We start from the raw sequence: 115,343 nt of genomic DNA, 5'->3' as shown, positions 1-115,343 counted from the left end.
CGCTGCGACATTGCGCGTCCAACGGGACTGTTCCGCAGGATCTCATCTCCGTGGTCGCGGCAGATCTGCCGGACACGGCGGTTCGCGACCATCTGCTTGACATCGCCGACTTTCGAGGCTCACCGAGCGAAGCCGCTGTCCGGTTCGGGTGCTCCGGCCATGTGGTCGAGGCCGTACCGATGGCCCTGTTCATCGCAGCGGCGACCACGGACGAGCCCATCGGGGCGGTCATCGCGACCGCGGTCTCGCTGGGCGGCGACACCGATACCATCGCGGCCATCGGGGCCCAGATCGCCGCCGTCGGGGGACGGTCGCTCCCGGATGATCTCGTCGCCAGGCTCCCCGAGCTTCCGCAGATCAGTCCGATACTCGACCGGTTCGTGTCCCTGCTGAAATGACGACCGGGGCCAGGCTTGAAGTCAGAGCTCAGACCGGTTCTGAACCCGTAGGCAGCCGCCCTCGCGTCCCGCCGCCGAACAGAGCGTTGCACCCGACGGCGCGCGTCGGTTACATTGTATCCACAGGCTGGCGGCGCACGCGCGCCGCGGCTGAACCTGGCATTAGCTATCATCAGGTGCATTCGTGTCGAAGGTCGATCTCAAGAGGGAGCTCAAACATCTCTACCAGGCATCCGCGAAGGAGGTGGTTCAGGTCGAAGTGCCAACATTCCAGTTCCTCATGATCGACGGCGAGGGCGACCCCAACACATCACAGCAGTATGCCGAGGCAGTGGAGGCGCTGTTCTCCGTTGCCTACACGGCGAAGTTCATGGTGAAGAAGGGGGCGCAAGGGATCGACTATGCGGTCATGCCTCTCGAAGGCCTCTGGTGGTCGGATGACATGTCCGTCTTCACCTCCAACGACAGGTCGATGTGGAAGTGGACGATGATGATCATGCAGCCTCATTTCGTGCAGGAGGCGCTGATTCAGGCGGCCATGGTGGAAGTGAGGCGAAAGAAGGCGCTCCCCGCGTTGGACGCGCTCAGGCTGGAGAGCTTCACCGAAGGATCATGTGCTCAGATACTCCACGTCGGCCCCTTTGCTGAAGAAGGACCGACCATCCAGCGAGTCCATGACTTTATCGGTGCGCGCTCGGCGCTTGCAGGAAAGCACCACGAGGTGTATCTGAGCGACGTGCGTCGCGCCGACCCAGCGAAGTGGAAAACCATCATCCGTCAACCTATGGAGAGATAGCTGGCGGATCGTTCGAGCCGACGCCCCTTCGCGGCACGGCTCGCCTCAGGCGTCAGACCGCAGAAGCACACGTTCTCTCACCATCACCCGTCCTCGGAGGTTCTATGAAGCGAGTCACTGGCATCGGCGGCATCTTCTTCAAGGCCAAAGACGCTCCGGCACTACAGGCCTGGTACAAGCGGCACCTCGGGATCGACGTCCAGGAATGGGGTGGCACGGCTTTTACCTGGACCGACGGTGAAGGTAAGCCGGTCGCCGGAACGACCGTCTGGTCCATTGCTTCGGCGCAAGGTGACCAATTTGCGCCCAGCACTGCAACTTTCATGGTCAATTACCGGGTCGAGGATCTCCACGCGCTCGTCAAAGTCTTGCGCGAAGAAGGCTGCAACGTCCTCGAGAAGATCGACGATTCCGACTACGGGAAGTTCGCCTGGGTCATCGATCCAGAAGGAAACAAGGTAGAGCTCTGGCAGCCGCCTGCCGGCCAGTGACCAGGGCAATCGGCCTCAGCACGAAGCTGCGGCCTGACCCGTCGTTGGGCAGAGAGCCTGGTCGGCCAGGTTCGATGGAGGATCCGCGCCGCCGCCTGACAGGTCATCGAAGCCGAGACGCGCATGACCGACCTCGGCTCGACGCCGGCTGCCTGGCTGGCGCGAGCACGGTCGGTCCGGTCAGGGTTGGGCTCGCTTCGGCGCCTGGAAGCACACCACCTCGTCGGTCGCCACGCCGTCGCCGCTCGACGGGTGGCCGCAGGCGACGAGCTCGTCGTGCTCGCACCCGCGCACCTGGAACACGTCGAGATCGTCGAGCGTCTTCCTCGTCTCCGCGTCCTGCTCGGCGCGGTCTGCGTTCCACTTGGCGAGCCGTCCCGGATCGCTCTGCACCTCGGCCGGCGGGGCCTCCCGCTGCCTGCCGCCGAGCACGACCGTGCTCCACTTGACGTCGTCACGCTCGCGCACCTCGACCCTGTCCTCCGGGCAACTATACCTCTCCGCGAAGTCTTCGCGGGCGCCTGTCTTGAGGCGCTTGCAGCCGGCGCTGGAGAGCATGACGGAGATCATCAAGAGGCAGACCGAGAGCACCGCTCGCATCGTCACAGACTACACGCGCCAGTCTGCTGGCGGCAACTCGATCCACCAGCATGTCGAGCGCATCCTGCGAGAGTTCCGCATCGCGTAAGTCCGAGCCCTGGCCTCGGGCGAGAGGCAGTGCGCGTTCGGGTCGCGGAGCGCCGGGCGAACCGCGCCGAAGGTCGTTGCCCTCGCAATGCGCGGGCGGATAGCCTGAGATCCATGTGGACCGCTGGCGCCGACGCCGAGCCGAGCGCGCGACGCCAGGACCCAACGACGGGATCGAGCGATGGCAGACAAAAAGATCTCCAGGACCGAACCCGAGTGGCTCTTGCTGCTCGGGCCGCACCGCTACCGGATGCTCCGCTACGGCAACACCGAACGTCCGTACACGGGGGAGTACTGGAACCACCACGACACGGGCATCTATCGATGTGCCGGCTGCGGTACCCAACTCTTTTCGTCGCGGACGAAGTTCGACTCCGGGACCGGCTGGCCCAGCTTCAGCGCAGTCCTCGACGAGAAGCGGATCGAGCGCCGGGCCGACCGGAAGCACGGTCTTGATCGGGTGGAGGTCGTATGCGCCCGCTGTGATGGACATCTGGGGCACGTCTTCGACGACGGGCCAGGGCCGACGGGCGTGCGCTTCTGCATCAATTCCGCCTGCCTCGATTTCGAGCGCGAATGACTCGCGAGGCGTAGAATGTCACGTCGACTCATGCCGGCAGATCTAGACGTTCAGTACCTGGAGGGATTTGTCGCTGATCCAACGACCATGTTCGACATGGCGGAGCGGAGTCTCTCGTGGGACGACCGGATGCATTCACGTCGAACCGCCTCGTGCGGGGTGGCGTACAACTACTCAGGCATCTCTTACCCGGACTGCGAGATGCCGCCCTTCGTGCAGGAGCTCGCGGACCGGCTCGCCGGCGTGGTGGGGCACCGGATCAACAACTGCCTCGCCAACCTCTATGCCGATGGGACGGCGAAGATGGGCTTTCACGCCGATTCCAGCGCCGGCGTCGTCGATGGATCGACGACCTCGATCCTGTCGCTGGGCGCGCCTCGCGTCCTTACCTTCCGCCGGCGCTTGCACCGGAACGACAGGCACGACATCGCCCTGGCGCCCGGCTCGCTCCTGATCATGGGCGCCGGCGTTCAGGAGGGGTGGCAGCATGCGGTCCTTGCCATCGAAGCCGCGGGCCCGCGGATCAGCCTCACATTCCGGTTCCTATCTCGCTGAACGTGCGGTTTGGCGCCGCCGACGACGTCTGGAGCGGGGCGAGCCGACCCCCTCACCGGCCCCGCGTCTTCTCGGCCTTCTGCCGCCGCACCATCTCCGCGATCCAGACCGGCGCGAACGGCGGCGTGCAGCCCGGCGATGCCGGGTAGTCCTTGAGCACCTCGAGCCGCTCGCCGATGGCCGTCGCGCGGGCGCGCAACCCCGGGTTGTGGATGCCGATCTCGGCGAGGCAGTGGTTCATCGACCACTGCTTCGGGCCCGGCGCCGTCTTCATCTCCGCCTCGATCTGGTCGAGCAACGCGGGGAGATCGAGGCCGGCAGGGCTCTTCACGACGCGGTCCGTCGTCAGGCTCCAGCCAGCGCGCCCGACCAGCTCGCTCGCGGAGTCCTTCCAGCGGACACGCAGCGCCTCGACGTGGGGCGACGCCTTCACCACGTTGACGATGAACCAGTCGAGCAGCTTGGGATAGCCGATCTCCCGGACCATCGCGTCCAGCTCGTCCGCCGAGAAGGCCTTCGGCTTGAACACGAGCGTCGCCAGGAGGCGGGCGTCGGGGTCCCCGGTGCGCCACAGCTCGCCGGCCAGGGCGTGGTCAGCCTTCAGCTTCTTCGCGAGCGCGCGGAGCTGGGTGAGGTTCACGCCGTGGGCGTCTCCGGAGCGGGCGTTGACCTCGCGCATCTTCTCGTTGCCCATCGCGGCGAGCGCGCGCATGACGTCGGTGAGGTTCATGCGCTGGAGCTATCCGCATCCGCGGGCGTCGTCCAGCGGCGCGGCAGATCTGCGCCGACCACGAGGAGCGTCGGCGTGCCGGGCCATTCGAGGCCATCGAGCGGACAGCAGAGGCCTTCTTCGGGGAGGATGATGAAGCGTGGAAGGGGCGCGCCCTCTGCACGGCGCGGACGTCGCCTCCTTCAAGGCCGCATGTGGAGCACGCGACCGGCGCCCAGCGCGATCAGGATCATCGACATGCCGCCGGTCACGAGGCTGATCCCGACCAGCAAGCCGAGCACCTTCGCGGCGGCGGTGACGCCGCCCGTGACGATCAGAATCCCGAGCGCCAGCGTCAGGATGCCGTCGATCACGAGCCATCCCGAGCCCGGCAGCCCGCGGTGCTGAGAGGCGCGGACGAGCTTGAGCGCGCCCTCGGCGGCGAAGTACGCCGAGGCCATCACCATCAGCGCGAGCTTGCCGGTCGTCGGGAAGACCACAAGGAGAAGCCCGAACGCCACCTGCACCAGGGCGCTCACGAGCTCCCAGCCGGCACCGGCCCAGCCGCGGCTCTGGATGGCGTGCCACCCCTCGGCCACGCCGGCGAGCACGATCAACCAGCCGAGGACGATGGCGGTGACCCGGGAGGCGGCGAAGGGCAGGACGATCGCGAGCACCCCGAGCACCATCGAGGCCACGCCGATCGCGAGGAACCGACCGCGCTTGTCCCGCACGGTGTCGATGTCGACCGGCGTGAAGCGCAGAGGCTTCGGGGACTCTTCGAGCGGATCGACCATGGGCACCCCTCCGGTTCGTGGAGCACGCGTGTCCCGCCGGTCACCCGCCGCGCGCGGTCGACGTGGCCGGGACCACGTCCGCGTTCAGGCATCGTCCGTACCAGCGCGCCGGCGGGAACATCGTGCCTGGCGCTCGTGGGAAGCGTCACGGCCGAGGGCGGCCAGCAGCGCACCCCCTGATCAGCGGGCGGTCGCCTTCGCGGCCCTGGTGCTCGGAGCGGTCGCCTGCCGGACCTCGCGTCGTCGGAGCTTCGAGTCCTGCTTCGCGCGATTGGCGCTCTTGCGCGTCGACTTGCGCGACGGGCGGTCCCGCGCCGAGTCCTCCAGCGTCGCCGTGGCCTTCCGTGTCCTCCGCATCGTGTTACGCCGCGCCGTCGAGCCGCCGCCCGCCTTCCGGTCGGTCGCGCTCCGCCCCGGAGCCGCCGTGTCGACAGGAAAGTCACGCCGCGACTTCTCGGGCCGCTCCAGCGCGCGCTCGAGGTTCTCCTTGCTGCGCCCCACGCGCCGCCCGATGAGGCTGCCCTCGGGCGACGGATGCTCGAGCCGCGCCGGAGCCGCCGCGTCGCGCTTCACCGCTCGCGCCGTGCGCTTCGGGGCGCGCGCCGGCGCGCGAGGTGCGCCGCGAGGTGCGGCGCGCGGCGCGCGCGCGAGGGCGCTCTGCACCGCCCGTACGATCCCCGGGACGGCTCTGTCGATCGTCTCGCGCGGCTCTCGACCTCGCATCTGGTAGACGACGCTGGGGCGCCCGCTCAGGACGACCTTCACGTCGCACGCGACGTCGACGCCGCCGCGTGGCCCGTTCACGTCCGTGAAGCGCACCGTGAGCCGCTCGATGCGGGGCGCGAACCGCCCGAGCTTCGCCGCGAGGGTCTGGCGCACGTGCGCCCTCGTCGCCTCGTCGACCCCGACGCCGAAGGTCCGCACCGCCAGCGGAGTCCGCTCCGTCGGTGTGCGCCCGGCGCGCGCCCGGACCGGTCGTGGCACGGTGGAAGGGAACTGCGGACGTCGCCCGGTGGATGGTCGCCCCATGGGCGCTACATCGAGACCGGCCCCCCATCGTCAAGCGTCGCGGCCCCCGGCCAGGTCGCGCCCCTGTACCCCGCCGAGGCCCTCGGCGCGGCCACCGACCGGCCGCGGCATCGAGGTGGGCGGGCACCGCACGGCGCGTGAGGTCGGCCTCGGCCGTGTATCATCGTCCAACGGACGACGCGCCGGCGAGAGCGGGCAGCCCAGCTTCATGGATCCACGAAGAGACAGGAGATTGCTCATGCCTCACGAGAGCAGCCGGTCGTTGTGTCATCTCCGGTCACGCCTCCTTCACGGCGGCGGCGTTTGCTGCCTTTCCGTGGCGCTCGTGGCGGCGTGCGGCGCCGAGGGCAGCGACGACAGCCCGGGCGACTCGCTCGCGTCCAGCGGCGGCGGCGGCAGCGGCGGCGACAGCAACGGTGGCGGCAACAGCAGCAGCGGCGGCACCGGTGGCGATGGCAGCGGCAGCAGCACGGGCCTCCCGCCCGGCAGCTGCGGATGGAGCGGGGCCACGGTGGAGCGCTCGTACGCGCCCAGGCTGTTCGCCGCGGGCGACGATCCCTCGGGCGATGTCGAGTGCCGGGGCGTGCTCAACCCCGAGCGCGGCGTCTTTCGCTTCACGGATCTTCGGAGCCTCGACCCGGTCTCCGATCTCCGGGACGAGGGCTACACGCTGATCTACGGCAAGGTGCTCATCGACGACTACCGCGCGCAGGACATCGATCAGCGCCTCATCGACCAGCTCGACGAGAGCTTCTCCGCCGCGCGCTCGGCCGGGCTGAAGGTGCTCCCCCGGATCTACTACGCGACGGACATCGGCGAGCCGGACGCGCCGCTCAGCCGCGTGCTGGCCCACATCGAGCAGCTCAGGCCCGTGCTCGAGGACAACGCCGATGTCATCGCCGTGCTGAACCCCGGCTTCGTCGGCGCCTGGGGAGAATGGCACTCCTCGACGAACGATCTCACCGAGCCGAGCAACCGCGAGCAGATCCTGGACGCGCTGCTCGAGGCGCTGCCGAGCAGCCGGATGACCCTCGTGCGCCGCCCCTCCCACAAGCAGGAGGCGTACGGCGGCCCGCTCACCGAGGAGACGGCGTTCTCCGGGGCGCCGCTGTCGCGCGTCGGCCACCAGAACGACTGCTTCCTCGCGAGCGACGACGACGCCGGCACCTACCTGCTGCCCGGCGAGAGGGAGTACGCCGTCGAGGACTCCGCGTTCGTGCCCGTCGGGGGCGAGACGTGCGCTGTCAACCCGCCACGCAGCCAGTGCGCCTCGGCGCTCGCCGAGCTCTCCCTGCATCACTGGAGCTTCCTCCACACCGACTATCACCCCGACGTGATCGCGGAGTGGAAGGCCGAGGGCTGCTTCGAGACCGTCGCCTGCCGCCTCGGCTACCGCTTCGTCGTGATGGGTCACGAGTCCCCCGAGCAGGTGGCCCGCGGGCAGTCGCTGCCCCTCCGGCTGCGTGTGTTCAACGACGGGTATGCCCGGGCCTACAATCCTCGCCCGGTCCACCTCGTGCTCCAGCAGGGCGCCACGCGGCGCGTCCTTGATGTCGACGCCGATCCGCGCCGCTGGGCGCCGGGCGCCGAGAGCGATCTCTGCCTGCAAGCGCAGATCCCGGCCGATCTCCCCCCGGGCGACTATCAGCTCGGCCTGTGGCTCCCGGACGGGGAAGAGCGCTTGCGCGACGACCCACGCTACGCGATCCGGCTCTCGAGCGGCGCGACGTGGGACAGCGCGAGCGGCGTCAACCTGCTCGACGCCACGGTCCGGGTGATCGAGTGACCCCTCTGCCCGCGAGGCTCGAGCTCACTTCGGGCTCGCCCGCCCGATCGCGATGACGTTCTGCTGCGCCGCCGGCTTGCCGCCCTCGTGCGGGGTCACGCCGACGCGCGGGTGCGCCTTGAGGAGCGTCACCGTGAGCGTGATCCCCCAGCCGTCGTTCGTCTTGAGCTCCGCGTGGCCGTGGCTGTCCTCCACGGCCAGGATCAGCCGGCCGAGCGGCTCGAGCCCGGCCGGGGCCGCGCCGGGCGCGGTCAGCACGCGCTGGAGCGCCGACTCCGGCAGCCCGAGCCCGAAGCCGACGTCCAGGATCGAGAGCTGCACGCCGTGCGTCGCCTCGCGCACCGAGACCACCGGGCCGTGGCCGGGCAGCCCGCGGCCCGCGACGTCGGTCAGGAACGCCTCGAGCACCTGCGCGAGCTCGCCGCGGTGCCCGAGGGCGTGCGTCGCGCCGCGGATCGGCTCGAGCCGCACCGCGCGGCCCGTCGCGCGCGCGGCGCTCGCGACGGCGTCGGCCACGACGTCGCCGAGCTGGAAGGCGCAGAGCGGATCGGTCGCGTCCCGCGCGGCGAGCGGCCGCACGTTGCCGGACACGGGGGCCGGCTGCTTCACCGGGATGAGCGCGGCGACGTAGCCCGCGATCCACGACGAGCCGTCGGACTCGCGGCGCAGCGGGCGCACCGAGAGCACCGCGGGCTCGGGCGCGCTGACGCTGAGCTCGATGCCGTCGTCGCTCGCCATCACGCTGGAGAGCGACACCGCGGCGCTGCCCGCCGACGTGGCGCCGAGCACGTCGCCGAGGGTGAGCGAGCCGGGCGGGAGCGCCGAGCTCGCGCTCTCCGCCGGGACCGTGACGTCGCGCGCGCGCAGCCACCGCGCGAACTCCGGCGCGACGAAGCGGACGTCGCCGAACGCGTCCGCATAGAGGAGGCCGACCGGCGCGTTGCGCAGCATCGACCCGAAGAGCTGGAGGTCGTCGAGCGCGACGCGCGCGCCCTCGACCAGATCGTCCGTCGGCGCGTGCCCGGCGCGCGACTCGCCGCCGGTCGCCTCCGCGGTGCGCGCGAGGCGCTTCCGGCGCAGGAGCAGCGCGAGCTCGCGGCCGACGTGCTCGGCCCGCTCCGGCTCGCGCGAGTACGTCGCCTCCGCGACCGGGCCGCAGAAGAACACGTAGCCCTCGATCTCGCCGAACGCGATGAGCGGGACGACGACCGCCGGCATGTCCTGCTTCGTGAGGAAGCGGCGCGCCAGGCGGATCGCCGGCACGCCCTGCTCGCTGCTGTACGGCGGGCGGCGGACGTCGTGGCGCCGCTCGGCGACGAGGCTCTCGCCGCCGCGGTGATCGTTCCAGAACCTGAGGTGCCAGCTCCCCGCGGGCAGCTCCGCGACGAGCACGAGATCGGCCGGGTGCGCCTGCTCCGCGAGGCGCGCCACGCGCGGCCAGAACTCCTCGTCCGGCAGCGTGTGCACCCCCTGCATGCGGAACAGCGCGGCGCGCTGGATGAGCTCCGCGGCGCGATCCACGGCGCGCTGGACGCCGATGCCGCGGAGGATCATGACCCCCGCGAACGCGACGGCGAGGCCGAACAGGGTGCTCGGCAGCGGCAGGAGGCTCGCCTCCGCGCGCGCGGCGAGCGCGCTCTGGCCCGCGGCGAGCGCGAACGTGGCGAGGAAGAGCGCGGCGGTGGCGACAAGGCTGCCGTGACGGCGGCGCGCGGCCCACACGAACCCGCCCGCGAGCAGGACGAACAGCGCCGGCACCCAGGCCGGGGCCGAGGCGCGCCGCCCGCCGTCGAGCAGCCCGCCGAGCACCGCGGCGACGCCCTTCGCCGGCGGCAGCGCCGACGTCGCGACGGCCTGCGGCGGGACGCCGCCCGAGCCCACCCCGACGACCGCGACGCGGCCCGCGAGCGCGCTCGCGGGGACCTCTCCCTCGGCGAGGGCGCTCAGGCTGACCGCGGGCACGCTCTGCGGCGCCTTCTTGATGACCCACGGCGCCGCCGAGACGCCGAGCGCGGCGAGCTCCGCCGCGCGCTCCTCGCCGGCCAGCGGCGAGAAGCCGACGACCTCGCCCGCGCTCATGCGCAGCAGCTCGGGCGGCATGCGGACGAGGGGCGCGGCGCGGTCACCGTCGAGCGCGCGGTCACCGTCGAGCGCGCCATCGACCGCGGGGCCGGCGCAGAACGCGTCCGCGGGCGGGATCAGCAGCGCGCCGCGCGCGCGGCCGCGCTCGAGCAGGCCGGGGAGCGCGCGCGCGCAGAGCCCGTCGCGCAGCGCCTCGGGCGAGGCGGTGACGAGCAGCACCTGCGCGGAGGGCGCGGCGTCGGCGAGCGACGACGCGGTGAGGCCGCGCGCGACGTAGTCGAACCGCTCGAGCGGCGCGACGGCGGCGAGCAGCGCGCCCGCGGCGATCGCGAGCGCGTCGGGCCTGAGCCACCCGAAGCGCGCCGCCTCGCCGGGCGAGGTCATCGGTCGCGGGATGCGAAAGGGCTTGGGGATCCGCGGACGGTAAGTCTTCGCCATAATCGCTGAAGAACGCAGCGCACCAGGGGTCGCGAAACGCCCAGGGAGACCGAGCGTCGCATCGAGGTCGCTCCAATACAATTGTCTACCGGGGCGCGCCGCGCCAAAAACATGTGTCTTCGAAGAAGAAGGACGCGCCCTACAGCCGCTCGCTCAGCGCTGCCGCCCGCGCTCATCTCGTCCCGCGCGGAGCTGCCGGCGCGAGGCGAGCGGCTCCGCCGCGGCGCAGCCGCGGATTCTGTTCGAGACGAGGTGCGACGTGGTGCTCCGCACGCCCCGCGGAGGCACGTTGTGTTGCGGGCGGCGTGCGTGTCATGCGACGTCGGCGGGCGGTGACGATTGGGCTGGATCGGCCTGTCGGAAGGGGTTTGAATCGCTCTTGCGTATGCGTCGTACTTCATCGGTTCTCCGGGTCGCTCCTGTCCTCGGGTTGTTCGTTCTGGCGAACAGCGTCGCCTTCTCCGCCTCGAGCTGTGGCTGCGAGTCGGATGTGCAGCTCGCAAATCCGACCGGCAGCGGCGGCGCGGGCGGCGCCGGCGGCGCGGGCGGCGCCACCGCGAGCGGCGGCGCCGGCGGCGTGGCGGAGGGCGGCGGCGGCGCCGGGGGCGCGGCGGAGGGCGGCGGCGGCGCCGGCGGGGCGGAGCCGCCGGTGGCGCTGCCGGACGAGCTGCCCGACTTCACCGAGGAGGAGCTCGAGCCCACCGAGGCGACCGACGGCATCCCGAGCCCGCTGCCGGGCGTGTACACCGACAAGGGCACCGCGGAGGACGACGCGGTGGTCCGCGCGCTGATGGGCTTCCCCATCCGCAACTCGGGGCGCCTCGCGCCGCTCATCGAGGAGATGTACGACCCGGCGAGCCCGCGGTTCCGCCAGTACCTCACCGCGGAGCAGTGGATCGCGCAGTTCGCGCCGCGGGAGCTCGACGTGCACCTCGTGAAGCTCTGGCTCGAGGAGCAGGGGTTCCAGGTGAACTTCACGGCCACGAACCGGCTGCTCGTCCAGTTCACCGGCACGGTCGCGCAGTTCAACGCGGCCTTCCAGACGGAGCTCAGGGTCTTCGAGCGGGAGAACCCGCAGGCGGGGAACCCGCCGTTCGACGTCTTCGGCTCGCTCGAGCAGCTCACCGTGCCGACGTGGGTGGACGATCGGACGACGGGCATCATCACCGCGGATCTCGCGGCGAGCACCAAGCCGCTGCCCGCCGAGGGCGGGGCGATCGACGAGGAGGGGCCGACCCGCGTCAGCGACGGGATCACCCTCGCGCAGATCGCGGGCGCGTACGATCTCGACGAGCTCTACGCGCTCGGGTTCACGGGCCAGGGCGTGAAGCTCGGCGTCACGGTCGGCGCGGCCTTCAAGGTCAAGGACCTCCAGTCGTTCTGGCGGTCGCTCGGCGTGCAGCGGTCGAACCCGCGGGTCATCCAGACCATGGAGCCGCCCGCGACGCGCTACGTGGAGTCGACGCTCGACGTCCAGTGGTCCGGGGGCCTCGCGCCGGGCGCGGAGCTCGTCGTGTACCAGGGGCCCGACGCGCGGAACACCTCGATGGTCTACACCTTCAACGAGGCGATCGGCCTCGGCGAGGTGTCGATCATCACGGACTCGTTCGCGCACCGCGAGGACTCCGAGCCGACGGCCGTGCGGCTCCAGTACCATTACGCGGCGCAGATGGCCGCGGCGCTCGGGATCACGGTGGTCGCGGCGACCGGCGACTCCGCGCAGACCGACACGCCCTCGGCGAGCCCGTACGTCACCGGGGTCGGCGGCACGTCGCTCTGGGTCACCGAGGACGGCGAGGTCGAGAGCGAGACCGCCTGGTCGCGCTCCGGCTCCGGCCCGACGCTCTCGTTCGACATCCCCTCGTGGCAGGTCGGGATCGTGGAGGGATCGGGCGGCAAGCGCGCGGTCGCGGACGTCGCGATGCACGCCTCGACCTCGCCGGTCCCGTACTGGGTCTACTACCTCGGCGAGTGGCAGCGCTACGGCGGGACGTCGTTCTCCGCGCCCGCGTTCGCGGGGATCGTCGCCGCGGTCAACAGCTACCGCGCCGCGCAGGGGCTGCCGCGCGTCGGGTTCCTCAACTCGATCCTCTACACGACCCCGGCCGTGCAGGCGACGTTCCGCGACGTCGTGAGCGGCTCGACGGAGTTCTTTGCCGCCGGGCCGGGCTGGGACTACCCGACGGGCTGGGGCGCGCCGAGCGCGATCGGCCTGGCCACCACGCTGCCGTAGCGGCGCGGCTCGCCGGGCCGGGCGTCGGCGCGCGCCGACCCGATCCGGCGGACCCGCGCCGTCCCCCGCCGCCCCGCCGCACCGTCGCATGCTCGAGAACCTGCCTCTCTTCCCACCGAACGGGCTGGATCGCAGCCTCCACACCGCGGTCCTGATCGGGCTCGTCTTCGGGACGCTGTTCACGGAGACGCTCGGCTGGACGTACGCGGGGCTCGTCGTGCCGGGCTACCTCGCGACGGTGTTCTTCGCGGCCCCGGTCACCGCGGTGTTCATCATCGCGGAGTCGGTGGTGACGTACCTGTTCGTCGCGCTGATCGGCCGCTGGATCACCCGGACGGGCGCGTGGTCGACGGCGTTCGGGCGCGAGCGGTTCTACCTGTTCATCGTCGGCGCGGTGATCGTGCGGCTGTTCGTCGAGGGCTTCGTCGTCCCCGAGGTCTCGGCGCGCTACGAGTTCGTGCACTCGCGGGAGCTCTACAGCATCGGGCTCGTGCTCGTCCCGCTCATCGCCAACGCGTTCTGGAACAGCGGCCTCCTGCGGGCGGCGCCGCGGCTCGCGGTCGTCACGGCGCTGACGGCGCTCGTGCTCGGCGTGCTGCTCCGCACGACGAACCTCTCGGTCTCGCGCTTCCAGGTCCTCAACGAGAGCCTGTCGCTCGAGTTCCTCGAGCTGCCGAAGGCCCACATCATCCTCGTCATCGGCGCGCTGCTCGGCGCCCGCAACAACGTCCGTTACGGGTGGGACTACAACGGCATCCTCGTGCCCGGCCTGCTCGCGGTGGCCTGGTACGAGCCGACGAAGCTGCTCACGACAACGATCGAGGCGCTGGTCGTCTTCTACCTGTCGCGCTGGATCACCTCGGTCCGCCCGTTCTCGCGGATGCTGCTCGTCGGGCCGCGGCGCATGATCTTCGTGTACGTGCTCGGCTTCGTCGTGAAGATGGCGATCGGCTTCGCCATGGTGCGGTTCGCGCCGGGGCTGCAGATGATCGACTACTTCGGCTTCGGGTACCTCCTGCCGAGCCTCCTCGCCGTGAAGATGTGGAACAAGGAGCACGTCGGCATCGTGATCATGCCGACGCTCCAGGTGTCGCTCACGGCGTTCCTCGCGGGCAACGCGGTCGGCTACGCGCTCGTCGCGCTCGGCTGGGGGAGCGCGCCGCCGACGCCGGCGGCCGAGGCGAGGCCGCCGCCGCGGGTCGAGAGCGCGGCGCTGTCGCTCGTGCTCGCGGACACGGTGCCGCGGCCGGGCCCGCGCCCGAGGGCGGCCGCGATCGCCGCCGACATCGAGGCGCGGCGCGTCGCCTACCGGCTCGCGCGGAGCGTGCTGCGCGACGGCCGGCCGGCGGGCGAGCTGCTCGGCGTGGCGGAGCGCGCGCGGCTGTCGGTAGTACAGGAGGGCGTGCAGGAGGGCGACGGGGACCGGCCGTGGTACGTGATGACCGCGCGGTTCGAGGACCCGGAGGACGCGCCGAGCGCGCCGCGGGCGGCGTTCCGCAAGCGCCTGGGCCGGAGCCCGACGTCCGCGCCCGAGTGGCTGGTGCTGGCGGCGCCCGCGCAGATCGGCTCGGCGCTGCCCGCGGTGGCGCTCCGGGCGGCGGAGATCCTCGACGCGGCGGGGGTCGTGCTGCTGTCGCGCCACGGCGCGATCCGGCGCCACGACGAGGCGTTCGCGGCCGCGATGATCGAGGCGATGGAGGACCCGCACGTGCTGATCGTCGAGCCGGGCGGCGGCGACGGGCCGGAGCTCAGCGTGGTGGGCTCGCCGGCGGGGCTGCCGGTCGTGTCGATCGGCCAGGGGCTCGGCGCCGAGGCGACGATGACGTTCCGCCCGGCGGCCGAGCCGTCGACGCTCCTCGGCGACGCGCCGCGCCTCCGGGTGCCGCTCCACGTCGCGGAGGCGGTGGGCGCGCGCATGCTCGGGGTGCCCGGGATCGTGCGCTGGAGCGGGACGCTGGAGGAGGAGCTCTCGAAGCGGATGGTGACGCTGACCGAGGTCCAGCCGGGCCGGTTCCGGCCGCCGTCGATCGAGGAGCTGCGGCTGTTCGACAGCGTCGTGGCGCCGCGGCTGATCGCGGCGGCGACGCGGCCCGGCGGCGCGGCCGGCGCGCCGCCGCCGACCGCGTGGGAGCGGGCGATCCTCGGGAGGCTCGGCTTCCGCGAGGTGCGCATCGGCGGCACCGACGCGGCGCCGGCGGCCTGGGGCATCGCGGAGCCGGGGCCGTCCGAGGGCGGCCCGGAGCGCCGCGGGAACCCGGCGTGGCTCGTGCTGTCGCACCCGCCCGCGCCGCCGCCCGCGCCGGCGCAGCGCCGCGCGGGGCCCGCGGCGTCCATCACCGGGATCTTGCCGTCGCCGTCGCCCGAGCCGATGCGGTCGGCGCTCACGGGCGCGATGCTCGTCGAGGTGCCGGCGCCGCGGTGGCAGATCGGGGTGTTCGGCGCGGGGCTCGCGCTCGCCGACGCGCTCACGGCGCAGTCGCTGCTGCTCGCGGGGGCGGTGCCCACGGCGGAGCCGAGCGGCGCGGCCGACGTGCGGCGCGCCGAGGGGCTGCGCAGCTTCTTCCAGCGGGCGCACGAGGTCTGGGTCGGCGACGGCGGGAGCGCGCTGTCGGTCCAGGCGATCGAGGCGGAGCGGAGCCACGAGCGGGACGCGGTGATCTCGTTCGGCTACGAGGTCGTGCGGCCGGAGCACGTGCCCACCTTCGCGGGGCCGCTGCTGGAGACGCTGCGCGATCTCGAGCTGCGCGTCGGGATCTTCGACGGCACGCGGGAGCAGGTGTCGTTCAGCGGGGCGACGGACATGGCCATGGCCTACGCGAAGCGGTTCGCCGAGGGGCGGTTCGCGATCGTCTACCTGGGCAGCGCGATCCGGCGCTTCTTCGAGCTGCGGCGCTTCGCGGCGCCGGGGCAGGGGGAGACGCGCCTGGAGGCGCGGCTCACGCGGCTCGGCGTGGCGCCCGAGCCGATCGACGTGGCCGAGCGCGCGCGGGCGCTCGCGTCGTGCGCGACGGCGGGCGCGGGCGCGAGCGGGGACGTGGCGTGCCCGACCCGGGGCGTGCCGGCGGAGTGCGACCTCGCCGCGGCGATGGAGGTGTTCCGGCGCTACACGACGGAGCGGAACCCGTACTACCTGAAGGCGCATTTCTCGGCGCAGGCGGCGGCGGCGGGGGGCGCGCAGGCGGCGGCGGGCGCGCAGGCGGCGGCGGCGGGCGCGAAGGCGGCAGCAGGCGGCGTCCAGGCGGCAGGGGGAGCGCAGGCGGGCGCGCCGCGCGCCGGGGCCGCGGCGGCGCCGCGGGCCGAGGCGCGGTGCCACGTGGAGCTCGGGCGCGACGTGATCACGGGGCGCCCGTGGGTCATCGCGGCCCGGCCGGGCGAGGCGCAGATCCTGCCGATCGACGGCGCGCTCGTCGCGATCCCGGGCGCGGCCGTGCCCGGCGAGCTGCGGCTGCGGCGCGCGGTCACCGTCGGCACCAGCGCGCTCAGGTTCCAGGCGGCCGGCGCGGGCGCGCCGGGGCCGACGTCGCCCGGCGCGGCGCCTGCGCCCGGTTCCGCGTGGCCCGGCGCGGCGCCTGCGCCCGGGTCCGCGTCGCCCGGCGCGGCCCCGCAGGAGGCGGCCCCGTGAGCGCCCCGGCGAAGCGCCGCGAGCCGTCGATCCACGAGGCGCCCGCGCCGCCGCGCCCCGCGCGGCCGCGCCAGTCGACGCGGGCGCGCCAGGCGACGGGGGGCTTCGTCGCGCGGCCGAGCGCGCCGCGCAAGGGGCTGAACCCGCGCTGGCTGATCGCGATGTCGCTGCTCGGGCTGACGGCGTTCGCGCTGTCGCTCCTGCCGAGCGCGCCGCCGCTCGGCAGCTCGCTGCCCGCCGAGGACGAGATCCTCGCCTACCACATCGAGCCGCAGCGGGACCTCGTGATCAAGATCCCGGCCGAGATCGACGCCGTGGAGGTGACGACCTGGGGCGGCGTGAAGGCCGAGATCTGCGACTCGGCGCGGCGCTATCCGTACGGGTTCGTCGCGGCGTTCGTGAACGAGCGGGGCGCGGAGGTCGCGCGGCACGTCTACGACCTGGAGAGCCGCGTGAGCTGCGATCCGGATCGCCCGCTCGGCGAGGGCGAGTACGCGGCGCGGCTCGCCGGCGGCGGGGGCGCGGTGACGGATCCGCGCTCGACGCTGCTCATCACGCACGACGTGCTCCCGCAGGGCGGGCAGGTGCGGCTCCGCGCGAAGCCCGCGGTGGGGACCGACGGCGTCCCGATCGACCTGACGATCCTGTCGCGGCTCGAGGGCCGCTACGAGCGCAGCGAGACGTCGCGCGCGCTGTTCGAGCAGAGCCTCGACGCGGAGGAGCGGCGGCAGATGGGGCGCCGGGTGTCGGCGCTCGGGTTCGCCGACCTGCCGGAGCCGGCGCGGAAGGAGCTCCTCCAGGGCTGGGCGCGGCGGCTGGAGGCCGGGGGTCGCCAGGGGCTCGACTACGAGATGTCGCGGCTCTTGCTGCGCCGGTTCCGGATGCCGTACCCGCGCGCCGAGGGCCGCGGCGCGTCCGAGTTCGTCGTCGGCGAGCGCCACGCGGCCGCGCTGAACTTCCGCGGCCCGCTGTCGCTCGACATCGAGGGCCCGCCGGGCCGCACGGTGCGGGTCGCGGACGGCGCGGGCGCGGCCGCGGGCGTGGAGCTCGGCCCGCTCGGGCGGGCGACGGTGCGGCTGTCGCGCGAGGACATCCGGACGGTGGTGATCGACGGCGTCGGCCCGGATTTCGGCGTGCGTTTCGGCGCGCCGGAGGCGCAGGCGATGCAGCAGGTCGGCGAGATCGTCCACCCGGCGATGCCGCCGCCCGCGGCCGCGGGCGATCCCGGCGCGGGGCCAGCGGCGCCGGCCGCCGACGCCCCCGGCGCCGCCGCGGCGCCGGCCGCGCCGGTGCGGCTCCAGACGCCGCCGGACGTGCGCATCGTGCGCTACCTCGCGCTGGATCCGGGCGACCCGGTGATCGCGCGGATGGCGCCCGGGCAGGAGCTCCTCGGGCTGCTGATCCGCGCCGAGATCGAGGCGACCGGCGGCGCGAACCAGGGCGACGCGACGGTGGTGGCGCGGTGGGGCCCGGGGCCGTCGGACCGGGCGGAGCTCAAGGTGACGCTCCCGCGATCGCGCTTCGAGTGGTGGAACGACGGGTTCGACGCGTCCGAGCCGCGGCTCGCGATCCTCCGGCCGCCGCCGGGGGTGGAGCGGATCGAGATCACGGGCGACGCGAGGACGCGCGTGCGGCTGCGCACGATCGAGCCGGGCGTGAACGAGACGCTGTACCGGCTGCCGTACCGGGTCGAGCTGGCCGAGGACGAGACGTGGCGCTACGCGCCGTTCGACGTGAGCACGTGGACCGACGTGCGCCCGGTCAACCTCGACGATCTCGAGCGGAAGGAGCGCTTCTCGGACCTGCGCGAGCAGGTGCGGATCGAGCGCTCGGGCGAGGGCGCGAGGTCGGACGCGGATCGGCCGGAGCGCATCCTCGTCCCCGAGCACGCCCCGGTGCGCCGGCGGCTCTTGATGCCGGCGTGGCAGTCGGCGGGGGAGCCGTCGCCGGGCGACGCGTGGACGCCGCTGCTCGTGGCGAAGGACGTGCGCGTGGACGCCGAGGGGGCCGGCGCGGGCCGGCTGTCGGTCGTCTACCGGGCCGCGCGCGCGTCGCTCGGCAAGGAGGTCGCGGTGCGCGTGGACGGCGAGGTGGCGCTGCGCGAGCCGATCGTGGCGCTGTCGGGCGCGCTGCGCGTGGCGGCGCCGCCGGGCGTGCGTCGCGTCGAGGTCGAGGGGCTCGGCGAGGCGGGGGTCGCGTACACGGAGGCGCCCCCGGCGAACGGCGGGGCGATCGTGCGCCGTCGCGACGTGTTCGAGCTGACGCGCGGCCGGCCGATGACGTACCGGTTCCGGCAGGAGCCGGGCGAGACGCTGCACCTCGTGCTGTTCGTGGTGACGCCCGGGGAGAACGCGGACTACCGCGTCCGTTACCGCGTCGAGGGGGCGAAGCCCGCGTCGCGCGAGGCGGCGTTCTTCCGGCGGGTGACGATCCCGGACGGCGTGCTGGCGGGCCGGGGCGGCGATCTCACGCGCGCGACGCTGTGGGAGGCGGCGACCGACAGGCGCGGCGCGGACGGGGTGGGGCGCTCGGTGATCCGGCTGGGCGACGATCTCGCGCCGGGGGAGCGCGTGGTGCGGCTGTCGCTGCTCGGGCCGCAGGCGGGCGACGCGGGGGAGACGGCGAAGGAGGTCTGGGTGGGCGCGGTGCTGGTCGGGCAGAAGGCGCCGGGGCGGGACAACGGGCCGAGGCTGTGGGTGGAGGACGATCCGTGAGGGGGGCCGAGCGCATCGAGGCTCGGAATCCCGGCCCCCGCGTCACGGCGCCAGCTCGCTCGTGCGGCTCCTGGTCTCCGCTCCCCTGGTCGGCTCGACCGCCGGTCCCGCGATCGGGATCTCCAGCGTGGCCGTCGCTCCCTTGCCGGGTCCCTCGCTCTTCAGCGTGAGCGAGCCCCCGAGGACCCTGGCGGCCAGCGCGCTCGAGTGCAGGCCGAAGCCGTTTCCGCCCTTGCGCGTGGTGTAGCCGTGCGAGAAGAGCCGGGGCAGCACCTCCTGCGCGATCCCCACGCCGCTGTCGACCACCTGGATGCGCGCCGCCTGCCCCTCGCGCCGGAGCCGCACGACGAGGCGCCGATCGCCCTCGGGCATCCCGGCCACGGCCTCTGCCGCGTTCGCCAGCAGGTTCACCAGGATCTGCAGCACCTTGTGCCTGTCCACCGGCAGCGCCGGCAGCGCGTCGAGCTCACGCGTCACGGTGACGCCGTGGCGGCGGAGCGCGGTCTCCTGGATGCGCAGCGCGTTCTCGACCACCTCGCCGAGGGAGCACTCCTCCACGAAGAGCGCGCTCTTCGCGTAGCGCTGCTGCACCTGGATGATCGTGCGGATGTGCTCGATGTGCTGCTGCATGTAGCTCAGGCTGCCGAGCAGCGCCTCCTGCTGCCCGGCGAGCTCGCCCGCGATGGCGTGCAGGTACTCGGCCAGCCGGCTCCCCCGCGGGTCGCTGGTGAGGAAGCTGGCGAGATCCCCGCGGTGTTCCTGGAGCATCGCCGCGATCTGCTTCAGCCGGCCGACGCGCGAGCCGGCCAGCGACTCCTGCATCATCTGCGCGTCCGCGGTGATGCTCGTCAGGACGTTGCCCACGTTGTGCAGCACGTTCGCCGCGACCTCGGCCATGCCCGCCGCGCGCGCCGACTCCGCGATCTGGGACTGCGCCTGCTTGAGCTCCCGCGTCCGCTCCTCCACGCGCTTCTCGAGCTCGTCGTTGGCGTGGCGCAAGGCGACCTCGGCCCGCTGGACCTCCGCGTAGAGCCGCGCGTTCTCGATCGAGATGGCCGCCTGAGAGGCGATGTGCTCGAGCAGCGCGATGCGGTCCGGCGTGAACGCCTGGGAGGCGAGCCCGTTCTCCAGGTACAGCACCCCGTGGAACTCCCCCTTGCGGAGGAGCGGCAAACACAGCACCGATCTCGCCCGGCCGCTCGCGAGGTAGGCGTCCGACGAGAACGGGTGGGGCTCGAGCGCATCGCCGATGAGCACGTGCTCGTGCGTGCGCCTGACATAAGCGACGATGCTCCACGGCAGCTCCTGGCCGGCGTCGCCCGAGGCGACGACAACGTCCCCTCGCCCTCGGTGGGCGTCGGCCACCGCCTCGACGACGAGCTTGTCACCCTTCGGGAGCAGCAGGGCGCCGCGCTGCGCCCCCGCGTTCTCGATGGCGACCTTCATCAGCGTGCTCACCAGCCGCTCGATCACGATCTCACCGGAGACGGCCTGCTGCGCCTTCACCACGGCGAGCGCGTCGATGTGCGTCACGCTCGTGTCGCAGGTGGCGTCCGCGGCCAGGGGGACCGCGGGTGAGGCGAGCTGAGGCCACTGGGCCGCGAGGTGCCTCACCTTGCCGTCGGCCCCCCACTGCCGGTACGCGTCCTGCGCCTCGCGCGCATACGCGGCGGAGATGAACGGGAGCTTCCGCTCGCGCCAGAAGCGCGCCGCGAGCTCGTTCGCCAGGCCGACGTACTGGATGAAGCCGTCCTCGCGGGCCGCCTGGATCGCCTCGTCGTACAGGTGCATCGCCTCGTCCGGCCTGCCGCTGACGCGCGCGATCTCCGCGCCCACCATCCGCGCGGCCGCGCGGAAGTTCTCCGGACAGTGGCTCGCCCACTCCTCGAGCTGCCGCTGGCTCTGCCGCATCGCCTCGAGGTGCTCCCGCTGCTCCTCGGGCGCCCTGTCGTGGAAGCACGCCGCGAGGGTCAGGGGACGATAGAGGTGGTAATCCAGGAGCTGGATGTGGCTGAGAGAAGCCCAGATCAGCTCCGTCGCCCTCGCCTCCGCGCGCAGCGCCTCCTCGTGAGCGCCGGCCATGTACCTCGATTGCATCTTGAGGATCCAGTACCAGCACCGCATGGTGCTCATCCGGTCCGGCGTCAGCGCGGCCTCGAACTCCGCCTCATCGAAGCCGTCGCCGTCCAGCGTGTCGCCGTCCAGCGTGTCGCCGTCCAGCGTGTCAAACGCCCGCGTGAGCCCGCGCATCTGCTGCACGAACCGCTGCGCCGGGAGCGTGATGTCCTGCACGTCCCGGAACCCGGCCTTGCGCTGGAAATCGAGGCGCGCCACCGACTCGCGGTACACGTCGGCCAGGTCGTGCCCGAGGCTGATGCGGTCCGTGACGATGTGATTGCAGCAGTAACAGGCGACCTGGAAATCGCCGGACAGGACCGCGTGGTGGAAGGCGCTCCGGGCCAGATCGAGCGAGATGGAGATGGGCCGAGTCCAGTAATTGATGATCTCCATGCTGTAGAGGACCTTGCCCCGGCAGGCGGAGAAGTTGTATCGCTCGACGAGATCGCAGGCGAGCTTGCCGAAGACATAGCCCTGCTGGTAGTTCCGGAAGACGGCGCCGGCCATGACGCCGTACCAGACGTATCCCTGCGCGGCTGCGTCGGTGTTCCCGTGGCGGAGGGCGAGAGAGACCATCCGGCAGAGGTGGAGCACGAGCAGGTTGCCGTCCGTGAAGAACGCCGGCGCGAAGAGCGCCGCGAGGAGGTCCATCGCCGCCTTCTCGTCGGTGTCGGCCATGAGCGGCAGATCGACGAGGCTCTCGACGGGGCGGTCGCCGAGGAGCGCCATCACCTCCTCGTTCGCCGCCGCGACGTCGTCCCACGAGGGGTGGGGCGGCATGTGCATGCCAAACAGGCCGAGGCCTGCCAGGATGCTCGCGACGGCCGCCTCGTTCTCGCTGGAGGCCACGTGGATGTCGCTCTTGAGGCGGTACACCGCGGCCTTGTCCACGCGCGTGCGCGCCCGCTCGAGGAGCTCGTCGGCGAGCCGGCGCGCCTCGGCGGCGCGGCCGAGCATGAACTCGCTGCTCGCGCGATCGAGGCGCAGCTTGAAGGCGAGCGCGTGGTCGGTCTCCCAGGGGTCGCCGCTGATGAGCGAGAAGGCCGCGGTGAGGTAGGAGATGGCCGAGCGGTGCGCCGCCGACGCCTTGGCCTTCCAGCCCGCCTCGGCGTTCAGGCGCGCCGCGCGGCGGCGCTCGGCGCCGTCGTCCATCAGCTCGGCCGCCGCGTTGAGCTGATTCACCACGTCGAACAGCCGCTCCCGGACCTCCTCCGGCGTCAGGCTCTCGAGCAGCAGGCGGCCGATGCGCAGGTGCGCGGCCTTGCGCTCGTCCTCCGGGGTGAGGACGTAAGCCGCCTGGTGGATGCGGTCGTGGAGGAACCGGTACTGGTCCGCCGCGCTGCGCACGAGCATCCCTTCCTGGAGCGCGGGATCGAGGTGCCGCTCCACCTCGCCCACGTCCTGACCAGAGATGATGGCCAGCGTCTGCAGCGAGAACGTGTTGGCCACGCACGCCGCGAGCCGCAGGAGGTGCAGCGTCTCGACCGGCAGCAGGCGCAACCTCCCCGCCATGAAGTCGACGACGTTGTCGGAGTAGTCCTTTGCCTTCACCCCCTCTGCGTCCCATCGCCAACCCCCGTCGGGCGCGCGGCGGAGGAGCCCATCCCGGTGGAGCGTGGGCAGCATCTGGACGAGGAAGAACGGGTTACCGCCGGTCTTCTCGTGCACGAGCGCCGAGAGCGGGTTGACAACGGCCGGGCCCGCGCCCGGGAGCGCGTCGGCGACGAGCTCCCGGGTCTGCGCGGGGCTCAGCGGGCCGAGCTGCACCTCGCTCACCCGCGCGCCCGCCTTGCGTATCTCGTCGAGCGCCAGCATGAGCGGGTGTGACGGCCCGACCTCGTTGTCGCGGTAGGCGCCGATCAGCAGCACCGGCGGGATGTCCGGGTGGGTGGTGAGGTGCTGGACGAGCTTGAGGGTGGCCAGGTCGCTCCACTGGAGGTCGTCGAGGAAGATGACGAGCGGATGCTCGGTGGTGGCGAAGACGCCGAGGAACCGCTGGAACACCAGGTTGAAGCGGTTCTGGGCCTCGGCGGCCGGCAGCTCCTGGACCTTCGGCTGCTCGCCCACGATGAGCGCGAGCTGCGGCACCAGGTCCACCATGACCTGCCCGTTGTCTCCCCACGCCTCGCGCAGGCGCTGGCGAAAGCGGCCGAGCTTCTCGTCGGTCTCCGCCAGGAGGTGCTGCACGAGCTCGCGGATGGCCTGCGCCATCGTGGCGTAGGGGACATCTCGCTGGAACTGGTCGAACTTGCCGCTCAGGAAGAACCCGCGCCGCTCGAGGACCGGCCGGTGCAGCTCGTGGACGACCGAGGACTTCCCGATGCCCGAATAGCCGCTGACCAGGAGGAGCTCCGGCCGCCCGCCGCGCGCCGTGCGGCCCCACGCCTCCAGCAGGGCGGCGACCGTGGACTCGCGCCCGTAGAGCCGCTGCGGCATCTGCAGGCAGGTGGAGACGTCGCGCGCGCCGGGCTGAAAATCCTCGATGGCCCCGCGGCGCAGGCCTTCCCGGCACCGCTCCAGGTCCGCCTTCAGGCCCTCGGCGCTCTGGTAGCGCTCGTCGGCGGTCTTGGAGAGGAGCTTCATCACGATGGCGGAGAGCGCGGGCGCGAGGCCGGGCACGAGCTCGTGCGGGAGCCTCGGGACCTGCGCCATGTGGGCGTGGAACCACTCCAGGGCGTCGCGCCCCTGGTAGGGCAAGGTGCCAGTCAGGAGCTCATAGAGGGTGACGCCCAGCGAGTAGAGGTCCGTGCGGTAGTCGATGACGCGGTTCATGCGCCCGGTCTGCTCGGGGGACATGTAGGCCGGCGTGCCCTCGATGACGTGGGTCGGCATCGCGTCCACGTGCTCCACCTTCTGGGCGGCAGCGATGCGGAAGTCGATGAGCCAGGGCTCGCCCGACGGTGAGACAACGATGTTGCCCGGCTTGATGTCCTTGTGGATCACGCCGCGGCAATGGATCTCCGCCACGGTCGCGGTCAGAGAGATGGCCAGATCGAGGAACCGACCGACGTCGAGGGGCGCGCCCGCGCGCTCTTGCAGGGGCCGCCCCTCGACGCGCTCCAGGACGAGCGCCGGGCGCTCCTGCGCGAGCTCGCACGCGAGCACGCCGATCACCCCGCGCGCGCCGCGGAGCCGCTGCAACGTGCTGTGCTCCCGGCGATAGCGCTCGCGCTCGCGCGGCCCGGGGTGCAGCGCCGCCGGCGTCTTGACGAGGACGGGCAGCCCATCCGCGCGGCGCACTGCCTTGTACACCACGTCGGCGTCGGTCGCCTTGATGGCATCGAGAAGCGTGTATCCATGAATCTCGAGCATGGCGCTTGTCTCGTTCTCTGTTGGCTGGAACACGTGTTGTGGATCGGCGCGTCGCCGCCGCATCGGGCGGCCGCGTCAGGGCGAGCGGACGACGCGCGCACCGGCCGGCTCGGCGCTTCGCGACGGCGTGCCGCATCGAGCTCATTGGAGCCAGTTCGTGGGTGCCTTGCAACAGCAAACCGAGTTGTCATGGTGCGAGCACGGCGGACCGGAGGCGCCGCGTCGCTCGGTCACCGTCGCCTATCCGCGCGGCGCGCGGACCCATCGAGGAGGCGGGGGCGCCGGTCGCTCACGCGCAGTTTCCCCGCTGCGCGCGCGGCATGTTGTAGGGTAGGCTCCCTCGGAGCTGGCGAGCGTGCGGGCGCCGGCCCGACATGGGGTTTCAGGTGCTCTCAGGGGCGCGTCGGTGGGAGCCTGCCACGGTGGAAGAACATTGAGCACAGAGGTCGATGATGTGTGGTCGCTCGCAGGAGGCGCTGAGCCGATGAACGGCGCCAGCGCGAAGAACAGGAGAGTCCTCGTCGTCGACGACACCGAGAGCATCCACAGGACCTTTCGAGACGTCCTGGCCCCCGCCGGGAGCTCCGCCGGGCTCGACGCGCTGGACGCGCTGCTCTTCGGCGGCCAGGGCGGAGCGCCTCGGGGGCCGAGCTTCGAGCTGACGTCTGCCTACCAGGGCGAGGCGGCGCTGGAGGCGGTGCGCAGGTCCGTGCAGGTCGGCGCCCCGTTCGCGGTGGCGTTCGTGGACGTCCGCATGCCGCCGGGGTGGGACGGCGTGGAGACGCTCTCTCGGCTGTGGGAGGAAGATCCTCTCCTTCAGGGCGTGATCTGCACCGCCTACTCGGATTGCTGCTGGGAAGACGTGATGGCGCGGTTCGGCCAGACCGATCGCCTGCTCATCCTCAAGAAGCCGTTCGATGTCGTCGAGGTCCGGCAGATCGCCTGTGCGCTCACGGAGAAGTGGAACCGGGAGCGCGAGCTCGAGGAGGCGGTCGCCCGGAGCTCGGCTCAGGACGAGAAGCACCGCCGGCTGATTCAGTCGCTGCCGGACATGGTGCTCCGCGTGGACAGGGACGGCAGGTGCCTGGAGGTCAAGCCGCCGCGCGGGCTCGCGGTGGCCCTCCAGCCCGGGTTCTCGCGGGACATGCCTGTCGGCGACGCCTTGCCGGACGACGTCGCGCGGCGCCTCCTGGACGACCTCCGCCGGGTCCTCGCCGACGACACGACGCAGGTCCTCGAGTACGAGCAGCCGGTGGGTGGGGAGCTTCGCCACCACGAGGCCCGGATCGTCGGGCTCGACGCGGCCGAGGCGCTGGTGTTGATCCGCGATATCACCGAGCGCCGGCGGGCCGAGGCGGCGGCCGCCGAGCAGCGGGCACAGCAGGAGATCATCCGGGAGCAGGCACGGGCGCTCGAAGCGCTCTCCATGCCGCTCATCCCGATCACCGACGACATCACCGTGATGCCGCTCATCGGGCACATGGATCGGTATCGGATGCAGCAGGTACAGGCCACCCTGACCGCGGGTATCTCTGCCCGGAAGACCCGTGTCGCGATCGTCGACCTCACGGGCGTTCCGAGCCTGGGTCCGGACGCCGCCGACGAGATCGTCAAGCTGGCGCAGGCCGCGCGGCTGCTCGGTACGGAGGTCGTCCTGACCGGGATCGGTCCCCGCATCGCGCAGGAGCTCACGCGCGTTGGACGCGACCTCGGCGGCGTGACGACGCGCCTGACGCTGCAGAGCGGTGTCGCCTTCGCGATGATGAAGCGATGAGCGCCGGGCGGCGCCCGTTCCTGCGCTCAGCACGTCAGACAGGGGAGGGGGCTCTCGCGGTCGAGCGCGGCTCGCGCGATCGTCGACAGGCTGGTCGTCCGGACGTTTTTGTGTAGAGTTCCCCCGCGCGCCCCTCGGGCTCGCCGCAGCGGAACGAGCACCCATGGTGGAATCGACAACGAGCCCGCTCGGGAGACAGCCCCCTCGCGCGGCGCCGCGCATTCACCTCGCCGGCGCCCGCTGCGGCGCTGCTCCCATGCCGGGCATGCGCGCCGCCCTCGCGCTCGCGGCGGGGGCGGCGATCGCGCTCGGCGGCGCGACGGCGCGCGCGCAGCAGCCCGCGCGCGACCCGGTGGCCGCAGAGGCGCTCTTCAAGGCCGCGCGCGCGCTCGTCGACAAGGGCGACTACGCCGCGGGGTGCCCGAAGTTCGAGGCCAGCCTCGAGCTGAACCCCTCCGCGAGCACCATGATCAACATCGCGCGGTGCCACGAGCACGAGGGCAAGCTCGCGACCGCCTGGCACGATTACCATCGGGCCCTCGTCCTGAACCGCGAGACGGCGGGGGAGCAGCGGCGGCGGGGCCTCGAGGAGCTCGCGCAGAAGGGGCTCGCGGCGCTCGAGCCGCGCGTGCCGAAGCTCCGCGTCGTGGTCGAGGGCGCGCCCCCCCGCGTGGAGGTGCAGCGCGACGGCACGCCGCTCCCGGCGGCGGCGCTGGGCGACGCGCTGCCGATCGATCCGGGCCCGCACGAGATCCGCGCGAGCGCCCCCGGGCACCAGGCGGAGACCCGCTCGGTGACGCTCAAGGAGGGCGAGACGGTGACGGTCGAGCTCACGTTGCGACCGGCGGCCGCGGCGCCTTCCGCGAGCGCGCCCGTGACGGCGGCGGACACGAACGAAGCGTCGGGCGGGCGCGTCCCGACCTGGGCGTGGATCTCGGGGGCCGCCGGGATCGCCCTCGTCGGCGCGTCGGTCGGGTTCCTGATCGACGACCTGTCCGCGATCGACGCCTTGAGAGAGAATTGCCGCGAGGCCCCGGGCGGGACGTACTGCAACCCCGGATACGACGTCGCGGCCGACAACGCGCGCAAGAACCGCGATCTGCCGCTCTTCATCGGCCTCGGCGGCGCAGGGCTCGTCGCGCTCGGGGTGGCGACCTTCGGGATCGTCCGAGCGGGCAGCGAGGATCGGGCTGCGCCGGCGCAGGCGGCCGTCGTGACGCCCTGGATCGCGCCTTCCCTCGCCGGCGCCAGCATCTCCGGGAGCTTCTGATGCGCACAGGTGATCGCGTGTCCCTGCATTCCCTCGGAGCGCTCGCCGCGCTCGCGCTCTTGCCGGCGTTCGGGAGCGCGTGCATCCCCGACGTCGAGCCGGACGTCTTCTCGCTGCCGCGCTGCGATCAGGTGGCGCCGACCTGCGGCCCGGCGTCCAATGAGAGCTGCTGCGCGGCGGAAGAGGTGGTGGGCGGCACGTTCAATCGCCTCAACAACGCGGCGTATCCGGCGACGGTCGCCGATTTCCACCTCGATCGCTTCGAGGTCACGGTGGGTCGGTTCCGGCAGTTCGTCGCGAGCTATCCGGCGATCAAGCCGGCGGCGGGCGCGGGCGCGCACCCGCTCATCGACGGCAGCGGCTGGGACGCGGCCTGGGATCCGGAGCTGCCCGCGAGCCGGGACGAGCTGGTGGATGAGCTGCAGTGCGACGCGAACTTCAGGACGTGGACCGATGAGCCGTCCGGCAATGAAACGGCGCCCATCAACTGCGTGAGCTGGTATGTCGCGTTCGCCTTCTGCGCCTGGGACGGGGGCCGGCTGCCTACGGACGCCGAGTGGAACTACGCGGCTGCCGGCGGGAACGAGCACCGCGCGTACCCGTGGGGAGCAGAGGCCCCGAGCGACGAGCTGGCCGTGTTCGGCTGCGAGACCACGACCACGGTGTGCCCGGTCCCGAGCGTGGGATCGCGATCCCCGGCCGGCGACGGCAAGTGGAAGCAGGCCGATCTGGCCGGCAGCCTGTATGAGTGGGTCTTCGATTATCACAACGAGCCCGTCCCGCCCTGCGACAACTGCGCGTCCCTGATCGAGGGGGAGTTCGGCAGGGCGGCTCATGGCGGAGCGTTCTCCCACGGTGAAGAGACGCTGAGCACGACCGAGCGCATCGGCGAGCAGCCCGAGCTGCGCTATTCGTTCTTCGGGTTTCGCTGCGCGCGCGACGAGTAGAGGGCGCGGGCCGAGACGGCTGCCGGGCCGGGGCGTCGCGCCGCACCGTCGGCGGTTGTCCCCGGTGATCCGCCTCGCCGGTGGACCGAGCACGTTGCCTCCACTATGCTCTCCCCGTGCTCGAGATCGCGCCAGGCATCACCATTGCAGGCCGTTACCGCGTCGAGCGCGAGCTGGCGCGGGGCGCCATGGGCAGCGTGTGGGTGGGCCGGCACCTGCAGCTCGGCGTGGAACTCGCGATCAAGTTCATGGCGCCGCAATTCGCCAACTCCGCCGAGCTGCGGGCGCGCTTCGAGCGCGAGGCGAGGGCCGCGGCCGTGCTCAAGAGCGCGCACGCCGTGCAGATCTACGATTACGGCATCGAGGACGAGACGCCCTACATCGTGATGGAGCTGCTCGAGGGCGAGGACCTCGCGGCGCGCCTCGGGCGCGAGCGGCGCCTCGGGCTCCCGGTCACGCTGGCCATTCTCGATCATGTCGGCAGGGCCCTGCGCCGGGCGCACGAGCTCGGCCTGGTCCACCGCGATCTCAAGCCCAGCAACATCTTCCTCTCCCTCCAGGACGGCGAGCTGGTCGCCAAGGTCGTCGACTTCGGCGTCGCGAAGGTGACCTTCGTCGAGAGCGCCGGGGCGACGCGCACGGGATCGCTGCTCGGCTCGCCGAGCTACATGAGCCCCGAGCAGGTGCGGAGCAGCAGCAAGGTCGATCACCGCTCCGACCTCTGGTCTCTCGGGGTGATCGCGTTCCAGTGCGTCACCGGCCAGCTCCCCTTTCCGGGGCAGGAGCTCGGCGATGTGCTCGTCGAGATCTGCACGGCGCCCATCCCGCTCCCCTCGGAGGTGGCGCCCGGGCTCGGCGCGGAGGTGGACGCCTTCTTCCACCGGGCGCTCGAGCGCGATCCGGCGCGGCGGTTCCAGAGCGCGACCGAGCTCGTCGAGGCCTTCGCGGCGCTGCCCGGGGCGCGCGATCCCGGGGCGGGCGCGCCGTGGGGCGCTGTGCAGGCAGCCGCGGCGCAGCCGGCAGCCGCGGGGGAGACCGCGAGGATCTCCGCGGCGGAGGCGGCGAGGATCGCCGTTGGGGAGGCGGCGGCGATGTCGTCGACGGAGCCGGTGCCGGCGCGGATCTCCGCAACGGTGCCGGCGAGGATCTCGGCGACGGAGCCGGCGCGGGTCTCAGCGACGGAGCCGGCAATCCCCCCCGCGGGTCTGCTCCAGCCGACAGCCACGTTCTCCCCCTCGTCGCAGACCCAGGCCGATGTGACGCTGCCACAGAAGCGAGGGCGCACAGGGGTCGTGATCGGGGCGGCGGTGGGGCTCGCGGTGGTGGTCGGCGGGGTTTTGCTCGTGCGCTCCGTGATCTCCGGCCCCGCGGAAGTGGCCGAAGCGGTGGCACCGGCGACGAGCGTCGGTGGAGCGGCGCCGACGGCGAGCGTCGGCGGAGCAGGACTGGTGGCGTCGTCGGCCGGAGCGGTTCCTGCTGAATCAGCACCGGAGCGCGCCGCGGCGCCATTGCCCGATGCGGGGGCGTCCGCGGATGTGTCGCAGAGCGACGCGGCTCCTCCCACGGCGCCTTCGAGAACACGCGCTCCGGGGAAGTCCGGCGGCAGAGCACCATCGAATAAGGGTGATGATCTCCTGAACGAGATGTGACTCCACCGCGGATACTGGCGTTGCGCCGGGAGTGCGCGTCCCGTGGGCATGGCGTGCGCGGCGACAGGCCGAGCTCGGCTGCATGGGCGCAGCAGCCAGCGCGTGGTCCGGGGGGCCGGGTCGCCCCGATGGCGGAGTTACAGGTGAAGCCTTTCGAGAACTACGCTGAACATGAGTGAGAAGGGGAAATCAGGAGCGCGGAAGCTCCGCAGCAGTGCCTTCTCCTTCTCGTTCATGTGCTTCCGGCCTTCGGCGATCATGGCGTCCTTGATCTGGCCGAGCGCTTTGTTGAAGAGCTGAAGCTGCTTCAGGCGCTTGTGGTCCAGATCCGGTCGGCTGAGCCTGTACTTCTTGATGGTTGCGAGCCCTTGCGCAGAGCCTTCGCGAGCTCGAATGAGCTCGTCGTCGAATACCAGGTGCGCGCAGGGCTGAGCGTTCGGCGCGCAAGGATCCAGGCAGTCGGTGGTCGGGATGGCCCTGTGGGGCTGCTTCTGATGATTGCACTCCCAGCAAGACAGGTAGAGGTTCGTCCACGTGAACGCTCGCGCCGGGTCCTCGGCAACATCGATGTAGTGGTCGACCTCGCGTCGTGTCTGCTTCGTGCTCTGCTCGCAGTAGAAGCACTTGTGGTGACTCATCGTTTCCAGGGCGGAGACGATATCCGGGTGCGCGTACTGCCTGGAGCTCGGCCGCTTCTGTGGGTCGTTTGCGCGCTGCTCGAGGAATGCGGTGCGCCAGCGCTCTTCATTCCGTACAAGGACGTCAGGCGGTGGCAGTCGCTTGATCGGGATCATGCCCCCTCGCCGCGCAGCGCCTGCAGCCGTTCTTCCACGTCGATGTACGAGAAGTACTCGGGATTTTTGTCCTTGAGCTGCCTCTCGATTTCCCGACGCCGAAGGTTGTCCCCTGCCTCGAACGCGGCTTTTCGTTCCTCGAGCAGCCGGGAGATCTCCTCGCCGAACGGCTGTGTGCCGTCGAACGCGGGGGAGAGCAAGATCTCCTCCACCGGCTTGTTCGCGTAGAGATCAGTGGCGTCGTCGACCACGCAGGTCCTCCGCTCCCGATCGTAACGGCAGACGAATACCCTCGCGCCCGGGACCGAGCCGACGAGGAAGGGCGAGTGCGTCGTGGCGATGATCTGAAGGTTCGGGAAGAGGCTGAGCACGTCGCGCAAGAAGCGCTTCTGCCAGCGAGGATGCAGGTGGTTCTCGGCCTCGTCGATGAGGAGCAACCCTGGCGTCTTGCAGAGCTCAGAGGCGTCTGTCTCGCGTAGCACGTGCACGGCGTACATCTTGCCGAGCAAGCCGATCATGTGCTGGATGAGGTATGCGTTGCCGCTGCTCAGGTTGGACAGCGGAACGAGCTGACCGCTCTGTCGCACCATGGGCATGAAAGCGCGCCGGTCAACATGGCTCAGCTCCCCGTCGAGCACGCTGAGCTCGACGATGCGGCGTATGGCTTCGTAGAGGACCTCACCGTCGCGGCGATCGCGGGGATCCTCGCTGCCGCGGAGGTAATCGAAGGTGCAGATGAGCTCGGTCACCGCGGCGTTGCGCTGGATGCCTCTCAGAGCATCTCGCAGGAAGAGCTTTGGCTCCTGCCGTGTGAGTTGATTGATTGTGTATGTGTCCGCAGGTAGCGCAGAGCGCCAGAAATCTACTACCCAGTTCGGGCATTGCTGTCCCTGCTCGACTTTCGATGGAAGAGTAGAAATGTCTTTGCGGATATCTCCGAAGTTGAACGTCCCGGGCTGTATCTCCGTCGCCTTGAGCACCTTCTGGCGTCCCTCGACGACCAGGGTGGCCGTCATCAGAAACGGCGTTCCGTTCCGCCAGATGGCGCGCTCGGGCTCCCCGTAGAGATGCCCGAACAGCCCCCGGATCGCATCGAGCAGGATAGTCTTCCCGGTCCCGTTCTCCCCAGTGATGATCGCTACGGGGACCGGAGCGTCGGGCGCTTGGAGGAACTCCAGACGCGCTTCATTGAACGGGCCGATGTTTTCGATGTGTAGATCGAGCAGCCGCATGGGAGACCCGTGTGCACCTTAGCACTCCGACCGGCACATCGGACAGCTCCAGCGGTCCGCCTCGCCAGCCTACGACGCAGAGCTGACTCCATCGAGCCTCTCGCCAGCCCTGCCGGGCAGGCGCACCGATCGGCGAGTGGAGCCGGGGGGCGGAGCAGGTCCGCTGAGCAGCCTTGAGCTTCTGCATGATCATCACCCGGCGAGGCTTCGGGCCGCCCTTCTGACAGCTTCCGATGCGCAGAGGGCGGTCGAACCGGTCCCTCGGCACCGTTTCCGATGCGCGGAGGGCGGTCGAACCGGTCCCTCGGCACCGTTTCCGATGCGCGGAGGGCGGTCGAACCGGTCCCTCGGCGCCGTTTCCGATGCGCGGAGGGCGGTCGAACCGGTCGCTCGGCACCGTTTCCGATGCGCAGAGGGCGGTCGAACCGGTCCCCCGGCATCGTTTCCGATGCGCAGAGGGCGGTCGAACCGGTCCCGAGAGGGCCGAGCCGCGACGGGTGAAATCCAGCGGCGGCCGCCAGCGCGCCGCCGATCCCACCGGTTGGCGAATCCGTGACCAGGCCGCCTGCGCGCCCGGAATCCACTGCATGCGACCCAGATACCCCGTGCAATCCCCAGAGCTCCTCGTCTCGCCGGCCGGCCCCTCCCCGAGCCCGACCCCCGCGCCGGACCAGCCCGATCCCGCCCCCGCGCCGGCCACATCGCCTCCGCCTCCCCCGGCCGCCACGTCGCCCGGCATCCCGGCCAGCCACCACGACCCCGACCAGCGCGGGCCCTTCCGCGCCGATCAGGTCCGGCCAGGCGACCCGTACGAGCTGTCCCACGGGCACCCGATCGTCTGCCTGCCCCTCGGTGGGCGCGCCTCGGCCGCCCTCCTCGTCGGCGGCGCCGTCGTCGCGTGGGATCCCGCCGTCTCCGAGGCCGGCGTCGGCACGGGCTACACCCCCGCGCCGGGGCTGCTGCGCGCCCCGCACGTGGCCGTGGGCAACGCGCCCGACTCGCAGGGCTGGGTGCCGGGCGCGCCGGCGCTGGCCATCGAGTACGCCGACGTCGGCGAGGACGAGGCGCGCCTGGCCCGGAAGATCGGCGATCTGCTCGGCGCAGGGACGCGCTGGGTCTGGGTCGTGCGCCTCGCAGCGCCGCGTCACGTCGAGGTGCACGCGCCCGGCGTGCCGCGACGGCGCGCGCTCCCGGGAGAGCTGCTGCACGCGCCCGGCGTGCTGCAGAACCCGGTGCAGGTCGAGGCGCTCTACGATCGCGCCGCCGCGCAGCGGGCCGTCCTCACCAGCCTGCTCCAGCGCGAAGGGCACTCGAGCCTCGAGTCCCTCCGCGACAGAGGGCTCCGCGAGGGACGCAACGAGGGCCTCCAGCAGGCCGTGCGGGACGTGTGCGACGTGCTCGATCTCGCGCTGTCGCCCGAGGACGATGCGTCGCTCGTCGAGATGGACGGAACGGCGCTCGCCGCGCTGCTCGAGCGGCTGAAGCGCGAGCGGCGCTGGCCGCTCCCGTAAGCGCTGGCGATCCGCCCCTACAGCGGCTGCGGCGCGCCCCGTCCCCGCGCGGGACGCGGCGCGCCATCGCCGATCGCGCGCTTGCGCTCGCTACCGGAAATCGGATAGCCCGATAGCTCACGGCGCACGGGGCGCAGGATGGCCATGGGAGAAGGGTAATCGCCGTGGATGTCGACGCCTTCGCCGCGTCCGCTGCCCGCCGCGCGCTGCTCGGCGCGGCGCTCGCGCTCGCCCTCGGCGTGACCCCGGGCCTGCCGGGCGCGCGCGAGGCCAGCGCCGCCGAGCCGCTCGCCTGGGTGGCCCCCGACCGCGCGCGGGTGATCGCGTGGAGCCACGGCGCGCAGCGGGGCGCGCCTGCGCCGGGCGGGACGCCGAGCGCGAGCGCCGCGCCCATCGCAGCCGACCCGACCCGGCCCGTCGCGCTCACCGCGGAGCAGCTCCTCCTCGTGCCGGTGGAGCCCGGCGATCGGCTGGAGGTGCGCGGCGAGGTCGCGGGCATCGGCCTCGGCTCCGGCGTCGGCGACGCGCCCGACGTGATCACCTGGATGCCGCTGCCGCCGCTCGAGGGGGGCGCGCGCGACGTCGCGGTGCCGGCCTGGTCCAGCGCGCGCTTCATCGCCGTGCGCGCGGCCGTCCCGCGCGGCGCCGAGAGCTCGCCGGTCGCGGTGCGGGTCGCCGCGCGGGAGAGCGCGCCGCTCGCCTGGCACCGCCTCGACGAGGACGTCGCCGCGTGGCTCGGCGGCCGCGCGCCCGCGCCGGCGACCGCGCCGGCCGAGGCGGGCGCGCTGCTCCGGTGGGTCGACGCCGCGCGCGGCGCGCTGTCTGCGCAGGGCGCCGCCGGCGCTCCTCCCGCGCCGCCCGCCGCGCGCCTCGATCCCGCCGCGGCCGCATGGCTCACCGCGCGCTACCTCGAGGAGTCGCTGCTCCTCCGGCCGCTCGTCGAGCCGTATTTCACCCCGCGCGCGGTCGAGGTGCGCGGCGGCCGCGAGGGCCCCGACCTCCCGGCCGTCGAGCGCGCCACGCCCTGGCGATCGCTCGGGGCCGGGGCGCGGCTCGGCCTCCGCGCGCCCGGCGCCGACGTGCTGCGCATCGCCCTCCGGCCGCGCGCCTACGGGGCCACGCGCGTCGTGGTCCGCGCCGGCGGCGCCGTCGTCCGGGAGATCGCCTGGCGCACCGGGCCGCGGCTCGCGGACGCCGCGCGCTGGCGCGAGGCGCGCTGGATCCGGGTGCCGCTGCCCGTCGACTCGCGCGAGGCGACCGTCGACGTCGTCGAGGGAGAGATCGCCGTCGCTGCCAGCGGCCACCGGCAGCGCGCCGGCGTCGCCGAGCTCGTCGCGCCGCAGCGCGACCGCGCCGCGCTGCTCGACCGCGCGGCGCAGCGCGAGCCCGCTGGCGACAGCGCGCACGGCGCGCACGCCCACGCCGAGGCGCCGCGGCTCCTCGCCGCCGCGGACCGCGCCGCCGCCCCCGCGGCCGCGAAGGCCGCGCTCGACCTCGCCGCGCGGCCGGCCGTGCCGCCGCCGCTCCGGGCGCTCGTCCTCGCCGAGTCGGTGCGCTGGGCGCCGTCCCCCGGCGTCGCGTTCGCGCGCGCGGCGCAGGCCTACGCGGCGGCGCAGGGCGGGGCGGCCGCGATCGCCGCGCCCCTCCAGCGCGCCGCCCTCACGCGGCTCGCCGCCGCGCACGAAGGCCCCGGTGCCGCGGCCGCGCCCTGGTCCGCGCCCGCGGCGGCGCCGCCGCGCGATCCCGCCGCGCCGCCGCGCGGGCCCGCCGCGCCGCCGCGCGGGCCCGCCGGCGGCCGCGCGCACCCGGACGACCTCGCCGCGGTGTCCGCGCTCGGCGCGGCCCTGTCCCCGCCCGTCGACGGCCGCCGGCCGGTCGGGGCGCCCCTTGCCGAGCGGTACGCGCTCGCCCACGGCGATGTAGAGAGCGCGGCGCCCCTCGCGCGGATCGCCTGGGCGCGCGAGGCCCCCTGGGACGCGCTCGACATCCCCGACGGCGTCACCACGTGGAGCTCGGTCTCGCCGCCGCGCGATGAGCCGCCGGCCCCTTCCGGCAGCGCAGCCCAGCGCGGCGCCACGGGCGCGCTGTGCGACGTGAACGCGGAGTCCGGGCTCCGCTGGACGCTCCTCGACGCCCCGCGCGCGGAGCTCACCGTCGAGGCGCCGGCGGGCGCCCACGCGCGGGTGCTCCTCCGGAGCGCCTCGAGCGAGGTGGTCCCCGAGTCGTCGGTGCTCATCGACGGCGCGCCGGCCGCGGTGCACGGCGGCGCCGGGCTCACGTCGGTCGTCGCCGTGGCGCCCGGCCCGCGCACCTTCGCGCGCGCGGCGGGCGCCCCGCCGGTGCTGGCGCGCGTCCCGCGCAGCGGGCGCGCGCCGTGCGCGTCGCTGCGCGAGATCATGCAGTGGGCCTGGGTCGACGGCGCCGTGACCTTCGCGCTCCCCGACCCCGAGCGCGCCACGGTGGCGCGCGTCGTCCTCGCGCCGCCCGCGGTGCTGGGCGAGGCGGCGCGCGAGCCGGAGGCCCCCGGCGGCGCGGCGAGCGCTCCTCGGCCCTCGGGCGCGCCGCCCGCCGCGCGCGTGCTCCGCGTGCGCGCCGGCGCCGCCGTCCACGAGGCCTGGGTGACCGCGGGCGCCACGGGGTCGATCGAGATCCCGGTCCCCGCCGGCGCAGGCGAGCTGCGCGTCGAGACCTCCGCGCCGACGCTGCTCCGCGCCGCCGTGCGGCTCCACCCCGCCGCGCCCGCCGCGCCGCGCTTCGTCACGCCGGCGCGCCCGCCGTCCGGCGCGCCCGTCGACGGCACGCTCGAGCAGATCCGGGGCGCCACGCGCGCCCTCCGCGCCGCGCCCGCACCCGACCGCGCGGCGCTCCGCGCGCAGCGGGCCGCCGCGCTCGAGGGCCTCGGCTTCCCGGCGCTCGCCTCGCTCGACCGCGCCGCCGCCGACGACGACGTTGAAGCCGGGCAGCTCCCCGGCGCGTCGGGCGCGGGCGCGCCGCCGTCGACGGTCTTCTCCCTGCCGCCGGGCAGCCCGCCGGCGGTCCCGCTCGGCCTGCCCGCGCGCGTGCCGCCGCTGCCGTTGCCCGGGGACCGCGCGCCCCTCGCCAACGCGCGCGCGGCCCGCGTCGCCGGCGACCCGCGCCGCGGCGTCGCGCTGCTCGCCGGCCCGGCGGCCGACAGCGCGGGCGCGGACGCGCTCCTGCTCGGCCTCCTCGCCGAGCGCGCCGGCGACGCGCGGATCGCCGCCGACGCCTTCACCCGGATCGGGCTCGCCCACCGCTCCGCCGCGGCGCTCGCCCGCGCCGCGAACCTCGCCACCGACGTCGCTGCCGGCGCCCCGACGCCCGACCGGCTGCTCACGCTGCGCGCCCTCGCGCTCGCCGAGCTCGCCGTGCAGACGGCCGACCGGGAGGCTGCCGGCGGCGGCCAGGGTGCCGCGCCGGCGTCTCCCTCGGCCGGCGCGCCGGCGTCTCCCTCGGCCGGCGCGCCGGCGTCTCCCTCGGCCGGCGCGCCGGCGTCTCCCTCGGCCGGCGCGCCGGCGTCTCCCTCGGCCGGCGCGCCGGCGTCTCCCTCGGCCAGCGCGCCGGCGTCTCCCTCGGCCGGCACGCCGGCCGGAGCTGCGTCGCCGGTCCAGCTCCCGCCGGCCGCCCTCGCGCGGCTCGCGCCGGTGACCGGCTGGGCCGTGCCGCCGCGCGCCGACGCCACGGCCGGATCGGCGACGCTCGAGATCCGGGCCAGGGCCGACCGCGACCTGCCGCTCCGGGTGCGCGTGCGCCGCGCGCTCGTCGACGCGCCGGAGCCGGCGCTGCTCATCACCGACGGCGCGCGCGCCGAGTTCCGGCTCGACCGCGCCGCGCCGGGCGCCGTCGTGCTCGACGGCGTCTGCCGGGCGCTCGATCGCGACGAGACCCCCTGCGCGTTCTCCGTCGCGCTCGACGGCGCCCCGGTCGCGTGCTCCGCCGCGGCCGCGCCCATGGTTGACCGCTGCGTCGTGCAGGTGCCGCGGGGCAGCCACCGCGTCGAGGTGCGGCCTCCGGCGGACCAGAGCGTCCTCGGCTGGATCCGCGCGACCGCCGCCGGCTCGGCGCAGCCGTTCTCGGGCCGCGTCCTCTCGACCTGGCACGACATCGATCCCGCCCGCCCCCTGGAGCTCGCGTTCGTCGGTCCGACCGTGGTGCGCATCCGCGCCCGCGCCGCCTACGAGTGCGCCGCGTCGCCCCGCGGCCGCGCCGCGCCCGCGAACGGCGACGACCCCGCCTGCCGCCCCGAGATCACCGCCGCCACGCCGGCCGGCCTGCTGCGCTACGCGGTGTCCCCGCTCGACGGCGCGCCCGCCGCGCCCGCCGCAGGCGCTCCCGGCGCGCCCGCCGCAGGCGCTCCCGGCCCCGGTACGCCCGCCCCGGTCGACGAGGGCACCATCGCGCTCGACACCGCCGAGGACGCCGCCGCGCGCCGCCTCGGCGTCACGCGCGAGCCGTTCTTCTGGCTCGGCGGCGAGGTCGAGACCCGCGTGGCCGTCCTCCCGGAGGGCCCTCATGTGCTGCGCGTCGCCTCGCCCGCCGGCAGGTCGCTGCTCCGCGTCGAGCTCGCCGTCGCCACGGGCGCGCCCCGCCCGCGCGTGCCGCCGCCCGTGCCGCCGCCGCCCGCGCCCCTCGCGCCGGCGGACGAGCCGCTCCGGCCCGCGCCCCCGGTGGGCGAGGACCCGGACGCGGGGCCGCTCTCGGTCGGCGCGTACGCGCGCGCCGTCGACAGCGAGCTCACCGAGGAGGACCTCCGCCTGCCGCTCCGCTTCCTCGAGCTCGGCGTCGACGTCCACCGCGAGCTCGTCGAGCGGCGCGCCTGGATCGCCGCCGCCGCGTTCGGGCGGCTCCGCGACGGGCCGGAGAGCTTCGGCGCCGAGGCGCGCTTCGACCTGAGCTCGCGCGGCTGGGTCCCCGGCGCGGCGCTGAGCGGCCGCGTCGTGTTCCAGCCGGGCGCCAGCGACGCCGTGGGCGGCAGGGCGAGCGCGAGCGCGTTCTGGTCGATCCCGATCGGCGAGCTCACGCTCTCGCCGTGGGCGGGCTTCACGTACCTCGCCGTCGACGACTCGCTGCGCGGCGTCCCCGGCGCCGACAAGGACATCTTCACGCCGTACGCCGACGAGCACCGCACCCAGGCCTCCCTCGGCGCGCGCCTGCGGCACCGGCCGTTCGTCGACGCCCTCGTCACGGCGGGCACGTCGCTGCGGCTCAGCCCGGTGCCGTCGACGCTCGACCGCGTCGACGCGACGCTCGACCTCGACCTGCTCCCGGGCCGCGGGCTGTGGCCGTGGGTCCAGCTCGGCTGGCTCGCGAGCTACCGGCCCGAGAACGAGACGCGCGACGAGGCCTTCCTGCGCAACGCGTTCACCGCCGGGCTCACGTTCTGGAGCTGGCTCTCGCGCGGACACCGCGTCTCGCTCGGCGCGGAAGGGACGTTCCTGTTCGACATCCCGAGCCCGTCCCAGACCTCGCCGCGCCTCTCGGCGCTGCTCTTCGTGCGCTACGACTTCACCGCCGGCCGCGGCCTCCGCGACTTCCCGCCGCAGGCGACGCCGTTCCGCGACCGGCAGGAGGAGGGGAGCGGCGTGATCGAGCGGGAGCGGCCCGCGGTCGAGCCCTCGTGGGAAGACCCGTAAGGCACGGCTGCCGGGCCGGCGCCGGCGTCCTCCGGACCCCGGGATCCACCTCCCTGCTCAGGCGCCGTACACCGCGCGCGTCACGTCCCTCGTGATCGCCCCCGCCATGCCCTCGAAAGCCGTGTTCGTCAGCAGCACGGCGGAGATCCGCGCGACCGGATCGATCCACCAGAAGTGACCGTAGGCCCCGCCCCAGCGCACGCTGCCGGGGTTCATCGGCGAGCCCGCGGCGCGCGGATCCCGGAGCACGGCCGCGCCGAAGCCGTAGCCCCACCCGTCGCCGAGGATCGGCGACTCGATGGGCGCGATCTGATCGCGGAGCATCTCGTCGATCCAGCGCCTCGGGGCGAACGCGGCGCGCGTGCGCAGCGCCTCGAGGAAGCGGTGGAAATCCTCGGCGTTGCCGACCATCCCCGCGCCGCCGGACGGGTAGGATCGGGGATCGAGCGCCCGCGACGGCGCGAAGACGGCGCCGGCCCCGGCGAAGGGGACGTAGATCCCGTCCACCATGCGGACCGGCTCCGGCTCGCCGTCCGCGTACGCCGCGGCGAGCGCCGAGGGATCGCGCGGGGTGAAGGACGCGCTCGCCATCTCCAGCGGGCCCGTCACCGCCCGCGCCACCGCCTCGGGCAGCGGCTCGCCGGTGACGCGCGCGACGAACGCGCCGAGCACGTCGTGCGACAGCGAGTAGAGGAACCGCGTCCCCGGCGCGAAGGCGAGCGGCAGGCCCGCGAGGCGGCGCAGGTTCTCCTCGATCGAGAGCCCGGGCTGATCGAGCCCGTCGGAGACGCCTGCCGCGTGGTACGGCCCGTCGCGCGGCTCGAGGAACGCGTACGCGAGGCCGCTCGTGTGCGTGAGGAGCTGGCGCACCGTGATGGGCACGGCCCGCCCCGCGAAGCGCGGCGCGAACTCGGGGAGCCAGCGCGTGACCGGATCCTCCAGCGAGAGGAGGCCGCGATCGACGAGCCCGAGCACCGCGACGCTCACGATCGGCTTGGTCAGCGACGCGTAGCGGAACGGCGTGTCCTCCCGCATCGGGACGCCGGCTTCCCGATCCGCGAGCCCCACCGCGCGGCGCGCCACGATCGCGCCGTCGCGCGCGACGCGGAGGACGGCGCCGACGATCCGGCGATCCGCGAGCGCGGCGCGGAGCGCCTCGTCGACCCGCGCAGTGAGCTCTTCATCCTGACGTTCAATCCAGCCCATGTTGACCTCCGCGCCTGAATCTAGGCGCCCCCCGCGCGAGGACCAAGGCGCCGGCGCGCACGGCTCTGTTGCTGCTTCGTCAACAATCGGCGAGCCTGACCCGCGTGGATGCGTTCAGCGAGATCGGCGTCTTCGTGCGGGTCGTCGACGCGCGCAGCTTCACCCGCGCCGGCAGGATGGTCGGGCTCACCGCCTCGGGCGTGAGCCGCGTCGTCACGCGCCTCGAGTCGCGCCTCGGCGTCCGCCTGCTCGAGCGGACCACCCGCAGCGTGGGCCTCACCGCCGAAGGCGCCGCTTACTACGAGCGCTGCGCCCGGATCCTCCGCGATCTCGAGGACGCCGACGGCGCGCTCGCCCGCGGGCGCGGCGCCCCGCGGGGCCGGCTCCGGGTCGACGCGCCGACGGTGCTCGGCCGGTTCGTCCTCGGGCCTTCCATCCCCCGCTTCCTCGACGCCTGCCCGGAGGTCTCGCTCGAGCTGAGCCTCCGCGATCACGTCATCGATCCGATCGCGGAGGGCGTCGACGTCGTCCTCCGGATGGCGCACCTCCGCGAGAGCGAGCTCGTCCACAAGAAGCTCGGGACGGCGCGCTTCCTCGTCGTCGCCTCGCCCGCGTACCTCGCGCGCCGCGGCCGGCCGAGCGCGCCCGCCGATCTCCGGCGGCACGACACCCTCGGCTTCCTCGCGGGCGCCGCGCCGCTTCCCTGGCGCTTCCGCAGCCACGGCCACGACATCGTTTTCTCGCCGAGCGGCCGCCTCCACACGAACAGCGTCGACGCCATCCGCCACGCCGCGGTCGCCGGTCACGGGCTGGCGCAGCTCCTCGAGCTGCACGTGCGCGAGGAGCTCGACGGCGGGGCGCTCGAGGTCGTCCTCAGCGCCCACGAGCACCGGGAGGTGCCCATCCACGCCCTCTACACGCGCGACAAGGCCTCTCTCCCCAAGGTGCGCGCCTTCCTCGACTTCATCGCCGAGTGCCTGAGCGCGACGCCGGGCGGCGCGAAGGCGGCCCCCTCGAGCGCGAAGGCCGTCGCGTCCGGAGCGAGGTCGCTGCCGGCGGCGGCCAGGACGGCCCGCCGGCGGGGCGAGCCGACGCCGCGGACGGCGCGGTGAGGCGAGAGAGGCGCCTCGACTTCAGGGGCCCGTCGGCATCTCACGAAGCGGACCGCGGCGGTGCTAGGGTGCCCGCGTGCCGACGATCTTCACCAAGGGCGATCTCCTCAACACCCCGGATCTCCACGCGTACGCGCACGGCGTGAGCTGCGTGGGCAACATGGACACGGGGATCTCCGTGGCGTTCAAGAAGCGCTGGCCGGGCCTGCTCCCGGCGTTCGAGCAGCGGAGCGCCGAGCGGAAGTTCCAGCTCGGGGAGGCCTTCATCTGGAGCGAGGGCGGCGACACGGTGTACAGCCTCGCGATCCAGGAGAACGCGACGAAGAGGCCCTCGCTCGCCGCGCTCGAGCGCTCGCTCGCCGCGATGGTGACGCACGCGGTCGGGGCGGGGATCGCGCGGATCGGCGTGCCGCGCGTGGGCGCCGGCAAGACCGGCCTCGAATGGCTGCGCGTCAAGAGTATCCTCGTGAAGGTCGCCAACGACAAGCCGGTCACGCTCGTGGTCTACGAGCAGTTCGTGCGCGCCCCGGGCGCCTGACCTGTCCTCACGAAATCGATGAAGGCGCGCAGCGGCGCGGGGACGAGCCGGCGTCCCGGATAATAGAGGAACGGCCCCGAGAAGCTCTGCCACCAGGGCTCGAGCACCGGCTCCAGCGCGCCCAAGGAGACCATGATATGTCCAAGCTCAACGCCGCCGGGACCCTGAAGCTCGGCCACCGCCACGTGAAGCGCCTCGGTTACGGGGCGATGCAGCTCGCCGGGCCCCCCGGCACCTCGTCGGTGGCTCACCTGCGCGAGAACCTCGCCGCCGCCGCGCTGGAGCTGCCGGACGAGGTGATGGCGGCCCTGGACGGCGTGGGAGCGAGCGCGGACGGGGCCTGAAGCCCGCCGCCGGGCTCAGGCCCGCAGCAGCTCGACGCCCTGTCCAGGGTCACGCGGTCTCCGAGGAGCGCCGACGCTCACCACCAGCCGATGTCCTGGATGACGGTGCCGATGTCGCCGTGGCGCACGAACGCCCGGTTCTGCCGGATCTCGTACGATTTCGGCGAGCCGTCGACGATGCCCTGATCGAAATGGTGGCACTCGAGCTTGTGGACGCCCTCGCCGTGCATCAAGGCGCCCTTCAGCTTGATGTAGGTGGCGTTGTGGCGCATCTGGAGCACGCGGATCGCCTCGTTGCTCGCGTCGATGAGCAGCTCGAGGTGGACCGATTTCACCTCCTTCGGGTGGGAGGCGTCGAACGCGAGACTCACGGCGATGCCGGCGTCGAGCAACGCCTCGATGTCCGATGTTGAGAACGTCTCGTACACGGTGATCTTCGCCATCGCGCGCTCCTTTCGAGGGGTGTGCTCGGGGCCGTGCCACGCACGGAGCGACGAGCAGGGGATCCCCGGCGCAGCGTGGCCGGAGACCCGGTCTGGAGGTATCGACGGCATACCCCCCATGAAGCCTCGCTACTGCAAGGCTCCTCGGGATGCAAGCGACCGGCACGTGTCGTTCGCGCGCGTGTCGTTCGCGCGCGTCCGTGTGTCCGGTTACAGGACGTCACGCCATCAGGCCATCAGGCCATCACGTCATCAGGCCATCAGGCGATCTGGCCATCAGGCCATGGATCCATGAGGCCATCGGTTCGCCGGTTCATCGGTTCGTCGGTTGACCGCCGGTACCGTCAACGGAGGCGCTCGAGCTCGCCCTTCACGGCCGCGAGGCGCGCCTCGCGCTGCGCTTCGAGCTGCTCGACGCGGCGGCGGGCGCCGGACAGCTCGTCCTCGAGCGCCAGGATGCGGACGACCAGCGGGTTCGCGCCGGCAGGCGATCCGCTCTTGTCGCCGAGCGCCTCGAGGTGCTCGCGCAGCCGCGCGAGGTCCTTCTCGATGCGGTCGACGCTCGAGCTCTCGGCCGCCTTCTCCCGGTCGGTCTTCTCCACCTCCTCGAACAGCCGCGCCGCGGCGCCCAGCGCGGCGCGGTCCGCGGCGGACAGCGCGGCGACGTCGGTCGCCGACCGCAGCGCGCGTGACGAGAGCGAGCGCACGTCGTGGGAGCGCTGGAGCGCCTCGTCGATCGTCACCTCGCGCTCCAGCTTGCTCCGCGGCCCGATCCGCAGGACGCCCAGCGGCCTCCCGCTCGCCTCGTCGAAGTCCACCGCGTCGAAGCCCCGGGCGCTGGCGTTCTTCACGATGTCGAGCGCCACGTGGACGCGCCGCCCCTCACCGCCGCGGTTCTCGACCGCGTAGGTGCGCCGGTGCTTGCGGACGAAGTGCTCCGTGAGGCGCCCGCCCTCGAAGACGAGCCGCTGCGTCGCGTCCTCCGGGCGCCGCGCGGTGGTCCGCAGCGCGACGTCGAGATCGACGCCGAACAGGAGGAACGCGCGCTCGCCCGGCTTGAGGCGCGGCAGCCCCGTCTCGCCCGCGAAGCCGCTCGCCTCGTAGACGGCGACGGGCCCCGCGGGCAGCGTCTGCGCGGTGGTGTTCGCGAGGCGCGCGCCGCTGCGGCCCCGCTCCTGCTCGCCCTCGAACCACGTGAGCCGCTGCGCCTCGACGTCCTGCTGCGTGAAGGGGACGAGCGCCGAGCCGTGGGCGCGCAGGCGGAGCCCCCCGGGCAGCCGGTACGTGAACAGCGCGCCGTTCTCGACGCCCACCGCCTGCGCGACCTCGGCGAGGTTGCCGATGCTGAGCGCCTCGCTCTCCTCGGTGCGCCCGTCGGGCAGGGTCATCCCGCGGCCCGTCCCCGAGAGTCCCATGCCGTGGCTGCCTCCCAGCCGGCCTTCGCCGCTGCCGAAGCCCATCGAGGTGATCGACCCGTCGGCGTTGTCGCCCCAGATCTGGTCGGGGGTCTTGTCGGCGAGCTGCGGGATGGTCGAGAGGCTCTCGTCCGGATGGGCGAGCTCCCTGCGCGCGTAGCGCGGGGCGCTCAGCGGGAACAGGAACGAGTCCGGCCGGCCGTTGACGAGCTCCACGCTGACGCCCGCCCAGGGCTCGTCGGTGTCGTTGTGGACGAGCGCCCAGCCCTGCAGCCGCGCGTGCCCGCCCCCGAGGAGCAGCCGGTACGTGGAGCGCCACACCGGCGTCTCGGCGATGTAGCCGAGGCGCACCGGCGCAGCGCTCTCCGCGAGGACGCGCAGGCTGCGGCGGATCTGCGCCGCGCGCCCCGACAGCGCGCCCACGGCGGCGCCGAGCCGGCCCGCGACGATGGGGTCGACGGGGCGCACCTGCTCGACGCGCGAGGCGCGCAGGCGCCGGATCGCGCCGCCATGCTGGATCAGGGTGAGGTACAGGTCCTCCTGGGTGTCCGGCGCGGCGGCGGCGCGCTCCTCCGGCCCGGCCTTGGCCGGAGAGGCCTTCCCGCCGGCCCCCGCGGCGGCGGCGGCCGAGGCGGCCGGCGGCGAGAGCGGTATCGGCGGGGCGTCCGTCACCTCGGCGAGCTGGCCGATCCACGTCTCCGCGCCGGCCGTGATCTCGACCTCGATGCCGCGCAGGCTCTCCAGCACCTCGCGGTACGTCACCGGCGCGTCCGACTCGAGCGGCAGCGCGGCGAGCGAGCGGCTCAGCCCGCCGCTCAGCACGCTGTCGAACTCGATGCCTGTCACGCGCGCTTCTCCGCTGGAGAGCACGATCAACGTCTTGAGCGCGTCATCGACGTGCGAGGCCGGCACGGGCAATGAATCGCTGCTCGGCGAGATGGTTCCGCTGCGCTCGAAGTATCCGACGCCGGTCTCGTACAGCCGCAGCTTCTTCAGGGGAAGCGCCGACGCGACGGCCGGCGAGGCCGCGGGGGGCGCGTGGCACCCGGCGATCAGGACGAGCGTGCTCAGCGCGACGGCTCGACGGCAGACGAGCGCCAGGGGGGCAAGCATGGGTGTCACGACACCGGGGCTCCCGCGAGGTTCCCGGGCGCCGCGCCGGAGCGTCTCTCCGCCGTCCGTGCTAGGGTCCGCCGGCGTGCCAGCGACCGAGATCGCGCGGATCCGTCGGGCCGCCTGGTCCTGACCTGATGACGTTCATCCCGCTGCAACCGCCCGATCTGCCCCCCATCCGCGCGCGGGGGACGCCGCGGTGCCGCGGCTGTGGCCTGCCGCGGGCGATGTGCCTCTGCGGCGCGCTGCCCCGGCTCCCGGTGCGCACGCGCGTCGTGCTGCTCACGCACCGGATCGAGCGCACCCGGAGCACCAACACGGGTCGGCTCGTCGCGCGCCTGCTCGAGGGCGCGGAGGTGCGGGTGCGGGGCGAGATCGAGCCGCGGCCGCGCCCGCCGTTGCCGGAGGGGCGCCGGCTCATGCTCTTTCCGTCGCCGGGCGCGCGCGCCCTCTCGCCCGACGACGGGCGCGGCGAGCCGGTGGTGCTGCTCGTCCCCGACGGCAACTGGAACCAGGCGCGCCGGGCCTTCCACCGCGATCCCGACGCGCGCGGCGCCGAGCCGGTCACCCTGCCGGAGGGCGCGCCGAGCCGCTATGGCCTGCGGCGCGCGCCGCACGAGGGCGCCCTGTCGACGCTGGAGGCCGTGGCGCGCGCGCTCGGGCTGCTGGAGGGCGCGGCGGTCGAGCGACGGATGATGGAGGCGTTCGACGTGTGGGTGCACCGCGCGACGTGCGTGCGGCTCACCGGAAAGCTCGAGGAGGGGGAGGCGGGTTGCGGCGACGAGGACGGCGAGGAGGCCGTCCCGGGCCGGGATCTTCACGGACCCGGGGGCCCGTGAACGTCGGACGCGCCTGTCACCGGAAGTTCTGCACCGCCCAGACGCTGCCGTCCGGGAAGGTGTGGAACCCGCAAGCCACCTCGGTGAACTCGGGGTTGCTCATGTTGATGTAATGGCCGTGCTTCTCGAAGTCCTCGCCGGGCCCCTCGTCCCACATGAGCTGCAGGCACGAGGCGATCATGGATTCGGGGGGACCAGGCCACCCGGGGCATTCGTTCTGCGCCCTCTCCTTGCAAGCGCCGAACGCGCCGTGCGCCGTGCCGGTGTTCCCGTCGGACTCGCACTCTTCATCGGAGCACGACTCGGCCTCGGTCCAGCGCCCGAGGGGCGGCAAGCCGAGGGTGGCGCGGTGCTGGTTGATCGTATCGACGCAGAGCTGCGCCGCGCTCGTCGCGCCGTCGCTGCCGCCGGTTCCGGCGGCGCCGCCGGTCGGGGCGCCGCCGGAGCCGTCGCTGCCGCCGGCGCCGCCGGCCGGTGAGCCGCCGCTGCCGCCGGAGCCGCCGGCAGGTGAGCCGCCGCTGCCGCCGGCCGGTGAGCCGGAGCCGTCGCTGCCGCCGGCGCCGCCGGCCGGTGAGCCGGAGCCGTCGCTGCCGCCGGTGCTCCCGGAGCTCACGGTGGTCGAGCCGTCGCTGCCCCCGGTGGTCACCCCGGTGGCCGGGCCGCCCGAGCCGTCGCTGCCCCCGCTGGCCGCGGTGGTCGTCGCGCCGGCGCCGCCGGTGCTCGCCCCGCTGCCAGGCGCGCCGCTGGAGCTGCCGTCGCCGGCGCCGCTCGACGGCCCGCTGTCCTCGCTCTCGCTCGACGCGCCACCCAGCTCGCCAACGCAGCCCGACAGCACGGAAGCAATGAACGTCGCGGTGAGCACAATGGCTCGTGCGTGAATCCAAGAGTGAAGCATGGGTCGAGTCTATGGCACTTCCGACTCCTGCTCAAATTTGACCGATCTCGCTGGAACTTTGCATGATTGATCGGTTCGCGCGCAATCTGTGGGCTTGCGATGTCTCCTGTGTGAAGGGGCGCGCGTATGTCGTACAGGACGTGGTTCTGTCGGTTCTTGTTTCAGTTGGGCGAGACAAATATTGAAATAGGCAAGCCGCCAGGAGGAGGGAGATCTGTTGTTTGCCTCTCTCGGGACGCTCCTCTCATCTTTGGTGCATCTATCCAGCTGACGCCGGAACGCTGACGCTGGTTGCCTGCGCCGCCAGCCCTGAACCCCGAGAAAACGAACCACAGAGGCACAGAGGGCACAGAGGGCACAGAGTTTTTGTTTTTTTTTGTGGCTGTTCCTCTGTGCCCTCTGTGCCTCTGTGGTTCAAATCTCTTCATTTCTGGGTGTTTCAAGCTGATCGGCGCTCTATCGGCACGATCGAGGAGGGGAACGCGTACGCGCACGCGCACTCCAGACGAGCACGATAGGCGTGAGACGGCAGACGGGGACGGGGGCGCGAGGCGGAGACGATAGACGACGCGCCTCTCCGCACCGGCGCTCACAGCGCCTCGCGAGGACCGCTACGACGTCGGAACCGGCGACTTGCGCAGCCTTCCCCCGCGCCGGGCACCGCTGCGCGACCGGATCGACGACGCGAGGATCCTCACCCCGCGCGCTCGACCTGCCGCGGCGCCCCCGTGGACCGCGGCCCCGCGGGCCTTGAAGGCGCGCCGCGGCCTCGCCCCATCCCCCTCCGCCTGCTGCGCGCCGCGCCTCCGCTGGACATAGACGATCACCGCGCCGGCGACCGCGTTCGCCACCATGAGGAGGTTCGTCGCCACGAAGACCCAGTTGTCGACCAGCCAGCTATAGACGACGAACCCGGCCGAGGCAGCGAGCTGGCCCAGGAACAGCCACTTCGAGACTCCCTCGCTCGTCTTGCTCTTCCACTGCTTGTAGACCTGCTTGCCGACCGTCAGGACGAGGATGATGGAGCTGATCCAGCCGATTGCTTCTGCCATGGTCGACCGCCGAACCGCCGCGCGCGTGCTCCAGGCTGGCGCGCTCCCGGCGGCGCGTCGCGCGCCATCACGAACAGAAAATGAAAATACGGAGGCGGCGAGGGCACCGAGCGTCCGCTGTCGCCGTGCCCTCGTCGCCTCCGTGGCTCAACCACCGCGATCGTGCTGCTGCGGCGCGCTCCGCCGAGCCCTCGTCAGGCCAGGTTGGCCCCGTTCGCGTGCTTCGCGTGGCTCGCCTTGTCGGCGGACGTCTTCTTGTAGCCCGCCGGCAGGAGCGCCTCGTAGCCCTCGGCCAGCCGCTGCTCGAACTCCGCCTTCAGCTCCTTGCCGAGCTCGGAGAGGCGCTTCTCGTCGATGGCCTCCTCGACCTTGGGGAAGAGCTCCTCTTCCTCCTCCTCGACGTGGTGCTGGATCAGCTCCTTCAGCGTCGTCACCCGCGCCTTGAACGAGATGTCCTCCGGGTCGGTCGCGAGCAGCCGCTTCAGCGCCAGCTCGGCGATCGCGTGCTCCTCGTAGCTCTCGAGGATCAGGTCCTCCTTGATCTGCCGCACGGCGGGATAGAAGCTCTCCTGCTCGATCGCCATGTGCGCGACGAGCTCGTTCGCGAGCTCCGCGAGCAGCGGCGCCGGCTCCGACTTGCCGCTCTCTAGCTGCTTGAAGAGGGACTCTACCTTGCGGTGCTGCTTCTCGAGCAATGACGTCGCTTTCATCGTTCTGCCTCCAACGTGCGAGCCGCGCCTCGGCACGGCCGGGGTCCTTCGTGTGTCATCGCCGACCGCGGAGCACCTCGCGTGCAGACCCTCCGGCCAGCTCTCCAGGCGCGCCGAGCCCGGGGACGAGCGTCCGGGCTCGGCCCCAGGCTCGGGCAGCCTGAGCGATTCAGATCGTCGCGCCGCGCTGCGGGCGCGCCGGCGCCAGGGGCCGGCGCGCGCTCGGCGCTAGTCCGTCTTGTCCTCGACCTTGTCCCCCACGTCCTCGGCTGCGTCGCCCGTCGACTCGGCCGCGTCCTTCGCCTCGTCCTTGACGTCGCGCGCAGCGTCGTCCACGGCCTCGCCCGCGTTCTCGGCCGGACCCTCCGGCTGAGGCTTGCTGCCGCCGCAACCGATGACCATGCCGCCCACGAGCAGCGACAGATACAATGTTCTCACGGTACCCTTCCTCCCATGCGCCCGGCGGGGTCTGACCCCGGGCCGCGTTCAACGTCACTCGACGACTCTTCGCTTCAGCCCCCCACGTCCAGCAACGCCCGGGCCAAGCGACGCGATGAGCCCGCGCGTCTTCCTCTCCGTCGCTCCTCCGCTCCCGGGTCGCGCGCTCCTGAGACATATCGCCTCGACCGTGGCGTCCTGCGACGCGCAACGTCCGGCTGTCCGCGTCGCGCCGCGCGCGTGCCCGCTGCGTGGACAATCCGCCGGGCGGCGCCGCAATGCCGTCGCATTCGCTTGGCCCCGGTGCTGATCGGCGCAAGAATCCGCCCGGGAACCGCGACATGATTCACGACATTGCCCGGGCGCTCGGCGCCATCTTCACTGGCGAGCGGGCCTGCCTGCTGCACGCCGTCGTCCCGGCGCATGTCCATGGCCACACGCTCGCGCTGCTGCGGGCCCTGGGCGAGGCGGGCCCCTCGCCCCGCCCGGTGTGGGTCCTCGCCGACCCTGTCTACGGGCCCAGCCGGGGCTGGGCGGCCCGCGAGCGCTCGCTGGCGCGTGAGCTCGGCCCCCTGCCGGCGCCTTCACCGGGGACGCTCGAGCCCGGCCCCACGGTCGAGCCGCTGAGCGCGTTCGCGCGCGCCCTCGCGGCGCACCTCGCCGCCCGCGCGCCGGGCGGCCCCGTCGTGGTGCTCGCGCCGCAGCACGTCGACGACCCCCCGGCGTACGCGCGGGACCTCCTCTGGCTCACGCAGCGCGGCGAGCTCGCGCCCGCGCGCTGGGTCCTGGTGGACGCGGTCCACTCGAGCGTGGGCGACCTCCTGGCGCGCGTCGGCGAGGGCGCGTCGCGCGTCCTGTGGCCCGAGGCGGACAGCGCGGCGGTCGTCGAGCTCGAGCGCCTGCTCACCGATCTCTCGGCCCGCGGGCAGCGCCTCCCGGCCGACCTGGAGATGCGCATCGGGCCTGGCTCGCCGCTCCGCACGCCCGAGCTCCTCCCGCTGCGGCGCCTTCTTCATGAGGCGGACCGGTGCTTCCACGCGGGACGGCACGCGGAGGCGGCGCAGCTCCAGAAGCAGGCCGAGGAGATGCTGGCGGGCCGCGGGCTGGGTGAGGAGGCCGTTCACGTGGGCATGCAGCGCGCGCGCTCGCTGATCGCGGCGGGGGTGGTGGACGAGGGGCATCGGGTGTTCGTCGCGGCGCTGAAGGAGGCCGAGCGGCGCGGCCTGCTGGGCATCGTCCCCGAGGCCTATGCCTCGCTCGGCAGCCTCCACAGCAAGCAGCGCCGCTTCCTGGACGCGTCGGAGGCCTACGCCCGCGCCGGAGAGCTCGCCGACCGCCGTGGCAGCCACGAGTTCGCGGCGGACATGCACCGCTGCGCCGGGCACGCGGCGCTCAACGCCGACATGCCGGACGCCGCCGCGAGGGCGTGGCGGCGGGCCTTCGAGCTGCTCGGCTCGGCGGCCCCGACGGTCGGCGCGCTCGAGAAGCCGCAGCAGATCGTCATCCTCGGGCTCGCCCTCGCCGACGTCTTCGAGACGCACGGCAACCTCCCCGCCGCCCGTGGCCTGAGGGGGCACGCGGAGGCGATCGAGACGCGCAATCCGCGGCGCGCGGAGACGTGGAGTTGAGACGCCCGGCTCGATGACGGGGAAGAAGAGGAACCACGGAGCACACAGAGGGATGCAGAGGCACAGAATTTTATCTCTCTCACTCTCTCTCCTCTGTGCCCTCTGTGCCTCTGTGGTTCGTTCTCTCCGGCATGACACCAGGGCCGAGCCCATGCGCGACGCCGTCCCCGCCATGGCGGCGCCACCCGCACGGCGCACGTCGCACGCCCGAAATCGCTTGATTCAAGCCTCGTAGCCGCCTGGTACGCGATCTGCCGTGGGCGCCGCCCATGGGAGACGCCGACATCACCTTGCGCCACCTCGCCCGGAGACGCCCCGACGACCTGGCGCGCGCCTTTGTCTCCGAGGGCCGCCCCGTCGAGGTCCTCGGCTGGATCGACAGTCAGGTCACGAACATCGAGCGCCGCCTCGACAAGGCCCTGCGCCTGCGGGTCGACGGCGAGCCGCGGGTGCTGCACGTCGAGTTCTGCTTCGCGCTCCGCGACGACGTTCCGGATCGCGTCTTCGAGTACCTCGGCTTCCTGTTCGCCGCGTTGCGCATCGAGGCCCCCGGCGAGCCGGTGCCGCCGATCGAGAGCGTCGCCGTGGTCCTCTCGGGCCGCAGACGGCGCTTGCCGGCGACGGGCCAGCGCCGCACCGCCTGGCCGGGGCGGCCGTTCAGCGGCACGCACTTCCGCGTCGACGCCGTCTACCAGCGCACGGTCGGCGAGCTGCGGGCGCGCGGCAGCGTGCTCTGGCTGGTATTCGCCCCGCTTGCACGTAATGCGACCGCGGACGCGCTGCGGGAGGTCGTCGCGGAGATCCACGCGGGGGCGGCGAGCGCCGAGGAGCGGGCCGAGCTGTACGCGGCGCTCCTGGTGATGGCGACCGTCGATCCCTGGGGCCATAATCTACGGAAGGAGCTCGTCATGATGGTGGAGGACAAGGAAGAGGGGCTGCTCCGGCGCACGCCGATCATCGGGGAGCTGATCATCGAGGCGGAGCGACGAGGAGAGGAGCGGGGGGAGCTGCGGGGAGAGCAGCGGGGGGAGCAACGGGGAGAGCGGCGCGGGGAGGAGAAGGCGATCGCGGAGCTGCTCGGCCGCCTCTTCGCGCGCCGGATCGGGCGACGTCCGACGGCCGAAGAAGAGCGCTCGATCGTCGAGCGCGCCCGCGCGATCGGTCCGGGCGAGGTCGAGGACGCGTTGCTCGACCTCGAAGGCGATGCGCTGATCCGGTGGCTCGCGGAGCCGACGCGCCGATCCTGAATCCGCCAGCCGGATGAAGCGCCGGGCCCGCGGTCACCGCTGCGCGGGCGCGGGTCGCGCCACCCGGATCGGACGCTCTCCCGCCACGCCGCCCGCGCGAGGCGCCCACGCGCGGCGCGCGCTCAGCCGGGGCTCGACGGATCCGCCGGATCCGTGCCGGCGTCGCGCTCATCGCCGTCGCGGAGTCCATCGCTGTCGCGATCGACGCCGCCCCGCACGCCCGAGCCAGGCGGCATGCAGGTGTACGTCACCGGGCGCCCGGTGAGCAGGGAGAGCCAGCGCAGCCCGAGATCGCCGACCGGCGGGGCCGCGCTCCGATCCGTGGTGAACTGACCACCTCCCGCATAGAGGAGACCGACCTCCTCCAGGAAGAGCGGGAGCTTCGCCACGAGATCGCACTCCCCGGCCTCCGCGCGCGCGACGAGCAGATCGATCCGCGGCCAGGCCGCCCCCGCGTTGTGCGCGCCGAGCGTGACCTGCTGTCCGACGATCGGCGCCAGGTTCGTGTCGAAGGCGAGCATGAACTCCACGGCCTGCTCGCGCAGGATCACCCCGGAGGCGTCGAGCGGGAAGCCGTTCGGCGTGAAGACGCCCTCCTCGAACCCGATCGCCTGGTGAAAGCGGAAGAGCGTGTCCATGACGCCGTCATGCATGAACCCGAAGCCGCGGATCTGGTCGCCCATGAAATCGTTGTCTCCCGGGTGGAAGAGGCTCGGGACAGGGGCCATGCCGAACATGCCAATCTTCTGGTACAGGTTGCGCAGGTGAGGGTTCTTGAAGCTCTGGCCGTTCTCCTGCCCGACGCTCGCGCCGTCCGTCCCGAAGAAGCCGGGGAAAGGCTCGCTCGTGCCGGCGTTCCCGTCCGGGTCCAGGCTGTGGCACGACGCGCAGGAGAAGGTCCCGTCGACGCCCTCGCGGACGAAGTGATCGCGCCCGGCCTGCTGATCGGGCGTGAGGGAGTTGTCGAGGCTCCGGATCGGATTGGGCGGATACGTCACCTGGAGGGTGAAGTCGGTGAACGCCTCCATGTCGTCGTCGGGAATGGGCGCGTGCCGGCCGAGCAGGTTCGTGAAGCCGGCCTGGAACCGCCGGAACGCCGCGCGCTCGTCGAACGCCCCGCTGTCCGGCTGCGCGCTGGGCTCGTCGAGGCCGCCCGTGCGGTCGCCGCGCCAGTGCATCGGCCCGTGGTTGGCGAGCCCGCGCAGGCTCTGGGTCGTCATCGGCCCCTTCATCGGCTTCAGCGTGGTGTCGGCGGGGAAGGGCGGGTTGATGCTCGTGAACGGCCCAGGGTTCACCTGGGTGACCTCGTCCGGGTTGCCGAGATCCCACGCCAGGCTGTCGAGATCGCCGAAGACATGGCAGCTCGCGCACGACGAGTCTCCGTGGCTCGACGTGAAGCTCGCGTCATACAGGAACGCCCGCCCGCGGACCACGCTGGGCGGCTCGGGGTTGTGGAGCGGGACGTGCGCGATCTCGACGCCGCCGGCGGTGTCGATGATCGAGATGGAGTTGTCGAAGCGCGTGAGCACGTACAGCCGGCCGCGCGGCTGATCGAGCGCGAGCCCGCTCGGCCCGCCCCCGCTCACCGGGATCTGGCGCGCGAGGCTCGGCACGAAGGTGTCGCCCTCCAGCTCGGCCGTCATGAAGACCCCGACCTTGCTCGAGCTGAACGCGGCGACGTAGAGCTTCGCGCCGTCATCGGTCACCGCCATGTCGAGCGGCGTGGCCAGGCTCTTCGCGTTCTCCGGGTTGGGCACGGGAGCGCAGCACGTCGAATAATCGATGTGCTTGTTGAGGTGCCGCGGCGCGGCCGAGCCGCCGCCGAGCACGGTGATCCGGCTCTCGTGCAGGTGTCCCCGGACGCTCGATCCGGCGAAGGTGCCCGGGCCCTCGAAGCGCTCGAGGTTGAACGCCTCGGTGTTGGAGACATAGACCTTTCCGTTCACCGGATTGACGGCCATGTTGTAGAGGACGGTCCCCACGCCGGTGAAGAAGCCGGCGCTGCCGGGGCGCTGCTGCGGCGGGTTGGCCGTCGCGTCGATGACGAAGACGTCCTTGTCGGGCAGCGAGAACCGGACCTCGTCGTCCCAGGTGCGCCCCGCGACGTCGACCCAGCTCTGGCCGTCGTGGCGGACGATGAGCGATGTCTGCGGCTGCGGCTCGCCGAGGAAGTTCGTGTGCGGCGGCGGCAGCCCGCCGCCCTCCTCCACGAGCACGCGGTGCACGGCCGTCGTGCGGTTGCCGGTGTGGAAGCCGGCGGCGTACACCGAGGCCCCGTCCGGGCTGACCGCGAGCGCCCTCGGGGTGTCGGTGAACAGGGTGAGGATCGTGAGGGGCACACCGCCGAGCGACGGGTCGGCGGCGACGGCGCTCGCGTCGAACACCCAGACGTCCGCGCGGCCGACCCCGGGCGTCGTGAGCTGCGGATCGAACGGCGCGTTCTGGCCCCGGTGGGCGGCCGTGATGAACGCGCGCGAGCGCCCGGGGCCCCCGAAGACGATGTCGCGCGGCTCGTCCCCGACGAGGAGCGTGCGCACGACCCGCGGGCGCGAGGGGGACGAGACGTCGACGACGCTGACGCTGTCGGAGAGGTGATTGACGACCCAGACCTCGCCGCCATTGCGCGCGGCGACGGCGACGGGCTCCAGGCCCACGCTCACGGAGGAGAGGTGCGCGAGGCCGCCCGGCGTGACGCGGAAGATCTCGAGACGATTGTCGGGTGTATTGGCCGCGAAGAGCAGCGCGCGGCTCGGCGAGAGCGCGATCGGCCGGACCTGGCCGCTCTCGAAGAGGGTATACGAAGGCGCCGCCCTCGCCCGGCGCGCTGCCATTAGCAGGCACACGAGGACGGCGGCGGCGACGAACAGCGAATCGAGGGCGCGTGAATGACGGCGCGCGAGCATCCAGATCTCCTTGCAAGCGGGTAAAATGAAGTATCCCCTCAGCGTAGGACCGCACGGCGGCGCCCTGGAATCAAGTGAATCGTGTATTCGTCGCGGCGCGTATGCGGCGCGCGTATGCGGCGCCTGAGGCGCGCGCCGCCCGGCCAGCCCTGGTGCCGCCCGGCCGCCTCGCCGCGAGCAACGCGGCCACGAACGCGCGCGAGCGCGAGCGGAGAGCGCGCCGGAACGCGAAGTGAGCCGCCGCGCGAGAGTCCCGCTAGGCTCCGCCGCCCCATGACCTCGGAGGCCCTCCTCGCGTTCGCCATCCTCGGGCTCACGATCGTCCTCTTCGTGAGCGATCGCCTGCGGCTCGACGTGGTGGCGATGATGTCGTTGCTCGCCCTGACGATCTCCGGTGTGACCACGGTCCCGGACGCGCTCGCCGGGTTCTCGAACCCGGCAGTGCTCATGATCGCCGGCCTGTTCGTCGTCGGCGCCGCGCTGACCGACACGGGGGTCGCCGACTGGCTGGGCCAGCGCCTCGAGCGCTTCGCCGGCGGCGGGGAGGCCAAGGTGATCGCGGTGGTGATGGGGGCGACCGCGCTCGTGTCCGCCTTCATGAGCTCCACGGGCACCGTGGCGATCCTCCTGCCGGTGGTCGGGACGCTCGCGCTCCGCCGCGGGATCGCGCCGGCGCGGCTCTTCATGCCCGTCGCGTTCGCGGCCCACCTCGGGAGCAACCTCACGCTCATCAGCACCCCACCCAACCTGCTCGTGAGCGAGGCGCTCCGCGCGGCCGGCCGCGAGCCGTTCCGCTTCTTCAGCTTCACCATCCCCGGCGTCGTCGTGCTCGCGGTCGGCGTGGCGTACATGATCTCGCTCGGCCGCAGCGCGCTGCCCAGCAAGGAAGACGGGGCGGACGCGGGCGCGCCGCGGTCGCTCTCGCTCGACGACCTCTCGATGGAGTACGGGCTCGGCAGCGCCCTGCGCGCCGTGCGCGTCCCGCCCGGCGCGCGGCTCGCCGGCCTCACGCTCGGCCAGGCGAACGTGCGCGCCGACTTCGGCGTGACCGTGGTCGGCATCGCGCGCCCCGGGCCCCGCGGCCTCGAGGCGCAGCGCGTGGTGCCGCAGGCGGTGTTCGCCCCCGGCGACGAGCTGCGGTTGCTCGGGAGCGACGAGAAGATCGCGGCGCTCACCGAGCGCTTCGGGCTCGAGGCGCTCCAGGCGCGCCCCATCTTCTCGCTGCCCCCCGAGGAGTCCCTCGCCGAGGTGGTGCTGCCGCGGCGCTCCAGCCTGGCCGGGCAGACCCTGAGGGACGCCAGGTTCCGCGACCGCTACCGCGCGAGCGTGCTCTCGATCCGGCGCGGCGAGGGCTGGCTCCCGGTGTTCCACGCCACGCCCGAGCTGCGCGATCTCAAGCTCCGCGCCGGCGACACGCTGCTCGTGAAGGGGCGGCTCAAGCACCTCCGGAACCTGCGGGACGAGCGGCGGGACCTCGTGCTGGTCGCCGAGCCCGACGCGCAGGGCGACGTCTTCGTCGATCGCGAGCGCGCCACCGTCGCCGTGTGCATCACCCTGGGCATGCTCGTCTGCATGGCGCTCGGGTGGCTGCCCAACGTCGTCGCCGTGCTGCTCGCCGCGGTCCTCCTCGTGCTCGCGCGGTGCGTGCGCCCGGCGGACGTCTACCGCGCCGTCAACTGGGAGAGCGTCGTGCTCATCGCCGGCATGGTCCCCCTCGCCACCGCGCTCGAGCGCACCGGCGCGATGGGCGCCGCCGTCTCCGCCGTCGAGGGGCTCCTCGCGGGGGCGCGCCCCGCGGTGGTCCTCGGCCTGCTCGTCCTCGCCACGTCGGCCATCGGCATGGTCCTCTCGAACACCGCGACGGCCGTGCTCATGGCCCCCCTCGCGGTCCGCCTGGCCGGCGCGCTGGGCCTCGCGCCGGAGCCGCTGCTCCTCGGGGTCGCTTTCGCGTCCTCGGCGGCGTTCGCCACGCCGATCGCCTCTCCGGTGAACATCCTCGTCATGGGGCCCGGCGGCTATCATTTCAAAGACTTCACCCGCGTCGGGCTGCCCCTGCAGCTCCTCGTGCTGGCGACCGCGGTGATCGTCATCCCGCTCGTCTGGCCCTTCTGAGCGCGCGCAAACGCGCCTCCGCTCCATGTCGGCTATCGCCCGATGTGGAGCACAGGAGAGCGCCGCCGATGTCGTGTCATGTCATCTCGGACGTCGGCTCGCTCGCCGGGACAGGCGTGCTCCCGTCTGGCCGGCTCCGGCGCGGGCGTACCGGAGGCGCCCCGGAACCACGTCTTGCGGATCCCGGAGCGATCCTGTAGCGGAGGATCTACGGTGATCGCCCTCGTGGACCTCACGCAACCCGCGACGCGCCCGACGCGCGCGCCGACCGCCAGCGTGCCTGTCTCGCCACCTCCGCCGCGGGGCGACGCATGAGGGAGCGGCTCGAGAGCCTGCTCCTCGTCCTCGCCGTCGGCTCCGTCGTCGCGATCGGCGCCAAGCGCGTCGGGGTCCCTTACAACGCCGCGCTCGTCCTCATCGGGCTCCTCCTCGTCGTCCTCGACGTGCTGCCGAACGCGCCGATGGACCCGGACCTCATCCTCATCGCGTTCCTCCCGGTGCTCGTCTTCGAGGGCGCCCTGGCCGCCGACGCGGACAGCCTGCGCGCCGCGAGCCGGCCCATCCTCGCGCTCGCCGTGCCGGGGGTGCTCATCTCGCTGCTCGGCACCGCCGCGGTGGCGACGCTGGTGCTCGACCTCCCGTTCTCGGCGGCGCTCCTCCTCGGCGCGCTGCTCGCCATCACCGACACCGTGAGCGTGCTGCTCGCCTTCCGGAGCGTCCGCGTCCCGCACCGGCTGGCCGCGATCATGGAGGGAGAGAGCCTCTTCAACGACGGAACGGCGCTCGTGCTCGTGATGCTCGCCTCGCGCGTCCTCGCGAGCGGCACGTTCGACGCCGTCGAGACCTTCCGCGCCCTCTCGATGGCGATGCTCGGCGGCGCCGTCCTCGGCGGCGCGTTCGGCTCCCTCGGCGCGGTCCTGCTGCGCCGCACGCCCGATCACCTGACCGCGATCCTCGCCTCGCTGGTGCTCGTGTTCGCCACGGCCCTGCTCACCGAGCGGCTCCACGCCTCGCCGGTCATCGCCGTCGTGGTCGCCGGCGTCGTCGTCGGCAAGGCCGCGCGCCGCCACCTCGAGCCCTCGCGCGTGCTCGCGCTCGAGGGGTTCTGGGAGACGACGGGCTTCTTCCTCAACGTGCTGCTCTTCCTGCTCGTCGGCATGCAGATCCAGGCGGAGATGCTCGTGCGCGAGGCGGCCTCCATCGGCCTCGCGCTCATCGCCCTGCACGCGGGCCGGGCGGTGGCCGTCTACGGCTGCTTCGGCGCGCTCCGGGCCATGACGCGGGAGGTCGTGCCGTTCCGCTGGCAGCACGTGATGCTGGTCGGCAACATCAAGGGCGCGCTCTCGATGGCGGCCGTCCTCAGCCTCCCGAAGGACATGCCGTTCCGCGAGCGGCTGATCACGATCGTCTTCGGCGTGACCTTCGTGACCCTCGTCGCGCAGGCGCTGCCGTTCGCGCGGCTGCTCAAGTTCCTCAATGTCGCGGCCCCGAGCACCGACGCCGCGCTCGACGCCGCCAAGGCGACGCTCATCGCCGCGCGGCGCGGCCACGCCGAGCTCGACGACCTGCTCGCCGCGGGGCTCGTGTCCCGCAAGGAGCACGCGGAGCGCCGGGCCGCGTTCCAGCGCCAGGTGATCGCGGCGGAGGTCGCGCTCCAGTCGCCGCAGGGCGAGGCGGTGCGCGATCACCTCACGGACCTCGCGCTGCTCACGGCGCAGAAGGCGGCGGTGCTCGACGCGGCGAGGCGCGGGCTCATCGCCGACGAGACGGCGAACGCCCACGTGAGCGAGATCGATCGAGAGATGATGAAGCTCCACGAGCATGAAGGAGGCGGCTGAGATGCGCGTGCTCATCGTGGGCGCCGGGCGCGCAGGGCTGAGCGTGGCGGTCCACCTCGCGCAGACGGGCCACGAGGTGACCATCGTCGACCGCGACGACGCGATCGCCACGAGCGCCTTCGAGCGCCACGGCCTCGTCTCGCTCGTGGGGGACGCGACCGACGCCGGGCTCCTCAAGGAGGCCGAGGTGGGGCGCGCCGACGTGGTCGTGGCCATGCTCCGCCGCGACGCCGACAACCTCGCCGTCGCGCTGCTCGCCCAGGCCGCGGGCGCCAAGCGCGTGATGGTGCGCATGCGGGACCCCGACTACCGCAGCGTGTACGTGCGCGCGGGCGTGCACCGGATCCTGTCCGAGATCGACGTCTTCATCGGCGCGATGGCCACCGCGATCGAGCACCCGGGCGTCCGCCACGCGATGGTGCTCGGCACCGGCGAGTCCGTGGCGTTCGAGCTCGACGTCCCCGTCGACTCGATGGTCGCCGGCCGCACCGTGAGCGTCATCGCGGGCAGCGCCGACTTCCCGGCGTCGTGCGTCTTCGCCGGCGTCTACCGCCCGGATGGCCGCGTCGAGGCGCCGCGCGGCTCGTCCATCGTCGCGGGGGGCGCCACGGTGCTCCTCGTGGCCGCGCGCGACGAGCTCGCGACCGTCATCGCGTTCTTCCTCCGGCGCGATCCGGCGGCCGGGGGACACCATGATCGTCGCTGAGCGCGGCTGAGCGTCATCGAACGTCGCCGGGCGTCGCCGCGCGTCGCCCGGCGGCGCTGAAACAAGGCAGGTGTTTCCATGTCGAGGTGCGCGGGGTTCCCGGGATCACGGGCGTGGATGGGCGTCGCGCTGGCCGTCGCCACGGCGGCTTGCGGCGGCGACGACGAGGCCGGGGGCGCGGCGGGCGGCGGGGTCCAGGCCGCAGCGTCGTATTACCGGGACGTGAAGCCGATCTTCGACGCGCGGTGCGCGGGGTGCCACAGCGGCAGCGGCATCGCGCCGTTCTCGCTCGAGAGCCACGAGGTGGCGGCGGCGTGGGCCCCGCACATCAAGCGGGCCGTCGTCGAACGCACGATGCCCCCCTGGCCGGCGGACAGCGGCTGCGCCGACTACGTGGGCGACCGCTCCCTGTCCGAGCCGCAGATCCAGACGATCGCCGCCTGGGTCGACGGCGGCGCGGCCGCGGGCGACCCGGCCGAGGAGGGCCCGCCGCTCGATCCGCCGGAGACCAGCGAGCTCGCGCGGGTGGACCTGACCGTCGAGATGCCGGTCGAGTACACCCCGCAGGCGGCGCCCGACGATTACCGCTGCTTCGTGATCGACTGGCCGGAGGAGAGCACGCGCTACGTCACCGGCTTCCAGGTCAGGCCCGGCGAGGAGCGCGTCGTCCACCACGTGATCGCCTTCATGGCCGGGCCGGAGCAGGTCGAGGAGGTCGAGGCGCTCGACGCGGCCGACCCCGGCCCCGGCTATCCCTGCTTCGGAGGCCCGGGGATCAGGCCGCGCTGGCTCGGGGCCTGGGTCCCCGGCGCCGGCAGCGTGAACTTCCCGGCGGGGACGGGGACCCGGATCGAGCCCGGCTCCAGGCTGATCGTGCAGGTGCACTACAACACGCTCTCGGCGGGCAAGCTGCCGGATCGCTCCGCGATCGACATGACGCTCGAGAGCTCCGTGGAGCGGGAGGGCTCCACCCAGCCGTGGACCAACCCGGCCTGGCTCAACGGCGACGCCATGCTGATCCCCGCCTTCGAGGCCGACGTCGCCCACCGCTGGGGGATCGATCCCACCCGGCCGCTCTCGGACGGCGCGCCGATCGAGCTCCACATCGCGGGCCTCCACATGCACACGCTCGGCCGCCGCGCGCGCCTCGAGATCGAGCGCGCCGACGGAAGCTCGGAGTGCGTGCTCGATATCCCACGCTGGGATTTCCACTGGCAAGGTAGTTATACGCTCGCCGCGCCCAAGGTGCTCAATCCAGGCGATAAGCTGTCGATCGAGTGTCACTGGGACAACACGCCGGAGAACCAGCCGTTCATCGACGGACAGCCGCGGGTACCGACGGATGTGGTGTGGGGAGAAGGCACGAACGACGAGATGTGCCTCGCCGCCTTTTACATGACCGGGCGCTGATCCCCGCCGCGCCGCGTCGCGCCTGGAATCCAGCCCACGCGCGCGAATCGACGCCTCGCCACGGCGGCGACACCCCACATCTCAGGACATATGGACATGCGCCGCGCGCCGCGCGTTTCATGCGTCCCCGTCGATTTCGACGCGGAACGTCTCCCCGCGAGGCGGGTATAGTCGTCCGCCATTAACGGGCGCGCCACGTCACCGTGAAACACAGCTCAGCCCCCACCCTCACGCAGGCCGCCCTCCGGCCCGGCGGCGCCGATACGCGGCCGCGGGCGGCGGACGCGTCGCCGCCGCCCAGCCTGGGCCCGGCGAGCGTGAGCCCGCCGAGCTTCGTCCCGCCGGCACGCGTCGAGGAGTACCGGCTCGTCCAGAAGCTCGGCAGCGGCGGCATGGGGGACGTCTACCTCGCCCACGACACGCTGCTCGACCGGATGGTCGCGGTGAAGTTCATCCGCGCGGCGACGGCGGACGCCGGGGTGCGCGCGCGGCTGCTCGCCGAGGCGCGCGCGGCCGCCCGCATCCAGCACCCGAACGTCGTCGCCGTCTACCGCGTCGGCGAGCTCCGCGGCCAGATGTTCATCGTCTCGGAGTTCGTCCGCGGCCAGAGCCTCGATTGCGTCGACATCCCGATGCCCTGGCACCGCGTGCTCGAGCTCGCCGCGGGGCTCGCGCGCGGCCTCGCCGCCGCCCACCGCCGCGGGGTGCTGCACCTCGACATCAAGCCGGGCAACGCGGTGCTCACCGAGGAAGGCGAGGCGAAGCTCCTCGACTTCGGCCTCGCGAAGCTCCTCGACCCGGTCGCGCGGCCGGAGCCCGCCGAGCCGCTCGACGGCGAGATCGTCCGGGAGGCCGAGATGGCGGCGCGGCTGCTCGACGGGACGAAGCACGTCAGCGGCGGCACGCCCCATTACCTGCCGCCCGAGCTGTGGCGCGGCGACCTGCCGACGCGCCGCTCGGACGTGTACTCGCTCGGCGCGCTGCTCTTCGAGCTCTGCGCCGGCTCGCCGCCGCACGGCGACGTGGCGCCGCAGGATCTCCCGCGCGTCGCCGTGAGCTTCAGGCCGATGCCCCTCGCCGCGCTCGCGCCCGGCGTCGAGGCGCGGCTCGCGGCCGTCATCGAGCGGTGCCTCGAGATCGACCCCGCCGCCCGCTTCGCCTCCGGCGACGAGCTGCGCGACGCGCTGGAGGAGCTGCTCGCGCGGAGCCGGCACGCCTCGATCGCCCCGGAGGGCAACCCCTACCGCGGGCTGCTCGTCTTCGACCTCGAGCACCGCGCGATGTTCTACGGGCGCAGCTCCGAGACCGGGACGATCCTCGACAGGCTGCGCTCCGAGCCCATGATCGTCGTCGCGGGCGACTCGGGCTCGGGCAAGTCGTCGCTCTGCCGCGCCGGCGTGCTCTCGCGCGTGCTCGAGGGCGCCCTCGGCGGCGGGCGCGACTTCCAGGCGGCCATGATGGTCCCCGGCCGTCACCCGCTCGCCGCCCTGGCCGCCGCGCTGGAGCCCGTGCTCGGCGTCCCCGCCGAGCGCATCGCCGACGGGGTGCGCGCGGCCCCGGGATCGCTGGTCCGCGACCTCCGCGCGCGCCTCGGCGAGCGCGGCGGGCTCGCGCTGTTCGTCGACCAGATGGAGGAGCTCGCGACGCTGAGCAACCCGGGCGAGGCCGCGCTCGTCGGCGAGGTCCTGAGCGCGTTCGCGGCGCGCTCGCCCTCGCTGCGCCTGCTCGCCACGGTGCGCGGCGACTTCCTCGCGCGCGTCGCCGGCATCTCGGGCCTCGGCGACGAGATCGAGCGCGCGCTCTACCTGCTCCGCCCGATGTCGGCGGACAAGCTCCGCGAGGCCATCACCGGGCCGGCGCGGGCCAAGGGCGTCGCGTTCGAGTCGGACGCGGTCATCGACGCGCTCGTCGAGTCGACCGCGCGCGCCGAGGGCGGGCTGCCGCTGCTCCAGTTCGCGCTCGCCGAGCTGTGGGACGCCCGCGCCGCGCCCGACGCGCCGCTCAGCAGCGCCGATCTCGCGCAGATCGGCGGCGTCGAGGGCGCGCTCGCCCGCCACGCCGATCGCGTCCTCGGTCGCATGGCGCCGGCGGTGCACGCGGCCGCGCGGCGGCTGCTCGGCGCGCTCATCACCCCGCAGGGCACGCGGGCGCGGCGCGTCGAGGGCGAGCTCGCGCAGCCGGGCGGCGACGAGGCGGCGCGCGCGGCGCTCGACGCGCTCGTGCAGGGGCGCCTCGTGTTCGCCCGCGAGGGCGAGCAGGGGACGGTCTACGAGATCGCCCACGAGGCGCTGATCCACGGCTGGGGGACGCTGCGCCACTGGCTGGACGAGCAGCGCGAGCAGCGCGCGACGCGCCAGCGCCTCGAGGCGTCCGCCGCCGAGTGGGAGCGGCTCGGCCGGCGCCGCGACGCGCTCTTCAGCGCGCGCCAGCTCAAGGAGGCGAAGGGCCTCGATCCGGGCGATCTGCCGCCGCGCGAGGCGGCGTTCCTGAGGGCGTCGCGGCGCGCCGTCCTGACGCAGCGGGCGATCCGGTGGGCGCTCGTCGTGGGCGTGCCGCTCGTCGCCGCGCTGCTCTACGGCGCGCTGGAGCTCAGGGCGGCGCGCCAGCTCGCCGCGCGCGCGGACCGGAAGATCCAGGAGGCGTCGGTCACCACGGCCGCCGCGGCGCGCGAGAGCGCCGCGGCCGAGGCGCTCGCCGCGGAGGCGCTCGCGGCGTTCGACGACCGGCGCCGCGAGGAGGGCGAGGCGCTCTGGGACCGCGCGCGCCGGCGCGCCGCCGAGGCCGAGGGGCTCTACCTGCAGGCGAGCCAGAAGCTGGAGGCGGCGCTCACGCTCGACGGCGCGCGCCGCGACGCCCGCGACCGGCTCGGCGACATCCTCTACGAGCGCGCGCTCGCCGCGGACCGGCGGGGCCACACCTCGCTGCGCGACGAGCTGCTCCAGCGCATGAGCACCTACGATCCCGACGGCGCGCGCCAGCAGCGGTGGAACGCGCCCGCCGAGGTCGCCATCGAGACCGATCCTCCCGGCGCGGAGATCACGATCGAGCGGTACGAGGGCGACGCGGACGGGCGCCGGCTGCTGGCCGACCGGCGGCTGCTGGGCGCGACGCCCCTGTCGCGCATCGCGCTCGCGCAGGGCTCTTACCTGCTCACCTGCGAGGCGCGCAACCGCACCATCGTCCGCTATCCGTTCCTGGTCCACCGCGGGGAGTCGCTGCGGCTCTCGTTCCCGCTGCCGCCCGCCGGCGACGTCCCCCCCGGGTTCATCTACGTCCCGCCGGGCCGGTTCCTGTTCGGCGCCTCGCTGGACGACATGTACCGGTGGGCGTTCCTCTCCACCGTTCCGCTCCACGAGATCAGCACGGGCGCTTACCTCATCGCACGTCACGAGACGACGTTTCAGGAGTGGCTCGACTACATCGAGGCGCTCCCGAGAGAGCCCCGCGGGCGCCCCTCGATCCAGGCGGGCAACGGCGCCATGACGGGCGCCCTCGGGCTGCGCCAGCTCCCCAGCGGGGTCTGGCAGCTGACGATCCAGCCCACGGTGCAATCCTACACGGCGCGCGCCGGGGAGCCGCTCGTCTATGCCTCCCGGGAGGCGCGGGCGCAGCAGGACTGGCTCCGTTTTCCGGTCACGGGCATCTCCTTCGCTCAGGCCACCGAGTACGCCGCGTGGCTCCACCGGACAGGCCGCGTCCGCGGGGCGCGCCTCTGCACCGACCACGAGTGGGAGCGCGCGGCGCGCGGCGCCGACAGCCGCATCTTCCCGCACGGGGACAGCCTCTCTCCCGGCGACGCCAACTTCGATGAGACCTACGGCAAGGAGAGCTCCACGATGGGCCCAGATGAGGTGGGCTCGCACCCTGCCTCACGTAGTCCCTTCGGGGTCGACGACATGGCGGGGAACGTCCTCGAGTGGGCGATTTCGTCGATCGAGGTTGATAAAGTACTTTTACGAGGCGGCGCTTACCTCTACGATCAAACATCGGTCCGGAGTGACAATCGGACCGTCGTTGACGGTACCTTCCTCGATCCGGTGATCGGTCTCCGCATCTGCGCCTCGTTCCCTCCGCCGCCGTGAGGGGCGAGGAGGCTTCGCGGCGCCAGGCGCCGCCGCAGGCCTCGTTCCTCACGCGGCCGGGGCCCGACCGCCGGAGGGGAGATCGTCAACGCAGCGACGTCACCGTTTCAGCGCTGGCTTCGGAGGCGATCATGGTGCAGCGAGGGTTCCTGGCAGTGGCGATGGTCGGGCTCGTGTCCCTGGGCGTCGGGTGCGCCGCGGAGAGCGGCGAGGGCGAGGGCGAGGAGGAGCCGGCGGAGAGCGCGCTCGCGCTGAGCGCGCTCAACAACCTCACCCTCAACGGCACGCACCTGAACGGCACCCAGCTCAACGGGGTCCGCTTCAATGGGGTCCGCTTCAACGGAGTCCGCTTCAACGGGGTCTCGCTGAGCGCGACGACGCTGGTCGGGACGCGCGCGACCGACGGCCGGCGCTTCCAGGGGGCCGATTTCATCGGGGTGGACATCGAGGCGGTCCTGGACGACCTGTCGACCCTGACGGTCCGCATCACGGACATCGTCCAGCGCGGCGGGCTCTCTTATTACACGGTGAAGTACGACGTCGGCGGCGGCCTCTGGGCGAATATCTGCGGTGAGGGCCTCGAGGCGATCCCGGTGCGGGGGAGGTGGGACGCGGCGACCGGCGACTACTCGGACGACGGGAGCAGCTTCACCTTCGGCTGCCAGGGCGCGGCGATCGGGAAATGCGCCGAGTGGGGTTACAATGGGTGGGCGCCCCGGGCGGAGTGCAACGGGACCGTCTGCGCGAGCCGGGACCTCTCGTATCTTCATCAGGCGTGCGTCCGCCTCGTGCGCGCAGATTACTGCGGTGACGGCGTGCCGCACACGAGGACCGGGACGGCGATCGACGTCTGGGACGCGCTCGGCATCCAGACGGAGACGGCAGGCTCCGGCATGGGCCTCGAGGCGGAGTGGACCGTGGACGGCGCCGCGTGCGTCCGGCACACGCGGTGGAAGGGTGTCGGGAGCAGCAACCCGGACCGCGACTACATCATGACGCATTGCCCGGAGCGGTGGGCCGGGAACGACACGATCTGCGGCGGGGGCTCATCGACGTTCCACAAGGCGAACGGGTTCGCGACGCCGCTCGACCAGCGGCGCCTCCTGCGGAACGCGTCGTTCACGACCAACGTGAGCTTGCTGTAGGCCGCGCCGCGCCGCTGGGCGCGATGACGCCCGCGCCCGGGCGGGAGTGCCGGAGTGTGTCAGCGCCGCGCGCGAGGGACGATGGGAGTGCGCCGCCCGTCGCGCAGAACCGGTCGGCCTCGACGTGCTGGAGCCCCGGTCTGCGTGGCACATGGCTTGCGATGGGATCTGGCACAAGCCGCCATGTCGCGAGCTCCTCGCTGTGCTCACGAGGCAGCGGGCATGGGGCTGGAGGTGCACGCCATGCTGCTCGACCGATCCTTTCGACGAACGCTCATCGCCCGTCTCTTGCTGAGCGCCGGCCCCTCCACGGCGGCCGCGCTGCTGGTCGGGGCCCCGGGGTGCGGGGGGGAGCCCGAGGCCGCCGCCGACGTCCGCTGCATCGAGTGGCCCGAGGAGCTCGGGGCGTGCCTGGACCGCAGGCAGGCGGTCGAGGAGCTCAGGACCATCTACCCGAAATGCGATGACTACATCGAGTCGGTGGAGAGCGACGCGACCCAGCGAGACGGCACGTGCTGTTACGAGGTGACCTCAAGGGACAACTCCACGTATTGCGGCGTGCCGGGCCGGCCGTTCACGCTGGAGGGGCACCGGCGCACGGCGGTCCCGCGGGCGGCGGACTCAGGGTGGCTGGCGCGCGGGAAAGAGACCCGAGCGGGCGGGGTGACGCCGTCGCTGGCGGAGCTCACGGACGAGGAGCGGGAGACGCTCGCGGAGAGCTGGCTCCGGAGCGCGCTGGAGGAGCACGCGTCGGTGGCCTCATTTGCGCGCTTCGCGCTGGATCTCATGGCGCTCGGGGCGCCGTCGTCGCTCGTGGAGGCGGCGCACATCGCGGCGCTCGACGAGGTCGGTCACGCCCGGCTCGGCTTCTCGCTCGCGTCCGCGTACCGGGGCGAGCCCGTCGGCCCCGCCGCGCTGCCGATGCCGGGCGGGGTGCCGGTCGCCGCGGACCTCGTGTCGCTGGCGCGCGCCGCCGCGGAGGAGGGCTGCGTGGGCGAGACGGTGGCGGCGCTGGTGGCGGCGGAGCAGCGCGCCCGCGCCGGGGACCCCGCGGTGCGCGCGGCGCTCGAGGCCATCGCGGACGACGAGGCGCGGCACGCGGAGCTCGCGTGGCTGACGGTGGCGTGGGCGATCGGGGCCGGGGGCGAGCCGGTCCGCCGCGCCGTGGCGGAGGTGTTCGAGGCCGCGGCGGTGTCGCTCGGGCGGCCGCCTCCGGCCGCGGCCGAGCCGCCGCGGGGCCGCGCGGCGGCGCTGGCGGCGCACGGCCACCTCGGCGGGGCCGAGCTGCGCGAGCTGCCCCGCGCGGCGCTGGCCCAGGTGGTGCTGCCGTGCGCGCGCGCGCTCGGGCTCTGGAGGCCCGCGGCCGACGGAGGGGCGGTGGCGCCGACGGCGAGCGCCTAAGGCCGACTCGCCTCGATCTGCGCCGTGGCCTCGCGAAGCGGGGCGCAGGAATTCAGGTCGTCGCCGGTTTGTGGGTGGCGAAGAAGAGGCCCGGTAATACCAGCGCCGCGCCGAGCCAATGGTAGAGGGCGAACGCCTCGCCGAGGAGCAGCCAGGCCATCACGGCGGTATAGACAGGCGACAGGTAGAGCAGCAGGCCGGTGCGGCCGGGGCCGAGATGCTGGGTGATATAGCCGTAGGTCGCGTAGGCGCCGACGCCCGGCACCAGGACCAGCGTCAGCACGGCGGCGATGGTGCGCAGATCGAAATCCGGCGGACCGCGGCTGGCCAGCTCCCAGCCGAGCGCCGGCAGCAGCAGGATCACCCCGGCGAGCGCGATCGCGGTGAGCCGCGCCGTCACCCCCAGCGGATCGGGCCAGCGCTTCAGCAGCACGGTGTACAGCGCCCAGGAGATCGCGGCGGCGAGGATGATCAGGTCTCCGGCGCTGAAGTCGAGCGCCAGCAGCGCCGCCGGGTCGCCGCGCAGCACGATGATCAGCACGCCGGTCAGCGCCAGCGCGGCGCCCAGGCCCTGGCGCCCGCTGAGCCGGTCGCCGAACATGGCACGTGACAGCAGGATGATGATCACCGGCGAGACGGCGTAAATCAGGCCGATGTTGGTGGCCGTGGTGCTGGCGGCGCCCAGATAGACGCCGGCGCCGCAGATGCCCATGCCGAGCAGCCCGAGCAGGGCATATCGGGTCCAGTCGCGGCGCAGCGCGGCGCGGCCGCGCCACAGCTCGCGACCGCAGAAGGGCAGCAGCACCAGCACGACGCCCAGCCAGCGGAGCACCGCCAGCGCCACCGGCGGGATGAAATCGGCCGTGGCGCGCGCCAGCACCATGTTGGCTGTGAACAGCGCCGGGGTGACGAACAGCAGGACGTGGGCGATGCGCTGGTCGCCGGGCTCGGCGGAGCGGAGAGGGGAAGAAGCCACTGGCCGCGGAGACTAGGCAAGAACCGCCGCCATGGCCAGCGCTCGATCGCGACGCTACCGGGCCGTGAGCGCATACCGTGCGCCGCTTCCACGAGGTCAAAGCACGTATCCGGATGTGGCCGAACCAACGGACACGTACCTTGACCCCCACCGGTATCCGATCTATGCGGAAGGACCATGTCCAAGCGAAAGATCTTGCTCTTCGAGCTGAACGAGGTTCCGCTGCGGATCGTGAAGCAGTTCTGCGGCGCGGCGCCGGGCTCGGCGCTCGCGAAGAACCTGCATCGAATGCGGCAGATCCGGACGCAGGCCCCCGACTCGATCTTGAGCCCGTGGATCACGTGGCCGACGTTGCACCGAGGGGTCGACGACGCGCTCCACGGACTGAGGTTCTTCGGTCAAGATCTCTCCGAGGTGGACGCGAAGTATCCGCCGATCTGGCGCATCCTCGCGGCTCATGGAATCAAGACGGGAGTGTTCGGATCGCTACACAGCTATCCGATGCCGGAGGACGTCCGCTCCTACGCGTTTTACATGCCCGACACCTTCGCGCCGACGCCCGAGGCCCACCCGGACATCCTGGGGGTCTTTCAGGATTTCAACCTGACGATGGCGCGCAAGTCGGCGCGGAACGTGTCGCGCGACGTGCCGGGCAAGGGGGCCCTCCAGCTGCTGCGCGCGATGCCTGGCCTCGGCATCCGCGCCTCGACCCTGGCGGACATCTCCAGGCAGCTCGTCTCGGAGCAAGTCCACGATTGGCAGCGCATCCGGCGCAGGACGTACCAGAGCGTCCTGGGCTTCGACGTCTTCATGAAGCAGATGGAGGACGCTCGCCCTGACTTCGCCACGTTCTTCACCAACCATGTCGCCTCGGCGATGCACCGGTACTGGGCAGCGGCCTTCCCCGGGGACTTCACGGAGCTCCAGTACGACTGGAGCTGGGTGGGGAGGTATCGTCACGAGATCGAATTTGCGATGTCGAAATTCGATGGGTTCCTCTCGCGCGTGATCGCGTTCGTCGAGGCGAATCCTGACTACGTGCTCTGGATCGCCTCCAGCATGGGTCAGGGCGCGGCTTCGGGCCAGCCCATCAAGACGCAGCTCTATGTCACCGACCTCGGCAGGTTCATGGCCTGCTCCGGGCTCGGCAGCGACGACTGGTCCGAGCGCCCGGCCATGGCGCCCCGCACCTCCGTCTTCGTGCAGGAGGCGAAGCGCGAGGCGTTCCGGGCGACGCTGGCGAGCTTCAAGGTGAACGGCGCGGCGGTCGAGTGGGAAGAGCGGAACAACGGTTTCTTCGCCATCGCCATGGGCCAGGTGAACCTGGACCCCTCTGCGCGTGTCGAGATCAACGGCCAGTCGCGCTCGCTCTCCGAGGCCGGCCTGAGCAACGTGGAAATCGAGGATCAGGCAGGCTCCACGGCGTACCATGTGCCGGAAGGCATGTTGCTCGTCTTCGATCCTCGGGAGGCTCCGCCCCAGGCCGCGCCCGATCTCCCCCTGGACACGCGGCAGATCGCCCCCACCTTGCTGCATCACTTCGGGGTCCCCGTGCCGTCGTACATGAGGGATCCGGCGCCTCTGGCCTGATCGCGGCGGCCTCCGCCGGTCGCGCGCCCCGGTCGTCGGGCCCGGCGCTCAGCTCTTCGCCGCGGCGAGGATCGCCGCGGTGTGCTCCTTGGGATCGACCTCGAGCCACACCTGCTTGATCTTGCCGTCCTTGCCGATGAGGAAGGACTGGCGCGTGGCGAAGTCGTTGCGCAGCGGCACGTGGAACGCCCCGGAGACCGCGCCGTCGGCGTCGACGACGAGCGGGAAGGGGAGCTCGTATTTCTCGATGAAGGCCTGGTGGCTCTGCGCGTCCTGGGTCGAGACGCCGTAGACCTCGAGCCCCGCGGCCTGGAGGTCGGCCCAGCCGTCGCGCAGGCCCTTGGCCTGGACGGTGCAGCCCGGCGTGTCGTCCTTGGGGTAGAAATAGACGAGCACCTGCTTGCCTTGCAGGCTCGAGAGCGCCACCTCCCTGCCGTCGTGGAGCGTGAGCTTCACGTCGGGCGCCGCGTCGCCGGGCTTGAGCGGAGCGGCCTGGGCAGTCTCGGAGGCGCCCGCCTGGGCGGGCTTGTCGGCGGCCCCGCCGGCAGGCGCGCCGGCGGGCTCGTTGCAGCCGGCAACGAGGGCCAGCGCGGCGAGCGCAGCGCCGAGGGGGGAGGCGAGGTGCATTCGGCTCTTCATGGCGCGCATGGTCCCACCCGCCTCCGGAGACCGCAAGCGATCCAGTCGACCACCGCGCGGCGGACTCTGCCGCTGCCGAGGTTGGCAGAGCCACGCTGACGCCGGAGGTCGGTCCACGGGCGCTGATGCCGTGTTGCCCAGGCTTCTGCCTGGTTCGTGATGAAGAAGAATTTGAACCACAGAGGCACAGAGGGCACAGAGGACAGAGATTTTTTCTCTCTCTCTCTCCCCTCTGTGCCCTCTGTGCCTCTGTGGTTCCCTCTCTCTCATGAACCAGAGGGGAGCCTGGGCCGCCCGATGTCCACGGCCACGGAGCACGACAGGTCCATAGCCTCGTTGGTTCAGGACCGTTCGATCCTACCTGCCGCCTCTCGGACGATGCAAAACGTCCTGACCGAAAGCTAAGGTGCCACCTGACGCGTGGTCCACGCTATACATGCGGTTGCCATGCGATGGACACCCGGCAAACGCAGTACGAACCTCCAAGACCTCCGCGGCGTCTCCGGCGGAGCGAAGATGGGCGTCGGCGGGACGGTGATCCTGCTCGTGCTCTCGCTCGTCTTCGGGAAGGATCTCCTCAACTCGGGGCTCGGCCAGGGCGTCAGCCTCCCCGGCGCGCAGACCGAGCGCGCGAGCTCGCCCGAAGAGGAGCGGCTCGTCGACTTCGTGTCCTTCGTCCTCGATGACACCGAGGCGGTGTGGAAGCAGGCGTTCAGCCGCGACGGGCAGACGTACCCGGCCCCCAAGCTCACGGTGTTCACCGACTCCGTGAGGTCGGGCTGCGGCGTCGGCGAGGCGGCGATGGGCCCGTTCTACTGTCCGGCGGACCGCACGGCGTACATCGACCTCGGCTTCTACCGCGAGCTCAAGGCGCGGTTCGGCGCGCCCGGCGACTTCGCCCAGGCGTACGTGCTCGCCCACGAGATCGGCCACCACGTGCAGAACGTGCTCGGGATCGAGCGCCGCGTGCGCCAGCAGCAGAGCGCGCGGCCGGGCGATCGAAACGCCCTCTCCGTGCGCATGGAGCTCCAGGCGGATTGCTTCGCCGGCGTGTGGGCCCACTCCACGGCGAAGCGCGACCTGCTCGAGACGGGCGACGTCGAGGAGGCGCTCAAGGCCGCGTCCGCGATCGGCGACGACCGGCTGCAGAAGAGCGCGACCGGCAGGGTCAACCCGGAGACGTGGACGCACGGCTCGTCCGCGCAGCGGGTCACCTGGTTCAAGCGCGGCATGCAGGGCGGCCGCGTCGAGGACTGCGACACGTTCGCGGAAGGCTCGCCCTGACGGCGACGCGCGCGCCCGAGACGGCCTGATCTGCCCGCGCGCGCGTCGCCAGGCCGGCCTCGCCGCGGCGCGTGTGTTCAAGACGACCACGTGGAAGACCCGCCGACGCGCGCGACGCCGCCCTTCCGTCCGCCCTTCGTTCGAGGAGCGCAGCCGCGTGAAGAGCGGCTCGCGACAGCTCCGGCCGACGGTGTACCCTGCTCGCCCGCCGATGCTGTCGCTGTACGGTGTCCTTCGCCCCCCGCCGCAAGGCCGTCCCCTCCGCGATCGTCGTCGCGCGGAGGCGCCGTGAGCTCGCGCCTGCCGACCGACGGCTGGACCGCCGCGCCGCGGTCGATGGCGGAGGTCATCGAGGACAGCCTCCCGCAGATCGAGGTGCGCCTGCGCCCGCGCGCCATCGCCACGGTCGTCGCGCGCGTCACCGCCGATCTCGGCGACGAGGAGCACCCGCCGCCGGCGCTCCTCGCCGCGCTGGCCCGGTGCGCCGACGGCGCGGCCGCCGAGGTCGACAGGCTGCGCAGCGCCGAGTCCGCGCTCGTGGTCGCCTATCAGTCGGCCGCGACACCCGCCGAACGGCGCGAGCTCCTCGCCAGGCAGCTCCGCGTCTGGGCGCGCGAGCGCAAGAAGGGCGGCCTCTCGCTGCTCGGCTGGGCCACCGGGCGCGTCGAGCAGGCCGGCGATCTGTCGGCGCTCGGCCGCAACCTCGACCTCGAGGCCGCCCAGGAGCGCTTCGCCACGGCCATCGCCGATCGCCTCGACGAGATCGAGATCGCCTACCACGCGCTCACCCACCTCGCGCAGCACCTCGACGACCCGGCCGACGCGCTGCACGTCGTCCGCGACGGCGGCGTCCTCCGGCTCGCGATCGCGCACGCCGAGCCGAGCCGCCCCCCGCCCGTCCGCCGCGCCGCGATGCTCGCCGCCGTCGCCCTCCTGCACCGCATCCCGGCGCGCGAGCGGCTCGGCCACCTCGGGCTCGACGCCGCCCGCTCCGTGCTGGCGTGGTCGCGTGGCGTGGGCGCGTCCCGCTGGGTGCAGATCGCCGCGCTCGAGATCGGCGTCCTGCTCTTCCCGGACGAGGCGTACTCGCTGCTCGCCGAGCGCATCCGCGCGCGCGACCGCGCGGACAAGGACGGCCCCATCCTGCGCCGCAACGCCCTGCGCCTGCTCGGCGCGGCAGCGCGCCCCTCGGCCCCGGTGATCCCGCTCGACGGCGCGCGCGGGGGGCGCCGCGCCGGCGCAGCCGAGGACGCGTCCCGCTGGAACGGCGCGCAGGCCGGCCACGGCGGCAAGCCGGGCGCCGCCGCCACGGAGGCCCCCGCGCGCGGGGTGGGGAGCAGCGGCGAGCACGAGATCCCCGAGGGCGCCGACGTCCCCGAGAGCTCCGACGATCCCGCGCCCGACTCGGCGCCCCGGCTCAGCGCGGTGCCCGCGGTCAGCGCGCAGCCGGCCCGCGCGCCCGCGACCGCGGACCCGCTGCAGATCGCGCTCATCGCCCGCGACGACCCGAGCGAGCACGTCCGCCAGGAGCTCGTGCGCCAGCTCGTCGCGCTCGGCAGCGCCGAGGCCCTCACGGCGCTCGTCGAGATCGCCGAGGGCGACGGGTCGCCGCGCGTCCGCGGCTACGCCATGCGGGAGCTCTCCCGCCACGCGACCGAGCACGCGGAGGCCGCCCCGTTCGCCGAGCGCGCCGTCCGCCACGCCCTCGTGAACCCCGGCCCGCCGCTCGCGTCCCGCGCGGCGCTCGAGGGGGTCCGCACGCTCTGCGCCGGGCCGTACGCCCCGCTGCCGCCGACGACGTTCGTCGACCTGCTCGCCGAGTTCGCGAGCCGCCCGGCGATCGCGCCGGATCTCTCCGACGATGCGGCCGCGGCGCTCCGGCTGCTCGAGGTCGAGAGCCGCCCGGTCGCCGAGCACATCCGCCAGACGCTCGTCGCGGCGGCCTCGGAGCTGCTCGAGGGCGAGAGCGCGCCGGTCGAGATCCCGAAGGACGCCGAGCCGCGGGACATCGAGCGCGCCCTCGCGGTCGCCTCGCGCGGGGACATGACGTACACGCTGCGGCGCCGGGGCCGGGGCCGGTACGTGCTCACGCGCGGCGAGCCGCGCGGCTTCCGCCTCTGGCGCCTCGTGCACGAGCTGCGCACGCCGATGCCGGACAAGCGCAAGGGGTGGATCCACACGAGCGGCCGCCTGTTCGCCGGCGAGCTCGTCGCGCCGCCGGTCGGCATGGCGGAGGTCACGCCCACGCGCGTGCCGGGCGAGCGCCACGTCTACCCGCCGGTCGGCGGCTGGGGGCCGTTCGTGCCCCGCATCGACGACCTGCTCGCCGCCGCGAGCCTGACCCAGCGCGAGATCCGCCTGATCACGGCGCGCGGCACGGTCACGGTGCGCGCGCCGGCGAAGCTCGCGCACCGGCTGCGCGCCCGCGCCCTGCTCACGCTGCGCTACGACCGCTACGCGCAGGCGCGCATGCGCGCGCTCGTGGCGCAGGAGCCGGCCGAGCAGAAGAAGTTCACGCTGATGACCGGCGAGCTCGGCTTCACGGTCTCGTTCGGCGACGCCGGCGGCGACGTCGGCGGGCGCCCGTACGCGATCGAGCCGCACCTGCCGAGCAAGTACCTCGCTGTCGCGCTGCCCTCGGCGCTCCAGATCGGCCGCGACTGGCTCGCCGGCCCGTCGGTGCCCGTCTGGATCGACAGCTTCTTCTCGTACCTCGTGTCGCCGGCGGGCAACGTCCCGACGCAGCTCGCGTGGGTCGTGTTCCTCGTCCTCGCGTACATGGTGCTGCGCGCCGCGTGGATCATGACGCAGATCGAGCGCGCGCGGCGCGGCATCCCGCTCTCGATCGGCGGCTGGGGGACGCGGGGCAAGAGCGGCTCGGAGCGGCTCAAGGCCGCGCTCTTCCACGCGCTCCGCTACGACGTCGTGGTGAAGACGACCGGCTGCGAGGCGATGTTCATCCACGCCATGCGCGACCTGCCGGCGCAGGAGATCTTCATCTACCGCCCGTACGACAAGGCGACGATCTGGGAGCAGCGGAACATCCTCGCCGCCGGGAGGAACCTCCGCGCGCAGGTGTTCCTGTGGGAGTGCATGGCGCTCCAGCCGCTGTTCGTCGACACGCTCTGCGCCGAGTGGATGCGCGACGAGATCACGACGCTGACGAACGCCTACCCCGATCACGAGGACATCCAGGGCCCCGGGGGCGAGGACGTGGCGCGGGTGATCGCGCGGTTCATGCCGACGGACGGGCTGTCCTTCACGACGGAGGAGCAGATGCTCCCGCTGCTGAAGGACCAGGCGCAGCGCAAGGGGACGAACCTCGTGGCGATCCCGCCGATCGACGCGGATCTCCTGCCGGTCGATCTCCTGGACCGGCTCCCGTACCAGGAGCACCCGCGCAACGTGGCGCTGGTGCTGGCGCTCGCGGACCATTTCGGCGTCGATCGCGAGTTCGCGCTGGTCGAGATCGCCGATCACGTGATCCTCGATCTCGGCGTCTTGAAGACGTACCCCACGGTGCAGTACCGGGGGAGGAAGCTGACGTTCTCGAACGGGATGAGCGCGAACGAGCGCGCCGGGTTCATGTCGAACTGGACGCGGCTCGCGTTCGACAAGCACGACATGGACGCGACGCCCGGCAAGGCGACGGTGATGGTGGTGAACAACCGCGCCGACCGGGTCGCGCGGTCGCGCGTGTTCGCGCAGATCGTCGTGGAGGACATCGGGGTCGATCACGTGGTGCTGATCAACTCGAACCTCGGCGGGATGATGCAGTTCATCACGGAGGGGCTCGACGCGCGGCTGCGCGACATGGTGATCACGGGCGACGGGGGCAAGGAGCGCGCGCTGGAGCGCTTCGACGAGCAGATGAAGAAGGTGGGCGTCCCGGCCCGCGCGGGCGCGTTCGAGGACGATCTCACCCGGATGCTGCGCGCGCTGCCGTCGATCGACGAGGCGGCGGCGGCGGCGATCGTGGGCGGGGCCGACGTGGCGGGGAAGAAGGCCGAGCCCGAGGCGATCGAGGCGGCGGTGAAGAAGGCGCTGGAGGCGCACGCGCCGCCGGCGGGGGAGGACGACATCCGCCCGGACATCGTCCACCACGCGGCGCGGCTGTCGCGGCGGCTGGCCCGGCGCGACAAGGCGCGGGCCGAGGTGGAGGCGGCGCTGTCGCGGGGCGCGGACGCCGAGGCGAACCAGGCGTTCCGCGCGGCGTTCCGCGAGCTGTTCCTGGAGCGGATCGCGGTCCTGTGGAACGCGGACGCGAAGGGCGACAAGGTGATCGACTTCATCACGCGCGAGATCCCGCCGGGGTTCGACGCGCGGCTGATGGGGTCGCAGAACATCAAGGGGACGGGGCTCGACTTCGTGTACCGGTGGCTCTCGATGGACCGGGTGCGGACGGCGATCGAGCGGATGCAGAGCAACCCGTCGGCGCGGCGCGAGGTGCTGACGTTCTTCCTGTCGTACTCGGACTTCGGCTTGATCGACCTGCGCGAGGCGCTCGCGGCGGTGCGCGCGGCCAAGGAGCAGGGCGGCGCCGAGTGGGCGGAGCACGCGAACCTGATCGACGGGGCGATCCGCAGGCTGGAGGCGCTCGACAAGGAGAAGACGGCGGCGCTCGTGGTGACGGGCAAGACGGGGTTCGGGACGAAGGTGCTCCTGCGGATCGAGCAGTTCGTGGATCACATGGACTCGGTGCGCCGCACGCGGTGGGCGAAGATCGTGATGGACGACCTGTTCGCGATGCGCATCGGCCACGGCCAGGCGGCGCTGCTGCTGCGGGAGATCGTGGGGCGGCAGAAGGGCGGATGGCTGGCGAAGGATCTCGCCAAGTGGGTCGAGAAGCGCCGCGCGTGGCTGGAGAGCCGGCGAAAGAAGAAGAAGGCCGAGGCGGCCGCGCCGCCGCCGGGGGCGGCGCCGGCGGAGCAGGGGTGAGCGGGCGGCGGGCGAGGGCGGGGCGCGCTGCGGCGCCGAGGCGGGGGCGGAGCCGGTTCGTGCTATCCTCGTGGCCGTGATGGCCGGTGCTGCCGTTGCCCTCGACAGTTCAGGCCGCCTCAGCGAGGAGGCATGGGTCGATCTGCCCGAGGATGAGCCGGGCGAGCTCGTCGGCGGCGTGCTCGTGGAGGAAGAGGTGCCGGACTGGATCCACGAGACCGCCGTGAGCTGGCTCATCCGGCTGCTCGGCGCGTGGGCGTCGGCCCGCGGCGCCTTCGTGGCTGGCTCCGAGCTCAAGTACCTTCTCCGCAACGGCAACGGGCGCAAGCCGGACCTCTCGATGATCCTGCCGGGGCAGAAGCCCCCGCCGCGCCGCGGGCCGATGCGGCGCCCGCCGGATGCGATGATCGAGGTCGTCTCGCCGCGGCCGCGCGACGTGCATCGCGACCGGATCGAGAAGCTGCGCGAGTATGCGGCCTTCGGGGTGCGCTGGTACTGGCTGCTCGATCCGGCGACGAGGATGCTCGAGATCTACGAGCTCGGTCCGGACGGCCGCTACGTCTGGGCGCAGGGCGCCGCGGGCGGGAAGATCGAGGCGGTGCCGGGGTGTGATGGGCTGGTGCTCGACCTGGACGCGCTGTGGGGCGAGCTCGATCGGCTCGGGGAAGAGGAGCCGGCGGAGTAGCGGCCGGCGTGGTGCGGGGCGAAGCGGAGGGCCGCGAAGGGGGCGGCTCGCGCACGGCGGGCGCATCACCTACGCTGTCCGCGATGGGACAGCCTCCCAGGCGCACCAGACTCTCGACCGATGAGTATCTCGCGTTCGAGCGGGCCTCCGAGCAGAAGCACGAGTACGCGAACGGCGAGATCTTCGCGATCCGTGGCTGTTCCAGGGAGCACAGCCTCCTGGCGGCGAACATCCAGCGCGAGCTCGGCAATGCGCTGCTCGAGCGCGCCTGCGAGGTTCACACCTCCGACATGCGCGTCAAGATCACGTCCACGGGGCGCTATGTGTACCCCGACGCGTCTGTCGTCTGCGGCGATCCCGTGTTCGAGGACGCGGAGGTCGACACGCTCCTCAACCCGAACGTGATCGTCGAGGTGCTCTCGGATCCGTCGGAGGCCTACGATCGCGGCGACAAGTTCGCGCAGTACCGGAGCGTCCCCTCGATCGTGGAGTACGTGGTGGTCTCCCAGAAGGAGGTGCGCATCGAGCACTTCCAGCGGCAGCCGGACGGCCGGTGGCTGCTCTCGATCCTGGGCTCTGGCATGCAGCTTGAACTCGAGTCGATCGGCGTCGTCATCGACGTCGATCGCGTCTACCGCAAGGTGCCGCTCGCGCCCGCTGCGAACAAATGAGCTGAGCGGCTCCGGTCGCGATTCACCAGGCGCGCTTCACGGCGCCGGCCGGCAGTACTCGTCCTGCGAGGTGACGGACTCCACGACGACGATCGTGTCTTTCCTGGCCACGAACTCGCTCTCGCCGACCTCGTTCCCCTCGGGGCTCCAGTCGTACGTGTAGCCCAGGCGCGTCCACGGGTAGCCATTCTCGCCATAGGACGTCGCTTTCAGAGCGTCGACCCAGTCCACGTGCTCTTGCGGCGTATCGGCCGGGAAATCGAGCTCGGCGACCGAGTCGTCGATCTCCAGATCCGGGCTCGGGCGGAACAGCGACTCGGCCGGCACCCAGAGCTGAACCACGCGGTCCTTGCCGTTGTCCGGCGGCAGGCCGAGCCGCTGCTCCAGGCGCAGCGAGAGCGCGGCCCCTTCGAGCCCGCTCGCGCGGCAGAACGCCTGGAGCTCGGGCGCCGGCGTGAGCCAGACCTCGACGCCGAGCGTCGTCTCCTCGCCCACCAGCTCGTCATAGCCCGGGTAGGACGTCCAGGTGACCATCAGCACACGATCCTCGGCGTCGCGGAGGAGATCGCCATTCTCGCCGTCGATCGCCGTCAGGGTGTCCACGCGCTCGCTCTCCTCGGCGACCTCTGCGTCGGCGACGGCCGCCTGGTACAGCCCGAGCAAGCCCGCCTCCCCGCCTGCGCCGCCACCCCCGTCGGCGCCGCCACCCCCGTCGGCGCCGCCACCCCCGTCGGCGCCGCCGCTACCGCCTGCGCCGCCGCTACCGCCGCTACCGCCGCTACCGCCGCTACCGCCGCTACCGCCTGCGTCATCCCCGCCGCAGGCGGCGAGCAACACGCACGCGCAAGCCCCCACCAGCAGAACGTACTTGCTCCTCATTCCCTCGATGCCTCCCGTCTGTCCCGTCGGCTCCGTGATCGCCGATCGGCGACCAGCCGTCGCAGGCTACAACACCGAGGTCCCCGTACGCGGCCTCTCGGCACGCGCGGCGCGGCGATCGCCTCGGTCGCCCCCGCGCGCGCCCTCACGTCGCGTCATGAAAGATGATTCCCACCGTGTGACGGTGCCCCGATCGCACGCGGCTGACCCCATGCCGCATGTTGACCCGGTACACCCCGCGCGCGCCCTGCACCGGTCGGTGACGGACGGCGAACACCGCAGCATCGCCCTGGCGCAGCGGCACCACCATCGGTCGAGACTGCATCCGCGGGCGCTGCTCCGTCATCACGAATTCGCCGCCCGTGAAGTCGCGCTCGGGCTCGGACAGGAGGATCGCGACCTGGAGCGGAAACACATGCTCGCCGTAGAGGTCCTGGTGCAGGCAGTTGTAGTCGCCCTCTCCGTACTGCAGCAGCAGCGGTGTCGGCTGGACCTGACCCGCGGCATGGCAGCGATCGAGGAAGCGCGCGTGCTCCTCCGGGTACTGCACCTCGAGACCCAGGGCCTCGCTCCATCGGTTGGCGACGGGCACGAGGCGCGGGTAAACGCTGGTGCGCAGGGCCGCGACGAGCCCGGGCAACGGGCGCGCGAAGTACCTGTACTCCCCGCGCCCGAACCCGTGACGGCTCATCACCACCCGGCTGCGAAAGAGCTCCTCGCGCGCGTACAGCGCGGCGATCTCGCCGCACTCGGCCGGGGTGACGAGCCCCTCGACCACCGCGCAGCCCTGCGCGTCCAGCTCCTGCGACGCGCGCGCCCAGTCGACCGACGCCACCCGCTCCTCCACGCCTGTCGCGGCGGGGGCGACCTCGCCACGCGCGCTCACGCGCTCGCCTCCCGATCGAGCAGCGCGCGCTTGCGCTCGACCCCCCACCGATAGCCCGACAGGTCGCCGTCGTTCCGCACGACGCGGTGGCAGGGGATCGCCACCGCCAGCGCGTTCGCCGCGCACGCCTTCGCCACGGCCCTGGCCGCCCCCGGAGCGCCGATGGCGCTGGCGATGTCCGCATAGCTCGCCGTCGCACCCGCCGGGATGTCCCGCAACGCCTGCCAGACGCGCTGCTGGAACGCCGTGCCGCGGACGTCGAGCGGCAGCTCCACGCCGACGCGGGGGCTCTCCACGAGCCCCACCACCTTCGCGACGAGCTGCTCGAACGCGGCGTCGCCGCCGATCAGGCGGGCCCGCGGGAACCGGCGCTCCAGATCGTGCGCCAGCTCCTCCGGGTCGTCGCCCAGCAGGATGGCGCACACACCCCGCGCGGTGGCGGCGACCAGGATCGACCCGAGCGAGCACTCCCCGATCGCGAACCGGACATCCATGTTCGCGCCTCCGGCGCGGTACCTCGTTGGCGTCATGCCCAGCACCTGGTTCGCCTCCTCGTAGAAGCGCCCGCCCGAGCCGTACCCGGCCGCGTAGATCGCCTCCGTCACGGTGCCGTTCTTGCCGAGCTCGGCCCTCATCCGCCTGGCGCGGTGCGCCGCCGCGTACGCCTTCGGCGTCACCCCGGTCACCGCCTTGAAGAGGCGATGGGTGTGGAAGACGCTCAGTCCGGCGTGGCGCGCCAGCTCCTCGAGGCTCGGCACCTCGGCGCTGCGCTCGATGAGCCGGCACAGCTCGGCCACCTGAGCCGCCTGACGCTCGGCCAGGGGCGGCTGGTCCGGCTTGCAGCGCATGCACGGCCGGAACCCCGCGCGTTCGGCGGCGGCCGCGCTCGGATGGAACCCGACGTTCTCGGGCCTCGCTGGGCGCGCGCCGCAGGAAGGGCGGCAGTACACGCCCGTCGTCTTGACCGAGTAGAAGAACTTGCCATCGGCGCTCGCGTCGCGCGCCACCACGGCCGCCCAGCGCGGGTCGCTCTCCACCACGGCGGCGCGCGAGGGGGCCTTCTTCGACGTGTCGTCTGCTGGCTGCCGGTGATTCTTGCGGTTCACCCGACGACCATAACCCCCGCTGGAAAGCCCGGCACTCCGGGTCTTGCTCTCGAATTCGTCCACGCGGCCGGTCGCCGGTCCCGGCCGCGCGCCCGTCATCGTCGACGAGCTCGCCCACGGCGGCGCGTGCGCCGGCAGGATGCCTCGCCGCCGCGCGAGCGCCGCGCGCCCTCGCTCACTGCTCCGGCACCGCGTCGGTGTGCTCCCCCGCGTGCTCCGGCCGCGCCGCCGCCCCCGGCGGGCCGCCGGTCATCGGGTCGGCCGCGGCGCGCTGCCTGGGTTCCCAGCACCTGCGCTCGTAGCAGTCGACGATCGTCTGACAGGCCTCCTCGATCGAGTCGGTGACGACCATCAGCTTCATGTCGTCCGGGGAGATCTTGCCCTCTGCCAGCATGGTTTCCTTGATCCACTCGACCATGCCGGACCAGAACCTCCGGTTGTAGAGCACGATCGGGAAGTTCTGCACCTTGCCGGTCTGCACCAGCGTCAGCGCCTCGAACAGCTCGTCGAGCGTGCCGAAGCCGCCCGGGAAGATGACGAACGCCTCGGCGTACTTCACGAACATCGTCTTCCGCACGAAGAAGTAGCGGAAGTTGATCGGTATCTGCACGAACGGGTTCACCGCCTGCTCGTGCGGCAGCTCGATGTTGCAGCCGATCGACACCGCCTTCGCCTCGATCGCGCCCCGGTTGGCCGCCTCCATGATGCCGGGGCCTCCGCCGGTGATGATGGCGAAGCCGCGCTCCCCGAGGCGCCGCGCGAGCTCGACGCAGGCCGCGTAGTCCGGGTCGTCCCGCCGCGTCCGCGCCGAGCCGAAGATCGCCACCGCGGCGTCCACGTGGGCGAGCGCGTCGAAGCCGGCCACGAACTCGCCCATGATCCGGAGGACCCGCCACGGGTCGGTCTGGGTGAAGTCGGCGGCGGCGGGCCTCGCGAGCTCCGGCCGGTTCAGCAGCTGCTCGTCCTCGGTCTTGCGCCCGGCGCGCGCCGAGCGGTTCAGCGTCGGGTTCGGCACCATGCGGGGATGACCGCCGTTCTCGCCCCCTGCCGTCGCGCCGGAGGGGGCCTTCGGCGCTCCGGCGCCTCGCGCTGGCTGCTCGGGGGACGGCACGGTCGTGGGTTGTTCGCGGCGCTCGTCGCTCATGGTCACCTCGGGCTTGGGGCTACCTGGACAAGCGTCGCCTGCGCGCGTCCTGCGGAGGCCCTCGACCACGGGCAACCTGAAACGGGCGGTCGGGACGTCAAGGGTCGTTGCCAGGCTGGACCGGGGCGAGGCGCTTCTCCCGCGCGTCCATCGCGTGTGTCGGCGGGCGCGTCGAGACGGCGCTTGCCGCGACCGCCCCGGCCGCGATCACGCGCTCTTGCCGTCGAACTTCATGGTCTTGAGCCCGTCGAGATCGACGTCGTCCAGGCAGCGGACGTTGATGGCGCACATCTCTTTCCCGTCGGGCCCCGTCCCCCGCGCGAACGACTCGACGCCGCACGCCGAGCAGAACAGGTGGTGAATGGTCTTCTTGTTGAACTGGTAGTCGGTGAGGGAGTCTCCACCCTGCTTGAGGGTGAACTGGTCCACCGGCGCGAAGGCCAGCATCACGCCCAGCTTCGAGCAGCGCGAGCAGTTGCACACGCCGACCGGAGCGCTCAGGTCCACCTTCACCTCGTAACGCACCTTCCCGCAGTGACAGCCACCCGTATAGGTCTTGAGCTCGGTCATGCGCGCATGGTGCCACAGGGCGCCGGCCCCGTACCGCAAAATACGAAGCGATGCGCCCCGCGCAGGCCCTGGGGGCGTCCGCTCGGGTGCATCGCCGCGGCAGGCAGGCGAGGCCCGGCGCATTGCCTCTCGTCGAGGATTCTTCTCGGTGTCAGGCCCAACCCGCGACCCCGCGTTCGTACAGCGCGATCGGCGGGACCGGCGGCGCGTCTCCTGATGCGCCTGCCGCGCCTGCTGTCATTGCTCCTCGTAGTCCCAGGTCAGCCCGCCATCGACGAAGTACGTCGAGCCGGTCACGTAATCGGCGTCTGCCGAGGCGAGGAACGTGGCGAGCCCGGCCACGTCTTCCGGCTTGCCCAGGCGGCCGAGCGGGATCTGCCCGAGCAGCGCGTCCAGCTTGTCGCGGTCCTTGAGCAAGTCGGCGTTGATCTCCGTCTCGATCGCGCCCGGCGCGATCGCATTCACGGTGATCCCGGTGCCGCGCAGCTCCACGGCCAGCGTGCGGGTGAGCATGCGCACGCCGCCCTTGCTGGCGCAGTACGCAGCGAAGTTGGGGAACGGCAGGTCCTCGTGCACGGAGCTGATGTTGATGATCTTGCCGGGGCGCCCGGCCTCGCGCAGGTGCCGGACCATCGCCTGGCTCCCGAAGAACACCGCCTTGAGGTTGGTGTTCACCACCTGATCGTAGTCCTCCTCGGTCACCTCCCAGAACGGCGCCCGCTTCTCCAGCCCCGCGTTGTTGACCAGCACGTCGAGCCGGCCGAAGTGCGCGACAGCGTCCTTGATCATCGCCTGCACGCTCTGGACGGAGGCGACGTCGACGGAGAACAGATGACCTCGCCGGCCGGCGGCCTCGACCTCGGCCAGGGCCTCCTCGGCGCCCTCTTTGCTCTTGTGGTACGTGATCCCCACGTCCGCCCCCTCGCGGGCGAAGCGGACGGCGATGCTGCGGCCGATCCCCCGGCTGCTGCCTGTGACGAGCGCGATCTTGCCTTGCAATCTCATGGTGGCCTCTCGTCGCTACCTCTAGCACACCCGCTCTCGCCAGCCCCTCCGCCGCGCGGGCGCGCTCCTGCACGGCCAACTGCACCGCTCGCCACATGCCCTGTCGCAAATTGCCACGCGCCCGGCGCCGCTCGCGCGGTTGACGCGCCGCTCTCGGCCCGCGCTGCGTGGCAGACCGTTTGCAGGGCGCGGGAGCACAGGGACCGCCGCTCGGCAGGGGCGGCTCGCCACGACCGGGAGGCCTCCATGACGGATCGAGCATACGATAAGGACACTGCATGGACCCACGCAGCGCTCCCGCCCATCGCTCCGCTCGCGACCGAGCACAGGACGACGGTGTGCGTCGTCGGCGCGGGGATCGCCGGGCTCACGACCGCGTACATGCTGGCCAAGGAGGGCAGGGGCGTCATCGTCCTCGACGACGGCGTGATCGGCGGCGGTGAGAGCGGGTTGACGACAGCGCACATCGTCAACGCGCTCGACCGCCGCTGGACCGAGCTCGCCAAGCTCCACGCGCCGGAGCGCCTCCGCCTCGCCGCCGCGAGCCACACGACCGCCATCGACACCATCGAGCGGATCGTGCAGGAAGAGGGCATCGACTGCGACTTCCGCAGGGTGCCGGGGTACCTGTTCGCCGCGCCGGGGCACCCGTCGAGCACGATCGAGGACGAGATCAAGGCCGCTCACCAGGCCGGCCTCGACCGCGTGAGCGGCGTCGAGCGCGCGCCGCTCGACGCGTTCAACACCGGGATCGCGGCGGTGTTCCCGGAGCAGGGTCAGTTCCACATCCTCCGCTACCTCGCCGGCCTCGCCCGCGCCGTGGAGCGTCACGGCGGCAAGATCTACACGAGGGCTCACGTCGTCGACGTCGACGAGCAGGCCGAGCCCGAGCACGTGATCGTCAAGACGGACCGCGGCGTGAACATCATCGCCAACGAGGTCGTGCTCGCCACGAACTCGCCCTTCCTGCCCTGGATCTCCGTGCACCTGAAGCAGGCGGGGTACCGGACCTACGTCATCGCCCTGCGCGTGCCGCGCGGATCCATCCCTCCTGGCCTTTACTGGGACACCGAAGATCCGTTCCACTACGTCCGGCTCAGCAACCTCGACGGCGCCGGCGGGCCGGACGAGCTCCTCATCGTGGGCGGCGAGGACCACAAGACCGGTCAGGCCGACGACGCGGATCAGCGCCACGCGCGGCTCGAGGCGTGGGCGCGCGAGCGCTTCCCCCAGGCGGGCCCGGTCGTACACCGCTGGTCCGGAGAGGTCATGGAGACCGCCGACGGCCTCGCGTTCATCGGCCGCCTCAAGAAGGAGTCTCGCATCCTCATCGTGACCGGCGACTGCGGCAACGGCATGACCCACGGCACGATCGCGGGCCTGCTCGTGAACGACCTCGTCCACGGCCGCGAGAACGCGTGGGCCGGGCTCTACGACCCGACCCGCGTGAACCTCACCCTGCACTCCGCGTCGGAGTACCTCAAGGAGAACCTGAACACGGCGGCGCAGTACACCGACTGGCTGACAGGCGGCGATCTCGACGACGTGGAGAAGCTCGCCCCGGGGACAGGCGCCATCATGAGGCGGGGGCTCACGAAGCTCGCCGTCTACCGCGACCCTCAGGGCCATGTCCACGAGCGATCGGCCGTGTGCACCCACCTCGGCTGTATCGTGGCGTGGAACCCGGCCGAGCGGACCTGGGACTGCCCCTGCCACGGCTCGCGCTTCGAGTGCACGGGCCGCGTGATCCGCGGGCCGGCGACGAGCGACCTCAAGCCGGTCGACACCGCCGCCCCGGGCGAGGCCGAGTCGCCCGCGGACAAGGAGCTCGCCCGGACCGGATGAGCGCGCCTCCGTGACGTCCACGGCCGCGAGGAGGAGACCGCGCCCCCCTCGCGCAGGGCGCGCCGAGCAGCCGCTCGGCCAGGTCGCCCGGGCGGGCGGCCTGGCCAGACGCTCCCCGGCTCGGCGGGGCGCAGGGCGCGAAACGTGACAGCGCCGCTGCACCATGTACAGATATACGGGAGAGACATGCAGGAGAGCCACCACCCCGGGGCCGCGGACAGGCCCAGCGACGCGCCGTTCCTCGCCGGCGACGGCGAGATGGCGCAGCTCATGCGCGATCACGACTGGTCGCGCACCCCTGTCGGGCCCGTGGAGACGTGGCCGCAGAGCCTGCGCACCGCCGTCAGCATCTGCCTCGCTTCCCGTCACCCCATCGAGATCTGGTGGGGACCCGAGTACGCCCGCTTCTACAACGACGCGTACCGCCCGATCCTCGGCGCCACGAAGCACCCGCAGTTCCTGGGCCGCCCGGGGCGCGAGTGCTGGAGCGAGATCTGGGACGTCATCGGTCCGATGCTCGACGGGGTGCGCGCCACCGGGCAGGCGACGTGGTCCGAAGACTTCCAGTTGATCCTCTCGCGCAATGGCTATCTCGAAGAGACGTACTTCACGTTCTCGTATGCTCCTGTCCTGATCGAGGACGGCACCATCGGGGGCATCTTCTGCGCCTGCGCCGAGACGACCGCGCGCGTCCTCAGCGAGCGCCGCCTCCGGGCGCTCCGCGCGCTCGGCGCCCAGTCGGCCGCGGCGGCGATGGTCTCCGTCGAAGAGACGTGCGCGCGCTCCGTGAGCACGCTCGCCGCGCGCTCCGCGGACGTGCCGTTCGCGCTGCTCTACCTGATCGAGCCCGGCGGCGCGGAGGCCCGCCTCGCCGCCGCCGAGGGCCTCTCCCCCGGCGGGCGGGCGAGCCCCGAGCGCGTCTCGCTCGCGGACGAGGGCGCCGCGTGGCCGCTCGCGCACGTCGCGCGGACCCGCCAGTGCCTGCGCCTCGACACCCCCGCCGGGCGGTTCGGCGAGCTCCCCGGCGGCCAGTGGCCCGAGCCGGCCCGCGAGGCGGTCGTGCTGCCGCTCGCGCGCGCCGGGCAGGCCGCGCTCCAGGGCTTCCTCGTGGTCGGCGTCAGCCCGCGCCGCGCGCTGGACGCCGCCTACAGCGACTTCTTCGAGCTCGCGGCCAGCCACATCGCGACCACCATCTCCGGCGCCCGGGCCTACCAGGACGAGCGCCTCCGCGCCGAGGAGCGCGCCGAGCTCCTCGCGCGCGAGCAGGCCGCGCTCGCCGAGGCCGAGCGGCACCGGTCGCGCCTCGAGACGCTGTTCCTGCAGGCGCCGGCCGGCATCTGCGTCCTGCGCGGGCCCGAGCACGTCTTCGAGCTCGCGAACCCGCGGTACCTCGAGCTCATCGGCAACCGCGATCTCCTCGGCAAGCGCCTCTGCGACGCCTTGCCCGAGACCGCGCCGGCCGTCGTCCCGCTGCTCGACCGGGTGTATGCCACGGGCGAGCCGTTCTTCGGCAATGAGTTCCCCGTGTCGCTCCAGCGCGGCGGCGAGATCGAGGAGTGCTTCTTCAACTTCATCTACCAGCCCATCTACGACGCCGCTGCCCGGGTCGAGGGCATCGCCGTGCTCGCCTTCGAGGTCACCGACCAGGTGCGCGCGCGCCGGCGCGCCGAGCAGCTCGCCCACGCGCTCGCCGTCACCAACCAGGATCTCGACCAGTTCGCCTACGTCGCTTCCCACGACCTCAAGGCCCCTCTCCGGGGCATCGCGAGCCTGTCCGAGTGGATCGAGGAGGGGCTCGCCGACAAGATGAACGACGAGGCGCGCCACCAGATGCGCATGCTCCGCGGCCGCGTGCACCGCCTCGAGGCGCTCATCGAGGGCATCCTCAGCTACTCGCGCGCCGGCCGCATCCGCGACAAGCTCTCTCACGTCGACGTGGGCGCGGTCGTCGCGGAGTGCCTCGAGCTCCTCGCGCCCCCGCCCGAGGCGACCGTCGTCGTCGGCGACGGCATGCCGACGCTCCTCGCCGAGCGCGTGCCGGTGCAGCAGGTGTTCATGCACCTCATCGGCAACGCGCTGAAGCACGCGCGCCGCGCGGACGCCGTGATCGAGATCGCGTGCGCCGACGCGGGCGACTTCCACGACTTCACGGTGAAGGACAACGGCCCCGGGATCCCGCCGCAGTTCCAGGAGCGCATCTGGGGCATCTTCCAGACCCTCGAGGCGCGCGACAAGCTCGAGGGCACCGGGATCGGCCTGTCGGTCGTGAAGAAGATCGTCGAGACGCGCGGCGGCAAGGTGGCGCTCGAGTCCGAGCCTTACGCCGGCGCGACCTTCCACGTGTACTGGCCGAAGCGCCAGAAGACGGCCTCGTGACGTCCCCCGGCGCGCGGCCCCGTTCATCGCCGCCCTGCCGCGCCGTCCGGAAGCTCGGCGCGCGCGAGACTCAGTGTTTGCCGAGGCGCTTGACCTCTTGCCCGGCGAGCAGCGCGTGCGCCTCCACCAGCGCCTCGGCGATGCGGTGCCGCTGCGGCGCCTCGGCGAGGACCTGCGCGAGGTCGAGCTCCCGCGCGCGCTCGGCGCGGTTGCCGGGGAACCAGTGGTCGCCGTTGCCGAGCAGGTTGTACCGCACCTTGCCGTAGGCCGTCATGTCGAACGCCCTGGCGAGGTTGTAGAGCCTCAGGATCTCTCGGATGTTGATCTGCCCCGGGACGGCCTCCCACTCGGGCAGGCCGACGTGCCATGTGTCGACCCACGCGCGGCCGAGCGCCCGCTCGAGCTCCTCGTCGAGCCTGCGCAGGATCGGCGCCAGCGCCGCCTGCGCGGCTCCCTCGCCCTCGAGCAGCGGCAGGACCTTCATGTGCTCGTCGAAGTCGGACGGGCGCGCCGCCCCGACGCTGATCGTGTGGACCTCGGGGCGCGCGAGGCAGAACAGGTCGTTGAACACGATCGGAGAGAGCGGGTCGCAGAGCCGCACCAGCTTGTCGGTCGGCTCGTACAGCCGGCCCCCCTTGTCGGTGGGGCTGATGATGAACACCCCCATGTCGCGCGCGGCGGCAGCCTGGATGGCCGGCCATGCGAACTGGTTCACGTAATACCAGTGCAGGTTGACGTAATCGAGGCGACCGTCCTTCACCATCGCCGTGATCACGCGCGGCGACCCGTGCGTCGAGAACCCCACCGCGCGCGCGCGCCCCTGCCGCTTCAGCTCGAGCGCGGCGTCGACGCAGCCCCCTTCGCGCAGCGACCACGCGAGGCGCGTCTCGTCGTTCACGCCGTGGATCCCGAGCAGATCGACGTGATCGAGGCGAAGGAGCTTCATCGATCGCTCGAACGTCTCGAGGAACTTCCGAGGATCCGCGTCCGGGCTGACCTTCGTCTGGACGATGATCCGGTCGCGCGGCAGCTTCGGCAGGATCTTCCCGAGCTGCTCCTCGCTCGTGCCGTATCCCCGCGCTGTCTCGATGTGGTTGATGCCGAGCTCGAGCGCCCGCGCGATGCACGCCTCGACGTTGCGCTGGCTCTCGGTCGAGACGCGGTCGCTGTCGTTCCAGGACTGCTGGTACCGCATCCCTCCGCAGGAGAGGACGGGCATCTGGATCTCGGTACGACCGAAGCGGCGGTAGAGCATGCGTGTGACCTCGAGCGAGGGAAGGGGGATCTACCGCACCCTGCCAGCTCGCCGCAGGCGCCGCAACGCGAGGAACGCGAGCGGCGAGAGGAGGGGGACGAGCCGCCATGGAGGCCCTCCCTGGGGGTCGATCGCGCAGCCGCCGGACTGCCCGCCGCCGCTCTCCTCCTCGGGCGCGCCGCTCCCCGAGGAGCCCGGGATCCCCGCGCCGGAGCTGCCGGACGCGCCGGAGCTGCCGGACGCGCCGCCGCTGCTCGCGCTGCCGCTCCCGCCCGGCCCGCAGACGCCCGGGTCCTCGTCGACCTGGCCGTCGCAGTCGTCGTCGAGCCCGTTGCAGACCTCTGCCGTCGGCTCGCCGGGCGTGCACGACCCGGCGGTGCACGTGCTCGCCTCCCGCGCGCACATGCCGACGCCGCACACCTCGCGCATGCCCTCGTCGATCCGCTCGTCGCAATCGTCGTCGATCAGATTGCACGTCTCGACCGCGTCCGGGTGGACGCTCGGAGACCTGTCGTTGCAGTCGTTCGAGCTCGGCGCGAACCCCTCGGGGGGGCACTTCGCCATGACCGTCGCGCCGAAGAACGACCCGTACCCGTCGCCGTCCGAGTCCTCGTACTGGGTGGAGACCTCGAGGTCCTCGTCGATCTCACCGTTGCAGTTGTCGTCGCGCTCGTTGCAGGCCTCGGCCTGGTCCGGGTGGATGTTGACGCTGTAGTCGTCGCAGTCGTCGCCGCGGATGGCGTGATCCGGAGGCTGGCTGCAATCGACCCTGGGCACGCCGGGGTCGCCGTGGCCGTCTCCGTCGCGATCGAGGTAATACGTCTCTCCGGCGCACCCGAACGCGAACGCGGCGCTGGCGGACTGCGCGCCGTCTCCCCGCGAGAAGTTATCGCCGTTGGCCGAGACGGCCCACACCTCGAAGACGACGCCGCCCGGCGTCGGCGGCGCCGTCCACCGCGCGTCGAAGCGCACGACGCCGCCGCTCGCCCGCTTCGGCGTGTCGTGGACGAGCTGGTGATCGTCGATGAGCTTCGTGCTCTGACCGTCGATGGCGGCGAACCGACCCACGCCGGTGCGCACATAGAGCCCGCCGACGTTGATGTTCCCGGCCGCGATCGCGACCTGCAGAGTCACCGCCTCGCCGGCCGCCGGGTTCTTCGGGTTCATGTCGACGGTGATGCTCGGCGTCGCGCCGCCGTTATGGCACCCGTTGCACCCGTCCACCGCCACCCCGTTGCGGCGCGCGTGGGCCTGCGACGCGGCCAGCGTGGTGAGCAGGGCCAGACCCACCGGCAGGACCGGTGAAGGGAGCGATGTTCTTCGCATGCGCCTCGGTGCGCAGCCCGGGCTCGCGGGCTCCGCGCGCTCCGCTGCGACGCTCAGGGATAGCCTTACTCGATGGGCGCGACAAGCGCATACGCGCAGAGCGCAACATTGTAGCGCGACCATCCAGCGCGGCAGTCGAGGGCGTGCGTTGCGCTCTTGCCGCTCTTGCCGCTCTTGCCGTTCTTGCCGTTGCCGACGTTTCCGGAGCAGCGGTGTCGCGAGGTGCCTTGCCGTTCGGCGCGGCGCGTTAACCGAGGCGGACGTGCTGCGGCCGCGTCACGTCGCAGACAACGCCGTGGTACTTGAGGAGCCCCTCATCGAGCGTCACCACGGTCGCCTCCGCGCCGTGCGCGGCCCACAGGTACACGAGGTCGGTCGCGTTCGCGAACGGCCTGCGGCCGCGCATGCGCCTCGTCAGCAGGCCGAGGAAGTCCGTGAGCGCGTCCTCTCCCGCGGGCGCGACCAGCTCGACCGCGAGGCCCGCCAGCGCGGCCAGCGGGCTCGCGCTCGCCGCCGGGGCGCGCCGGGGCGACGGGCGCGGCGCGGCGAGCCGTTGCTCGGCCACGTACACCTCCAGCCACAGCTCGGGCGGCGCGAGCACGCGGGCCGCGCCCGCCGTGACGGCCGCGCGGGCGCGCTCGAGGAAGGCGAACGCGTCCGCGTGCCCCGGCTCGGCGGGCTTCATCGAGGCGATGGCGACGGAGCTGTCGAGCACGATCCGCATCGCGGCTTCACCGCTCCTTGACGCGCTCCGCGGCGAGCAGCGCGCATGGCCGCCGCGGAGAACGTGATGGCACACGTTGGCACGGCGGCGCGAGCGTTGCGACCGGAAACACGGTTGTTCGCGCGGTACATGCCTTGCTTTGTCGCCGGCCATGAGAGCTTTTCTGGTCCGCATCCTCCTCGCATCCCAGTGGGGCGCGAGCCTCGCTCTGGCGTCTGGCTGCGGCCCTCGGGTCGAGTCCGGCTCCAGCTCCAACCCACCTGAAGGCGCAACCTCGGAGTCCGGCGGAGGCGGCGAGACCGATCCTCCGGACGCCTCGGCGCCGCTGGATCCCACGCCGGAGCCGACCTGCGTCGGGCCGTTCCATGACGGCGGCTATTACGGGCAGTGCTGTTACGAGGTGCACTGCGCGGCGCCGGTCGACGGCGCCTGCCCTGCGGCCGCCCAGGCGGCGCCGCACCTCGAAGGCCTGCCGCCCGGCTCGGGATCGTGCCTGTGCGACGGCGACGGCGAGGGCGGGGCCCAGTCGATCCAGGGCCCCTACGCGAACCGCGCCGCGTCGGACCCGGCGAGCTGCTGCTATCTCGTCGGGCACATCGGCTGCGAGGGGCGCCCGCTCCTGGTCCGCGGCGAGCCGCGCGTCGCCCCGCTCTCCCGCGCTCCGAGCGCCTGGTCCCGGACCGACTGGCAGCGCTTCGAGCGCGCGCTCGCGGACACCGACCTGCGCGCGCTCCCGCCGGCCGCGCGCCGCGAGCTCGCCCGGCGCTGGGCCGAGCGCGGCCAGAGCGAGCACGCCTCGGTCGCCTCCTTCGGCCGCTTCGCGCTCGGGCTGATGGCGCTCGGCGCGCCGCCTGCGCTGCTCGAGGCCGCGCACCGCGCGGCGATCGACGAGGTGCGGCACGCCCGCCTCGCGCTCGCGGTCGCCTCGGCGTACGCCGGCGAGCCGGTGGGCGTCGGCCCGCTGCCCCTGCGCGGCGCGCTCGACGACGTCGGATCGCTCGAGGCCCTCACCCTCGACACGGTGGTCGAGGGCTGCGTGGGAGAGACCCTGTCCGCCATCGAGGCGGAGGTCGCGGCCCAGGCCGCGGAGGCGCCCGCGGTGCGCATGGCGCTCCAGGCGATCGCCCGCGACGAGGCGCGCCACGCCGAGCTCGCCTGGGCGTTCGTCCGCTGGGCCGTCGCGGTGGGCGGCGCGGGCTTGCGGGAGCGCGTCGCCGCGACCTTCGCGCGCGCGCTCGACCAGGTGGGCTCCGCGCCGACCCCTGCGGGCGGCGACATCCCGCCCACCCACGGATTCGTGCCTCCGGCCGAGCTCCGCCTGCTGCGCCAGCAGGCGATCGCCGACGTGCTCCGCCCTGCGGCCGCCGCGCTCGTCGCCTCGCTCCTCTCGACGGACCGCGAGCTCAGCGGCGACCGTGGACATGCCCTCCTGAGCGGCGGCGCGACGTACCCGTCGACGTGAGCCCGCGGCGGCGCCGCCGGCGCGACCGCCCCGGGCGCGGCCGATCCCTCGCGCCGCTCCCGCCAGAGCAGGACCATGCCGAGCGCGTAGATCGCGAGCAGCACATACAGGTTCACCGAGAGCGCGAGGGGCGGCAAAGGCGCGTTGAAGCGCTCGTAGACATACGGAAAATCGATGGTGGCGAGCGAGATCAGGACCACGAGCGCGCCCATCTCGAGCCGGCGCTCGTCCTTGGCCGCCCGGTCGAGCGCGTAGAGCGCGGCCGGGAAGATGTAGAGCACGTGGTGCACGTAGGTGAACGGGCTCGCGACCACCATCGCGACGAGCAGCGGCAGGAGCAGCCGGAGCGAGCGCTCGGGCGAGGCGGCGCGGCCGGCCAGCGCGAGCGCCGCGCCGACGAGGAGCAGGACGGTGATCACCGACGCGGCCTTGATCGTGGCGGCATCCTGGCCGAAGAGCCGCGCGTAGAAGCCGGCGAGCGAGAAGTTCGCCGCCGTGCCCGGATCGAAGAGGCCCGGGATCCTGGCGCCGTGCGACATGCGCGGCAGCCGCCTCAGGAACTCGACCCACGCGGGCGCCGCGCCGAACGGCAGGCTGATCACGACGAGGGCGGCGAGCCCGGCGGCGAGCCCGGCGAGCGCGCGGAAGCGCCGCTGGATCACCCAGGGGATCGCGAGCAGGATGGGCGTGACCTTGATCCCGGCGGCGACAGCGAGGGCGAGCCCCGCGGGGGTGTCCTTGCCCGAGAGCGAGAGCGCGAGCGCGGCGCAGATGAACACGAGCACCAGCGGGTTGACCTGCCCCATCGCCAGGCTGTTGCGCAGGTTGAGCGCCCACGCGAGGAAGGCGATGAGCGCGAGCAGGACCGTGGGGATCGCGGGCCCGCGCGCGGCGTCGTCAGCGCCCCGCGCGCCCCGCGTCGCGCGCCGGATCGCGGCGACGGCGAACGTCGCGGCGAGGCCGTAGCTGACGACGGCCATGGTCGACCACACCTGCTGGGCGACGTTCGGTGGCAGGCGCGCGAGCCACGAGAAGGTGTGCGCGAAGAACGGCGGATAGAGATAGGGGAACGTCGGCTCGTGCGGGAGCTGCAGCTCCCTGGCGATCGACTCGAGGACGGTGACGTCGTAGACGTCGAGCCCGCGGCTGGCCGCGACGGCGGCGGTATAGAACGACTTGAAGTCGATCGCGACTGGCTGCTTGAGGGCGATATCGAGGACGCAGAGCCAGGCGGCGCCCGCGGAGAACGCGAAGACCGCGAGGTGACCCAGGTGCTTGTTCGAGATACGCGCCCTGACGGCGGCGAGGATCGATGTCACGGCGCGGGCGATCTGGCGTGGAGCGTCATGAAGTCAAGTGTCATGGCAGGGTGATTGTCTCCTCTTCTTCTGTTCCTGTCGCTCACGCCGGGGCGCCTCAGGCGCTCCGGGCCGCCTGCTTCTCGCGCTCGAGCTCGTGGAAGAGCGTCCCGTCGTACATCCGACGGAGCTGCTCGCGCGTCAGCTTCCCTCCTTTGCCGGCGAGCGCGTAGAGCACCGCCCACTCGCCTGCCGACGCCAGGAAGCCGAGCACGTCGAGGAAGTCGCGATCGCCGAGCGTGCGCGCCACGAGCTCGCGCGCGTTCAAGGCGCCGTCGCGGTCCCTGTCCCAGCGCGCGAACAGCTCGTCGAACTTCACCGGGTCGAACCTGCCGTCTTTGTCGTAAACGCCGGTGTCGCTCGCGTGCTTGCCGCGGTGGATGTTCGCGAGGGTGATCGAGAGCGTGGGGACGAACGATCGGGACGTCGGGGGCCCGAGCGCCCCGTTGATGACGAGCGCGAACCACGCCGAGAGCACCCGTCCGATCCCGATCGCGCGGAGCCCTTCGTAGGTCTCGCGGAGCGTGATGATCCCGTCGTTGTTCCTGTCGAAGAAGGCCGAGTGCGCCTCGAGCGCCGTCTTCTCCCCGAGCGCCGCCGGCCGCGCGCCGTACACGTCGCTGGTCGCCGACGCGGACACGAACGTCTCCGGACCGCGCCCCTCGCCCCGGGCCGCGCGGTCCCGCGCCCCACGCTCCGCGCTCGCGTCGTCCGAGCTCCCGGAGATCCCGGATGCGCCCGTGGGCTCGAGGGCCCTCGGCCCATCGTTCAGCTCGCTCATGGTGCTCCTGCGGCCCGCGCGATCTGCCCGCGCGCGTCCTGGCCGGGCGCGAAAGCACGACACGGGCCGACGCTGTGCAGCACGAAGACGGCGCGGTCCGCAGCGTTCGCGTGCCCGGCGCGCCGAGCAGGGCGCGGCAACACATGAGGCAAACTGCCTCGCAGGGGGGCCGATGGTCACAGTGGCGCCCGGCGGCCCGGGGCGCGTTGCTCCGGGGCGTCTCTCCAGCCCTCTTCTCTATCCTCCTGGTGACACGGCGGCCTCTGCCCGCCTCGCCTCGACGGGCTTTTCGACGGGCTTTCACGCACGCGCCGTGCCGGCGCCATCATCGCGCGCGTCCTGCCGAGCCGGCGCGCCTGCGACGACCTGGAGCACGGAGCGCGGTCCGGCGCTGGGCACGATCTTGCTTGGGGCGTCGCGACGAGGTGGAACAACATGGCTACACTCTCGACGTCCGCGTGGGTATTGCATGAGCTCGGTCTGGCCGCGGGGTTTGGTGGCCCTCTCTTCGGCCGTCTGGCATTGCATCAGGCGGTCAAGGATATCCATTCCGAGGCCGAGCGCGGCAAGGTGCTCGCCGACGCGTGGCAACGTTACAACCTCGTCAATGCGATCTCGCTCGGCACCGCCGCGGCCACCTGGTTCATCGGGCGGACGATGATCTCGGGCCGGTCGATCGACGAGGAGACCCGCACCCTGGTGCACCTGAAGGACATCCTGCTCGGCGCGACGCTCGCGACGAGCGTCGTCAACATGGTGAGCGGGAAGCAGATGAGCGAGCAGGCGCCGGCCCGCGCCGTGCCCGTCCACGACGGCGACACCCCGTCGCCGCGCACGCCCGCGAAGGCCGCGGCGCTGCAGCAGCTGCTCAACGTGATGGGGCCGCTCAACATCGCCCTCACGGCCGGCGTCATCGGCGTGACCACGGTCCTCGCCATGAAGTCCGGCCGCTCGACGAAGTGGAGCTTCATCTCCCGGCTCCTTCCCTGATCCGGGCCCTCGCCCGCCGCCCGCTCGCGCGCCCGGCGCCCCTCTCATGGTACGATGACCCGATGAAGGTCATTGCAAGGATGGGGCTCGCCGCGCTCGCCCTCGTCGCCCTGAGCTGCAGCAGCGGTCACGGCGAGGAGGAGGGTTGTCCCGAGCTCTGCGAGCGACAGGTGGAGTGCCCGGGCGACGCCACGACGGAGGAGAGCTGCCTCGACACCTGCAGCGCCGACACGGAGGAGGCGGAGGAGGCTGGCTGTGACGGCGCGTGGGAGTCGTACCTCGAGTGCCGCAACCACGCCGAGGACAACTGCGATCCAGCGAAGTACCTCGAGGAGTGCAGCATCCAGTGGGAGTCCCTGAGGACCTGCCTGGAGCGCCCCTGAGCCGCGCCTGAGGGGGAGGGTGGCCGGTGAGCACCGGCTGCGCACGCCGTGGCTACTCGAAGTCGTGGAGCGCGCGGCCGCTCGGGAGCTCCGCCGGGATGAGCGCCTCGAGCCGCTTCGGGGTCGCGCGCGGATCGAGCAGCGCCTCGCCCACGAAGGCGCAGAGCCAGCCGATCTCTTCCTCGGTCAGATCGATCGGCTGCTGCAGCAGCGGGTCGACGGCGGCGAGGACGGGGGCGAGCGGGCCCATCTCGCCCTGGAGGTCCGGCGCGAGGTGATCGTTCGTGTACTCCGTGGCCGACCTGTACACGTCGAGGTGGTGGCGGATGGCCCCCTCCAGCGACGTGAACGCGCCGTTGTGGAAGAACGTGGGCTGGAGGGCGACGTTGCGCAGCGGCGACGTCCTGAACTTGTACCTGTCGGCCGGGTCGCCCGTGACCTGCTCCAGCCCGAAGTCCTCGTCGGCGTTCTGGCCGTCGAAGACCACGTTGGAGAGGGCCGGATCATCGGTCGGCGCGATCTGCGGCACGCCGATGGCGTGCTGCTGGAAATCGCTGAACATCTCGTTCGACTCTCCCGACACGGCGTGGCAGCCGACGCACCCCGCCTCGCCGAAGAAGAGCAGCGCGCCGCGCTTCTGGGCCAGCGTCATCGCGTTCCGGCGGCCGCGGGCGAACCTGTCGATCGGCGCGTCGGCGAACGTGAGCGACATCTCGAACTCGGCGATCGCGATCGCGATCATCTCGTAGGTGATCGGCTTTCCCCGCTTCACCGCGTCGAAGCTCCGGCCGAACCGGCGGCGGTACGCCTGCACCCCGTTCACGCGCTCCGCGACCTCCTCGCGCACCACGTCGTGCGACGTCGGCGCCTTGTACCCGGTCATCTCCGGGATCTCGGTCGGCGGGATGAACGCCTGCGCGACGAGCAGGTGCGGCAACGACGAGAGCGACGTCCCCTCCGGGGAGGTGAACGAGAAGCCCTGGCCGTTGTCGAACGGGTCGCCGGACACCGCGAAGAACCGCGAGTTCCACATCAGCGCGGGATAGAACGCCGAGTTGATGACCGTGGGCGCCCGGCGCTGGTTGCGCGGCCCCTCGCGGCCCGGCCCGACCACGCCGTTGTTCTCGATGCCGATCGAGATCGACTGCGTGTCGGCGAAGCCCGCCGTGGGCGAGTGGCACCCTGAGCACGAGTTGTCCTCGTTCAGGCCGAGGATGCTGTCGTAGAACAGCTCACGCCCGAGCTTCGCCAGCTGCTTGTCGACCTTCCGCCCCAGCCGCGACTCCAGCGTCGACTCGATCTCTCCGGTGAACCCGTGCCGGGCGAGCGTCTCCGCGAGCTCCTCGTCGATGGGAGAGACCTTGGCGCGCGCCGCGGGCGCGAAGAGGAGCGTGAGAGCCAGGCATGCCGCCAGGGCGACGAGCGTCCGCCCGATCCATCGCAGGGTCATGGTGCCTCCAGGTCCCCCGGCGGGGGATGCGCACATCGCTGTGCGTCCGTGAGATCAACCAGTCCTGCCCAGATCCTGGCCGAGCGGCGGTGAATCGGATGATGGGAATTTAGTGTCGCGCGTTGCCAACCGGCAAGACAAATCTATCGTGATTCAACTGGTTTACCTCGTGTCCTCACGTGCCCTTGCGTATGCTTGCGTATCCGCGCGTGACCCTGCGTAGCCGTTCGTCTCCGCGGTCCGGTCACCGCGCTATCTGCGGTTGTCGCGCCTACATCGAGGCGGCGGCTCGGCCTCCGCGCGGCGCGCGTCTCGCGCGCCGCGTCGCGCCGAAATGGCGTCGTTGTAGGTGCGTGGTCGGCGCTCCGCGTCGTTGCGGCGCTCGGGCGCAGCGCGCCTCCGAGGTCGCCTGAGACTCATGCTTTGTGGGGCGCGAGGGGCCGTCGTATGCTTGACGTGATGGGGCGGACAGCACACCTCACGGATCCGACCGCGCTCGTGGGGGGCGCGCTCACGGGTGGGTATCGGATCGTCCGCGTCCTCTCCTCGCAGGGGTTCGGTGTCGTGTTCGAGGCCCGGGGCCCCTCCGGCCGCCGCGTCGCGCTGAAGGTGCTGCGACCCGAGGTCGTCACCGAGGACACGCTCTCGCGGCTCAGCCGCGAGGCGAGCGTCACGTCGAAGCTCGACAACGCCCACGTCGTCCCGATCGTCGACGCCGGCCACGATCTCGAGCGGGATCTCGCCTACCTCGTGATGCCGCTGCTCGACGGCACCGACGTCGCCGCCCTGCTCGCCGAGACCGGGCCGCTCTCGCCCGACGTCGCCGTGCGGATCGCGCTCCAGGCCGCCGCCGGGCTCTCCGCGGTCCACGCCGCGGGCCTCGTCTACCGTGACGTCCGCCCGGCGCGCATCTTCCTCGAGCACCTCTCGACCGGCGAGGTCCTGGCCCGCGTCTTCGGCTTCGGCCTCTCGAACGGCCACGACACGGCCACCTCGAGCTCCGGAAAGGCGCGGAGCTCCGGTCACCACCGCGAGGCGTCGGGGCCGCGGGACCGCGCGGCGGACGTCCGGGGCGACGTCTTCGGCCTGGCGGCGACGCTCTACGAGATGCTGTGCGGCGTCTCCCCCTGGGCCGAGCTCGACGTCACCCCGGACACCGCCGATCTCGGCCCCGCCGACACGGCCGCCGACGGGCCGCTGGCGTCGCTCGCGCAGCTCCCCTCGATCCAGGACCGCGCCCCCTGGATCGAGGCGCGCCTCGCGACAGCGCTCTCGCTCGCGCTGCACAGCGACTTGGACCGGCGCTACCCGTCGATCGAGGCGTTCGCCGAGGCGCTGCGCGCCGCCTCCGGCGGCGAGGACCGGCTCACCGTCGACTTGCTGAGGCCGCTCGACCCCGAGCTGCGCGAGGCCATCGCCGAGCGCGCCGGCGCCGACACCGATCCGCTGGTCGGCCGCGAGCTCGGCGGCCGCTACGCGGTGCGCCGCCTGATCGGGCGCGGCGGGATGGGCGCCGTCTACGAAGCGGAGTCGCCCGAGGGGCGGCGGGTCGCGGCCAAGGTCATCTTCAAGAGCGCCGTCGGGCAGGACGATCACGCCGTGCGCCGGTTCATCCGCGAGGCGCGCGCGGTGACCGCGATCCATAGCCCGCACGTCGTGAAGACGTTCGAGCTCGGGACGGATCTCACGCTCGCGACGCCGTTCATCATCATGGAGCTGCTCCACGGCGTCGACCTCGCCAAGCTCCTCCGGATGCGCGGGCCGCTGGAGCCGGCGCCGGTCGTGCGCGTGTTCATCCAGGCGGCGCGCGGGCTCGCCGCCGCGCACGCCGAGGGCATCGTGCACCGCGACATCAAGCCCGCGAACCTCTTCCTGCACGCGCCCTTCGAGGCCGCGGCGCACCGCGGGTCGAGCTCGATGGCGCCGCCGCCGTCCCGGCGCAGCGCCGGCTCGGTCCGGCCGCCGCCGCCCTCCGGCCAGCGCCGGTCGGGCTCGATGCGCCCGCCGCCGTCCGTCCGCCGCCCGTCCGGCTCGATGCGCCCGCCCTCCTCGAGCGATCGCCGCATCGTCGTCAAGGTCTGCGACTTCGGCATCGCGAAGCGCACCGGCGACGGCGTCTCGCACGAGCTCACGCGCGCCGGCGGCGTGCTCGGGTCGCCGATCTACATGTCGCCCGAGCAGGCGAAGATGGCGCGGGACGTCGACGGTCGCTCCGACGTCTGGAGCCTCTGCGTCTCGCTCTATCAGGCGCTCTGCGGCAGCTGCCCCTGGGATCCGAACGCCTCGCTCGCCGAGCTCCTCGTCTCGATCTGCACCGAGCGCGTGCCGCCGCTCGGCGAGGCCGCGCCGTGGCTCGACCCGGCGCTCGCCGCCGTCGTGCACCGCGGCCTGCACCGGGATGCCGCCGAGCGCTGGCAGAGCATGGACGAGCTGATCGCCGCGCTCGAGCCGCACGCGGACGGCACGGAGATCGTCACGCTCGACCAGCTCCGCGGCGTCGACGCGGAGCGCCGCGCCGGCGCCACCCCGATCGCCGAGCTGCGCCGCGAGTCCCGGCTCTCCCGCTCCGTCGAGGGCGAGGAGCGCTCGATCGGCGGCAGCTCCTTCACGGCGGCGCAGGCGGCCGGCGGCGCGGCGCGGCGGCGCTTCGTCGGGGCGGCGGTCACGGCGGCCGCCCTCGCCGCGATCGGCGGCGGCCTCGCCCTGCGCGCCTCGACGGCCGACGACGGGCGCGCGGCGCCGGCCAGCGCGAGCGAGCCCCCGCCGCCCGCCGCGCCCGAGCCCGCGCCGCCGCCGGCGCCGACCGCGGCGTCCTTCACCGCGGTCGTGACGCTCCCGGAGGAGGCGACGGTGCGGGTCAACGGCGCCGCGCGCCCGGTCCGCGAGGGCCGGCTCGACCTGACGGGCAAGGCCGGCGACATGTTCGAGGTCGAGGTGAGCCGCGGCGGCGCCACCGTGAAGCAGACGGTGTTCATGCTGAGCGACGGCAAGCTGCGCCCCGATCGCATCGATCTCCAGCCGCCCGCGCTGGCCACCGCCTCGGCCGCCGCCGAGCCGCCGCCGCGCCGCGAGAAGCCGCGACGTGCCCCGCGCGGCGCCTCCGACGCGGCCGGCGCGTCCGCGTCCCCCGCCGCGCCGCCCGCGGCGCCGCCGGCCCCGACGGCGGTGACGCCGGTCGACCGGTGGTGACGCAGTCGCCGCGCGCGCCGCGCGCGCCTCGCTCTCCGCGGCTCTCCTGCGCCGCGTGCGCGCTCGCCGCCGCGCTCGCGGCGCCCCCGGCCCGCGCGCAGGCCGAGCCGCCCGCGCCGGCCGCTCCCCCCGAGCCGCCCGCCGCGGCGCCGCCGGCCGAGCCCGCGCCCCCCGCGTCTCCCGCGTCTCCCGCGTCTCCCGACGAGGCGCTCGCCCGGGCCAAGGAGCTCTTCCAGGCGGGCAACGAGCTGCGCAAGATCGGCGACTGCCAGCGCGCGCTCGAGCTCTACCTCCGCTCGCGCCAGGTGGTCGCGTCGGTCCCCAACACCCTCAACGCCGCGTTCTGCCTCGATCAGCTCGGTCGTTACGACGAGGCGCTCCAGCTCTACGAGGCGCTGCTCACCGAGTTCCGCGCGGAGCTCGGCGAGCCGGAGCGCCGTGGCGTCGTGTCCACGATCGCCGGCCTGCGCGGGCGGATCGGCAGCGTGCTCGTCTCGTCGAACGTCGACGGCCTGGTGCTCATCGACGGCAGGCCGCGCGGCCGGCTCCCTCTCGCCGGCCCGGTCCGGCTGCTCCCCGGGGGCCACACGCTCCGCGTCGTCAAGGACGGCTGGCGCACGTTCGAGGCGATCCTGACCGTCAGGATCGCCGAGACCGCGACGGTCGACGCGAAGCTCGAGCCGCTCGCCAGCACGGGACGCCTCAAGGTCGAGGACGAGCGGCTCGTCGGCGCCGATCTCTTCGTCGACGGCACGCTGATCGGGCAGCTCCCGTGGGAGGGCACGCTCGCGCCTGGCCCGCATTTCTACTCGGTGCGCAAGGGCAACCTCGGCTCCGCGCCGCGCGAGGCCAACGTCGTCGCGGGGCAGCTCGCCGTCGCCACGGTCGAGGCCGGCCCGCTCGGGGAGGAGGTCCGCGTCGTCGCCCAGCCGCTGAGCGCGGCGCTGACCATCAACAGCGTCCCGGTCGGCCACGGGCAGTGGCGCGGGGCGCTCCCGCTCGGGCGCCACACCTTCGAGGCGCACGAGCCCGGCTATTTCGCGCGCACGCTCCGCACCACGATCGATCGGGCGACCACGGGCGACATCGTCCTGCCGCTCGCCATCGACGAGAGCCACCCGCGCTGGGGTCGCAGGGTCGGGTTCTTCCGGCTGGCGGCGGTCGCCGGCTACGCCTTCGCCTCGTCGCTCGAGAGCGACGCCGAGCGGAGCTGCAGCGGCTACCGCTGCTCCGGCGTCTCGCGCCCGTCCGGCGTCCTGGCCGGCCTGCGCGGCAGCTACCAGTTCCCGAGCGGCGCCGCCATCGAGCTCACGGCCGGGTACCTGCACCTCCGCACCGAGCTCGTGCGCTCGGTGGACACGACGTACCTCGATCCGCGCGGCGGCGAGGAGAGGCTCCCGATCCGGTACACCTTCCACGACGACCTCCGGATGGCGGGCGTGACCGTGATGGTCGGCGGCAGCTACCACCACGAGCTCTCGTCGTGGTTCGACGTCGGCGGCGCGCTCGGGCTCGGCGTCGTGCTCGCCGAGTCCAGCGACGAGGTGACCGGCGCGGCGTCCGACGAGCGCAGGACCGTCGGCGTGGCCGTGACCAACGGCGGCAACGCGGTCCGCCACGCCGCCCCGTTCGCGATGCCCGAGCTCCGGCTGCGCCTCAAGCTCGGGCGGCTCAGCGCCACGGCGGCCATGGGCGTCGGCTTCTTCCTCGTCGACGGCCCCCCGTTCGAGACGGGCAACACCTACGTTGTCGGCGCCGATTGCGACCCGCAGGACCCGACCGTCGAGTGCGCGCCGGGCAAGAAGGTCGTGTTCGAGGAGCGCGCCCACGGCACGTTCACGATGTTCTTTCCGAGCGTCGCCGTGGGATACCGGTTCTGATCGCCGCCGCCCGCGCGGCGATCAGCGGTTCGCCTGGTCCCTCGCGACGCGCGCCTGCTCGCGCACCATGTCGAAGAGGCGCGCCGCGTCGAGCAGCGAGGTCGTGAGCCGGCCGAACTGGATCACGTCGCCCACCGCGACCGCGTGCGGCTCGCTCTCGGTGAGCAGCTTGCCGTTCACGCGGGTGCCGTTCTGTGAGCCGTTGTCGATGATCACGAGCTGCCCCTGCGCGTCCAGCCGGAAGTGCGCGTGCAGCTTCGACACCGAGGGGTTGCGCAGCACCACATCGCAGTTGCGCGTGCGGCCCACCGAGATCTGATCGGGATAGGGGTTGCCCTTCGCCTTGACGACCTCGAACACCTCGCTCGCCGGACCGGGCGGGGGCGGCGGCTTCCGGTGCGCCGCCGGCGAGGCCGCGACGGTCCGGAAGGCGATCTGCTGGCCGTCCGCGCCGACCTCCGACACCACGAGGAGCAGGTTCGTCACCCTGCGGACGAAGCGGTCCCGAGGCATCACACGCGCCAGCTCGATGATGTCCCCTGAGTCTTCCACGATGGGCCGAGTATAAGCCGATCCGGAGCGGCGGATCCGTGGGAGGGCGCACCTTTGCTGTCTCGCGGCGCGCCCGCGAGGTGGGTCTCACGGTGGCTGTTGTGTGTCGGCGTCTCGCGCACATCGCGTCTGCGCGAGCGTCGCGCGAGGCGCCTTGAAGCGCGTTGTTCCGGCGGTCGCTCGGGCCGTGCTGCGGTGTCGCGCCACCTTCGAACTTTGCCGCTTCACGGTAATCTCCTCGGTGACGCCGTGGCCGTCCGCCGGACGATGGAGCTCGAAAATGCCAGGACGTGGCGTACCTTCGGCGCCCATGAACGGACAGGTTCGTGGACGCATCTCGGTCAACCCGCGCGGCTTCGGGTTTCTGAACATCGAGGCCTCGCCGGAGCCGGGCAAGCCCGGCGGGGCTGCCGTGGGCCCGGTGACCGCCTTCGTGACGCCGCCCGATCTCAACCCGTTCCTCGACGGCGACGTCGTCGACGCGACGGTCGTGGAGGCGGAGCCGGGCCGCTACAGCGCGTCGCAGCTCGTCCTGGTCCAGCGCGACCGCTCCGAGCTCTTCGGGACGGTCGTCTCGCACGCGAAGCGGCCGCACCTCCGGGTCGATCGCCTCGTGTCCAACACCGACTGGCCGTTCAAGCCGGGCAGCGCCGACGACCTCGCCGAGGGCACGGCGGTGGTCGCGACCCTCGAGGGCGCGGCGGTCGTCCCGGCGCGCGTCGTCGCGCCGGGCGCCGATCTCGGCATCGAGCGCTGCCTCGCCCGCAACGGCGTGCGCGCCGTGTTCCCGGCCGACGTCGTCGATGCGTCGCGCGCCGCGGCGGCGGCGGTGTCGATCGAGCGCGAGCTCGCGCGCGGCCGCCGCGACCTGCGCGAGCTCACCACGATCACGATCGACGCGCCGGTCACCACGGACATCGACGACGCCGTCTCCGTGCTGCCGGCCGGCCCGGACGGCGCGCTCCGCGTCTTCGTCTCCATCGCCGACGTGGACGCGCTCGTCCCGGAGGGCTCGCCGCTCGATCACGAGGCCCGCGCCCGCGGCACGAGCGTCTACCTGGCGGGCCGCGTCATCCCGATGATCCCGGACGCGATCTCGAGCGAGGCGGCGAGCCTGCTCCCGGGCGTCGATCGGCTCGCCGTCACGGCCGAGCTGCGCATCGACCCCGAGGGCGGCGTCACCTCGATCGACCTCCACGAGAGCGTGATCCGCTCGCACGCGCGGCTCTCGTACGACGCCGTCGAGGAGTTCCTGACCACCGGCCGCTCCGCCGACGTGCCCGCGTCGGTCGCCCCGGTCGTTCGCTGGCTCCGCACCGCGGCCGCGCGGCTGTCGACGGTCCGCGCGGCGCGCGGCGGCGTCGAGCTCGACCGCGAGGAGGCGTACGTGACGCTGGACTCCGAGACGCGCGAGCCGACCGGCGTCGCGCCGCGCTCCGACACGGGCGCGCACCGCCTCATCGAGCGGCTGATGGTCGCGGCGAACGAGGCCGTGGCCACCTGGCTGGTGGCGCGCGGCCTCCCGTGCGTCTTCCGCGTCCACGACGAGCCCACGGAGGAGCGCGTCCGGACGCTCGAGCACTTCGCGCACAACTTCGGCGTCGAGGCCGGCTTCGGCCCGAACCTGAGCCCCCGCGGCCTCGCGGCGTTCGAGGCGCAGTTCCGGGGCTCCGGGCTCGCGCCGGCGATCCGCACCGTGCTCGGCAAGGCGCTCGGCCCTGCCCGCTACACGGCCGCGGCGAGCCTGCACTTCGGCCTGGGCGCCCCGCTGTACCTGCACTTCACCTCGCCGATCCGCCGCTACGCCGACCTCGCAGCGCACCGCGTCGTCAAGCGCTACCTCCAGGGCCACCGCGATCAGCTCGAGGACGTCGAGGCGCTCGCGTCGCTCTCGCATCACCTGAACGCGCGCGCGCGCAGCGCCGCCAAGGCCGAGACGGAGCGGCACCGCATGCTCGTCGCGCGCCTGTTCGCCTCGCGCATCGGCGAGGAGATCGAGGGCAACATCGTGGCCATCAAGCCGTTCGGCCTCGTCGTCCAGATGCTCCAGTCCGGCGCGACGGGCACGATCGCGCTGGAGGCGCTGCCGGGCGGCCCGTACCGCATCGACGTCGCTGCCCAGGCGCTGGTCGGCGCGGACCGCCGCTATGGAGTCGGCGAGCCGATCCGCGCCGCCATCGCGTCGACCAACGAGGAGCTCGGCCGCGTCGACCTGATCCCCGCCGGCGCCCGCGGCGCCGCCGCCTGAGCGGAGACGGACCGCGACGGCGTGATCCCCGCGGGCGCCCGCGGCGCGCCCTGGCGGAGCGCCGCGGCGTCCTTCAGGCGGCGCCTACGGCGACAGGATCACGGCGAACATGTCGGTCCCGCTCGCCGCGTGCTCGCCGAGGCCGAAATCGATCGACCCTTCGGCCGCACCGCAGAGCAGGATGACCCCCGTGTCCGCCGCGATCGCCGCGGCGTTCGACTTCTGGTTGCCGGCGGCGCCGAGCACCTTGCCCCAGAGGTGCTCGCCCTCGGCGTCGAGCTTCGCGACGAAGGCGTCGAAGCCGCCGCCGCCCGGGAGCGGCCCGCCGCCGAGGTCGACCACGCCCTGCACCGAGCCGGTCACCACGACGTTGTTCTTCGCATCCACGGCGACCGACGAGCTCTCCTGCGGTCCATCGCCGGCGAACCAGCGCGCCCACACGGGCGTGCCGTCGGGGGCGAGCGACGCCACGAACGCTGACTGCACGTCGTTGGTGGGGAGCGTGCCTGCCGGGCCGAAGTCGAGCGAGCCCGTGTACGTGCCCGTCACGAGCACCGCGCCCGACGGGGCGGCGTCGATCCCGGTGCCGGCCTGCGACAACGTGTCGCCGTGGTCCGAGAGCCAGACGCCGTTGCCGTTGCTGTCGAGCTTCGCGACGAACAGGTTCGTCCCGAGCCCGCTGTTCCTCACCTGGCGGGGCCCGATGGTCAGGGTGCCGAAGTACCTGCCGGTGAGGAACACGCTGCCCTCGGCGTCGACGGCGACGCTCATCGCGAACTGGTTCGAGGCGTCTCCGTAGATCCTGGTCCACAGGACAGCGCCGGATGGATCGTATTTGCGCACGAAGATGTCGGTGCCGCCTGAGCTGGTGGCGCAGGCCGAGACCGGCGGCGCGGAGCAGACCAGCGAGCCGGCGAAATAACCGGCGATCACGATGTTTCCCGCCGTGTCGACCGCGATGGATTTCAGCGTCTGGTCCGCGGCGTCCCCGATCTGGCGCGACCAGCCGGGGTTGCCGTCCTTGTCCAGCGTGACGACGAAGCTGTCGAGCGCGTTGGTGCTGCTCAGCGTCGCGCCGCCGAACATGAACGAGCCGTAGAACGTCCCGCCGAGCACGACGTCATCGGTGGGCGTCAGGGCGAGCCCGTTGAGCGTCTCGGCGCCGCTGCCGCCGAGCCTCGCGCTCCAGCGGTGGGCTCCGGAAGGGTCGAAGCTCGCGATGTACACGTCGGCGGTGCCGATGCTCACCAGGGTCTCACCGCCGAGGTTGATGCTCCCCGAGAAGGTGCCGCCGACGTAGAGGTTGCCCTGCGTGTCGATGCCGGCGCCGGTCGCGCTCTGGATGTTCGGGTCGCCGAAGAGATCGGCCCAGAGCGGGGCGCTGCAGGCGAAGCCGTCGCAGTCCTCGTCGATGTCGTCCGTGCAGGTCTCCCGCGCGGGGGTGACCTGGCCGCCGCATGGCCGCCACGACGTCCCCGAGATGTCGCACACGCGCAGCCCCGCGGCGCAGATCCCGACGCCGTCGGTCCCCTCGGGCCCGCTGTAGCAGGCCTCGATCTGCCCCGGCGTGCACGCGCACCCGGCGTCGGGCTCGTTCGTCTCGCCGTCGCAGTCGTCGTCCACGGTGCTGCCGCAGTCCTCGGGCCGGGGGACCACGGCGCCCTCGCACTCGCCGAAGCTCTGGCCGTCCGGCTGGCACCTCCGCACGCCCGCCTTGCACACGCCGACGCCCTCGGTGTCCGCCGGGCCGGGGTAGCAGGGCTGCTCCTCGCCGAGGCTGCAGAGCGGCGCGCCGCCGCTGCCGCCGCTGCCGCCGCTGCCGCCGCTGCCGCCGTTGCCGCCGCTGCCGCCGGCGCTGCTGCTCGCGTCAGGTCCCGGCTCGAACGGCGGCGCCGGGTCCGAGCACGCTCCCGACAGCGCGAGCACGAGCGCAGACCCGACGAGCATCGATCGAGCGCGCAGGCATGTCCTCGTGACCATGAGGGGGCGGAGCTCCATGTTCGGCGATTCTGCCTTCAGTCGTCGCGTGATTTTCTCGTCCGCTGCCTGTTCTCGGGGAACTTGATGATGAACGTGGCGGGGGGCGCAGGGCTCGCCGCGGGGCTCGGCTGGTCCAGGCGTAGCGTCTCCGGCTCCTCTCCATCGTCGCGCCGCGGCTCATCGGTGCTCTCCGAGGGAGCGAGCGGGGTCGGCCTGGCGCTCGCGCTCTGCGCGGGCAAGAGGTCGCGCTGCATCGCATCGTCCTGCGACCCGTCGCCGAGCGCCATCCACACCGCGATCGCGCTCGCGATCACGAGCGCCGCGCTGCTGACCGCGACCAGGATCACGAGCTTCGACGGCTGCTTCGGCGGAGCGGGGCGCGGAGCCCAGCCGGCCGCCGCCTGCTCGCCGTACGGCGCGCTGGCGCTGTGCGCGGCCGGCGCGCCGTAGGACGCGCCGGTGTTGTGGAGCGACGCGGGCGCGCCGTAGGACACGCCGCTGTTGTGCAGGGGCGCGCCGCTGTTGTGCAGGGGCGCGCCGGTGTTGTGGAGCGACGCGGGCGCGCCGTAGGACACGCCGCTATTGTGCAGGGGCGCGCCGGTGTTGTGGAGCGAGGCGCCGGTGTTGTGGAGCGACGCGGGCGCGCCGTAGGACACGCCGCTGTTGTGCAGGGGCGCGCCGGTGTTGTGCAGCGACGCAGGCGCGCTGTGGGGCATGCTGGCGCCGTGCGGCGGGGCGGGCGCGCCGTAGGACACACCGCTGTTGTGCAGCGCCGCGGGCGCGCTGTGGGGCATGCTGGCGCCGTGCCGCGAGGCGGGCGCGCCGAGCGCTCCCGCCTGGCTTGCTCCCGTGTTGTACAGGGCTGACGTCGGTCCGTTCGGCGCCCCGGCGATGCCCTGCGGCATGCCGGGATGGCCTCCGTGCGCCTGGGCGGCATCCATCGCGCCCCCGGGGCCGGGCGCGGCCATCGTGGGCGCGTCCCACGACGCCGTCGCGCCGCGGCTGCCCGGGTTCGGCTCCGACCCGATCGCGGGCGCCGAGCCCCCCTCGTTCCACCGCGGGCCCGACGCGGCCGCCGGCCGCGGCTCGGCCGGGGCCTCCTGCGCGGCGGCGGCGGCCGCGAGCATCGGGGAGACCTGCGGCGCGCCCGCCGACGGCGCGTCGCCGGCCGCGAGGCGCGCCATCGCGTAGGGCGGCGGCTCCCCGCGCAGGAGCGCCCGGATGTCCGCCTGCATCGTGCGGGCGTCCGGGTAGCGCCGCTCGCGATCGAACGCGAGCGCCCTGTCCACGAGGGCGCACAGCCCCTGCGGCGCCTCCGGCGCGACGCTCGCGAGCGGCGGCGCCGCCATGGTCGCCATCTTCACGAGCAGCTCGGACTCCGTGCGCGCCTCGTGGATGCGCCGCTTCGCGATCACCCGGAACATCGTCGCGCCCGCGGCGAAGAGGTCTGCCCTGTGATCGACCGAGATGCCGCGCACCTGCTCCGGGGCCATGTACGACACCGTCCCGAGCGTCGCGCCGGTGCGGGTCCGCATCGCGGTCTTCACGCCGTCCCGCATGCGCGCGATGCCGAAATCCAGCACCTTCAGGCGCCCTGTCGTCTCGACGAAGAGGTTGTCGAGCTTGATGTCGCGGTGGATGATCCCCCGCTCGTGCGCCGCGCCGAGCACGTCGAGGAGCTCGTCCATGAACCGCAGCATCTCGCCTGTCTCGATGTTGCCGAGCCGCTGGAGCCGGTCGGCGAGCGACTCGCCTTCGAGCAGCTCCATCACGAGGAACGGCGCGCCGTCCTCGGTCATGTCGATGTCGCGGATCTCGACCACGCCGGGGTGCTGGAACTGGTTGACCGCCTGCGCCTCGCGCTCGAACCGGGCGCGCAGGTCCTTCGAGCGCGCCACCTCGGGGTGGAGGATCTTGATCGCCTCGCGCCGCCCGATCTTGTGGGTCGCGGCATAGACGGCGGCCATCCCGCCGATCCCGAGGAGGCGATCGATCGTCCATTTGCCCCGCAGGGTGGTCCCCACGCGCCTCTCGCAGGCCGCCCTCTCGTCGTCCATGCCCCGATCGAATGTCACAGCGCGCGGGATCGAGGTCAAGTTGAGAGCCACGGCGGAGGCGACATCGCCCGCTCGCCCGTGCCGACGAGGCTGCCTGCGGCCCGGCTCAATCGGGGACCGGGTACAGGCCGTCGCGCACCCACGGATCGACGGTCCGCCGGAACGCGGCCTGGGTGCGGAGCCCTGCCAGCACGGAGGCGAGCCCCCACTGCAGCCGATTCACGAACGTGAAGTCCTGCGGCATCTTCGGCACGTGGGGGATGGTGGGCATATTCGCTCCCTGCTTGAAGGCGAGCCCCCGGATGCCGCGCGTCAGGTACGCCACCGTCTCGCGCGCCTTCTCCGGGGAGCACGTCCAGGTCCCCTGCGTGCAGAACGGGACCATGAGCTCCATCGTGTAGCTCCGGTAGAGGTCCCAGCTCTCGTCGTTCGGGTCGTAGCCGAGCACCTCCACGCAGGCCCGGTCGAACTCCTTCCAGTCCGCGTCCATGGCGGCGCGCATGTAGCGCTTCATGCCGTCCACGAGCTCGGGCGGGAGCTCCTTCACGCACCCGAAATCGAGGATCGTGACCCGTCCATCCTCGTGGAAGCGGTAGTTGCCCGGGTGCGGATCGGCGTAGAGCCAGCCGTACCGGAGCATGGAGCGGAAGGTGAAGCGCCAGATGGCGAGCCCCGCGCGGTTCCTGGCGTCCTGGCTCCCGCGCTCGCAGAACTCGGCGTAGCTCATGCCGTCGACGAGCTCGAGCGTGAGGACGCGCCGCGTGGTGAGGCTGTGGTGGATCCGGGGGATGGAGATGTCCTCGTCCCCCGCGTTCATGCGGCGGAACAGGTCGGCCATCTCGGCCTCGCGCGCGTAGTCGAGCTCGGACAGGAACACCTTGCGGAGCTCGTCGACGGTCTGCCGCGCGTTCAGCTTCTTCGCGATCGGCGCCATCATCGTCTCGAGCATCGAGATGCTCTTCAGATCGTTCTCGATCGCCCTGTCCATGCCGGGGTACTGCACCTTGACGGCGACCCGCTCCCGCGACCTCGTCGTGGCCCGGTGCACCTGCCCGATGCTCGCCGCGGCGAACGGCTCGCGCTCCCACGCCGCGAACACCTCGTGGGGCGGGGCGCCGAGCTCCTGGACGACCATCTGCTCCGCGGCCTCGGGCGACAGGGGCGGCGCCCTGTCGAGCAGCTTCTTCAGCGTGGCCTGGAACTTCTCCTCGTACCCCGGCGGCGCGAGCCCGTCGATGTAGCTCGCCATCTGGCCGAACTTGAGCGGCAGGCCCTTCATCTCGCCGAGCGTCTTCAGCATCGCCTCGGCGGTCTTCTTCACCTCCTGGGTCATCCTCCGCCGCGCCTCGGCCTCTTCCTCCTCGGTCCGCGGCGCGCCGAGGGCGCGCTTCGCGCCCTCGATCGCGAACGGGATCGTGCGGGGCGCGAGGCCGGCGAGGCGCGCGAGGCGCCCGAGCTTCGATGTCGGGGGTTTGTCTCTGGGTTGGTCGTCGGCCATGCGGGACTGACTCGTGAGGATAGCGGTGTCGGGCGCGGAGGGTCACCCGCCCGCGCGGCGCTTCGGGGCCGCGCGGATCTTCGGAACCGGCCAGAGCGACACGGTGTTCCTGAGCTGCTGAGCTTGCTCCGGGGAGATGTCGCCCTCGACGTGAACCCGGGGCCGCCGGTCCTCGACCACGACCCGGACCGCGCCGCGGCCGACCGGCGCGGCGCGGAGCACGTCGACGATGTCGTCGAGCAGCCGTTGCGGCAGCCGGCCCCGGAGCAGCCGGACGTTCCGCCCCTCGACGCGCACGTAAAATAGCTCGTTGGCCCGGAGGAGGGCCACGATGAGCGGCACGGCCACGGCGAGCAGGGCGAGGGGGATCAGGAGAGACATGCGTGGCCGCCCACGACGAGCGCGCCTTTGACGGGCCCGCCGCGGGCCTGGATCGTGGACCGGTGCCGGCCGTTGTCAACGCTGGGCGCGGCGGGCTCCGGGGAGCGGCGGCGGGCGCCGCGCTGGCCGTGAGCCCTGGTCAGCGCGGCGCGCGGTGCCTACCTTATCATCCATGACGAGCGCCGCGCCCCAGCCTGCCGCCATCGACCCGCGCCTGGATCTGCACGATGAGATCAGCCGCCTGAAGCGGGAGAGGAACGCCGTCCTCCTGGCCCACTATTACCAGGACGGCGAGATCCAGGATCTTGCAGACTTCCTCGGCGACTCGTTGCAGCTCGCCCAGCAGGCCAAGAAGACGACCGCGGACGTCATCCTGTTCGCCGGTGTGCACTTCATGGCCGAGACGGCGAAGATCCTGAACCCCGACCGCATCGTCGTCGTCCCCGACATGCAGGCCGGCTGCTCGCTCGCCGACGGCTGCCCCGTCGACCGTTACCGTGCCTGGCGCGCGCGCCACCCCGGCGCGGCCGCGATCTCCTACATCAACTGCTCCGCCGACGTGAAGGCGGAGAGCGACTACATCTGCACCTCGTCGAACGCGGAGAAGATCGTCCGCGCGATCCCCGAGGGGCAGGAGATCCTCTTCGCGCCCGACCGCAACCTCGGGCGCTGGCTCATCGAGCGGACGGGTCGCCCGATGCGCCTGTGGCAGGGGAGCTGCGTCGTGCACGAGACGTTCAGCCTGCGCAAGATCATCTCCCTGCGCGAGCGCCACCCGGACGCGAAGCTCATCGCGCACCCGGAGTGCGAGGAGCCGATCCTGCGGATGGCCGAGTACATCGGATCGACGACCGCGCTGCTCAAGTACACGATCGCGGACGACGCGACGAAGTACATCGTCGCGACGGAGAGCGGCATCGTGCACCAGATGCGGAAGGCGTCTCCGCAGAAGGAGTTCATCGAGGGGCCGCCCGAGGGTAACTGCGCCTGCAACGAGTGCCCCTTCATGCGGCTCAACACGCTCGAGAAGGTCTATCTCGCGCTGCGCGACCTCACCCCGCGCCTCGAGATGGAGCCCGAGCTGCGCGAGCGCGCGCGCGTGCCGATCGATCGCATGCTGGCCCTGAGCTGAGCTCGCCCCGCGGCGCCGCTCACCGCGCCGGGCACGCGTGGCGGCGCAGGGTGCAGATGTTCGTCCGCTCGCACGTCGTCGACAGCGTGAGATCGCGGCAGGGGCGCCCCTCCTCGTGGGGGCGCTCGCGGGTCGCGCGGGCGGGGTGCGGGCGCGGCTCGTGGGCCACGGCGCAGTCGTGGTCCCCCTCGCACGGCACGGGCAGCACGCGGAGCAGCGCGCACGCGCCGGCGTCGCAGTAGCAGACGATCCCCTGGTCCGTGATGGGGGGCTGCCGGTTCAGCCGGGGATCGCCCGCACAGCGCTCGCTCGCGGGGTCGTACCCGCAACCCGCGTCGTTCGCGCAGGCGGCCGGGAGCGCCTGCGTCGCGGTTCCCTGCGCTGCGGTCGCGTCCGTCTGCCCGGCGGTCGCGTCCGGCCCGGCGCGGCTCGGGCCCTCGTCGTCTGCCCCTGCGCCGCCGGTGGGTTCCGCGCCGCGCGGCGTTCCGCGATCGCCGTGCCCCTCGACCGCCGCCAGCTCGGCGGGCGCGAGCGATCGCGGCGGCGCCGGCGAGGGTCGCGTCGCGGCCGTCTCACCGCACGCCGGCGAGGCTGCGGCGAGCGCGGCGGTGAGCGCCCATCGCCAGCCGCGCGCGCTCAGGGGGGCGATCACAGCACGAGGGACAGGCCGAGGGTCTGGATGAACGAGCCCCGCGCCTGCGGCAGCGGGCCGATGGCGCGTCGTCGACCCTGGGCATCGATGGCCTGGCTTTCCCGGGTGGCCTCCCCGCCCCGGCCGAGCAGGAACGCCCCCGTCGTCTCCAGCTCGATCGTGAGCCAGTTCCGGACGAGGTCGAACGACATCCCGACCCCGAGCGGGATCTCGACATACGAGGCGCCGCGCTCGCGGATGGTGAAATCACCCGCTGGCTCGGAGACCCTCATGCGGCCCACGTGGAACCGGTCATAGCCGATCCCGACCGACAGCCACGTGCGGGCGCGCTCGCTGAGCGGAAGGGTCGGCGCGAAGCGCGCGCCGAGCGCGATCGTGCGCACCGAGGGCGCCCCGTCCTCGCGCGGCTCTGCCGTGATCGAGCCGGGCTGCGCCAGGGCGCCCGGGGCGAGCGCGAGCTCGTGCTCGGCGTGCACGAAGAAGGCGGAGAACCGCAGGTGGTCGAGGATCTCCCAGCGCGCGTGGAGCCCGAGCCCGATCGCGGGCTTCAGGCGAACCCGCGTCGGGTTGCCGTCGAGGTCGCGCGCGCCGAGCCGGTTGACGAGGGCCACGTCCGCGCCGACTTCGATGTGCCTCCCCCACGGCAAGCGCGGCGGGGGTGGCGCGGGCGGCAGCGGCGGCCGCGGAGGTCGCGGGGGCTCGGCGGCGCCCGCGGCGTCCTGGCCGCTTCCGGCGTCGGTCGGCTCCTCGGCGCGCGCGGTCGCGGCGCAGGCGAGCGCGATCGCGCCCGCTGCCAGGCCTCGTCCCAGGGCGCCCGCGGTTCGCATGCCCGCCCTTGTAGCAGGCTTTGCGGGCGCCCGACCCGCCGGCCGCGCGCGCCCCCGCCGGCCCCCGCGCGGAAGCGCGCGCTCCGCCGTCCGGTGAGGCCCCTCGCGTCGGTGGCAGGGGTCCGTCCTGTCGGGCAAACTCGCCTGCATGCGAGCAAAGCACATCGCCTCCCTGTCCTTCCTGGTCCTCGCGCAGCTCGGCTGTTCCCCCGAGCGCAAGCCCGACGCCGCCGCCCCGACGGGCGCGCCCGCCGCCTCCGCCGCTCCCGCCGAGGGCGCCTCGCCGATGCAGGCGTCCGCGTCCAGCATTGCGCGGCTCGAGAAGAAGCAGTTCGGCGCGCCGATCACGGAGACCTCGACCACGCCGCTGCCCGAGCTGCTGCAGGACCCGAGCAAGTTCAGCGGGAAGACGGTGCGCACCGAGGGGGTCGTCTCGGCCGTGTGCAGGTCGATGGGCTGCTGGATGGAGATCGCCGACGAGTCCGGCAGCGCCCACATCAAGATGGCGGGCCACAGCTTCTTCGTCCCCAAGGACGCGTCCGGTCACCGCGCGGTCGTCCAGGGGACGATGGTCGCGGCGGACGCCGACCCGGGCGCCGCGTGCGGCGCGAAGGACAACTGCAGGGGCGAGGCGGAGAAGCAGACCGGGCGGGTCGCGAAGGTCGAGCTCGAGGCGACCGGCGTGCAGTTCCTCGACTGACGCGCGGGCCGGTGCCCGCTGCGCAGCGAGCGAGCTCGACGCGGGGTGGACCGGGCACGCGCTGAAACCCCGGCAAAGGCAGCGATTCGAACGAAGCCGATCCACCCCCCAAAAAAGTTCTTGCATGTCCCGCCGCTGGGACGTAGAAAGCGCGCCCTGTTCGGGACGCGCT

80 protein-coding genes and 1 pseudogene (1 of these 81 cut by a window edge) are annotated in these 115,343 nt (G+C 72.9%); 43 read left to right on the top strand and 38 right to left on the bottom strand.

What is annotated here, in order from left to right; all coding sequences use genetic code 11:
- The 3 genes from WME76_RS35380 to WME76_RS35370 form a co-directional block, all read left to right on the top strand.
- On the top strand, window positions 1-398 hold the final stretch of the coding sequence (locus tag WME76_RS35380; RefSeq protein ID WP_437956600.1) for an ADP-ribosylglycohydrolase family protein. It extends 487 nt beyond the left edge of the window; the window shows 398 of its 885 coding nt (coding positions 488-885); its start codon lies beyond the left edge, outside the window; it ends in the stop codon at window positions 396-398.
- Between the two features lie 184 nt (window positions 399-582).
- Window positions 583-1,194 (top strand): GyrI-like domain-containing protein, encoded by a 612-nt coding sequence (locus WME76_RS35375; RefSeq protein WP_437956599.1) that lies wholly within the window; start codon window positions 583-585, stop codon window positions 1,192-1,194.
- Between the two features lie 104 nt (window positions 1,195-1,298).
- On the top strand, window positions 1,299-1,685 hold the full coding sequence (locus WME76_RS35370; protein ID WP_437956598.1) for a VOC family protein: 387 nt from the start codon (window positions 1,299-1,301) through the stop codon (window positions 1,683-1,685).
- A 180-nt stretch (window positions 1,686-1,865) separates the two neighbouring features.
- On the opposite strand, the gene WME76_RS35365 is transcribed toward WME76_RS35370, so the two are convergent.
- A complete protein-coding gene (locus WME76_RS35365; RefSeq protein ID WP_437956597.1) occupies window positions 1,866-2,153 on the bottom strand; it encodes a hypothetical protein in 288 nt (95 codons plus the stop codon).
- 88 nt (window positions 2,154-2,241) lie between these two features.
- Here WME76_RS35365 and WME76_RS35360 point away from each other — a divergent pair, with 88 nt between their 5' ends.
- The 3 genes from WME76_RS35360 (at window position 2,242) to WME76_RS35350 (ending at window position 3,507) form a co-directional block, all read left to right on the top strand.
- Complete coding sequence (locus WME76_RS35360; RefSeq protein ID WP_437956596.1) at window positions 2,242-2,373, top strand: hypothetical protein; 132 nt, start codon at window positions 2,242-2,244, stop codon at window positions 2,371-2,373.
- 180 nt (window positions 2,374-2,553) lie between these two features.
- Window positions 2,554-2,952: a peptide-methionine (R)-S-oxide reductase MsrB gene (msrB, locus tag WME76_RS35355; protein WP_437956595.1), complete on the top strand. Its 399-nt coding sequence runs from the start codon at window positions 2,554-2,556 to the stop codon at window positions 2,950-2,952.
- Window positions 2,953-2,967: 15 nt separating this feature from the next.
- Window positions 2,968-3,507: an alpha-ketoglutarate-dependent dioxygenase AlkB gene (locus tag WME76_RS35350; RefSeq protein WP_437956594.1), complete on the top strand. Its 540-nt coding sequence runs from the start codon at window positions 2,968-2,970 to the stop codon at window positions 3,505-3,507.
- A 52-nt stretch (window positions 3,508-3,559) separates the two neighbouring features.
- Here WME76_RS35350 and WME76_RS35345 read toward each other — a convergent pair whose 3' ends face one another.
- The 3 genes from WME76_RS35345 to WME76_RS35335 all read right to left on the bottom strand — a co-directional run bounded on the left by WME76_RS35345 (window position 3,560) and on the right by WME76_RS35335 (window position 5,892).
- Entirely contained in the window at window positions 3,560-4,237 is a 678-nt protein-coding gene (locus WME76_RS35345) for a DNA alkylation repair protein (protein WP_437956593.1), read from the bottom strand.
- 182 nt (window positions 4,238-4,419) lie between these two features.
- Window positions 4,420-5,013 (bottom strand): HdeD family acid-resistance protein, encoded by a 594-nt coding sequence (locus tag WME76_RS35340; protein ID WP_437956592.1) that lies wholly within the window; start codon window positions 5,011-5,013, stop codon window positions 4,420-4,422.
- Between the two features lie 180 nt (window positions 5,014-5,193).
- Window positions 5,194-5,892 (bottom strand): hypothetical protein, encoded by a 699-nt coding sequence (locus tag WME76_RS35335; protein WP_437956591.1) that lies wholly within the window; start codon window positions 5,890-5,892, stop codon window positions 5,194-5,196.
- 466 nt (window positions 5,893-6,358) lie between these two features.
- Between WME76_RS35335 and WME76_RS35330 the strand changes: the two genes are divergently transcribed.
- On the top strand, window positions 6,359-7,828 hold the full coding sequence (locus WME76_RS35330; protein ID WP_437956590.1) for a DUF4832 domain-containing protein: 1,470 nt from the start codon (window positions 6,359-6,361) through the stop codon (window positions 7,826-7,828).
- Between the two features lie 24 nt (window positions 7,829-7,852).
- Here the strand turns inward: WME76_RS35330 and WME76_RS35325 are convergent, their stop codons facing one another.
- On the bottom strand, window positions 7,853-10,294 hold the full coding sequence (locus tag WME76_RS35325; protein WP_437956589.1) for a hypothetical protein: 2,442 nt from the start codon (window positions 10,292-10,294) through the stop codon (window positions 7,853-7,855).
- A gap of 544 nt (window positions 10,295-10,838) precedes the next feature.
- On the opposite strand from WME76_RS35325, the gene WME76_RS35320 reads away from it, so the two are divergent.
- The 3 genes from WME76_RS35320 (at window position 10,839) to WME76_RS35310 (ending at window position 18,917) form a co-directional block, all read left to right on the top strand.
- On the top strand, window positions 10,839-12,581 hold the full coding sequence (locus WME76_RS35320; RefSeq protein WP_437956588.1) for a S53 family peptidase: 1,743 nt from the start codon (window positions 10,839-10,841) through the stop codon (window positions 12,579-12,581).
- An 88-nt stretch (window positions 12,582-12,669) separates the two neighbouring features.
- Window positions 12,670-16,203 (top strand): poly-gamma-glutamate biosynthesis protein PgsC/CapC, encoded by a 3,534-nt coding sequence (locus WME76_RS35315; RefSeq protein ID WP_437956587.1) that lies wholly within the window; start codon window positions 12,670-12,672, stop codon window positions 16,201-16,203.
- A complete protein-coding gene (locus WME76_RS35310; protein WP_437956586.1) occupies window positions 16,200-18,917 on the top strand; it encodes a hypothetical protein in 2,718 nt (905 codons plus the stop codon). Before WME76_RS35315 ends, WME76_RS35310 begins: the two co-directional genes overlap by 4 nt.
- A gap of 42 nt (window positions 18,918-18,959) precedes the next feature.
- Here the strand turns inward: WME76_RS35310 and WME76_RS35305 are convergent, their stop codons facing one another.
- Window positions 18,960-24,347: a trifunctional serine/threonine-protein kinase/ATP-binding protein/sensor histidine kinase gene (locus WME76_RS35305; protein ID WP_437956585.1), complete on the bottom strand. Its 5,388-nt coding sequence runs from the start codon at window positions 24,345-24,347 to the stop codon at window positions 18,960-18,962.
- A gap of 484 nt (window positions 24,348-24,831) precedes the next feature.
- Here WME76_RS35305 and WME76_RS35300 point away from each other — a divergent pair, with 484 nt between their 5' ends.
- The 4 genes from WME76_RS35300 to WME76_RS35285 all read left to right on the top strand — a co-directional run bounded on the left by WME76_RS35300 (window position 24,832) and on the right by WME76_RS35285 (window position 29,987).
- Window positions 24,832-26,121 (top strand): PAS domain-containing protein, encoded by a 1,290-nt coding sequence (locus WME76_RS35300; RefSeq protein WP_437956584.1) that lies wholly within the window; start codon window positions 24,832-24,834, stop codon window positions 26,119-26,121.
- 163 nt (window positions 26,122-26,284) lie between these two features.
- Window positions 26,285-27,391, top strand: a complete 1,107-nt coding sequence (locus WME76_RS35295) for a PEGA domain-containing protein (RefSeq protein WP_437956583.1) — start codon at window positions 26,285-26,287, stop codon at window positions 27,389-27,391.
- Window positions 27,392-27,408: 17 nt separating this feature from the next.
- On the top strand, window positions 27,409-28,338 hold the full coding sequence (locus tag WME76_RS35290; protein ID WP_437956582.1) for a formylglycine-generating enzyme family protein: 930 nt from the start codon (window positions 27,409-27,411) through the stop codon (window positions 28,336-28,338).
- 116 nt (window positions 28,339-28,454) lie between these two features.
- A complete protein-coding gene (locus WME76_RS35285; RefSeq protein ID WP_437956581.1) occupies window positions 28,455-29,987 on the top strand; it encodes a protein kinase domain-containing protein in 1,533 nt (510 codons plus the stop codon).
- Window positions 29,988-30,124: 137 nt separating this feature from the next.
- Here WME76_RS35285 and WME76_RS35280 read toward each other — a convergent pair whose 3' ends face one another.
- Together WME76_RS35280 and WME76_RS35275 are read right to left on the bottom strand one after the other, a co-directional pair.
- Window positions 30,125-30,781, bottom strand: coding sequence for an HNH endonuclease (locus tag WME76_RS35280; protein WP_437956580.1), 657 nt, complete (start codon window positions 30,779-30,781; stop codon window positions 30,125-30,127).
- The gene (locus WME76_RS35275) at window positions 30,778-32,013 is read right to left on the bottom strand and encodes an AAA family ATPase (RefSeq protein WP_437956579.1); all 1,236 of its coding nucleotides are present in this window, start codon (window positions 32,011-32,013) and stop codon (window positions 30,778-30,780) included. The genes WME76_RS35280 and WME76_RS35275 overlap by 4 nt, the downstream gene beginning before the upstream one ends.
- A 605-nt stretch (window positions 32,014-32,618) precedes the next feature.
- On the opposite strand from WME76_RS35275, the gene WME76_RS35270 reads away from it, so the two are divergent.
- Both WME76_RS35270 and WME76_RS35265 read left to right on the top strand, forming a co-directional pair.
- Window positions 32,619-33,524: a hypothetical protein gene (locus WME76_RS35270; protein ID WP_437956578.1), complete on the top strand. Its 906-nt coding sequence runs from the start codon at window positions 32,619-32,621 to the stop codon at window positions 33,522-33,524.
- A 164-nt stretch (window positions 33,525-33,688) separates the two neighbouring features.
- Window positions 33,689-39,175 (top strand): hypothetical protein, encoded by a 5,487-nt coding sequence (locus tag WME76_RS35265; RefSeq protein WP_437956577.1) that lies wholly within the window; start codon window positions 33,689-33,691, stop codon window positions 39,173-39,175.
- Between the two features lie 57 nt (window positions 39,176-39,232).
- Here the strand turns inward: WME76_RS35265 and WME76_RS35260 are convergent, their stop codons facing one another.
- Window positions 39,233-40,381: a serine hydrolase domain-containing protein gene (locus tag WME76_RS35260; RefSeq protein ID WP_437956576.1), complete on the bottom strand. Its 1,149-nt coding sequence runs from the start codon at window positions 40,379-40,381 to the stop codon at window positions 39,233-39,235.
- Between the two features lie 104 nt (window positions 40,382-40,485).
- Here WME76_RS35260 and WME76_RS35255 point away from each other — a divergent pair, with 104 nt between their 5' ends.
- Window positions 40,486-41,493, top strand: a complete 1,008-nt coding sequence (locus WME76_RS35255; RefSeq protein ID WP_437956575.1) for a LysR family transcriptional regulator — start codon at window positions 40,486-40,488, stop codon at window positions 41,491-41,493.
- A 76-nt stretch (window positions 41,494-41,569) separates the two neighbouring features.
- Window positions 41,570-42,031, top strand: coding sequence for a macro domain-containing protein (locus WME76_RS35250; protein WP_437956574.1), 462 nt, complete (start codon window positions 41,570-41,572; stop codon window positions 42,029-42,031).
- Here WME76_RS35250 and WME76_RS35245 read toward each other — a convergent pair.
- On the bottom strand, window positions 41,998-42,165 hold the full coding sequence (locus WME76_RS35245; RefSeq protein WP_437962244.1) for a hypothetical protein: 168 nt from the start codon (window positions 42,163-42,165) through the stop codon (window positions 41,998-42,000). The genes WME76_RS35250 and WME76_RS35245 overlap by 34 nt on opposite strands.
- A 93-nt stretch (window positions 42,166-42,258) precedes the next feature.
- Between WME76_RS35245 and WME76_RS35240 the strand changes: the two are divergent.
- Window positions 42,259-42,375, top strand: a pseudogene (locus WME76_RS35240) (oxidoreductase); the annotation flags it as partial.
- Between the two features lie 77 nt (window positions 42,376-42,452).
- Here WME76_RS35240 and WME76_RS35235 read toward each other — a convergent pair.
- Both WME76_RS35235 and WME76_RS35230 read right to left on the bottom strand, forming a co-directional pair.
- On the bottom strand, window positions 42,453-42,818 hold the full coding sequence (locus WME76_RS35235) for a hypothetical protein (RefSeq protein ID WP_433929923.1): 366 nt from the start codon (window positions 42,816-42,818) through the stop codon (window positions 42,453-42,455).
- 344 nt (window positions 42,819-43,162) lie between these two features.
- Window positions 43,163-45,346, bottom strand: coding sequence for a hypothetical protein (locus WME76_RS35230; protein ID WP_437956573.1), 2,184 nt, complete (start codon window positions 45,344-45,346; stop codon window positions 43,163-43,165).
- A gap of 137 nt (window positions 45,347-45,483) precedes the next feature.
- Here WME76_RS35230 and WME76_RS35225 point away from each other — a divergent pair, with 137 nt between their 5' ends.
- Complete coding sequence (locus WME76_RS35225) at window positions 45,484-46,185, top strand: tRNA-uridine aminocarboxypropyltransferase (RefSeq protein ID WP_437956572.1); 702 nt, start codon at window positions 45,484-45,486, stop codon at window positions 46,183-46,185.
- A 16-nt stretch (window positions 46,186-46,201) separates the two neighbouring features.
- Here WME76_RS35225 and WME76_RS35220 read toward each other — a convergent pair whose 3' ends face one another.
- The 4 genes from WME76_RS35220 to WME76_RS35205 form a co-directional block, all read right to left on the bottom strand.
- Window positions 46,202-47,080, bottom strand: a complete 879-nt coding sequence (locus WME76_RS35220; protein ID WP_437956571.1) for a CAP domain-containing protein — start codon at window positions 47,078-47,080, stop codon at window positions 46,202-46,204.
- 611 nt (window positions 47,081-47,691) lie between these two features.
- Window positions 47,692-48,132 (bottom strand): hypothetical protein, encoded by a 441-nt coding sequence (locus tag WME76_RS35215; protein ID WP_437956570.1) that lies wholly within the window; start codon window positions 48,130-48,132, stop codon window positions 47,692-47,694.
- Window positions 48,133-48,326: 194 nt separating this feature from the next.
- Window positions 48,327-48,842 (bottom strand): hemerythrin domain-containing protein, encoded by a 516-nt coding sequence (locus tag WME76_RS35210; RefSeq protein ID WP_437956569.1) that lies wholly within the window; start codon window positions 48,840-48,842, stop codon window positions 48,327-48,329.
- Between the two features lie 228 nt (window positions 48,843-49,070).
- Complete coding sequence (locus tag WME76_RS35205) at window positions 49,071-49,280, bottom strand: hypothetical protein (RefSeq protein WP_061619927.1); 210 nt, start codon at window positions 49,278-49,280, stop codon at window positions 49,071-49,073.
- Between the two features lie 341 nt (window positions 49,281-49,621).
- Here WME76_RS35205 and WME76_RS35200 point away from each other — a divergent pair, with 341 nt between their 5' ends.
- Both WME76_RS35200 and WME76_RS35195 read left to right on the top strand, forming a co-directional pair.
- Window positions 49,622-50,908, top strand: coding sequence for a hypothetical protein (locus WME76_RS35200; protein WP_437956568.1), 1,287 nt, complete (start codon window positions 49,622-49,624; stop codon window positions 50,906-50,908).
- Between the two features lie 269 nt (window positions 50,909-51,177).
- Window positions 51,178-52,155 (top strand): hypothetical protein, encoded by a 978-nt coding sequence (locus WME76_RS35195; protein WP_437956567.1) that lies wholly within the window; start codon window positions 51,178-51,180, stop codon window positions 52,153-52,155.
- Window positions 52,156-52,277: 122 nt separating this feature from the next.
- On the opposite strand, the gene WME76_RS35190 is transcribed toward WME76_RS35195, so the two are convergent.
- Window positions 52,278-55,058 (bottom strand): hypothetical protein, encoded by a 2,781-nt coding sequence (locus WME76_RS35190; protein ID WP_437956566.1) that lies wholly within the window; start codon window positions 55,056-55,058, stop codon window positions 52,278-52,280.
- A 273-nt stretch (window positions 55,059-55,331) separates the two neighbouring features.
- Here WME76_RS35190 and WME76_RS35185 point away from each other — a divergent pair, with 273 nt between their 5' ends.
- The 7 genes from WME76_RS35185 (at window position 55,332) to WME76_RS35155 (ending at window position 67,752) form a co-directional block, all read left to right on the top strand.
- Entirely contained in the window at window positions 55,332-57,170 is a 1,839-nt protein-coding gene (locus WME76_RS35185; RefSeq protein ID WP_437956565.1) for an SLC13 family permease, read from the top strand.
- A 311-nt stretch (window positions 57,171-57,481) separates the two neighbouring features.
- Window positions 57,482-59,008 (top strand): cation:proton antiporter, encoded by a 1,527-nt coding sequence (locus tag WME76_RS35180; RefSeq protein WP_437956564.1) that lies wholly within the window; start codon window positions 57,482-57,484, stop codon window positions 59,006-59,008.
- Entirely contained in the window at window positions 58,992-59,714 is a 723-nt protein-coding gene (locus WME76_RS35175; protein WP_437956563.1) for a potassium channel family protein, read from the top strand. Before WME76_RS35180 ends, WME76_RS35175 begins: the two co-directional genes overlap by 17 nt.
- Window positions 59,715-59,792: 78 nt before the next feature.
- The gene (locus WME76_RS35170; protein ID WP_437956562.1) at window positions 59,793-61,124 is read left to right on the top strand and encodes a monooxygenase; all 1,332 of its coding nucleotides are present in this window, start codon (window positions 59,793-59,795) and stop codon (window positions 61,122-61,124) included.
- 203 nt (window positions 61,125-61,327) lie between these two features.
- A complete protein-coding gene (locus WME76_RS35165; RefSeq protein WP_437956561.1) occupies window positions 61,328-65,206 on the top strand; it encodes an nSTAND1 domain-containing NTPase in 3,879 nt (1,292 codons plus the stop codon).
- 131 nt (window positions 65,207-65,337) lie between these two features.
- A complete protein-coding gene (locus tag WME76_RS35160) occupies window positions 65,338-66,351 on the top strand; it encodes an ADYC domain-containing protein (protein ID WP_437956560.1) in 1,014 nt (337 codons plus the stop codon).
- 243 nt (window positions 66,352-66,594) lie between these two features.
- Window positions 66,595-67,752 (top strand): hypothetical protein, encoded by a 1,158-nt coding sequence (locus tag WME76_RS35155; protein ID WP_437956559.1) that lies wholly within the window; start codon window positions 66,595-66,597, stop codon window positions 67,750-67,752.
- 52 nt (window positions 67,753-67,804) lie between these two features.
- Here WME76_RS35155 and WME76_RS35150 read toward each other — a convergent pair whose 3' ends face one another.
- On the bottom strand, window positions 67,805-68,728 hold the full coding sequence (locus tag WME76_RS35150) for a DMT family transporter (protein ID WP_437956558.1): 924 nt from the start codon (window positions 68,726-68,728) through the stop codon (window positions 67,805-67,807).
- Window positions 68,729-68,905: 177 nt separating this feature from the next.
- Between WME76_RS35150 and WME76_RS35145 the strand changes: the two genes are divergently transcribed.
- The gene (locus WME76_RS35145; RefSeq protein ID WP_437956557.1) at window positions 68,906-70,318 is read left to right on the top strand and encodes a hypothetical protein; all 1,413 of its coding nucleotides are present in this window, start codon (window positions 68,906-68,908) and stop codon (window positions 70,316-70,318) included.
- A gap of 48 nt (window positions 70,319-70,366) precedes the next feature.
- On the opposite strand, the gene WME76_RS35140 is transcribed toward WME76_RS35145, so the two are convergent.
- A complete protein-coding gene (locus WME76_RS35140; protein ID WP_437956556.1) occupies window positions 70,367-70,957 on the bottom strand; it encodes a peroxiredoxin in 591 nt (196 codons plus the stop codon).
- Window positions 70,958-71,404: 447 nt separating this feature from the next.
- Here WME76_RS35140 and ypfJ point away from each other — a divergent pair, with 447 nt between their 5' ends.
- The 4 genes from ypfJ (at window position 71,405) to WME76_RS35120 (ending at window position 78,535) form a co-directional block, all read left to right on the top strand.
- On the top strand, window positions 71,405-72,241 hold the full coding sequence (gene ypfJ, locus WME76_RS35135; protein ID WP_437956555.1) for a KPN_02809 family neutral zinc metallopeptidase: 837 nt from the start codon (window positions 71,405-71,407) through the stop codon (window positions 72,239-72,241).
- Between the two features lie 288 nt (window positions 72,242-72,529).
- The gene (locus tag WME76_RS35130) at window positions 72,530-77,179 is read left to right on the top strand and encodes a capsule biosynthesis protein CapB (protein ID WP_437956554.1); all 4,650 of its coding nucleotides are present in this window, start codon (window positions 72,530-72,532) and stop codon (window positions 77,177-77,179) included.
- Between the two features lie 79 nt (window positions 77,180-77,258).
- Window positions 77,259-77,864 (top strand): Uma2 family endonuclease, encoded by a 606-nt coding sequence (locus tag WME76_RS35125; protein ID WP_437962192.1) that lies wholly within the window; start codon window positions 77,259-77,261, stop codon window positions 77,862-77,864.
- A gap of 83 nt (window positions 77,865-77,947) precedes the next feature.
- The gene (locus WME76_RS35120; protein ID WP_437956553.1) at window positions 77,948-78,535 is read left to right on the top strand and encodes a Uma2 family endonuclease; all 588 of its coding nucleotides are present in this window, start codon (window positions 77,948-77,950) and stop codon (window positions 78,533-78,535) included.
- A gap of 36 nt (window positions 78,536-78,571) precedes the next feature.
- On the opposite strand, the gene WME76_RS35115 is transcribed toward WME76_RS35120, so the two are convergent.
- From WME76_RS35115 to WME76_RS35090, 6 genes are all read right to left on the bottom strand, one after another.
- Complete coding sequence (locus tag WME76_RS35115; protein WP_437956552.1) at window positions 78,572-79,414, bottom strand: hypothetical protein; 843 nt, start codon at window positions 79,412-79,414, stop codon at window positions 78,572-78,574.
- Between the two features lie 145 nt (window positions 79,415-79,559).
- The gene (locus WME76_RS35110; RefSeq protein ID WP_437956551.1) at window positions 79,560-80,300 is read right to left on the bottom strand and encodes a 2OG-Fe(II) oxygenase; all 741 of its coding nucleotides are present in this window, start codon (window positions 80,298-80,300) and stop codon (window positions 79,560-79,562) included.
- Window positions 80,297-81,340, bottom strand: coding sequence for a bifunctional DNA-binding transcriptional regulator/O6-methylguanine-DNA methyltransferase Ada (gene ada / locus WME76_RS35105; protein ID WP_437962191.1), 1,044 nt, complete (start codon window positions 81,338-81,340; stop codon window positions 80,297-80,299). Before ada ends, WME76_RS35110 begins: the two co-directional genes overlap by 4 nt.
- A gap of 241 nt (window positions 81,341-81,581) precedes the next feature.
- Entirely contained in the window at window positions 81,582-82,424 is an 843-nt protein-coding gene (locus WME76_RS35100; RefSeq protein WP_437962190.1) for a TIGR00730 family Rossman fold protein, read from the bottom strand.
- A 333-nt stretch (window positions 82,425-82,757) separates the two neighbouring features.
- Window positions 82,758-83,120 carry a GFA family protein gene (locus WME76_RS35095; protein ID WP_437956550.1) on the bottom strand — a complete coding sequence of 121 codons (363 nt, stop codon included), beginning with the start codon at window positions 83,118-83,120 and terminating at the stop codon, window positions 82,758-82,760.
- Window positions 83,121-83,357: 237 nt separating this feature from the next.
- On the bottom strand, window positions 83,358-84,125 hold the full coding sequence (locus tag WME76_RS35090) for an SDR family NAD(P)-dependent oxidoreductase (RefSeq protein ID WP_437956549.1): 768 nt from the start codon (window positions 84,123-84,125) through the stop codon (window positions 83,358-83,360).
- Window positions 84,126-84,371: 246 nt separating this feature from the next.
- On the opposite strand from WME76_RS35090, the gene WME76_RS35085 reads away from it, so the two are divergent.
- Together WME76_RS35085 and WME76_RS35080 are read left to right on the top strand one after the other, a co-directional pair.
- Entirely contained in the window at window positions 84,372-85,970 is a 1,599-nt protein-coding gene (locus tag WME76_RS35085; RefSeq protein WP_437956548.1) for an FAD-dependent oxidoreductase, read from the top strand.
- Between the two features lie 186 nt (window positions 85,971-86,156).
- Window positions 86,157-88,346 (top strand): sensor histidine kinase, encoded by a 2,190-nt coding sequence (locus WME76_RS35080; protein ID WP_437956547.1) that lies wholly within the window; start codon window positions 86,157-86,159, stop codon window positions 88,344-88,346.
- Window positions 88,347-88,416: 70 nt separating this feature from the next.
- Here WME76_RS35080 and WME76_RS35075 read toward each other — a convergent pair whose 3' ends face one another.
- The 5 genes from WME76_RS35075 to WME76_RS35055 all read right to left on the bottom strand — a co-directional run bounded on the left by WME76_RS35075 (window position 88,417) and on the right by WME76_RS35055 (window position 95,252).
- A complete protein-coding gene (locus WME76_RS35075) occupies window positions 88,417-89,601 on the bottom strand; it encodes an aldo/keto reductase (protein ID WP_437956546.1) in 1,185 nt (394 codons plus the stop codon).
- A gap of 30 nt (window positions 89,602-89,631) precedes the next feature.
- Complete coding sequence (locus WME76_RS35070; protein WP_437956545.1) at window positions 89,632-90,927, bottom strand: putative metal-binding motif-containing protein; 1,296 nt, start codon at window positions 90,925-90,927, stop codon at window positions 89,632-89,634.
- A 247-nt stretch (window positions 90,928-91,174) separates the two neighbouring features.
- Window positions 91,175-91,651 (bottom strand): PIN domain-containing protein, encoded by a 477-nt coding sequence (locus tag WME76_RS35065; protein ID WP_437956544.1) that lies wholly within the window; start codon window positions 91,649-91,651, stop codon window positions 91,175-91,177.
- Window positions 91,652-92,230: 579 nt separating this feature from the next.
- Window positions 92,231-94,432, bottom strand: a complete 2,202-nt coding sequence (locus WME76_RS35060; RefSeq protein WP_437956543.1) for a glycosyltransferase 87 family protein — start codon at window positions 94,430-94,432, stop codon at window positions 92,231-92,233.
- A gap of 97 nt (window positions 94,433-94,529) precedes the next feature.
- Complete coding sequence (locus tag WME76_RS35055; protein WP_437956542.1) at window positions 94,530-95,252, bottom strand: caleosin family protein; 723 nt, start codon at window positions 95,250-95,252, stop codon at window positions 94,530-94,532.
- Between the two features lie 435 nt (window positions 95,253-95,687).
- Between WME76_RS35055 and WME76_RS35050 the strand changes: the two genes are divergently transcribed.
- Both WME76_RS35050 and WME76_RS35045 read left to right on the top strand, forming a co-directional pair.
- The gene (locus WME76_RS35050; RefSeq protein WP_437956541.1) at window positions 95,688-96,242 is read left to right on the top strand and encodes a hypothetical protein; all 555 of its coding nucleotides are present in this window, start codon (window positions 95,688-95,690) and stop codon (window positions 96,240-96,242) included.
- Between the two features lie 62 nt (window positions 96,243-96,304).
- Window positions 96,305-96,625 (top strand): hypothetical protein, encoded by a 321-nt coding sequence (locus WME76_RS35045; RefSeq protein WP_433929861.1) that lies wholly within the window; start codon window positions 96,305-96,307, stop codon window positions 96,623-96,625.
- 52 nt (window positions 96,626-96,677) lie between these two features.
- Here the strand turns inward: WME76_RS35045 and WME76_RS35040 are convergent, their stop codons facing one another.
- On the bottom strand, window positions 96,678-98,075 hold the full coding sequence (locus tag WME76_RS35040) for a cytochrome-c peroxidase (protein WP_437956540.1): 1,398 nt from the start codon (window positions 98,073-98,075) through the stop codon (window positions 96,678-96,680).
- A 459-nt stretch (window positions 98,076-98,534) separates the two neighbouring features.
- Between WME76_RS35040 and WME76_RS35035 the strand changes: the two genes are divergently transcribed.
- The gene (locus WME76_RS35035; RefSeq protein WP_437956539.1) at window positions 98,535-101,264 is read left to right on the top strand and encodes a serine/threonine-protein kinase; all 2,730 of its coding nucleotides are present in this window, start codon (window positions 98,535-98,537) and stop codon (window positions 101,262-101,264) included.
- Complete coding sequence (locus WME76_RS35030; RefSeq protein WP_437956538.1) at window positions 101,258-103,144, top strand: PEGA domain-containing protein; 1,887 nt, start codon at window positions 101,258-101,260, stop codon at window positions 103,142-103,144. The genes WME76_RS35035 and WME76_RS35030 overlap by 7 nt, the downstream gene beginning before the upstream one ends.
- Before the next feature lie 21 nt (window positions 103,145-103,165).
- On the opposite strand, the gene WME76_RS35025 is transcribed toward WME76_RS35030, so the two are convergent.
- Window positions 103,166-103,696 carry an FHA domain-containing protein gene (locus tag WME76_RS35025; protein WP_437956537.1) on the bottom strand — a complete coding sequence of 177 codons (531 nt, stop codon included), beginning with the start codon at window positions 103,694-103,696 and terminating at the stop codon, window positions 103,166-103,168.
- Window positions 103,697-104,006: 310 nt separating this feature from the next.
- On the opposite strand from WME76_RS35025, the gene WME76_RS35020 reads away from it, so the two are divergent.
- A complete protein-coding gene (locus tag WME76_RS35020; protein WP_437956536.1) occupies window positions 104,007-105,944 on the top strand; it encodes a ribonuclease R family protein in 1,938 nt (645 codons plus the stop codon).
- A gap of 84 nt (window positions 105,945-106,028) precedes the next feature.
- Here the strand turns inward: WME76_RS35020 and WME76_RS35015 are convergent, their stop codons facing one another.
- From WME76_RS35015 to WME76_RS35000, 4 genes are all read right to left on the bottom strand, one after another.
- Window positions 106,029-107,942 (bottom strand): SBBP repeat-containing protein, encoded by a 1,914-nt coding sequence (locus WME76_RS35015; protein WP_437956535.1) that lies wholly within the window; start codon window positions 107,940-107,942, stop codon window positions 106,029-106,031.
- Window positions 107,943-107,959: 17 nt separating this feature from the next.
- The gene (locus tag WME76_RS35010) at window positions 107,960-109,981 is read right to left on the bottom strand and encodes a serine/threonine protein kinase (RefSeq protein ID WP_437956534.1); all 2,022 of its coding nucleotides are present in this window, start codon (window positions 109,979-109,981) and stop codon (window positions 107,960-107,962) included.
- Between the two features lie 106 nt (window positions 109,982-110,087).
- Window positions 110,088-111,479, bottom strand: a complete 1,392-nt coding sequence (locus WME76_RS35005; RefSeq protein WP_437956533.1) for an ABC1 kinase family protein — start codon at window positions 111,477-111,479, stop codon at window positions 110,088-110,090.
- A 42-nt stretch (window positions 111,480-111,521) separates the two neighbouring features.
- A complete protein-coding gene (locus WME76_RS35000) occupies window positions 111,522-111,860 on the bottom strand; it encodes a DUF3634 family protein (RefSeq protein ID WP_433929847.1) in 339 nt (112 codons plus the stop codon).
- A 172-nt stretch (window positions 111,861-112,032) separates the two neighbouring features.
- Between WME76_RS35000 and nadA the strand changes: the two genes are divergently transcribed.
- A complete protein-coding gene (gene nadA / locus WME76_RS34995; protein ID WP_437956532.1) occupies window positions 112,033-112,992 on the top strand; it encodes a quinolinate synthase NadA in 960 nt (319 codons plus the stop codon).
- Window positions 112,993-113,011: 19 nt separating this feature from the next.
- Here the strand turns inward: nadA and WME76_RS34990 are convergent, their stop codons facing one another.
- Together WME76_RS34990 and WME76_RS34985 are read right to left on the bottom strand one after the other, a co-directional pair.
- Window positions 113,012-113,644, bottom strand: coding sequence for a hypothetical protein (locus WME76_RS34990; protein WP_437956531.1), 633 nt, complete (start codon window positions 113,642-113,644; stop codon window positions 113,012-113,014).
- Complete coding sequence (locus WME76_RS34985; protein WP_437956530.1) at window positions 113,641-114,471, bottom strand: hypothetical protein; 831 nt, start codon at window positions 114,469-114,471, stop codon at window positions 113,641-113,643. The genes WME76_RS34990 and WME76_RS34985 overlap by 4 nt, the downstream gene beginning before the upstream one ends.
- A 148-nt stretch (window positions 114,472-114,619) precedes the next feature.
- On the opposite strand from WME76_RS34985, the gene WME76_RS34980 reads away from it, so the two are divergent.
- Complete coding sequence (locus WME76_RS34980; protein WP_437956529.1) at window positions 114,620-115,171, top strand: DUF4920 domain-containing protein; 552 nt, start codon at window positions 114,620-114,622, stop codon at window positions 115,169-115,171.
- The last annotated feature ends 172 nt before the right edge of the window (window positions 115,172-115,343 follow it).

Source organism: Sorangium sp. So ce119 (assembly GCF_051524405.1).
GTDB classification, from domain to species: domain Bacteria; phylum Myxococcota_A; class Polyangia; order Polyangiales; family Polyangiaceae; genus Sorangium; species Sorangium cellulosum_G.
Note: the sequence above shows the minus strand (reverse complement) of the source record. Positions and strands in the feature narration are given on the sequence as shown.

Coding starts and splice junctions, on each gene's coding strand:
- WME76_RS35370 (WP_437956598.1), top strand. CDS start 1,299: ATGAAGCGAGTCACTGGCATCGGCGGCATCTTCTTCAAGGCCAAAGAC.
- WME76_RS35360 (WP_437956596.1), top strand. CDS start 2,242: ATGACGGAGATCATCAAGAGGCAGACCGAGAGCACCGCTCGCATCGTC.
- msrB (WP_437956595.1), top strand. CDS start 2,554: ATGGCAGACAAAAAGATCTCCAGGACCGAACCCGAGTGGCTCTTGCTG.
- WME76_RS35350 (WP_437956594.1), top strand. CDS start 2,968: ATGTCACGTCGACTCATGCCGGCAGATCTAGACGTTCAGTACCTGGAG.
- WME76_RS35345 (WP_437956593.1), bottom strand. CDS start 4,237: ATGAACCTCACCGACGTCATGCGCGCGCTCGCCGCGATGGGCAACGAG.
- WME76_RS35340 (WP_437956592.1), bottom strand. CDS start 5,013: ATGGTCGATCCGCTCGAAGAGTCCCCGAAGCCTCTGCGCTTCACGCCG.
- WME76_RS35325 (WP_437956589.1), bottom strand. CDS start 10,294: ATGACCTCGCCCGGCGAGGCGGCGCGCTTCGGGTGGCTCAGGCCCGAC.
- WME76_RS35315 (WP_437956587.1), top strand. CDS start 12,670: ATGCTCGAGAACCTGCCTCTCTTCCCACCGAACGGGCTGGATCGCAGC.
- WME76_RS35305 (WP_437956585.1), bottom strand. CDS start 24,347: ATGCTCGAGATTCATGGATACACGCTTCTCGATGCCATCAAGGCGACC.
- WME76_RS35300 (WP_437956584.1), top strand. CDS start 24,832: ATGAACGGCGCCAGCGCGAAGAACAGGAGAGTCCTCGTCGTCGACGAC.
- WME76_RS35295 (WP_437956583.1), top strand. CDS start 26,285: ATGGTGGAATCGACAACGAGCCCGCTCGGGAGACAGCCCCCTCGCGCG.
- WME76_RS35280 (WP_437956580.1), bottom strand. CDS start 30,781: ATGATCCCGATCAAGCGACTGCCACCGCCTGACGTCCTTGTACGGAAT.
- WME76_RS35275 (WP_437956579.1), bottom strand. CDS start 32,013: ATGCGGCTGCTCGATCTACACATCGAAAACATCGGCCCGTTCAATGAA.
- WME76_RS35260 (WP_437956576.1), bottom strand. CDS start 40,381: ATGGGCTGGATTGAACGTCAGGATGAAGAGCTCACTGCGCGGGTCGAC.
- WME76_RS35245 (WP_437962244.1), bottom strand. CDS start 42,165: ATGGTCTCCTTGGGCGCGCTGGAGCCGGTGCTCGAGCCCTGGTGGCAG.
- WME76_RS35235 (WP_433929923.1), bottom strand. CDS start 42,818: ATGGCGAAGATCACCGTGTACGAGACGTTCTCAACATCGGACATCGAG.
- WME76_RS35230 (WP_437956573.1), bottom strand. CDS start 45,346: ATGCTTGCCCCCCTGGCGCTCGTCTGCCGTCGAGCCGTCGCGCTGAGC.
- WME76_RS35225 (WP_437956572.1), top strand. CDS start 45,484: ATGACGTTCATCCCGCTGCAACCGCCCGATCTGCCCCCCATCCGCGCG.
- WME76_RS35220 (WP_437956571.1), bottom strand. CDS start 47,080: ATGCTTCACTCTTGGATTCACGCACGAGCCATTGTGCTCACCGCGACG.
- WME76_RS35215 (WP_437956570.1), bottom strand. CDS start 48,132: ATGGCAGAAGCAATCGGCTGGATCAGCTCCATCATCCTCGTCCTGACG.
- WME76_RS35210 (WP_437956569.1), bottom strand. CDS start 48,842: ATGAAAGCGACGTCATTGCTCGAGAAGCAGCACCGCAAGGTAGAGTCC.
- WME76_RS35200 (WP_437956568.1), top strand. CDS start 49,622: ATGATTCACGACATTGCCCGGGCGCTCGGCGCCATCTTCACTGGCGAG.
- WME76_RS35195 (WP_437956567.1), top strand. CDS start 51,178: ATGGGAGACGCCGACATCACCTTGCGCCACCTCGCCCGGAGACGCCCC.
- WME76_RS35190 (WP_437956566.1), bottom strand. CDS start 55,058: ATGCTCGCGCGCCGTCATTCACGCGCCCTCGATTCGCTGTTCGTCGCC.
- WME76_RS35185 (WP_437956565.1), top strand. CDS start 55,332: ATGACCTCGGAGGCCCTCCTCGCGTTCGCCATCCTCGGGCTCACGATC.
- WME76_RS35180 (WP_437956564.1), top strand. CDS start 57,482: ATGAGGGAGCGGCTCGAGAGCCTGCTCCTCGTCCTCGCCGTCGGCTCC.
- WME76_RS35175 (WP_437956563.1), top strand. CDS start 58,992: ATGAAGGAGGCGGCTGAGATGCGCGTGCTCATCGTGGGCGCCGGGCGC.
- WME76_RS35170 (WP_437956562.1), top strand. CDS start 59,793: ATGTCGAGGTGCGCGGGGTTCCCGGGATCACGGGCGTGGATGGGCGTC.
- WME76_RS35160 (WP_437956560.1), top strand. CDS start 65,338: ATGGTGCAGCGAGGGTTCCTGGCAGTGGCGATGGTCGGGCTCGTGTCC.
- WME76_RS35155 (WP_437956559.1), top strand. CDS start 66,595: ATGCTGCTCGACCGATCCTTTCGACGAACGCTCATCGCCCGTCTCTTG.
- WME76_RS35145 (WP_437956557.1), top strand. CDS start 68,906: ATGTCCAAGCGAAAGATCTTGCTCTTCGAGCTGAACGAGGTTCCGCTG.
- WME76_RS35140 (WP_437956556.1), bottom strand. CDS start 70,957: ATGAAGAGCCGAATGCACCTCGCCTCCCCCCTCGGCGCTGCGCTCGCC.
- ypfJ (WP_437956555.1), top strand. CDS start 71,405: ATGCGATGGACACCCGGCAAACGCAGTACGAACCTCCAAGACCTCCGC.
- WME76_RS35125 (WP_437962192.1), top strand. CDS start 77,259: ATGGCCGGTGCTGCCGTTGCCCTCGACAGTTCAGGCCGCCTCAGCGAG.
- WME76_RS35120 (WP_437956553.1), top strand. CDS start 77,948: ATGGGACAGCCTCCCAGGCGCACCAGACTCTCGACCGATGAGTATCTC.
- WME76_RS35115 (WP_437956552.1), bottom strand. CDS start 79,414: ATGAGGAGCAAGTACGTTCTGCTGGTGGGGGCTTGCGCGTGCGTGTTG.
- WME76_RS35100 (WP_437962190.1), bottom strand. CDS start 82,424: ATGGTGCCGAACCCGACGCTGAACCGCTCGGCGCGCGCCGGGCGCAAG.
- WME76_RS35095 (WP_437956550.1), bottom strand. CDS start 83,120: ATGACCGAGCTCAAGACCTATACGGGTGGCTGTCACTGCGGGAAGGTG.
- WME76_RS35090 (WP_437956549.1), bottom strand. CDS start 84,125: ATGAGATTGCAAGGCAAGATCGCGCTCGTCACAGGCAGCAGCCGGGGG.
- WME76_RS35085 (WP_437956548.1), top strand. CDS start 84,372: ATGACGGATCGAGCATACGATAAGGACACTGCATGGACCCACGCAGCG.
- WME76_RS35080 (WP_437956547.1), top strand. CDS start 86,157: ATGCAGGAGAGCCACCACCCCGGGGCCGCGGACAGGCCCAGCGACGCG.
- WME76_RS35075 (WP_437956546.1), bottom strand. CDS start 89,601: ATGCTCTACCGCCGCTTCGGTCGTACCGAGATCCAGATGCCCGTCCTC.
- WME76_RS35070 (WP_437956545.1), bottom strand. CDS start 90,927: ATGCGAAGAACATCGCTCCCTTCACCGGTCCTGCCGGTGGGTCTGGCC.
- WME76_RS35065 (WP_437956544.1), bottom strand. CDS start 91,651: ATGCGGATCGTGCTCGACAGCTCCGTCGCCATCGCCTCGATGAAGCCC.
- WME76_RS35055 (WP_437956542.1), bottom strand. CDS start 95,252: ATGAGCGAGCTGAACGATGGGCCGAGGGCCCTCGAGCCCACGGGCGCA.
- WME76_RS35050 (WP_437956541.1), top strand. CDS start 95,688: ATGGCTACACTCTCGACGTCCGCGTGGGTATTGCATGAGCTCGGTCTG.
- WME76_RS35045 (WP_433929861.1), top strand. CDS start 96,305: ATGAAGGTCATTGCAAGGATGGGGCTCGCCGCGCTCGCCCTCGTCGCC.
- WME76_RS35040 (WP_437956540.1), bottom strand. CDS start 98,075: ATGACCCTGCGATGGATCGGGCGGACGCTCGTCGCCCTGGCGGCATGC.
- WME76_RS35035 (WP_437956539.1), top strand. CDS start 98,535: ATGGGGCGGACAGCACACCTCACGGATCCGACCGCGCTCGTGGGGGGC.
- WME76_RS35020 (WP_437956536.1), top strand. CDS start 104,007: ATGAACGGACAGGTTCGTGGACGCATCTCGGTCAACCCGCGCGGCTTC.
- WME76_RS35015 (WP_437956535.1), bottom strand. CDS start 107,942: ATGGAGCTCCGCCCCCTCATGGTCACGAGGACATGCCTGCGCGCTCGA.
- WME76_RS35010 (WP_437956534.1), bottom strand. CDS start 109,981: ATGGACGACGAGAGGGCGGCCTGCGAGAGGCGCGTGGGGACCACCCTG.
- WME76_RS35005 (WP_437956533.1), bottom strand. CDS start 111,479: ATGGCCGACGACCAACCCAGAGACAAACCCCCGACATCGAAGCTCGGG.
- WME76_RS35000 (WP_433929847.1), bottom strand. CDS start 111,860: ATGTCTCTCCTGATCCCCCTCGCCCTGCTCGCCGTGGCCGTGCCGCTC.
- nadA (WP_437956532.1), top strand. CDS start 112,033: ATGACGAGCGCCGCGCCCCAGCCTGCCGCCATCGACCCGCGCCTGGAT.
- WME76_RS34985 (WP_437956530.1), bottom strand. CDS start 114,471: ATGCGAACCGCGGGCGCCCTGGGACGAGGCCTGGCAGCGGGCGCGATC.
- WME76_RS34980 (WP_437956529.1), top strand. CDS start 114,620: ATGCGAGCAAAGCACATCGCCTCCCTGTCCTTCCTGGTCCTCGCGCAG.